This window comes from Arthrobacter sp. 01T419 (assembly GCF_056398865.1).
Genome location: NZ_JBFTQF010000014.1, coordinates 1 through 101,396, shown reverse-complemented (window position 1 = coordinate 101,396; position 101,396 = coordinate 1). Strand labels below are relative to the sequence as shown.

Genomic DNA, 101,396 nt, shown 5'->3' with positions numbered 1-101,396 from the left:
GCAACCGCTCCGCAAGCTCCTTCTGATCGATGATCTCTCCCGTCACAGGATCGATCATCACCCCTGTCATTGCGGTCGTGGACTCTGACACGGCCGTCTCCTTTCGGATCAGGCCGGACCTCACACACCGTTATTCAGACAGTCCCCCCACCGGAAACCCAACAAAGGTGAGCGAGGGTCGAGACGGGTTAGTTCTGGTTCAGCTCGGCGGAAATCGCGAGGGCGGCTTCGCGGAGGAGCGGCACGGCACGGTCGGCAAAGTGCTGGTCCACGCGGGACACCGGGCCGGAAACGGAAATAGCCGTGGGCGTCGGGGCGTTCGGGACGGCCATCGCGAAGCAACGGACGCCGATCTCCTGCTCTTCCTCATCGATCGAGTAGCCACGTTCGCGAATCCGGTTCAAATCGGCGAGGAGTGAATCGATGTCCCCGATGCTCTTGGCCGTGGGCGTGGGCATGCCCGTGCGGGCCACGATGCCGCGGACCACCTCATCATCCAGCTGGGCCAGGATTGCCTTGCCCACGCCGGTGTCGTGCGTGTGGGCGCGTCGGCCGACCTCGGTGAACATGCGCATGGAGTGCAGGGACGGAACCTGTGCAACGTAGATGACCATGTCGGAATCCAGCACCGCCATGTTGGAGGTTTCGCCGAGCCGGTCAACGAGGGATTTCAGCTGGGGACGGGCCAGGGCGCCGAGCTGCTTGTTGGCGCCTTCGCCAAGCCGGATGAGCCGGGGGCCCAGTGCGTAGCGACGATTGGGCAGTTGCCGGATGTAGCCGAGGGACACCAAGGTGCGCAGCAAGCGGTGGATGGTGGGGAGCGGCAAGTCTGTCGACGATGACAGTTCGCTCAACGTGACGTCTCCGCCGGCGTCGGTGATGAGTTCCAGCAGTTCGAAGACGCGCTCGACGGACTGCACGCCTCCCGAGGGCTTTTCAGCCATTCCGTTGTCTCCTATGGCTCGGAATCCGACAACTCTTATCCGCATCGTGAAAAGAATTGCTTAGAACACTCAAGATACAGCACGCGACGCCGGAATGCTTGCCCATCAATCAGGGCTTGTGTTTCCACTTTGTAGATAATAATATCCATAATACGAAAACATTCGGTTTGAGCGGAGGCCCACTAAGGGCCTGTACGAGGAGGAAATTCAATGGCGAACCCGAGCCCCGGAAATTCGATCACCCTGCGCGTCGCCGCGCCGTCGAGCTTCACTGCCACGAGCGAGCTGGCCGCGGCCGTCGCCGCCGCCGGTGCAGCCGTCACCGCACTGGATGTGACCGAGTCCCACCACGACACCCTGGTTGTGGACGTCACCTGCAACACCACGGACGAAGACCACGCCAACCGCGTCAAGGACGCCCTCAACGCGCTCGACGGCGTCACGGTCCAGCATGTCTCGGACCGCACCTTCCTCATGCACCTGGGCGGCAAGCTCGAGGTGGTCCCCAAGGTGGCCCTGCGCAACCGCGACGACCTTTCTCGTGCCTACACCCCCGGCGTCGCACGCGTCTGTCTCGCCATCGCGGAGGACCCGGCTGCCGCCCGCAACCTGACGGTCAAGCGCAACACCATCGCCGTCCTCACCGACGGTTCGGCGGTCCTGGGCCTGGGCAACATCGGCCCGGCCGCAGCCCTGCCTGTCATGGAAGGCAAGGCCGCGCTGTTCAAGCAGTTCGCCAACGTCGACGCCTGGCCGGTCTGCCTGGACACCCAGGACACCGAGGAAATCATCATGATCGCCAAAGCCATGGCCCCGGTCTACGGCGGCATCAACCTCGAAGACATCGCCGCCCCGCGCTGCTTCGAAATCGAGAAGCGGCTCCGCGACGAACTGGACATCCCGGTCTTCCACGACGATCAGCACGGCACGGCAATCGTCACCCTGGCGGCCCTCGTCAACGCATTGCGCGTAGTGGACAAGAAGCTCTCCGAGGTCAAGATCGTGGTCTCCGGCGTCGGCGCTGCGGGATCTGCCATTATCCAGCTCCTCAAGGCCCAGGGCGCGCAGCACATCGTCGCGGCCGGCCGTTCCGGTGCCATCCACTCGGGCGAAAAGTACGACGACGAGCACCGTTCCTGGATTGCCGCGAACACCAACGAGGCAGGCTTCTCCGGCACGCTGCACGAAGCCCTCAAGGGTGCCGACGTGTTCATCGGCGTCAGCGCTCCACACGTGATCGGCGAAGAGCAGGTGGCATCGATGGCCGACAACGCGATCGTCTTCGCCATGGCCAACCCGACCCCGGAAATCGACCCCGTTGTTGCATCCAGGCACGCCGCAGTGGTAGCCACTGGTCGGAGCGACTTCCCCAACCAGATCAACAATGTGCTGGCTTTCCCGGGCTTCTTCCGCGGACTGCTCGACGCCGGAGCATCGGACATCATCCCGGAGATGCTGGTGGCCGCCGCCGAGGCTATCGCCAACAGGGTCGCGGATGATGAACTGAATGCGAGTTACATTATCCCCAGCGTCTTCGATCCTCACGTTGCCGCCGACGTCGCCGCAGCCGTGGCAAACGCCGCACATTCCGCGGCAGCTGCCAAGGCCGCTAGCGCTCTCTAGGAAAGGACCACCCCATGGCTCTCACTGTCACAGACCCCCGGCCGATCGAACGTGCCGAGGAGATCCTGACTCCCAAGGCGTTGGCCTTCGTGGAGGAATTGCACCGCCGCTTCGCGGGCACCCGCACCGAACTCTTGGCGGCCCGCGTCGCCAAGCGTGAAGAAGTGGCCCGCACCGGCCGGCTCGATTTCCTCCCGGAAACGCAAGACATCCGCGACGGCGACTGGAAGGTTGCCGAAGCACCCGCAGCGTTGCAGGACCGCCGGGTCGAGATGACCGGCCCTGCCTCTCCCGCCAAGATGGCCATCAATGCGCTGAACTCCGGAGCCAAGGTGTGGCTCGCCGACCTCGAGGACGCCAGCACCCCCACGTGGGCGAACGTCATCGACGCGATCCTCAACCTTCGCGACGCCGCCCAGGGCACCCTGAGCTACACCTCGCCGGAGGGCAAGGAGTACCGGCTCCGCACGGACGCGCCGCTCGCCGTCGTCGTCGCACGCCCCCGCGGCTGGCACATGGACGAACGGCACTTGCTGCTCGACGGCGAACCCACCGTGGGCGCGCTGGTGGACTTCGGCCTGCACTTCTTCCACGTCGCAAAGCAGCTCCTGCTCAACGGTCAGGGCCCGTACTACTACCTGCCCAAGATGGAAAGCCACCTCGAGGCCCGCCTGTGGAACGACGTCTTCGTTTTCGCCCAGGACTTCCTCGGCATCCCACAGGGCAGCATCCGCGCCACCATGCTGATCGAGACCATCCCGGCCGCGTTCGAAATGGACGAGTTCCTCTACGAACTGCGCGACCACGCTTCCGGCCTGAACGCCGGCCGTTGGGACTACCTCTTCAGCATCGTGAAGTACTTCCGCGACGCCGGCGAGTCCTTCATCCTGCCGGACCGCGCGTCCGTGGTCATGACGGCCCCCTTCATGCGCGCCTACACGGAACTGCTGGTCAAGACCTGCCACAAGCGCGGCGCCTTCGCCATGGGCGGCATGGCAGCCGTCATCCCGAACCGCCGCGAGCCCGAAGTCACGGCCCAGGCCTTCGAGAAGGTCCGTGCTGACAAGACCCGCGAGGCCAACGACGGTTTCGACGGTTCCTGGGTGGCCCATCCGGACCTCGTTTCCACCTGCCGCGAAGTCTTCGACTCCGTACTGGGCGATCCGGCAAACGGCGGCAAGCCCAACCAGTTGGACAAGCAGCGCCCGGAGGTCTCCGTGACTGCCGAGCAGCTGCTGGATATTTCCTCCGCCGGTGGCCAGGTGACCGAAGCCGGGCTTCGCCTGAACCTCTACGTCGCCGTCGCGTACACCGCCGTATGGCTCTCCGGCAGCGGCGCCGTCGCGATCCACAACCTCATGGAAGACGCCGCCACCGCGGAAATCTCCCGTTCCCAGGTGTGGCAGCAGATCCGCAACAAGTCCGTCCTGGCCGACACCGGCAACACGGTTACCCGCGAACTGGTGACCAAGATCCTGGGCGAAGAGACCGATCGACTGCGCGGCGAAGTTGACGCCGAGTCCTTCGAGAAGTTTTACGAGCCGGCGAGCCGCCTGATCGCGGACATCTGTCTGTCCGAGGACTACACGGACTTCCTCACCACTCCCGCCTACGAGCTGGTGTAGGAATGACAGCTTCCTCATTCTCTGCGGCGGATCTCGCCGCGATCGATTCCCAGCTCGCCGCTACCGACCAGTTGCTTGAGCGCAACTACCCCGGCGACGACGGCACCCGCCAGCCCGTGCACACGGTGTACGTCCCTGCGGACCGTTTCACGCCGTCGCTCTCCGCTGAATGGGGCGCCCAGGCGATCACGACGGCGGAGGCCCACGGCGGTCTCGAAAGGCTCGGTACGCTGCTGGGGCAGGAGTCCGATCTGGCTGCCGCCGTCGCCACCCGCGTGGCCGACAAGCTGCGCGGCGAGCCGATCGAGGATTTGCGCCTCGACTTCGAGGACGGCTACGGCGACCGCGGTGACGAAGCAGAAGATGTCGCAGCGGTGGCTGCGGCCCAGGCTGTCAGCGAAGCGGTTGCCGCGGGTTCGGCTCCGCCGTTCATCGGCATCAGGTTCAAATGCTTCGAGGCCCCTACACGGGCACGGGGCCTGAAGACCCTGGACCTGTTCGTCTCCACTTTGGCCTCCGCCGGAGAACTGCCCGACGGCCTCATCCTGACCGTGCCGAAGGTCACCACGGTGGCCCAAGTAAAGGCAATGGACTTCGCGGTCTCCCGACTGGAAGAGATCCACTCCCTTCCGGCAGGCCGCCTCCGTTTTGAAGTGCAAGTGGAAACACCCCAGCTGATTCTCGGCCCGGAGGGAACTTCCCCCGTGGCCCAGCTTCCACACGCAGTTCCGGGCCGCATCAGCGCACTGCACTACGGCACCTACGACTACTCCGCTTCGCTGCAGATCTCCGCGGAGTACCAGTCCATGGAGCACCCGGTGGCGGATTTCGCCAAGGAAGTCATGCAGTTGGCCGTTGCGGGCACGGGGATCCGGCTCTCCGATGGCTCCACCAACATCATCCCGGTGGGCGACAACGTGGAAAATGCGTGGAAGCTGCACGGCCGGCTGGTCCGCCGCTCGCTCGAACGCGGCTACTACCAGGGGTGGGACCTGCACGCCGCCCAACTGCCCAGCCGTTTCGCGGCAACGTATGCCTTCTACCGCGAAGGCCTGCCCGCCGCCGCGGCCCGCCTCCGCAACTACGTGGAACGTACCGAAGGCGGCGTCATGGACGAACCCGCCACCGCCCGGGCCCTCGCCGCTTTCGTCCTCCGGGGCGTCCAATGCGGAGCGGTAGGTTCCGAAGAAGTGCTGGCGCTTGCCGGCGTCGAACTCCCCCGGCTGACTGCACTGGCGCATCCCCGGCTGGCACAATCCACCTCCAAGTAAGGATCCAATGATGGGAAAGTACTACTACCCCCAGGGCGGGCTGCCGCCCCAGACCCACCTCACCACGGAACGGGCCATCGTCACCGAGGCCTACACCGTGATCCCCAAGGGTGTCATGACCGACATCGTGACCAGCACCCTGCCGGGTTTCTCCAACACCCGTTCCTGGATCCTGGCCCGCCCGATCTCCGGGTTTGCCACCACGTTCTCCCAGCTCATCGTGGAGATCGGCCCGGGAGGCGGCGCTCCCAAGGCCGAGTTCGAGGAAGGCGTTGAAGGCGTTGTCTTCGTGACCAAGGGCAAGGTCAACCTGACCCTCGACGGCGAACTTCACCAGCTTGAGGAAGGCGGTTATGCCTACCTGGCCGCCGGCGCCTCCTGGGGCCTGGAAAACGTCTCTGATGACATCGTTTCCTTCCAATGGATCCGCAAGGCCTACGAACGGCTTGAGGGTTACGAGGCGAAGTCCTTCGTCACGAGTGATGCCGAGGTGGAACCCACTGCGATGCCGGACACCGACGGCGCCTGGAAAACCACCCGCTTCACGGATTCCAACGACCTGGCCCACGACATGCAGGTGAACATTGTCACGTTCCAGCCGGGCGGGGTCATCCCGTTCCCGGAGACCCACGTCATGGAGCACGGCCTCTACGTGCTTGAGGGCAAAGCCATGTACCTGCTCAACAACGACTGGGTGGAGGTTGAAGCCGGCGACTTCATGTGGCTCCGCGCCTTCTGCCCGCAGGCCTGCTATGCCGGCGGCCCGGGCCAGTTCCGTTACTTGCTTTACAAGGACATGAACCGGCAGATCAAGCTGACCTAGGGGTTCGCCTTCCGGCTACCCCAACTGACTCGCAGTTAACGTCGTCATGAGCGCTCATAACGACAACTACTGCGAGTCAGTTGGGTTTGGGCCGCACCCGCGTTTTCAGCGTTGACCCCCTCACCTCCGAAGAGGACGATCGAAACTACGGGGGCAAAGGCGCCCGGCCGTTGCCCTGCAGCGTAGCTTCAGGAGGCAGCCATGAAGGCTGCGCGGGCGTCCCGGACGTCCAGAACATCCCGCGTTTCCAGGGTTCCCCGGACACGGGCCACCTCCCCGATCGCAAGATTCCTAGTGGCCTCAGTCCTGGCATTGACCCTGGCCACAGGGGCCTGCACGTACCCTCCCACGTCCGAATCCGAAACCGTCGCAGCGCCCACAGGAACGGCGGCGATAGATGTGCCCGGGTTGGAGTTCTTCGCACAAGCCATGATCGGCCAAGGCGCCACGGCTGTAGTCGTCGAGGTCAAAATCCGGGGCGACAGGTGGGCCAAGAGCTACGGAGTACGGACCCTGGACGCGCACCATCCCGCCGAAGTCACGGATCGGATACCGGCCGGAGGAATCACCAAGTCCATGGTCTCGGTTTCCCTCCTCAAACTGGTGGAAGAAGGAACAATCGGCCTCGATGACCCCGTTTCGAAGCACCTCCCGGAATTCAACAGCTTTGTGCACACAAGCGACGCCGTCACGGTGCGGTCCCTGTTGAACCACACCTCGGGTTTGGCCGACCCGACGGGGCCCATGCTGGAGTCACAGCCGTTGAAGCAGGCCATTAACACCCGCTTCAGCCCGGAGGACATCCTGCGGCTGGCAGGCACGGTGCCGTGGGTGGGACGGCTCGCCCCGCAGTTCACCTATTCGGACGCAAACTACGCCGCACTTGCCTTGATCATCCAGAGGTACCGCAACCACTCGATCGGCGACGTCCTTGCCGCGGACATCTTCGACCCCTTGGGGCTGAGCCGCACAAGCCTGGCCGCCCCGGACCGTTCGGAGCCTGCCCTGATCCACAGCTATTCCACAGTGGACGGCGAGCGCTTGGACGTGACGGAACCGGAGCTACAGCTTGGCTCGGCCGGCGCCGGAGTCATCTCAAGCGTTGGGGACGTGAACTCGTTCTACGCAGCACTCATGCGGGGGCGCTTAATAGGGCCGTCCGCCTTGAAGGAGATGGAGACCATCAACGGGGCGAACTACGGCCTTGGCCTGCAGCGTTGGAATGACGAGTGCACCAACGGCTTCTACTACGGCCACGGCGGATCCACGCTGGGCTTCGGCGGCATCAGCGTCAGCAGCGCGGACGGCTCCCGCCAGTTGAGCGTGGGGGTCGCCCACCCACCTGACGCAGGGGCAGGGGACGACGCTGTGGTCGCCGGCCTCACCCAGCCGGTATCCGTGAAGCTCCGGAATCTTGCCATCACTACGCTGGACGGATTCTGCTGAACAGGGTCGCTCAACCCGGCCCAACCCAAACCCAGCCCAACCAAGCCCTTCCAACCTGGCCGGCCGCTCCGCCGGGCGCTCAGCCGGGCGCTCAGCCGGCCGCTCAGCCGGGCGCTCTGCCGGCCGCTCAGCCGGCCGCTCAGCCGGGCGTTCCGCCGCCGGCAATCCGGTACGACTCCTGCAGCAGCTCGTTCAGTTCCTCGACGTCGATCCTCTCCAGGCGGACCAGCACGAGATTCGGGGACCGTTCGTGGTGGGGCGTCCAGAAGTAGGTGCCGGGGTCAGTTCCTGCGAGCGCTTCGCGCTCCCCGGTTTTCACGGTGAGGACGCCGTCTTCCCATATCCGGGCCATGAGGGTTTTGCCGAACCACGCCGGTTGGCCCCAGCTGGGCCGCTCGCTAACCCCCGGGAGTCCGCGGCAGATCTGGCGGACATCTTCCTCTGTAGCCATGGCCTACTGTGGCACCTGCCCCCTGACCAGGCAATGCCCCTCCTGCTAGGGTCTGACCATGGATGAAAAATTGGGGAAATTCATCGAAGATTTCGGAACCCTGACGCGCTTGGCCCAGTCTGGTTTGGACCACGTCGACGGCGGCGAGCAGCTTCTGCAGGCGTTGACCGGGCACCTTGGCGTACCGGCCCATGAACTTTCGGTGGTAACGGAGGAGATTCCGCCGCATCGCTTGGTCGATGTGGACATCGTCATGGAGGGGTTGGCCAGCCGCGATCCGGACTATCGGTTGGTGGGCATCGGCGGCGGCGATCAGCGCCACCACATGTCCTTCAGCGACATGCTGCAGCAATCCCGTGGCTACCCGCGCTTTCCGCTCGCCCAACCGGACTATTCCAACTTGGCCACCGGCCCGGACCAACAGCGCCAGGCCGTGGCGCTTGGCCTCTGGCTCTTCAGCTATGCCGGTTCACCCGCGGCGGTACTCCAGCGCGGGGCCAAAATTGACCGCGGCCGGCAATTTGCCTCATTGGAAGTCCTGGCCACCCACCCCGCTGTCGCTTCCGGTCTTTTGGCCGAGGTACGGCGAGAAATGGAACACCAAAGCGTTTTCAAAGGCCAGATCATCGCCCTCGCCGTCAGCGACTATGGGCCCAGTATCAGTGGAGTGACCTTTGTCAGGCGTCCGGAACTCACCGGCAGCGATGTGGTCCTTCCTGACGGTCTCCTCGACAAGGTGGAGGGCCACACCCTTGGCATTGCCCGGCAAGCGGACATTCTTGTGGCCCACGGACAGCACCTCAAGCGCGGCCTCCTGCTCTACGGGCCCCCGGGTACTGGCAAAACACACACTGTCCGTTACCTGCTGAGTCAGAGCGAGGGTACGACGGCGGTGCTCCTGTCCGGCGGTTCACTCGCCAGGATTTCGGAGGCGGCCAAGATCGCCCGGGCGTTGGCGCCGTCCATCGTGGTGCTGGAGGACTGCGATCTGATCGCTGAGGACCGCAGCTTCGGACATGGGCCCAAACCACTGCTTTTCGAGGTGCTTGACGCCATGGATGGGCTGGACAACGACTCCGACGTCGCGTTCGTGCTGACCACCAATCGCGTGGATCTGTTGGAGCGTGCCCTCGCCCAACGGCCCGGACGGGTGGATCTGGCGGTGGAAATACCGCTTCCTTCCAAACATGAACGGATGGAACTGCTGCGGCTGTATTCGAACGGGCTCCCGTTCTCCCCCTCGTCGATCGAAACCGCAGCAGGCCGCACTGCCGGCACCACGGCGTCGTTCGCCAAGGAACTGATCCGACGCGCGGTGGTCGCGGCAGCGCTCGCGGACAAGACTCCCGGCGACGCGCACCTGGGCTTCGCAGTGGAACAGTTGATGGCCGATGGCGAAGCCCTGACGCGGAGCCTCCTCGGAAGCAACGGCGGCCACGGCGGCGACGGCCGAGGCCCCGGGCCGGGCAGCTTTCCCGGCCCACACGCCGGACCGTTCCCCGGTCCCGGAGCCTGAGGACGGCGCCGGGTTTCCACGGGAAAGCTCGCCACGGCAAAGGAACCTGCGCCGCTACCCAGCGGCCCAGGTTCACAGCGGCACAGGTTCACACCAACCGATTCCCCGAGCCGAACCGGCGACACGAACACTCAGGACGGGGGCTCCTCCCGCTGGGGCACCTCGTCCGTCGGTGTCCACGTGAGCTTGACCGTGGCTCCGTCGTTGTTCTCGTCGATCCTCATGCGCAGTTCCTCGCCATAGAGGAACTCATGTTCAAAATGCCGTCCATCAATGCGAGCCGCATCCAGGAGCTTTGTCATCGCCGTTGCCATCGCCCGGCCCCAGTCATGCGGATTCTTGCTGGACGCTTCTTCAAGGGCTGAATAGCTGACCATGAATCAATTGTTCTCCGGTGCAGCGAGTTCTGCCAGACCCCCGTCTGCTGCTTCGTGCCGTGGAGCCCGACGGCGGCGGCCGCCTGCCGCCGTCGTCGGGCCCTGCGACGGTCAGCCGCCTCGTGACGGTAGATTGCTCAAGTGGATTTGGACGAATTGAAAGCTGATTGCGGCAGCTGCTTCAGGCCGTGCTGCGTCGCCCTGCCGTTCCAGGCATCGACGGATTTTGCGAGCAGCAAGGACGGCGGAACACCGTGCAGCAATCTGCGGGACGACTTCCGCTGCGGCATCCACACGAATCTGCGCAACGACGGCTGGAAGGGATGCACGGTTTTCGAATGCTTCGGGGCCGGGCAGAAGGTCTCCCAGCACACGTTCGGAGGCCAGCTGGCGTGCGGAACCCGATACCGCTTCCAGCATGTTCAGTGCGTTCGCGGTCGTGCGGCCGTTGCAGGAACTGACGGGTGCGGATTTGATAGGCGCCAAGCTCAAGGGCGCCGACCTGCACGGGGCCAACCTGCGCGGCGCGTACCTGATCGCCGCGGATCTGCGGCAGGCGGATTTGCGTTTGGCGGACCTGATCGGAGCGGACTTGCGCGACGCCGATCTGCGCGGCGCGGATCTGTCAACGAGTCTCTTCCTCACCCAACCGCAAGTCAACGCAGCAAAGGGCGACGCCAGCACGCGTCTTCCGGGTTCCGTCAGCGTTCCGCGGCACTGGGCTTCGCCCGCAGCCTGAAACGGCTGGGCCTCCGGCCCGGCTCAGTCTTCCGTGGGCGTGGTCCGGTTCGAGTGGTAGTCCCGCCAACTATGCTCCGGGGTGAAACCCAGGAGGCGCCTGGCCTTGTCGATGGACAGCATGGTTTCGTGTTCTCCCAAGTCCTTGGCCACGTTGACCTGCGGGAAAACTTCGGCGGCCAGGCTGGCGCTTGAACGGCCCATGACCGTGTCCGACGCGGCAATGATGAACGCCTCGAAACCGGGCTTGCCGTTCTCCAAAGCGCGCGCCACTGCCTGTGCGCCGTCGCGCCCGTCGATGTATGCCCAGAGATTCCACTTTCGAAGCTTGGCGTCAGCGTCAAACGATGGGAAGGCTTCGTAGTCCTCGGGGTCCATCACGTTGGAGAACCTCAGGGCCACAATGCTCAGCTGGGGATCCCAGCGCGTGAGTTCGGTAGCCATTTGTTCTTCGAGGTGCTTCACCAGGGAATAGGTGCTTTCCGGCCGTGCCGGATATTTTTCATCTACGGGGATGTAGGGAGGATCGATGTCGAATGGCAGCCCCAGCACTGTCTCGCTGGACGCGTAAACGATCTTCTTGATCCCAGCCCTCCTCGCGGCCTGGAAGACGTTGTAGGTGGAGAGCATGTTGTTTTCGAAAGTTGCGGCGTCCGGAAGCAGTCCCGGTGCCGGGATTGCTCCGAGGTGGACGATCGCGTCGAATCCTTTGTGCCGGTCGTCCAGGCCAAGGATCACGTCCACAACCTGCCCGTAATTCCGGAGGTCCACTGTGACCGTGCCGCGGTCCCTCCCGCCGGCCCGGTCCAGGTTCATGACCTCGTGGCCGTCGGCCGTCAGCCTGCGGACCACGCTCTTGCCCAGTTTTCCGCTTCCTCCGGTTACCGCGATTCTCATGAAAGGACTCCTCTGGATGGATGAAACAGCCCTACAGCTTGCCTACGCCGGAGTCTATTGGATCGGGAAGGGAAAGGTCACGGCGAGGTGGGCTATCCTCGTTGGTCGGCCGGTGTGGAAGAATTTCATTTCGCCCCCCAATCCTTCTGGCGCGTTGAAAGGAACCCCGTGCACGAGCCGGGAACCCGGTCCCTCTCGGACGCCCAATTGCGGCGATCGTGGACTGGAAGACTGCGCTCCGCACAGCTCACCTTCGGTTTTGTCGTCGTTTTCTGGGGATTGGGCGCGCTGACGTCGAGCCTGGCCACGGGACCGAATGCGCAATTGCGGCTCCAGGTCGCGGCGACGCCGCACTCTTTTCCGGATCACTGGTGGGCCGTCTTGGCTTCGGCCTTCTGGGCCAGGGACCTGCCGGAATACGTGCTTGGAACGGTCCTGGTCCTGCTGCTCGGGGTGCCTTTGGAGCGGCGAATGGGATGGCGCGCGTACGCAATCGCTGCCGTCTCCAGCCAGATTCTGGGCGTTGGGGTTTCCCTCGGATTCCTGGCCATTGCACAGGGCTTGCTGGGAAGCTGGACGGAAGAGATGGGCAGCCACCTCTTCATGGGTCCTAGCGCTTTCATCATCGGCACGGCCATGGCAGGGACCGCATCCATGGCAACACTGTGGAGGCGCCGTATCCGGCTGGCCGCCTTCGCCCTGCTGCTCCTCCTGGCCCTGTACAGCGGAGGGTTCGCGGATCTCGTGAGGCTCGGCGCCGCAGGGGTAGGCACGGTTCTCGGCCCACTGTTGTTGGGACGTCGGCCGCGATTCGGGCGCCTGGTGAGTACCCGGCACGAGGGCCGGGTACTTCTTTCGCTGCTCATTGCCGCCTCGGCGATCGGACCGGTGGTCGCTGGCCTCATCCCGCATGCCGTGGGGCCGCTGTCCATCCTGCGCTTTCTGTTCACCAACATCCAGCCGGTAGACCCCCAAGCGCTCCAGGCCCTCTGCGCGGCTCCCGCGCAGGTGAAGGACTGCGCGGTCGCCCAGCTGCAGTTGCGCGCCGGCGCCGGCGGGATCTTCATGGCCATCCTCCCGTCCTTCCTCCTCCTGTTGCTCGCGGATGGACTTCGTCGCGGGCGGCGATTCGCATGGGTGGGGACCCTGCTGATCCAGGTAGGCCTGTCCGTCCTGGCCGGAATTGCCATCGCCGGAGTCCTGCAGCAAACTGCCTCTGACACCGGGGCAAGCGAGGGGATCGCCGCGATCGAAGGTTCAGGCTCCTCGCAGCCGCTCACATTGGCCCTGCCGCTCCTTCTGCCTCTTGCACTGACCATTGTCCTGCTCGCGACCCGGCGGCTGTTCCAGGTCACGGCGCCGGCTGGAACCTACAAGCGCCTTGCCGTCCAAGTCCTTGTCATGGCAGCTGTGCTCAGTGTGGTCTACGTCGGTGCAGGGCTCCTCCTCGCTCAGGAGTTCTCCCCTGTTCCAAGCTTGCCGGATCTACTGGCGGATGTCCCCGACCGCTTCCTTCCGCTGGGCTTCGTCCTGGACGTGCCTCCGGCCTTCTTCCCCGAGGGAACAGCCGCCGTCCTCGTCTACGAAGGCGTCGGAGTCCTCTTTTGGGCGGTTGCGGGTGTCCTGATATTCAAGACGTTCCTCCACCAGGCCCATACCCGGCACGACGCCAGCACCGAGCGTGCGCGGAAGATCATCAAGACGTCGGAAGGCAGCTCGCTGGCCTGGATGACCACCTGGCCGGGAAACATGTATTGGTTCTCCGCTTCAGGGGATTCCTTTGTCGCATACCGGGTCAGCGCGGGAGTTGCGCTCACGCTTGGTGGCCCGGTGGGACCTGCATCCGAGATGGGCGCCGCCTTCGCTGAATTCGCCCGCCACTGCAGGGGCAATGGGTGGACGCCGTGTTTCTACTCGGTGCCGCAGGAACTACGCGACCACGCGGATTCTTCCGGTTGGAGCTCTGCCCAGGTAGCCCAGGAAACAGTCCTGCCGTTGCATTCGATTTCCTTCAAGGGAAAGAAGTTCCAGGACATCCGCACAGCCCTGAACAGTGCCGCGAAGGAAGGCATCCGCTATGAGTGGACGAGCTTTGCCTCTGCTCCTTTCTCCGTCCAGTTCCAGATCGAGGAAATCTCCGAAGAATGGGTAGCGGACAGGAACATGCCCGAGATGGGGTTTACCCTGGGCAGCCTGGACGAGCTCGATGACCCGGACGTACGCTGCTTGCTCGCAATCGACCAGCGCCACACCGTTCACGCGGTCACGTCTTGGTTACCTGTGTACCGCAACGGACACATCGTGGGCTGGACCCTCGATTTCATGCGGCGCCGCAGCGACGGTTTCCGTGCCAGCGTCGAATTCCTCATCGCCTCTGCGGCACTCAGCCTCAAGGATGAAGGATGCGAATTCCTCAGTCTCTCTGGAGCACCCCTCGCGCGGATCGCCGAGGATCCTTCCGAAGTACCACGGCCAAAGCCACCATCCCGGCCTCCGGGTAGCCTTGACCGCTTGCTCGATTGGTTGGGAGCGACCTTGGAACCGGTGTACGGGTTCAGGTCCCTCTTGGCCTTCAAGGCAAAGTTTCAGCCCAGGTACGAACCCCTCTACATGCTCTACCCGGACGCCGCTTCCTTGCCTGCCGTTGGAACCGCCGTCGCACGGGCCTACCTGCCAACGATCAACCTCGGAGCTGGGCTGGCCCTGGCAGGCCGGATCTTTCGCTGGCCCCAACGCCCCCGAACGTCAGGTCGACGCCGCCCCTGAGGCCGCCGTCGACGTCTGTGGGGACGACGCTTCCGCGGACCCTGCCGAGGATCCCGACGGCGGTGCGCCCCCGATCGGGGCATTGCTGCGGTGCGCTTTGCCGTGGTGCAGTTGCAAGGCGCTGAGCACCAAGCCGAAATGGCTGAAGGCCTGGGGCATATTACCAAGTTGGCGGCCCGCATGTGCGTCCCATTCTTCGCTCAGCAGGCCCACATCATTGCGCAGGCCCAGGAGCCTCTCGAAGAGGGCAGTCGCCTCCGAGCGGCGTCCCGCCCCCAAGAGCGCGTCCACCATCCAGAAGGAACACGCAAGGAAGACGCCCTCCCCACCCGGCAGTCCGTCGTCGCTCTCTTGCGGACGGTAGCGCAGCACAAAACCGTCTTCCGTCAGCTCACGCTGGATGGCGTCAATAGTGCCGATCACGCGCGGATCGTCATGCGGCAAGAAGCCCACTTTGGGGATGAGGAGAAGGCTCGCGTCCAACTCCTTGCTCCCGTAGGACTGGACGAAGGTATTGCGATCCGTGTCGAATCCGTGGGTCATGACTTCGTCATGGATGGTGTCCCGCAAAGCCTCCCAGCGATCTAGCGGACCGGGCATCCCGGATTCACGGATTCCCCGGACCATCCGGTCAGCCGCAACCCAGGCCATCACTTTCGAGTGCACGAAGTGGCGCCGTGGGCCGCGTACTTCCCAAAGTCCGTTGTCGGGCTTGTCCCAGGTGCTCTCAAGGTGGCGCATCAAGGCGGTCTGGATAGCCCAGGACTCATCCCCGATGGTCATCAACGATGCCCGGGTCAAGGACAGGCAGTCCAGGACCTCTCCCCAGACGTCCAACTGGAGCTGCTCGGCTGCCGCATTCCCGATTCGCACCGGCCTCGAACCCTGGTATCCCGCAAGCCACGTCAGTTCGGTCTCGGGCAATCGCCGGCGCCCGTGCAAGCTGTACATGATCTGGAGATCGGCCGGGTCGCCGGCCACTGCGCGCAAGAGCCAGTCCCGCCACGCGCTGGCCTCCTCGGTATAGCCTGCGGCCAGGAAAGCTTGAAGGGTCAACGTGGCATCACGCAGCCAGCAATATCGGTAGTCCCAGTTCCGCGGTCCGCCGATCTGTTCGGGCAGCGAGGTGGTGGCAGCGGCAACAATGCCCCCGGTAGGCGCATAGGTGAGGGCCTTCAGCGTGATCAAGGAACGCTGAACGGCCTTCCGGTAAGGCCCCCGGACGGTGCAACGCTTGGACCAATCGGTCCAGAATGCTGCGGTGTCCTCAAGCGCGATGTCTGCCTCGACCGTGCGTGGCCGCCGTTCGTGACTGGGCGCCCAAGTCAGGACGAAGGGGATGTGGTCGCCGGCGTTCACCGTGAACTCGCTGACCGTGGTGAAGTCCTTGCCTATCAACGGCGCCGGGGTCTTGAGGTAGACGGAGTCCGGACCGGCGACCGCGCGGAGGCCGTGCCTGTCACGGCGCACCCAGGGCACTACGTGTCCATAGTCGAACCTCAGGATCAGCTCCCCGCGCATCTTGACCGTCCCGCGGATCCCTTCAACCACCCGCACGATGTCCGCGACGGCGTCGCGCGGCGGCATGAAGTCGACGACCCGCACGTGCCCTTCCTCGGTTTCCCACTCCGTTTCCAGGATCAGAGTCCCGTCCCGGTACTGGCGGCGCGTGCAGATGCCCTCGGATTCAGGCGCCAGAAGCCAGCGCCCTGCCCTGGGGGAATCCAAGAGGGCGGCGAAGCACGCGGGCGAATCGAAACGTGGAAGGCACAGCCAGTCGATCGAGCCTGCTGTGCTGACCAGGGCTGCCGTATGCAGGTCCCCGATCATCGCATAGTCTTCGATCCTTTGGCCGGTATTCGGTTGACCGTTCACAATCCCTTCCCTAGCACTGATTCAATGGCGGCAATGGCCTTGGCCGTGATCTCTTCCCGTTGGCCGGAACCATCCACGGCGAGCACAATGCCGCGCTCGGAGTACCGCGCAACCACGGCCTGCGTCTCATCCCGGTAGAGCTCCAGCCGACGGCGGATCACCGGCGCCGTGTCATCGCTGCGGCCCTGCTCTTGCGCCCTGCGAAGCATTCGCTCCACCAGTTCGTCGTCGTCGACTGTCAGCTCGACCACCGCGTCAAGCCGCTGCTGGTTGCCGGCCAGGATGCCATCGAGTGCCTCTATTTGCGCCGTGGTGCGAGGGTAACCGTCCAGGAGGAACCCTGACCGGACGTCGGTCCTGTCAAGCCGCTGCTGGACCATGGCATTGGTGACGTGATCCGGAACGAATTCGCCGCTGTCCATGTACTTGCGGGCTTCTGCGCCGAGCTCGGTCTGGCCTCCCACGTGGGCACGGAAAATATCTCCGGTGGAAATCGCAGGAATACCGAAATGCCTGGCGATGTATTCAGCCTGGGTACCCTTGCCCGAGCCAGGAGGGCCCATGATGATCAATCGCGTCATGTCACTGTCCGTTCGTGAAGCGGTTTTGCGTGCCCTGGCATTTGGCCTAGAGCTTAGCAACTCCGGAACGCTCGCGGCAGGGCCGCGGCAGGCTTCTTCAGACTGTGGAGGGGTCGGTGTTGGCACCGCAAAGGATCACAGCCACGCGTTCCCCTTCCGCAGGGACGTAAGCTCCCGAGTTCAGTGCCGCGAAAGCGGCGGCTGCCCCGTGTTCCACGACGATCCTGTACTGCTCCCAAAGCAACGAGCGCGCCGCGGCGATGTCGTCGTCGGACACCAGGACCGTACGGACGCCCGTCCGGACGGCCACCTCGAAACCGATCCGGCCGATCTGCCGGGCGCCCAGTGAATCCGCGGCGATCCCGGAGACTGCAACGTCAACGGGTGCTCCCACAGCCAGGGCCGAATAGAGGGTAGGAGCATTGTCCGGCTCGACGCCGACAACCCGGGCGTGTCCTTCGACGGCGGCTGCGATTCCCGCCATGAGCCCGCCGCCGCCAACGGCCACCACAATGGTGTCTACTTCACCTAGCTGTTCCAGAAGTTCCGAACCCACGGTGCCCGCCCCGGCGGCGATTTCGGCCTGGTCGTAGGCGTGGCAGTACACGGCGCCGGTCTCCGCGGCATAGGCCAATGCGGCTTCGAATGCTTCCGCATACTCGGTTCCACGCTGGACCACGGTAGCGCCGCTCGCCTTGAGTTTCTTGACCTTCACCGCCGGTGCGGTCTCGGGGACAAAAACTGTTGCAGGTACACCAAGCTGGGCTGCGGCATAGGCATTCGCCAGCCCGGCATTGCCTCCTGAAGCGACGACGATTCCCACCTCGTCCTTGAGCTCGCCGCGTTCCCGGCTGGCCAGGACGCGGTTGAAGGCACCCCTCGCCTTGAACGTGCCCGTGTGTTGCATGAACTCGCATTTGAACCACAAGTGCCCGGGCACGGTCCCCGCATCCGCCTCGAAAACCGGTGTACGCCTGATCCTCCCAGCGATCCGGGCAGCCGCTTCATCGACGTCAACGCGTGTGATCATGGGAAGTCCTCGTTCCGTGCGGTCCGATCGTTGGCAGGTGCTAGCCTCAGGCTATCGCCTACAGCGTGGGTCCACGCCGCCAGGGTTCCCTGGCCGTGGGGACTAGAGGGACTCGACGTCGGCCGTTCCGAGTTGCTGCTGGCGCGTCTGGCGGTTCCGCCACCAGCGGCGGGCAAGATCCACTGCGGCCCAGATGCCGGCGAGGGGAGAAAGCACCACCACTGCATAGATGAAGATCATCCACGTGAGGATGGCCAGGGGCGGCTGCCCTCCGTTCAACCAGGACAAACCGCCCAGAACGCCGATTGTCCAGAACAAAACCACGCCCACGAGCACCGCTCCCGCCGGAAAATACTCGCTCCTCACAACAGCCATCAAAGTCTCCACCGGCTGACCGCCTGCCTTCCCATCACGCACCCGAACATCATCAGTATGCATCCGGCAAAACACCGATTCCCGCCAGCACGCGGGGGAAGTGACCAACATAACCGTGTTGCCCGTGTCGCCACGGATCTTGAGGCCTAGTTGCCGCATGGAATAGCGGCGTAATCTTGAATCACGCACGGTTGATAGCTGGAAACATGGCGTTGAAGAACAACCCGAAAACTGGTGTGTCCGCGACCCTGTGGAGGGTCTTCGGATTCTTCGTGGTGAGTGCCATTTGCGGGGTACTTGCCGCTGGTCTGGTGGTCCCCGGGGTGGCTTCGGCCGGCATGGCAGTGAGCGGTTCGATCGAGTATTTCGACAACCTTCCGGGTGATCTGGTGGTCAATGCGCCGTCCCAGTCCACCAAGGTTCTCAGTTCCGACGGAAAGACCATCGCCACCTTCTATGCGGAAAACCGTGTGAGGGTGAGCCTCGCCCAGATGTCGCCTTACATCAAGGAAGCGATTGTTGCCGTCGAGGACAGCCGTTTTTACGAGCACGGCGGCATCGACCCCCAAGGGATTCTCCGGGCAATAGCGTCCAACCTCACCAAGGGCACCAATGAGGGCGCGTCCACCCTGACCCAGCAGTACGTCACCAATGTGCTCAACGAGTCCCGCTTGGCAGCAGGTCAGACCGGAGCGGTGGTGCTAAGCGGCCAAAAGACCATCGGCGACAAAGTGCGCGAAATGAAACTCGCCGTCGAACTCGAGAAGAAGTTCACGAAGGACCAGATCCTGGAGGGTTACCTCAATATCGTGTTCTTCAACCGGGACGCGTACGGCATCGAAGCCGCGGCACGGCACTTCTTCAGCGTCTCCGCCAAAGACCTCAGCCTTCCCCAGGCCGCCCTGCTCGCCGGCCTTGTCAACAGCCCCAGCTACTTCGACCCCTCCGTCCATCCGGACAACTCCATCCAGCGCCGCAACCTTGTGCTGTCCGACATGCTCGCTCAGGGCAAGATCCAGCAGGCTGCCTATGCGGCCGCCGTCGCTACTCCCCTCAAACTCGCCATTACACCTGGGAAGCAAGGCTGCGCCGCCGCCGACATGGCTGTGTACTTCTGCGACTACATCTCCCACCTCATCCTCAACGACCCGGCCTACGGTGCCACCCTCACGGACCGGGAAAAGCTTCTGTACAGCGGCGGCTTGACGATCACCACCACGCTGGACAGCCGGTTGCAGGCAGTGGCACAGCAGCAGGTCGATGCAACGGCCGGGGCGAACCCGGACAAATGGGGTGCCTCCTTGGTCACGGTGCAGCCCGGCTCGGGCAAAATCCTGGCCATGGCGCAGAACACGGTATTCCTTCCGGCGCCCGGAAAATTCGATACCCAACTCAACTTCAACGTCGATGCCAAAGACGCGAACGGTAACGACCTGAACGGAGCCGGAGGGTTCCAGCCTGGTTCCGCCATGAAGCCGTTCACTTTCACGGAGTGGCTCAACGAGGGCAAATCCATGACGACGGTGGTGGATGCCTCGCGCAGGGTTTATCCGCTCGGATTCCCTTGGAGGGACAGTTGCGGCAAGGTGTTGGGTGGCTACAGCACGGCCCAGAAGATCGCCGGCCTGGGCACAGCGGACGACCTCCGCAACAACGATGAGGGATATTACCGCCCGATGCCCGTCAACTACGGGCTCTACAACTCCATCAACACCGCCACCTTCGCTGAGGCAACGCAACTGGACTTTTGCGGTATCCAGAGAGTGGTGGATGCCGTAGGTCTCCACAGCGGCGTGGACAACGCGCCAGTGAACATGCACCAGCTGGGCAACCTCCTCGGCGGCACCGAAGTAGCTCCCCTTGTGCTGGCCAACGCTTTTGCCACGTTCGCCAATGACGGCAAGTACTGCGCGCCGATCGCCATTGTGAGCGTGACGGATCCGTCCGGCGGGAGGCTGCCTGCCCAGGCAAGTTCCTGCCACGCGGCGATCAAACCCGAGGTTGCCCGAGGCGTCAACGCGGTCCTCCAGGACGTCCTCAAACATGGCTCGGGCATCTACATTGAACCCAAAGTCCAGGCCTTGTTCCCGACGGCAGCAAAAACGGGAACGAACAATAGCAACGGCTCCACCTGGGTAGTCGGGTACACCACAGGGCTCTCCACAGCGTCATTCTTTGGTGACACCATGGCGGGACAGAGCCGAGCGGGCCAGAACGTGACCATCAACGGCAAGTTCTACACCGCCGTCGACGGCTACATGCTGGCCGGACCGCAATGGGCGAACTACATGACCCAGGTTGGCGGTTTATACCCGGCCGCAGCCTTCCCGGCCCCGCCCCCGTCCATGATAGGGACACCGCCGACGCCCTCCCCGTGAATTCCAGAACTCCTGATCGGGAGCGTGTCCCTGTCGACGCCTAAGAGCGCCGCCGCGACGCTCGCGATCAAGTCGAGCACATAGTCTTTGCTGGCGATGCCGGCAAGGACGTCCATGACCAGGCCGTCTTCCTGGGCCACGAGGGCACGCGCGATCTTCGCCGGAGAAAGTACTGGAAAGAACTCACCGGCCTGCACGCCCTCGGCAATGACCCTTTCGTAAATCTGCTGCTGGGCGCTCGTGAGTTCCTCCTGGATCCGCCAGTGCTCCGCGTCCCTGAGTGAGTGGGGCCAGTATTCGTAGAGTATCCGGGAAACATCGTCATCCAGCCCTGCGGTGGCGCCTGCGCGAATAACTGCGGCAAGCCGGACAGTGGGGCTCATATCGGCGCTGACAGCCTCCGCCAGTTTCGCAAGCAGGCGGTCGGAAGAGGCCTTGACGGCAGCCGCGGTGATCTCGGCGAGGCTTCCGTAGTAGTACAAGACGGCATTGGCGGCCATGCCCGCCTCCGCCGCTATTGCGCGGAGCGTTGCGCCTTCCGCGCCATCCCGGGCGGCGACAGCTTGCGCCGCTGCCACAATCTCCCGACGGCGCACTTCCCTTTTGCTGAGACCTGCCATTGCCATCCCCCCGCTTCGATGCCTATTGACAACCAGCCTAATCGAGTATTGAATGGCATTCAAATTTGAATGTGATTCAAATAATTTTGATTCGATGAGGAGTCGCCATGTCACATCACCTTCCCCCTCCCACCGCTCCACCCCTCGCAGCTCCACCCCTCACCTCTCCGTCAGTCGCCACAAAAGGACTGAAAGCCGGATCGATCGGTATCGGCCCGACCGTGGCCTTGGGGCTCGCCGCGGTTGCCCCGGCCTACAGCCTTGCCGTAACCCTCGGCTTCGTTGTCCTGGCTGTAGGGACGAGCACGCCCGCGGCGTTCCTCCTGGGGTTCCTGCCCATCTTGTTCACGGCCTTCGCGTTCCGGGACCTCAACCGGGAAATGCCCGATTGCGGTGGAGTCTTCGTGTGGATCTCACGCGTATTCGGGCCATGGGCCGGCTGGTTTTTCGGTGGCTGGGTACCGCAGGTCGCCACTTTCATCGCCAGCGCGGCCCTAGCCCAAGTTGCCACGACGTATCTCCTGACCTTTCTGGGCCTGGGCTGGGCGGCCTCCCAGCCGGCAATCGTCGTCGCCATCGCGTGCGGGCTGATTGCCCTGAGCGCCGTTGTGGCAGCCCGGGGAATTGAACTATCCGCATGGCTTCAGTACGCGCTGATCGCCTTGCAACTGATTGCCTTGGGCGGCTTCTGCGTCGGAGCCTTCACGGCCATGGCCGCTGGCACTTCGGCGGCTGGCGCCGTGCCGCCAGCGCTGGAATGGTTCAATCCTTTTGCCTCGGGTGACCTCTCGGGCCTGGTCCACGGCGTCATTCTGTGCCTCTTCATCTACTGGGGCTGGGACGCGCTCATTGCGGTCAACGAAGAAACCACGGACCGCAAAGGCACACCCGGCCGGGCAGTAGTCATCACCACCGTGATCCTGCTTCTCTTCTACGTCGTGACCGCGACGGCGGCCGTCGGATTTGCGGGGACCGCGGGCATCACGGATCCCGCAACCGTCTCCGACGTCCTCTCAGTCCTTGGCCCCCACGCGACCGGCGGCGTCTTCGGTCAGGTGATCGTCCTCGCCGTCGGCCTGTCAGCGTTGGCGGCGCTCATGACTGTCGCGATCAGCAATCCTCGGGGCTGGCTCAGCATGGGAAGCTACGGTGCGCTGCCTATTTCCACCACGAAGATGCACACGGCAAGGCGGACACCCACAACATCAATCATGTGGTGGGCCTTGCTGAGCATTGCCGTGACGGTAGTACTGGCATCGATCAGCTCCGACTTCATCGGCCTGGCCATTCTTTCGGTCGGCCTGATGATCGCCGCATACTACGCCGCAACCGCACTGGCCTGCGTGGTGTACTTTGCTCCCCAGATGCGCACTTCAGCGTCTTCCCTTTGGCTCAAGGGCATCCTCCCTGGCCTTGGCGCACTCTTGATGGCGGGAGCTTTTGTTTATAGCGCCATCGACATGTTGTCTCCCGACTACGCCGGGCTCTCCTGGCTTGGTATCGGAACGGTGTTCTGGATCGGAATCGGCGCCCTCGCCCTGGGTGTCCTGGTCATCGCGATGATCCGCCTCAAACTCCGCGCCTACTTTTCCGGACAAACGATCCCCAGGGGAACTTTCTCCACCCGAAGCGAATTGCAATCCATACTCAGCAGCGAAACCGAGGCATAAATGCGAGTCCTTTCCATTGCGGCAATACAGACGAAGCCCGTTCCCTACGACGTGGAGGCAACCTGGGAACGGTTTGCCGCGCAGGCCGAAACCGCCAAGCACCTCGGCCCTGAGGTCGATGTCATCGTCGCACCCGAACTGCTGCTCGCGGCGCCCGGGGAATTCCTGATCGCGGACCCGGACGGCGAGACGCGTTCCGCCGGGCCCATCCCAAGTCAACTCACCCATCGCATTTCCGCTTTGGCTCGCCGCCTGGGAGTCTGGCTGGTACCCGGGTCCCTCTTGGAGACAGACGGGGGAAACACCTACAACACGGCAATCGCAGTTTCCCCGGAAGGCGAGATCGTTGCCCGATACCGGAAACTCTTTCCCTGGCGCCCGTTCGAAACCACCACACCCGGCGACTCGTTCGTGACTTTCGACATCCCCGACCGGGGCCGGGTGGGCCTCGCCATCTGCTTCGACGGAAGCTTTCCGGAAGTTTCCCGGCAGCTGGCTTGGCTCGGAGCAGAAGTCATCATCCAGCCCACCCTCACCACAACCCGGGACAGGGAAATGGAAATCGTGATGTCGCGAGCCAACGCCTTCGCGAACCAGGTCTACGTGGTCAACGTCAACGGCGCTGATCCATCGGCTGTGGGAGAAAGCGTCATCGTGGATCCGGAAGGCACCATCATGCAGCAGGCTAAAGGAGGCGAAGAAATCCTCTTCGCCGTCCTGGACCTCGACAGGGTCACTCAGGTCCGGCGCTACGGGACACTCGGCATCAACAGGCCGTGGGCGCAGCTCAAGGAGCAAGAAGGAATCCTGTCCTACCCCATGTACGGCGGAGCGCATTTCCAGCCGCCTTCGTGGAGCAGTTCTGGCATGGACGATCCACGAAGGAACCAATTCAGCACCTCAGAGTCTTTCTAACGACCTTCGCCACACAAACCGCGTACCCCCGGCCACCCCGGGGGTACGCGGTTTTTCCTGTGAGTTCCGGAAGAGTTCGGCTTCTCCTGATTGAACCTGTCGTGAACGTTTTAGCGGTGAAGCCAAAACGGCGGGACGGGCACCCTTCCGCGCGGCAAGAATCGACCGGGGACTCACTTTCAGTCGATAGGCAACGCAAATAGCGAAGGGTCTTATTTGATGAAGACAGCAAAGAAAAACGGGCTTGCCGCAGCAGCGGTTTTAGGGGCCGTGCTGATGGCCGGATCCGTAGTGGCGCCAGCGGTGGCCAACGATGCTTCCCGAGGTGATCAGGGCGAAACCTCGAAGCATGTCCTGTTGCTTTCGGTGGACGGCCTCCACCAGAAGGACCTTGATTTGTACGTGAAGAACCACCCGACGTCGGCCCTTGCGTCGCTCGTCAATCACGGCACCAGCTACACCCACGCCCAGACTCCGGTGCCATCGGATTCTTTCCCGGGCATGGTTGGCCAGCTGACTGGTGGCAATCCCGGAACCACCGGCGTCTACTATGACGACACGTTCAACAGGGCCCTGCTGCCGGCGGGCACCACGGATTGCAAGAACACCGCGCCCGGCGCCGAGGTGGCGTTCACCGAGGCGGCGGACAAGAACCAGAACGCTCTCGACGCCGGCCAGGGCCTGCCCGGGCTTCCGGCCAGCATCCTGAACATGACAGGACAGCCTGGCGCGCTCCTTGACGCGGCCGCCCTCCCGGTGGACCCTGCGAGCTGCAAGCCGGTCTACCCGCACCAGTATTTGAAGGTCAACACGGTCTTCGAAGTGGCGAAGAGTGCCGGCTTGGCCACGGCGTGGTCGGATAAGCATCCGGCCTACGAAATCCTGAACGGCCCTTCAGACAAGGGCGTGGACGACCTGTTCACCCCGGAAATCAACAGTATGGCCCCGGCTCCTTTTAGCGGCGACTGGACTAAGGACAACGCCGCGACCCAGCAGTACGACGGCTACAAGGTCCAGGCCGTGCTCAACGAAATCGGCGGCAAGGACCATTCGGGCACCAAGGCGGCCGCCGTACCGGCCGTCTTCGGGATGAACTTCCAGTCCGTCTCGACGGCGCAGAAGCTCCCGACGTCGGACGGCCTCGCCGGCGGTTACCTTCAGGGCGGCACGGTTCCCGGACCGCTCTTGAGCAAGGCGCTGGACTTCGTCAACGACTCCGTGGGTAAGTTCGAGGCCGGGCTGGCCGCTTCCGGCCACGCAAAGGACACCACCGTGATCCTCTCGGCCAAGCACGGACAGTCCCCCATGGACTCCTCGACCCTGACTAGAGTGCCCGACAGCGCAATCATTGACGGCCTGAATGCTGCTTGGAAGACGGCCCGCCCCGGCGCCGCCGACCTCGTGGCGTTCTCCACCGACGACGACATCATGCAGCTGTGGCTCTCGGACCACTCGCAGTCGGCAGCCCAGTTCGCCAAGGACTACCTGGCAGCGCACCCGGCAGCCGGTAACGATATCAACGGTGCTGCCAAGACGGTAACCGCATCGGGGCTCGGCAAGGTTTACGCTGGCAGCGAGGTTGCCGGCTACTTCGGCACCCAAACCAGCGATGCCCGTTACCCGGACATCCTGGGGATCGCCCAGACCGGCGTGGTTTACACCGGTGGCAAGTCCAAGATCGCCGAACATGGCGGAGCCAGCGCGGACGACCGTGACGTGCCGTTGGTCATCTCCGGCGCCAATGACCAACATGCCCGGACAGTGACCAGCGCTGTGGAGACAACGCAGATTGCGCCAACCATCCTCAAGACGCTTGGCCTGGATCCGAACAAGCTGCAAGCTGTGCAAATCGAAGGAACCAAGGCCCTCCCCAGGCGCTGATCCAGCACAAAACAAGCACTGGAGGGGTCCGTCCGCTAGGCCCGCGTTGGGCGCCACGCGAGGTCTGCTTACAATCAAACGTCAGCAACTACTGAGGGAACCATGAAGAAAATCACCACAACCCTGCTCGCGGCCGGGCTCCTCCTCTCCGCTTCAGCCTGCTCCGCACCGCAGCAGCTGAGCACCGCGGACACGTGCAGCCGGGTCAAGACCGTCATCTCGAACCCCACGAACAGCACCGACAAGACCGGAATGATCCGGTTCGCCAACCAGATCCGCCCTATTGTGGCCGTTTCCTCTGATGAGCTGAAGCCCACGCTGAAGGCAATCGTGGACTATCTGGACGAGTCCGCGAAGGACAACCCTGATTCCGCGAAGCTCAACTCGCTGAAGGCCGACTACCAAAACGCGGGCACCAACTACAGCAAGTACTGCGGCAGCTAAGGGCAGTTTGCAGTCCGGACCCGAGGGCTGGCCATGGACGCCCAGCCCTCGGGAGGCTGCCGCCTGCCCCGTTGGGGTCTCCGGCCATCGTTCAGGATCGGCAGGCGGCTTCCGCTCGGGCTGAGATCCACAGGGCGTGCGGTTGCTCGCGTTCGCCGGGCAGATCCGGAGCACCTCGCAAACGTCAATCGAGAGCGGACTCGTGATCAGGGCTCTCCCTTGCCGCTGTGGTTGTTTCAGGCCTGCAGTTTGGCGATCTCCGCCCGAGCTGCGGCGACCAGTTCGCTGTTGAGGTGGGCATGGCCCCATAGGCCCCAGCCGCCCTCGGGCGCTTCGGTGAGGAGAACCCAGGTTCGCTCGCTCAAGGACTCGTCACCGGCCGCCGACGCGACAAGGTCGGTGAGTTGACGGACGACCGAGAGTTGCTTCTCGCGGTCCAAGGCGCCAGAGTTCGTGAGCACCTGAACGCGAACGTGGTTGTTCTCGCCGTCCACGTTCGCGATCGTCCCGGAGGGCAGCTCGTGGACAAAGGCCGCGGTGTTCTTCCGGAACATGGGGATGTCGGGGACCTTCTCGATTGCCATCACGGTTGCGGCGGCGTCCTGGGCGAGCTTAGCGATATCGGCAAAGGTGCCGACGGCGGCGTAGATGTCGATCATGGGCATGGCGGGTCTCCTGTTCGGGATAATGCTCATCGTCACGGCGAGGTGTGACTGAGTATAGGGCGATCCGCCGCAGCCCGGCGCCCGTCAAAGCGCGGTGTGTTTCCCGAAAGGGTGATGGCCGGTGGCCGGCTGTCCGTGACTGCCCAGCCATTCGGACAGGGCCTCCCGCAAGATCTCGCTGGGCGTGAGGCTGAGCGTTTGGGAAGCCGACTCCAGCGCACGGTCCAGTTCATCCGGTATCTGGAAATCCAAGGGCGAGGGACGGCTGCCTTCCCGCGCCTCGGAAGGCATGTCATCGCCGCGCAACAGCTTGCCGACGGCCGGCTTCATGTCGTTTTCGGTCCACGCCGAAAGGCGGTCGAAATGAGTCACATCTCGTGTCATGATTTTCCCTCCCAACAATCAAGCATCCTCTGTTGTTGGGCCGCAGTCACCATCTACGAGTAATTACTCTCTAACTATTGCCGCAATCGGACTACAGGCGCCGTCGTCGACGGCGGGGAGGCCACCCCGTGGCGCGTGTGGGAACTGGGCAAGCAGCCACTGCACTGTTTCTCGCATTGCTTGGGGCCCGACGACGGCGCCCGGCTCAGTAGTCCCGAAAGGAGCCTTTGTGTGTTCCACGTATGAGTCAGCCATGATCTCATCGCACGTCCAGCTGGGGCGGCCTCCTCGGGATAGCTGGACCAGCGGAGGTCCACCGGGTCCGCCCAGGACCCTAAGGAGTCGCGGAACGGACCCGGCGCTCACGCTTAAGGTGAGACCGTGACGGACATCGCTCAGCGCAGGGCTGGTGCCGTCAGAGTGATCTTAGGGCCTGAGCCGATTCCGGTCTAGGGTGTCGCCGATACCTGGCTCCCGGGCGCCTTCCTATGCTCAAGGTGTATCCCATAACGAACATGCCGGCGATGAAGGCATAGACAACCATGCGCTCGAATACGCCGAGCGAGGCTGTCGGGTCAGGATCGTTATGGTTCAGGACGAGCATTCCGATGCCGCCCCATGCTGCCACGATCGCGAACAGGAAAATCCAAACGGCCGCGGTCCACTGCTCTTTCCACCATAAAAAGCCTAAGAGAACAAGGGAGATCACGGCGAAGATGAGAAAGAGACCTGTGCTATTGCCGTGCATGGTCGGGTCGTCGTTTTCCGGCCAAGCGCCCACGCCGATAAGTCCGAGTCCAGCAGCACCCATTGTGAGGCGCACACCGTGGCTCGCAAGATGCTTTAACTTCTTTTGCCCGTCAGCAACCTGACGTTGGTTCCCGCCGCATTGGAGAACTTCGGACGTGATGAGCGCCGCGACGATGAGGACACCCACGCCCAGAAAGATGAARGACAGATCCACTACGGGGAACAGGGGCGAACAGATCCACCGGTGATATTTTGCTCCAAAGTCTTGCGTCTGGCATGCGTTCGCACCGAGATCACTGATGAAGTTGAAAGCGTAGTCGTATTTGGTGACAGTGGGCGGCGTTGTCGACACATCATTGGTTTGCCACGCAATAGCCGCGATGCGTTCGACGACGAAGTATTGGACGAGGCTTCTAGCCGCCCAGGACGCGATCACATGGCGTGCGTCGGCTGGAGTGCGCRTCTCTCTCCAGGGAAGCAGCAGTTCAACTGCTCGGTCAGCGAAGCTCATAGCAGGATTAACACCCTCGAATGGATAAACCGCAAGCGAGTGGGCTACTCGAATAATGAACTGTGTATGCCTGCATGCACGTACGTCGGAAAGAACCAGCCGGGTTGGCGGTTAACTAGTCCAGCAGCTTGACGCAAACGGACCGCACCACTCTTTTCCGGGAGGCGGCCGAGTGGGACGATGCCTATACCGGCGACGAGAAAGGCGTGAGCGACATGTCGACCCAGGAATTCGTGGAAACAGAGCGCAAATACGACGTTGACATTGAGACTCCCCTTCCCGCGTTCGAGGACATTGCCGGCGTCGAACAGGTCGCTGACCCTGCGGACCATCAACTTGAGGCCGTCTACTTCGACACGGAGGGCCTCAACCTCGCCAGGCACCGCATCACCTTGCGGCGCCGAACCGGCGGCGCGGATTCCGGCTGGCATGTGAAGCTACCGGCTGAACAGGACAGCCGCGTCGAGATCCATGCGCCGCTGGGGCAACCTGAGACCGTCCCGGAGGATCTGGCCGAGACGCTCCTGGTATTCACCCGCGGTGACGAGCTCAGGCCGGTGGCCCGGATCCACACCCGCCGAACCTTGCATCGACTGCACGGAAGCGAGAATGTAACCTTGGCCGACTTCGTGGATGACCATGTGACGGCCGAGACCTTGCACCCAGCGCAGCTTGAGAGGCAATGGCGGGAATGGGAAATTGAACTTGTCCATGGTGACGAAGCCCTCTGGGAGAGCGCGGAGAATATCCTGTCCCAGGCCGGAGCCACTCGTTCCGGGCATGCTTCCAAACTGGCCCGAGCGTTCGGCACGGCCTGGCCTCCCGCCGTCCCTGCACCACCCAAAGCCCGCCCGAAGGGTTCCGCAGGAGACGCGGTAGTTGCGTACGTGGCCGCACAAATCGCCGAAATCACGGCGCAGGATCCGGGAGTCCGGCAAGGCGCCGACGATGCTGTCCACCGCATGCGCTCGGCCACCCGCCGGCTTCGTTCCGCGCTGTCCGCCTACGGCAGGCTGTTCGACGCCGAGGCGGCGGCCCGCCTCAAAACGGAACTGAAATGGCTGGCCACGGTCCTTGGCAAGGCCCGGGATGCCGAGGTGCTGCGGGACCGGATCGGGGAATTGCTGAATGACCAACCCGATGCGCTCCTGTCCAGTCCGGCCGCCACCAAGATCACGGACGAGCTCGAGGCCGCCTACAACTCGGGATATCGCGAAGCGCTCCGGTCCCTGGGAACGGAGCGCTATTTCCGGCTCCTGGACGAGCTCGAGAAGTTCCGCGACGAACCGCCGACGAGACCGCGTGCTGACAAGAAGGCCCGTCGCGTCACGGCCAAGCTGGCCGGCAAAGCGATCAAGCGGTTGCGCCGGTCCCAGAAAGCAGCGGCCCGGCAGACCGGCGTCGAACATGACACCGCGTTGCATCAGGTCCGCAAAGACGCCAAACGGCTGCGCCACGCAGCCGAAGCGCTACGGGACGTCCACCGGAAACCCGCCGTGAAGCTGGCCCGTGACGCGCAGGAGCTCCAGAAAATCCTCGGGGAGCACCAGGACAGTGTTGTGGCCCGCTCGGTGCTGCTTCGCATTGCGGGCGACGCCGAAGGATCGCCGGAGAACAAAGCAGCCCTCGGCCGCCTGCTCGCTGCCGAAGAGCAGCGAGCAACAGACTCCGAGGCCCGCTATGAAAGGGTCGCCAAGAAGAATCGCTTGAATCCCCTGTGACGGACGGGACTGCGCCTCAGGGGCTCAGCCTTCGCACTCTACGCAGTAGGCGTGGCCATTCTTCTCAAGGGCAATCTGGGAGCGGTGACGGACAAGGAAACACGAGTAGCACGTGAACTCGTCTTCCTTCTGCGGGACCACCGCAATGATCAGTTCCTCGGCCACGAATTCGCCGCCGGGCACCTCGTTGCCTTCAAAAGCATCGGCCTCGTCCAGCTCCCGTACTACGCTGCGGGCGTCCGGAGCATTGGCAGACTGCAGGGCCTGAAGTGACGTGCTTTGGGATTCCGCGACGTCGGAGCGGAGTTCGTCGTAATCGGTTGCCACTTGGGGTTTTTCTCTTCTCTTGTGTATTGACTGGCGAATGTGCAACATACACCATGTCGCTGCTATTCCCCACAATGGGACAAAATCAGCGTGTGCGCATCACTGCCTCTGCGGAACGCACAGTCCTGACTAGTCGCTCCACAATGGCCGGATGCGTGACTGAGCGTATCCCATCCCCGCCCCCTGGTCCGGACGGAGCGGAATCGACTGTGGGTTTACGGCCGGAAAAGTGAATCGCCTGGATTCCTGTGGCCAAAAGTCCGGGCACCGACTCTTCCGTGACGCCGYCGCCAGCCATCACCGCAACCCCCTCGGGGAGCGCCGCGACCATGAGCTTGAGCATGTCGACTCCATCGCCTGCGGCCTGTGCGGCTCCCGAGGTGAGAATACGGCGCGCACCCAGCCGGGCGGCGTCGGCCACTGCTTGAAGCGGTTCCCTTGCCGCATCCACGGCGCGGTGGTAGGTCACGAAGTTCCCGTCCGCCGCGTCCACCAGCGCTTCGCTGCCCGCGACGTCGACGTCGCCTGAAGCAGTCAGCAGTCCGATGACCACCCCGTCGGCTCCAGCTGCAAGAAGATGCCGGATATCCCGCCGCATGACGTCGATTTCGCACGGTGAATAGACGAAGCCTCCTGTCCGGGGGCGGATGAGCACCTGGACGAAATCCCGGCGACCGGCGTCGCGCGCAAGCTCAACGGCCGCTTCGACCAGACCTGCGCTCGGGGTCAGGCCGCCAGTGTCGAGCGCCGAACAGAGCTCCACACGGTCCGCGCCGGCCTCGATGGCGCAGCGAACACCGTCCAGGTCCTGGACGCACACTTCAATCTCCATGGTTCCCCTCTTGCGTGGGCCGGATGTTCAGGACGCCAGTACCGTGCGCAAGCACAGCTGGCCGGCCCCGAGCAGGCCCGCCTGCGATCCGGCGAGCGATGCCTCGATCGCGATGTTTTTCGTGGCGAGCGGGTGGCAGCTTTCGTAGAGCTGCGACCGCACAGCGGCGACATAAGGCTCTAATTGCGAGAGTCCGCCGCCAAGCACCACCACGTCCGGATTGACGAAATTCACGACGATACTGAGGGTCTGCCCCAGGATCCGGCCAGCGGTGCGGACACGCGTTGTGGTGTGCGGATCGCCGTTGATGACTTGCTGGACGATGTCGTTGACGTCCACAGCATCGATTCCGACGGCGGCAAGGTCGCGAATGATGGCGGCCCCGCTGGCGACCGTCTCCAGGCAGCCGCGGTTGCCGCAGGAACACGGGGCATCACCCGCTGCCGGGATCTGCACGTGGGCGATGTCTCCGGCGGCACCGGTGGCGCCCCGGTAGACCTGTCCGTCAATGATGAGCCCACAGCCGATCGCCGCGCCCGCTTTGAGGAACAGCGTGTTCTGCCGCACTTTGGAATCCGGCGTTTCCCGTTGACGGAGCGTGTGCTCCCCTAGAGCCATCATGTTGGCGTCATTGTCGATGACGGCCAAAGTCCCGAATTCCTCGGCAAGCCACTCCCGCACTTTGAATTCGTGCCAGCCGCGCATCCTGGAGGGCGAATCCAGCGCACCCGAGGCAAAGTCGACCGGTCCGGGCAAGGACATCCCCACGCCGCGCAGCGGAGGATCGACGGCCGGATCGGTCAGGGCACGCATCATCGCCGCGGCCTGCGGCAGGACCACTTCGGGGCCGTCGTTGATGTCGATGGTCCTGAGTTCGGACGCCAGCAGATTGCCTGAAAGGTTGAGTCGGCCCACCCATGTGTGGTGCGCGCCCAGATCGGCGGCCAAGATGAATCCTGCGTCGGGCACCAGTTCCAGGAGGGTGGGTCTCCGCCCGCCTGTCGCCGAACCGGATCCGCTTTCGCTGATAAGCCCGGCTTCCATCAGCTCGTTCACCTTGATGGTGATGGTGGATGGGGCAAGGTTCAAGGTGCGGGCAAGATCTGCGCGCGACGTCGCCCGGCCACTGGCGATCATGGACAGGATGCTGGAAGAGTATTCCGTCAGCGCGATGTCGCGGGGACCGGTTCTTTTCACTGTCTTGGCGTAGGACGGCTTGTAACCCAAATCAATCCCTCCAGGGGCTCGGTGTCTGCCGCCCGCCGGTGGGCTGCTCTTTGCAGAGTAGCCGACGGGCCTGCACGGCACCCCCGATCAGTCCGGCGAGAGGGCCGAAGTGCGCAGACCGGAGCAGCGGACGTCGGTGGAAACTCAGGATGGACTCCAGCCGGGCAGCCACCGGCAAGAGGAGCGCGTCTCCAGCGTTGGACAGCCCGCCGCCGAAGATGACGGCCTGCGGTGCCAGCAGCGCAACGCTTTGCGCGATGGCCAACGCGAGCCCGTCAAAGGCCTGGTTTAGGACTCCGACGGCGGCCGGGTCACCTGCTTCTGCGGCCGCCATGACTTCCTTGGCGCCTTCAACCGGGACACCGGAGACTGACGCATAGTTGCGTGCGATGGCGGATGCCGAGGACATCGTCTGAAGACACCCGGACGCGCCGCACGTACACGGCATGGCCACAGTGCTCGCAAGGGGTTCCATGCGGGCGTGGCCGATTTCCCCCGCGTACCCGTCGCCGTCGTAGACTTCGCCGTCCAGGATGACCGCGCTGGCAATCCCTGTGCCGATGACCATCACCAGGGCGTTCCGCAGCCCTTTCGCGGCGCCCAGCCTGTGCTCCGCCAGCCCGGCCATCTGGACATCGTTGCCGAGCACCACGGGAAGTCCGGTCCTCGCCTTCAGTGCCGCCGAGACCGCGAAGTCGCTCCACCCTAGATTCACGGCCGAGACCACCATGCCGGCATGTGCATCCACAATGCCCGGCGCGTTCACCGCGATGGCTCGCGGCCGCTCTGCCACGGGCTTGGATTGATAGGTGGCGACGAGGCCGGAGAGTTGGTCCAGGAACTCCTCCTGCGAACCTCTGGCCGTCGGCGTGGTTCCGCGATGGGTGAACCGGCCGTTTTCATCCACGTCGCCGAACTTGAGGTCGGTTCCGCCGACGTCGAAAACCAGGACCGGCGCTCCACGTCCCAGAAGCAGCGACGCCAGTGGAGGACTGGTGGTTTGTACGCTCGACCGCATTTCAGCCTTTCACCGCACCAGCGACGAGGCCCTGGGCCATCTTCTTCTGGACGATGACAAAGAGAATGATCACCGGCAGCGCCATGAGGGTGGAGCCGGCCATGATTCCGCCCCAGTCCGTGGCTTGGTTCTGGCCGCTGAAGCCCTGGATCCACAGGGGAAGGGTCTTGCTGTTGTCGCTGCTCAGGAGCACAAGGGCCAACGTGTACTCGTTCCAGGCGGCCAGGAAGGCAAAGATCCCGGAAGCCACCAGTCCCGAGCCGAGCAGGGGGAAGGTCACGCGGAAGAAGGCGCCCATCCGGGAGCACCCGTCGATCATGGCTGACTCCTCGAGCTCTACCGGGACCCCGTCAACGAAGCCCTTGAGCATCCAGATGGTGAAGGGCACGGAGGCCCCGACATACAGCAGGCTGAGTCCAAGCATGGAGTTGAGCAGATGCCAGCTGTCGATCATCTTGTACTGGGAAATGAACATGGCTTCGGCGGGGATCATCTGGATGACGAGCACCGAGATGATGACGATCTTCCGGCCTTTGAAGCGGAAGCGGCTCAGCGCGATGCTCGCGAAGAAGGCGAAGAGCAAGGCGGCTACCACCACAATCATGGCAACACCGAAGCTCATCCGAAGGGCGGACCAGAAGCGGCTGTCGTGGAGCACGGTCTCGTAGTGTGCCCAGGTGAAGTCGAGCGGCAGGAACGACGGCGTCCGCGATTGCAGGGCATCGTCCGTGACGAGCGAATTGTTGACCAACCAGTAGACCGGGAAAATCCACAGGAAGCCGAAGACCAGGCCGGTGATGTTGGCCGCCGAGCGGCGGACGGGGCTGGGTTTGAGGGCCATTCAGACTTCTCCCTGCTTCAGGAATTGGGTGACATAGCGCCAGGTCAGGAGCAAGGTGATCAGCAGCATGATCAGGGCAGTTGCCGAAGCCACACCGTAATCTCCGCCGGACAAGCCCACTTGGTAGACGTAGGTGCCAAGGACGTTGGTCTGCTCGGTGATCCCACCGTTTTTCTGCAGGATGAAGATCTGGGTAAATACGCGCAGGTCCCAGATGATTTCGAGAATCGTGACCAGCAGGAGTACCGGGGCGATCGTTGGAACGGTGATTTCGCGGAATTGTTTCCAGCCGTTGGCGCCGTCGAGGGTGGAGGCCTCCAGCATGGACTCGTCGATCTGGGTAACCGATGCGTAGACCATGAAGACCACCAGCGGGACGCTCATCCAGATGACCAGAATGGCCGCTACGGCGAAGAAGGTCACGGGGTTGGAAAACCAGTTGTATCCAGCCATCCCCTGCAGCCCCAGTCCGGCCAGGCTCCAGTCGACCACACCGGACCTGGAATCGAAGATCCACTGGAACACCTGAAGCGATGACAGCACGGGCATGGCCCACGCGAGCAGCATGGCGGCCTGGACGAAGACGGACACCGCGCGGGAGAGCTTGGTGAGCAAAAGCGCGCCCCCGATTCCGATGGCCATTGTCAATGCGGCGCACACGAGGCAAAAGGCAAGGGACCTACCCAGCGTGAGCCAGAATGCCGAATCGCCGAGCACCCGGATGAAGTTATCCAGTCCGACGAATTCGGCTGGTTTGCCGAACTGCTGTTCAAGGGAAAAGTGCTGGAACGCCATGGTGATTTGGCGTAGCAACGGGTAGCCCATGTCCACCAGGACAATGAGCACCGCGGGAAGCAGAAGGAGATACGGCAGGGGGTTGCGCCGGCGCTTTTTGGGGGCCGCTGGTTCAGGCCGGCCAGGCAGAATCCCGCCCGGCTTTGCACGCGTACTGGTTACCGTCATGGTTTGGGTCCTTTCTGCTTCCCGCCGGGCTTACTTGCTGTTGAGGATCTCGGTCATTTTGGCGTCGGCGGTCTTGGCCAGGCCAAGCGGATCCTTCAGTGCGCCCATGGCCACGAAGAAGTCGTCAACCACCTTGGCGCTCTCCACCAATGCCCAGTTCTTAGCCGCCGGGGTTCCCACGGAATTCCTGACCGCCTCAATGGTGACCTTGGACAGCTCGTCCTGCCCGAGGGCTGCCGCATAGTTCAGGTTTCCGGGGACCCAGCCTCCCTCGGTGGCGAAGAATTCCTGGAACGGCTTGCTGAAGATGAGTTTCAGGGCTTCTTTGGCGAGCCCCCGTGCCTTGCTGTTGTTCGAGATGGCTACGTTGGAGCCGCCGGCAAAGGGGTTGCCTACGCCGTCCCTCTTGGGCGAAGGAAAGTTGAAGTACCCGACCTTCCCGGCGTCCAGGAGTTCCTTCTTGATCTTCTTCAGATGGAAGTTGAAGCCGAAGAACATTCCTGCTTCGCCCGTGTTGAAGGCGGTGTATGGCTGGGAACCGATGGTGGAGTCGGTGATCGTTCCAGTGGTGGAGCCCGTCTTCCACAGCTGCTGCAGCTGGGCGATGGCTTTCTGGCTTTCCGGCGAGGACAAGCTGCCTTCCCATTGCCCGTCCTTCTGCACGGCCAGCCGCCCGCCGTTGCTGAAGACCCACGCGAACGCGGATTGGGATGAGATCCCGGGCAGGAACATCCCGGAAAAGTGCGCGTTCTTCTCAGGATTTCCGGCCTGGACTTTCGTTGCGACGGCGGTCAACTCATCAATGGTCTTAGGTATCGCGAGCCCGAGCTGCTGGAACATGTCCTTGCGGTAGAACACAATCCGACTTCCCGCGTAGAACGGAGCGGCGTACATCTTGTTTTCGAAACTGCCGAGCTCCACGAGCGATTTGGTCAGGTTTGCGCCGCCCAGCTCTTCCTTCATGCCGCTCAGATCGGCGAGGGCTCCCACCGCACAGAACGTGGGGGCCTGGGTGTTGCCAAGTTCGATGATGTCCGGCGTCGATTCGGGGCTGGCAAGGGCGGTCTGGAGCTTCGGGACGATGCCGTCCCACTCCTGCTGCTCGATAGTGAGGGTGGATCCTTGGAACTTCTTTTCGAACTCCTGCTTCAGCCAGGCCTGGGCCTTGTCCGAGACGGAGTCCTTCATGAACCAGACCCGCAGCTTTGCCGGGATGGAAAGGCTGTCTGAAGAAGCGGAGCCCGAGGCCTCGCCACATGCTGACAGCAAAGCTGCGGCGCCCAGTGCTCCGCCCAGACCGAGCAATCCACGTCGACTAAGTTCTTTCATCGCTTCCTCCACTTTGAACTCACAGGGTCAAATGACCATGCAGGAAACGAAATCACGGAGGGTTGATGCTTCGGAAGGTGTTGGAACTTAGTTCGGAATCGAAGTTAGTTAGCGTTCAGTTTGGGTGCCTCGGGCGCCGCCCTCAGCTCATCCGTCAGTGCTCGACGCCGGCGGGCTCGTTGGACGCCGGCACTAACCGCGCGTTCAGATTCGGCGCCGGCTCGCCGTCGTCGAACGGGAACATGGGCCGCGCGATCCTTTGGTGACCCAAGCGGTGCAGATCCTGGTCCACGCCGCCCGGGGTGAGCGCCAGCATCCAGTCGGCGGCCATGTCGAAGAGCTCCGGCTCGAGGTAGCCGATCTTGACCACCACAACATCGGCTGAGCGGGCATCTACGCCGTTCCGGAGGAAGTCCGATTCCAGGTGGCAGGGCTTCCGGCGCCGGGTGACGATGACGCGCAGTCCGCCGACGCGTATCACTGCCTCGTCAAGGGCCACGGGGTCACCGTGGGCCAGGTGCTCCACGGTGCCGTCTAGCCTTGCCGGACCGGACTGGGTGGCGTCCACGCGTGCGCCGACGTCCACGGAGATGGAGCCTCCGACGCCGGCCGCAATGCAGGCGTCCAAGGCGGCGGCATCCGGGATGGAGGCATAGATCGCCTGCAGTGTTCCGTCAGCGATCGGAGGGTGTTCAAGGAGCCTCTGCAGGGTCCATGTGACGTCCCCGGCTCCCCCGGCAGTGGGGTTGTCTCCGGAATCGCTGATGAAATACGGGCGCTTCGTACTTGCCTCCGCTGCAGCAAGGCATTCAGCGAGCGACGCCGACGGCGCGACGAAACTGAACTCGTCCCGCCTGTCCCACATCTCGACGGCGAGCCCGCCCGCGTGGTGCGCGACGGCGTCGGCGTCGTCACCGGTGACCATCACCACAGCGCGGTTGCGCGGCTCGTCAGCCCAGGCATAACCGATCCACAATGCAGCGTCGAGCACGCCAGGCCGCTCGGCGATCACGGCCACTTTCTCGTACAGCGACTTGGCTGGTTCCAATCGGGTACTGGTCTTCTCGCCGGGCAGCAGGATGGGGACCGGAACCCAGGCCTTGATGGGGCGCCGTGTGGCCTCCGGCAGTGCCAGTCGCTCCAGCAAGTTCGCTGCCGCACGTTCCTTGGTTTCGAGCCAATCCTCGTGCGGGGCCATGCGGTAGCAACTGGGGATGTCGAGTTGGTGCGCCAAAGTCCAGGAAACGTTGCCGTGCAGGTCCATGCCGCTGGACACCAGCACATCCGGGCCAAGCAGACCGCGCAAAGCCAGGAGCAAATCACCTTCGGGATCGTCGACGCCATCGACGCTCATGGCACCGTGGATGTCGAAGTACAGCCCGTCCACCGGGCCCTCGTCCAAGGCATCCGCCACGGCTGAGAGGATTGTCAGTTTCATTTCGGCGTAATCCGCGGAAGGAACGGCCCCGCCCGGGATGGAGCGGAAATGGACGAGCGGTAGCCAATCCGCCGCTTCGCGCACCGGGTGGCCGGGGGCGAAAAACGGGTACTGGTCCAAGATCTCTTGACCGTCACGCCGGACGAAGTCCTCCATGCGGGTCCGGGCGGGCGAATAGGTACTAGCTTCGAGTGCGATTCCGGTGATGAGGATCCGGGGCTTCAATTCCGTCATGCAAGCCACCATATTGAGGTTGGGTGCGGAGCCGCGAGGGTCCAGGCGCCAGCTGCGAAAGTTCAATGCCGAATGAAGTTCAGGCCACTCTTTTCGCACGGAATCCTGCATAACGTGGGCTCGCAAGCGACGGCAAGCGGCACCCAGCGGGACGAACAGAAGAGGATCGAACAATGCAGATAGGGCTAAGCACGTACAGTCTGGCAGGAGCCTTGGCCAACGGACGGGTGAGCCTCTTGGACCTTCCGGCCTGGGCGGTGACGCACGGTGCCAGCCATCTCGAAGTGGCCGAAGCGGGACTGGGCGTGGACCTTTCCTCAGACCAGGCGGCGGCCGAAGGACTGCGGGAACGTGCAGGGGAATCGGGCATTGCCTTGGTCAACTATGTGGTTGGCGCGGACTTCCTCGGCAATGACGAGGCTGAAGAAATCGAACGGGTGAAGACCCATTTGGACACAGCCCACCGGCTGGGGATCAGCCGCTTCCGGCACGATGTTGTGCCGTGGGSCTGGCGCCCCGCTTCCTACACCGAATACCGCGATGCCTTGGAGAGAGTGGTTCCAGCGTCCCGGGAGCTGGCCGACTATGCGGCGGGCTTGGGCATCACCACGAGCGTTGAAAACCATGGCATGGCGTTCAACGTCAGCGAGCGGCTCCTGCAATTGGTGCACGCTGTGGACCGTGAAAACTTCAAGATCACCTTGGACATCGGCAACTTCCTGTGCGTCGATGAACTGCCGGAATCGGCCGTCGCCAAACTGCTCCCGTATGCGTCAGTGGTCCATCTCAAGGATTTCTACAGCCGGAAGCGAAGCCCCGGCGAAGGTTGGCTGCGAACGTTGGCAGGCGATTACATCCAAGGCTCAGTGCTCGGATTCGGCGATATGGACCTGCCGCGGATCCTGCGCCTCATCAAGGACTTTGGGTTCAGCGGACCATGCTCCGTGGAATACGAGGGCCGCGAGGACAGCCTCACAGCTGTCCCGGAATCGCTGCGCAACGCCGCCGCCCTATGGGAGGGCTGCTGAATGGGGGCGCTGAACGTAGGCGTCATCGGACTGGGAACGATCTCCGAGCTGCATCTGGACGCATACCGGGATTCGCCATCGGCGCACCTCCTGGCCGTCTGCGACATCGATGCCTCGCGCGCCGGGAGCCGCGCTGCCGAATACGGTGCAGTCAAGGTCTTCACCGACTACGCGGAGCTCTTGGCGGATCCGGAGATCGACGCCGTCAGCATCTGCACGCGCAACGACACCCACGCAGAGATCGTGATTGCCGCGCTCGAGGCCGGCAAGCATGTGCTGATTGAGAAACCCATGACGGCCTCGCTGGAACAGGCCCTGGCCGTAGTTGCCGCCGCCCAGCGGAGTACCGCCTCGCTGCAGGTGGCCTACGTGCGCCGCTTCTCGCCCAACGCCGAAGTGCTCAAGCGCTTCATCGACGCCGGAGACCTGGGCCAGATCTACTACGCCAAGGCCACGTGCCTGCGCAGGGTAGGCAATCCCGGTGGCTGGTTCGCCGACAAAGCACTGTCCGGCGGAGGGCCGCTGATCGATCTGGGTGTCCATTTCATCGACATTTGCTGGTGGCTCATGGGCTGCCCTTCCGTGGCCTCGGTTTCCGGGACCGTTTTCCACAAGATCGGCGCCCGGAACAATATCGCCAACTTCAGCCGGTATCTGTCCGCCGATTTCGATCCGGCACGGCAGCCGGTGGACCCCGTGGAGGACCTTGCCACAGCGCTGATCAAATTCAGCAACGGTGCCGTAATGCACTTCGACACGAGTTACTCGATGCACGGCACGGATGAAACCAGGGTCCAGGTCTTTGGAGACAAAGGCGGGGCCCAACTGGAGCCGGCCTTGGAAATCTTCACCGAGCAGCACGACACGCTGCTGGACATTACGCCTGTGCTCGATTCGCCCACCTTCAGCAACGTGGCCTACCGCAACGAGGTGGAACAGTTCCTGGCCACTGCCCGGGGCGAGGCGCCCGAGGCCGCGCCCGCAGCCCACGGCCTTGAACTCATCAAGATCATCTCAGCGATCTACGAGTCCGGCCGGACAGGACGCGAGGTGGTGCTGTAGCGGATCAGGCCGGACGCCCGGCGTCGTGCCCGGCGTTGCGAGGGACGTCCCGCTCGACGTCGCGGTGCAGGTCCCTGTCTAGCCCGTGGCCATTGGCGAGCTGCGCGAGCAGCTCGCCAAGTTGCGTGATCTGTTCGTCTGTCAGCGGGGCCAGGAGCTCCATTTCATGCTGTTCAGCGATCCCGCGTAGTTCACGCAATACACGCTTGCCGGCCTCCGTGAGGTGGAGTTCATAGTTCCGCCGGTCCGTGCTGCTCCGCATTCTCTCCACCAGCCCGCGTTCCTGCAGGGAATCAATGAGTGAAACCACGCGGCTAGGGACGGCACCCAGCCTGTCCGCAAGCGAGCGCTGGCTCAACCCCGGCGAGCGCCCGAGCAGACGGATGACACCGGCGTCGCTCGGGGTGAGGCCGATCTCCCGGGTGCGGTCGGCAAAGCGGGACGACGCCACGGCGCCAAGCTGCGACAAGAGAAAGGCGGTCCGTTTCGGCCGGCCCGGCGTGGCTGAATCCATGGATTCAGAATACATGCTTGACAGAACAATTCTAGAGGTGAACCATTTCAATAGTGACGCAATTACGAAGGTTCAGCCACTACGAGAAAGGTTCAGCCATGAGTAGTCGTTCGATTCCCGATGAAGGCCATCCCGCGCGGTCAGGCGGTCCACACCCGGGCGTTCTTGCCCTCGTCAGCCTGGGCATTTTCCTCGCCAGCCTCGTCACGTCCGCAATCCTCACAAGCGGCCAAACGTTCGTCTCGCCCTTCGCGCCCGAGGGGCAAGTGGCCGCGTTCTTCCAGCAGAACATCGCCGCAACGCGCCTCGGTGGCATGCTCCAATTCGGCTCAGCCGTGCCGTTGGGGATCTATGCCGCCACGGTCTACGCCCGGCAGCTCCGGCTCGGCGTGCGCGTCCCCGGACCGGCCATTGGCTTCTTTGGCGGCGTCAGCGCAGCCATCTTCCTCATGTTCTCGGGTTCTGTGACCTGGCTGCTGAGCCGGCCCGAAATCACCACGAATGTCACACTCACCCATGCACTCGCTTTTCTCGCGTTCATCACCGGAGGGGTGGGCTTCGTCGTCGGGATCGGTCTCCTGGTGGCGGGTATCGCGGTCCCTGCCCTGATCCTGCGCTTCATGCCCCGCTGGCTGGCCTGGACCGGCCTCGTCATCGCTGCCCTGTCCGAGTTGAGCTTCCTGTCGATGGCGATCGAGCCCCTGCAGTTCCTCCTGCCGATCGGGCGGTTCGGTGGCCTCCTCTGGCTCGTAACAGCCGGTTTCCTGCTGCCGCGAACCCGGGCGGCCGCGAACCAGGAGCCCCGCGCACACGCGCCTCACGCAAGCCGGGAACGGCCATGACGACGGCGGATCCCACCCGGCCGCTATCCGGCAAGGTCGCGCTCGTCACCGGAGCCAGCCGTGGTATCGGCGCGGAGATCGCAGCCGCCCTTGCCAGCGCCGGCGCAACCGTTGTTCTTGCCTCCCGTGACAGCTCGGGCTTATCCGAGAGGGTCGCCGCCATCGCGGCGGCTGGCGGGAGTGCCGTGGCAATACCCGTAGATGTGGGCAGCCGGGACTCCGTGAAAGCCTTGCTGACCCAGATCCGGGACCGCTTCGGCATGCTCGACGCTGCGGTCAACAACGCAGCGGGCGGCGGACGGACGCCGGCGCCTTTGGCCGAGTGGTCCAGCGAGGAGTTCGACAGCGCCATCGCGGTGAACCTGCGCGGAGTCTTCCTCTGCCTGAAATATGAAATAGAGCTCATGCTGGCAAGCGGAAGCGGCGGGGCGATCGTGAACATGTCCTCCACAGCCGGCGAACAAGGCGTCTCTGGCATGAGCGGCTACGTGGCGAGCAAATTCGGCGTCGGCGGCCTGACCCGGGTGGCTGCACTCGATTACGCCTCCGAGGGTATCCGGGTCAACGCGATCGCTCCCGGCCCCATCCTCACCGAGCGACTTGCAGGAGCGGGACAGGCCGCCCAGGACCGCGTCGCTGCCGCCGTTCCGCTGGGCCGGATCGGCACGGCCGCCGATATCGCTGCAGCGGCCCTCTGGCTTTGCTCGGAGCAGTCGTCGTTCGTCACCGGAACCGTTCTCGCCGTCGACGGCGGCCGGCTGGCGGGAACGCCCGCATTCAACACAAGCAGAGGTTCAACGCAAGCAGAAAGGGAAGCCCGACATGAGTGAACCGCACTCCGATATCGAAGAGCTCAGCCTTCGCTGGGCAAGCGCCGAACGGAACAATGACGCTACGGCGCTGGACACGCTGCTGGCAGAAGACTTCACGGCCGTCGGTCCCCTTGGATTCGTCCTCACACGAGTCCAGTGGCTCGATCGTTACCGCGACTCGGCCTTCGTGAACGGACAGCTCGAGTGGACCATCAACGGCGTTCGCAGCTACGGCGACTCGGCCGTCGTCATTGGGATCCAGAACCAAACGGCCGCCTACCGTGGACATCCTTCCAATGGCCGGTTCCGCGTTACGCAGATCATGATCCGGCGGGACGAGCGGTGGCAGCTCGCAGGACTGCACCTGTCACCCATTGCGCAGCCTGAGGCGCTTGCCCGGTAGGGCAATTGTTGGATCCGCGGGCCTGGCCTATCCGGACCCGCTCCAGACCCTCCGCCACCACGGCTGTTTGGCGGCACGCTCCTGGTGAGATGCTTCCTCGGCCGCCGCGGCGGCTGCCTCAGTAGCCGCCGCCCGACGCTCGCGCCAGCGTTCCAGCTCGACGCCGACGTCGCGGGTCTTCGTAATCACCGGCGGTCCGCCCTGGAGCTGGCGCCGTGCGTCAATGACGCGTGCGTTGAAATCCTCCACCAGCTCCCGGACCTGCTGCTCTGAGTACAGCGCATCGAGCTTGGCATCCAATTCGGCGTCCTCGGTGCGGAGCAGAATGGCCTTCGGCCCTAGGCCGCTGAGATGCTCACGTTGAATGAGGCCCTTGACCCACCAATCGGGATCGTAGCGCTCCCCCAGCCCCGGGATCGGCTTGCCTGAGTACTTCAGGTTGTCGAACTTCCCCTGAGCCATGGCTTCGCGGATCAAATACTCAACCCGCGCGGCGTCGTCTACCTTCTTGCGCTTCTGCCGCTCTTCTTCCTCGGCGGCCTCAAGTTCGGCTTCTTCCTGTGCCGTCATGCCAGTAGCGCGCACATTTCGCAGTTCCATGGCACGTTCCATCCGGCGCCTGAACGCACTGTTCTCGCCGTTCACGGTTCTTCACCGCCCTCGTTCGCGGAAATCCAGGATCTGAATCCAAGTATTCCGCAAACGCGATGCTGAGCGGACGGCCGAAACAAGACTGCTCTGGCCACTCCCAGTGCACCTCATTACGCTGACTGGTAACAGCTAGGTCAGGAAGAGGGTCACCATGGACGAACAGGGCATTCTCCACCGCATCCAATCGCTCGTCGAGGAAGAGCGCGAGCTCCGGGAAAAAGCAGAGGCGGCGCCGCCTGGCCCTGGGCACGCCCCTGACCGCGTAAGGCTGGAGCGCATTGAGCAGGACTTGGATCAGTGCTGGGATCTCTTACGGCAACGGCGCGCAAAGAGGCAGTACGGGGAGAACCCGAACGAGGCCAAACCACGGCCCCCAAAACAGGTGGAGGGCTACACCGGCTGAAGCCACAAGGAACGCAGGACGACGACGGCGGGAGGCTCCCGCCGTCGTCGTCCTGCGCTAGAAGGGCCCTCTACACTGCCGACCGTCCGCGTTCAGCGGATAACTGTTGGGCGCGGATACTCAGGTAGATGCCTGTGTGGTCCAGCTCGCCAAGCCCCTGCGAGACCATTTTCTGGAATGCACCACGGACGCTCTTGGAAACCGCGAGATCCAGTCCGGCTTCTGCCGCGATCTCCGCAATGAAGGTCAAGTCCTTTAATTGGTTCTTGGCAGATCCGCCGCCCTCGAAATCGGCGTCGATCCAGCGTTGGCCCTTCTGCCGCAGGACTTCGGAGTTGGCCAGGCCTCCCGCAAGGATTGACTGTACGTTTCCAAGATCCAGTGCAGAAGCCTCAGCCAGCGCCATGGCCTCCGAGAGTGCCGTTACTGTTGCGGCCACGACGATTTGGTTGCAGGCTTTGACGATGGAGCCGGTGCCCGTTTCCCCGAACCGCAAAACGGTGGAACTGTAGAGCCCGAAGAGCGGCCCGAGACCCTCAACGATGTCCAAAGGGCCGCCAACCATAATGCTCAGCCGCCCCTCTTCGGCGCCGATGGTACCGCCACTGAGCGGAGCGTCCATGACGGTTACCCCATGGACCTCCCGGCATGCAGCGGCGAACGCCGCGACGGCAACAGGGGACACCGTGCCGTGGACCACCAGAACCGGGTTGTCGATTCTGGCCGCCTTCCACCCTGCAAGGAGGCCCTCGGGTCCGTGAAGCAGTTCCTCTACCTGGGGAAGATCGGGCAGCACCGTCAGCACCACCTCGCTGGCGGCTTCCGCAGGGGAGGCTACGGCTTGCCCTCCGGGAATCGCCTTGGCCTTGTGGGCCGTACGGTTCCACAGTTTCAGTGGCACGCCGGCAGCGATGATGTTCCTTGCTATCGGGGCCCCCATCGGGCCAGTGCCCAGCAAAGCGACTGACGGGGGAACAACTGGCGATTCAACGCTAATTTTCTGTGCCATGGCTTAGAACGGGATCAGTCCGGCCACGGCGGGCAGGAACGTACTGAACCACGGCACCGCTGCGAGCACCAGAAGTCCGACGAGGAGTGCAAGCAGATATGGCCAGAAGTGCTTGAGGCTGTTTTCCACGGTCTCCCGCGCGGTAGCACAAGCGACGTAGAAGCCCACTCCGGCCGGAGGAGCGAACGAGCCGATGCCCATGGAAATGATGAGCACCATCGCGTACTGCACGGGATTGACGCCGAAGTCGGTGGCGATCGGAAGCAGCAACGGGGCGAAGATCAGCACGGCCGGCAGGCCCTCGAGCAACTGGCCCATGATGACGAGCAGGATGATGGTGAACAGCATGAAGAGGATCGGGGAATCTCCGAGTCCTGACATGAGGTCATGGATCTGCTGGGAGACGCCGGCAAGGGCAAGGGTCTGGGCGAGCGGAGAGGCGGCAGCGATGATGAAGAGCACCATGCCCGCCGTCGTCGTCGTTTCCCGCAGGGTGTCACCTAGCAGCCGCTTGCTGCCCCGGCGGTAGGCGGCCGCCAAGACGAAAGCGTAGGCGACCGCGACGGACGAGACTTCGGTCGGCGTCGCGAACCCGCTCAGGATCCCCACCACCATGCCGACGGGCAGGAGGAGAGTGGGGAGGGCGAAGAACGTAGCCGAGCCGCGCGCCCGCCAGCTTGCCTTCGGACTTGCGACGCCACCTTGTTTGCGTGCGCGCAGGAACACGAGCGCCATGACCACCAGCGCGAGGAATGCGGCAGGCACAAATCCGGCAAGGAACAGCGTGGTGGTCGAAATCGTAGTGATGGAGCCGAGGATGAGCAGCACGATGCTCGGCGGGATGGTTTCACCCATGATGGCCGACGCCGACAGCACGGCAACAACCTCACCGCGCGGATATTTGCGCTCTTCGAGCATGCCGCGCATGGTGGTGCCGACGGCCGCAACGTCGGCGACTTTGGACCCCGAGATGCCGGAGAAAATGTACATGGTCACGACCACCACCTGGAGCAGTCCCCCGCGCAGATGCCCGATGAGCGCATCGACGAGCTTAGCCAAGGGCAGGGTGAGCCCGGCCGAGTTCATGACCGTGCCGGCGAGGATGAAGAAGGGGATCGCCAACAACACGAATCCCTTTGCGCCCGAAGCCATGCCGATCGGGATGGCGCTGACTTCGGAAATTCCTCCGAGGTAGAGGTAGATCCCTGAGGCGAGGGCGAGGACGAAGGCGATAGGGAGTCCGAGGAAGAGCAGGATGAACAGAATGGCCAGCACCGCGCCAAGAAGGACGTTCGGCGAGGCATAGTAGAACAGCGGCGGCGCCAAGAGCACGACGACGACGAGCGCCGCCGCGATGCCGGCAGCTACCAGGACCGCTCGCCGTTGCTGCCGCCAGAGCTTGATGAGCGCGAACCACGCGATGAGAACCATGCCCACTGAGAACGGCATGGAAACCCAGAACACGGGGATCTGGAGGATCGGGGTCTTTTCCTCGATTTGCTGGACGAGCGTGGGGACGAAGAGCGCGAAGGCGCCCGCGCTCATCACGAAGACGAGCCAGTCCACCAGCGCAGCCAGATAGGGCTTCCACCCGGCGGGGAGCCGCATGATGAGGGCCTGCACGGACATATGGGCGCCTTTGGGATAGGCGATTGCCCCGCCCATGAAGGCAATGGTCAGAAGCGCGATTTCCGAAACTTCCTGGGTCCAAAGAACCGAATCGCCAGTAACAACGCGGACCGTGATGTTCAGAAGGATGACGACGAGCTCGGCGAGAATCGCGGCGCCCACAATCCACTCCAAGGCTCGGTCCAGCCAGATCGCGCCGCTCCAGCCCGAGGGGACGTGACCCGTGTGCAGGATCTCTTCGGCTTCCGGGGGGAGGACTTCTTCCAGGTCCCGAGAAGTGAGGGTGTGTTCCATTGTGTCCAGACTTTCGACATTGAGAGCGGAATGGTTGTGCGGGGTGTGGCGTGAGTCGGTGGGGGTGGGAGCCCGGGAAGGCTCCCACCCCTTGACGGATTACTTGGCCGGAGTGAACGCGATCGCTTGGTCGAAGAATTCTTTTCCAATGAGCTTCGAGAACTCCGGGTACAGGCTCTTCGAGACGGCTTTGAACTCCTCGATGCTGGCAGCGCTCAGCTCGTTGGCTTTCATGCCTTTGGCCGTCAGCTCGTCCAGTTGCTTCTTGGCCTGCTCCGAGTCGTAGGAGGTTTTGAACGTGGCAGTTTCAGCGGAGGCGTCGGTGAGTGCCTTTTGCTGGTCCGCGCTGAGCGTTCCCCATTTCTTCGACGACAACGCGAGCACCCAGGCATCATTGATGTGGTTGGTCAGCGACACATACTTCTGCACTTCGGAGAACTTGTTGGTCCAGGGCACCTCGATCGGATTCTCCTGGCCGTCGATGGTGCCGGTCTGCAACCCGGTAAAGACTTCTGAGAAGGCCATGGTGGTGGGGCTTGCACCCAGCTTGCCGAAGAAGTCCGTCCACAGTGTGTTGCCTGGGACGCGGATCTTCAGCCCCTTCAGGTCCGAAGGTTGCTGAATAGGACGCACGGAGTTGGTAATTTCACGGCCCGTCCTGGTGAGGAAGCTCAGCGCGACAGTGTCCTTCTTGGCAAGCTTGTCCTTCAGGTCCTGGCCGGGTTTGCCTGCCAGGAACGCGGCCTCTTCAGTGGTGTCCTTGAACAAGTAAGGGATGCTTATCGCGTTCATTTCCGGAACCACTGAGGCGTATACCGACGTTGAAAGGATCAGGGCATCCAGGGAACCGCCCTGCAACCGGGTGACGGCGGCGTTCTGGTCGCCGCTGAAGCTCGTGCCGTTGGGAACGACGGTGACCACCACCGATCCGTTGGACGTCTTCTTTACCTGGTCCGCGAAATGCTGAGCTGACACACCCACGGAGGAGGTGAGCGGATCGGGAATCGACAATTGGATCTTGGCGACCGGTGCGGCCTGGCCGCCATTGGATGCGCCTGAGGCGGCGCATCCAGCGAGGGCAGAGGCGGCGAGGCCGCAGGCTATTACTCCGGTGATGGCGCGTGTCTTGGTGTTCATGCGATGCCTTTCTTCGTTGGAAGGATGCGATCCGGATGACGGAAGCAAGGGGGTGAGTCAGGCGCCCACGGGGGCGGCCTGGGCGATGAATGCTTCGGTTTCGCGACGCAGTTCAAGCGCCTGGGACAGCGAGTCGTCAATGACGACGTCTTCCCAGCGGACAATCGCCCCCTTGGCGACGTCGTTGCGCAGTTCGACGTGGTGCGCCAAGGCCACGGGCAGGGCTCCGGTCGCCACTGAGTGCTTGGCCGAGACCAGCTTGCCCCACACCGTAAATCCGCCCTCGCCGTCGAGGAACTCGCCGGCCTGGAGGTCCTTCTTCGCGGTGGCGACCACATCTCCGAAGAAGCCGACCGGTGCGCCTGTAGCAATTCCCCGAAGCGCAGCATTGGCTATCGAGACATTCAGTTCGAGGCCGACGTAGTGGTATGGGCGGTACAAAGCGGCGTACTGGCCGGTGGGGTCCGGATGCCAGGGATATTCGTTGAAGCACCCGGAAACGTAGGCGTTTGTTGCTTTGACGACGACGAAGACGCCTTCTTGCGTGTTGTGGCTGATCCAACTGCCATCGCGGTTCACGCTCGACATGACGTCCACGCTGCCTTCGTGGGCGAGGGCGCCACCGACGTCGCTTGGCCGGCAGATCGTGGCGATCTCTTCGACGTTGCCCGGCGTGAAGCTGAGCCCCGCGTCTGACGGTTCCAGGCCCGCGCCGTTCGCGACCGCGGCCATCTCAATTGCCGCTTTCGTGCCGTCCCGGAACGAAGTGTGCATGTACGGGTTGAGCTGTCCGGAGTCCGTGAGTTCCTTCGAGAATTCCCAGTTCTCCCAGACGTTGTCCGGGTTCATCTCGTGGTAGTGCTCAAGGTATTTGGCGCCCTTACCTGCGCAAACGACGTCGAATCCGCTGGTACGCGCCCAGTCCACCAATTCCATGATGAGGGCTGGCTGGTCGCCGTAGGCCATGGAATACACGACGCCGGCCGCTTCTGCACGCTTGGCCAAGGCGGGCCCCGCCAACGCGTCAGCCTCGACGGTCACCATGATGATGTGCTTCTTGGTTTCGATGGCTCGCAGGGCATGCTTGATTCCCACGATCGGGTTGCCTGTGGCTTCCACGATCACGTCGATGTCCACGTCGAAGAGTTCGTCCGCGTTGGCCACAATAGCCGTTGTGCGGTTCTTGAGCGCCGTGGCAATGTCCGGAGCGATCTGCTCCGACGGCCATTCGACAAGGGCGAAGGCACCTTCGGCACGCTTCACGTTGATATCGGCAATGGCGACGACGTGGATCCCCGGAATGTTGTTGGCCTGGGCGAGGTACATGGTGCCGTAACGTCCAGCGCCAATGAGGCCGACCCTGATGGGACGGCCTTCCTGCTCGCGGTCGCCAAGGAGTTTGTGAAGGTTCACTGGAGTCTCTCTTCATTGGTGTGCGATGCGAAGGAATCCTGGCCGCTTGCGCGGATGGCACAACTTCTTTGTCGCGGTTTGGCTGAAAACTATCCGGAGTGGAACCGGTTCCACTTTTGTACCACCCGGTGCTAAGCTGTGTCAACGACTCCGAGCCAAGTGCATTCAAGATGATGACGGCCCGCCGCGAGGAGCAAAGCATAGGACTTACGCCCAATGAATTCCCCCAAGGAGGAGTGGTGAAGAAGGCTCCGACCATCCGCGACGTCGCGGCGACTGCGGGAGTTTCGGTCTCCGTGGTGTCCCGGGTGCTGAACCCGGACTCAGGCCCCGTGGCTCCGGCCAAAAGGCAGGAAGTCCTCAGGGTCATTGATGAACTGGGTTACCGTCCGCGGGCCGCAGCCCGCGAGCTGAGCGCGGGCCACGCGCTCACCATTGGACTGGTGGTCACCGATCTGTCCAACCCCTTCTTTGCGCGGCTTGCCGACCGCATTGTCTGGGAAGCCCGCAGCCATGGGGTCCAAGTGGTGTTGATGACAACGCAAGAGGACCCGCATCTGGAAGCGGATTCGCTGGACACCCTCCTGGATCGCTCCGTCAGCGGGGTCATAGCAACCCCAACCGGGGGAAACATCGAAAAATGGGCTCGCCTTCAGGATCTGGGCGTGAACGTGGTGTTCGTTGACCGCACCATCGAGGAACTCGCCGATGTGGACGTCGTCAGCATCGAGAACTTTGACTCCGCCCGACGTTCCACGGAGTACCTCATCGGCCTCGGCCATCGAAGGATAGCCCTGGTGACTGGCCCCAGGCAGACCTCGACAGGACGGGCGAGGATCAACGGATACCGGGCCGCCCATGAGGACGCATCCCTCGACGTCGATCCCCTTCTCATCCGCGATGTGCCGTTCCGTGGAGACTCAGGCGGTGACGCCGTCGGCTCCCTTCTTGCCATGCCGCAACCCCCAACAGGTCTCATCGTGGCCAATACCGCCCAGGTTCAAAGCTCGGTTCGGCGGCTGGTCCAGAGCGGCATGAGGATCCCGGACGAGCTCTCCGTGATCGTCTTCGATGACAACCCCTGGACCGAGCTCATGTCGCCCCCGCTCAGCGTCATCCGGCAGCCGCTCGACATGCTCGCAGTTCATTCCCTCGAACTCGTCCTAGGTCGAATGCAGGGCAAATTGCCCGACGGCCCCCGCTTCATCGAGGTCAAGGCGGATTTCCTGCCCCGCAGCAGCTGTGCACCGCTCCCCCAAACCGCTATTCACTAAGGAGAATCCATGCCCGTCGTCGTCACCGCAACATTCACTCCAAAGGAAGGCTCGTTCGACCAGGTCGTCGCGGCCTTGTCCCCGGCAATCGCGGAAGTCCATCAGGAGCCCGGCTGCCTGCTATACGCCATCCACGACTCACCCAACGGCCAGATCCTCATGATCGAGAAATGGGAGTCCGCCGAATTGCTTGACGCCCACGGCGACGGGGAGCCGGTCAAGAGACTCAATGCAGCTCTTGACGGCCTCCTTCAGCGCCCGGTCGACGTAATGCGCCACGAGCCCATCCCTGCGGGAAATTCAGTCCAGGGAGCCCTCTAAAGCTAAAAAGCAGGACGACGACGGCGGGAAGTTCCCGCCGTCGTCGTCCTGCTTTAAACAGCGCGCTACGGCGCCGACCGATAACCTTGGGCAAATGACAGTTCGAAGCGCAGGAATTCTGTTGTACCGTCGGACCTCCACAGCGGAATTGGAGGTGTGGATAGCCCACATGGGCGGACCGTTCTGGTCCCACAAGGATGAACGCGCATGGTCCATTCCCAAAGGCGAATACCTCGAAAGCGAGGACCCGCTGGTAGCTGCCAAGCGCGAGTTCGCAGAAGAAATGGGCACTCCCCCGCCCGACGTCGATTACCTCGAACTGGGCACCTTCCGGCAACCGTCGGGCAAGCTCATCACCGCCTTCGCGGCTGAGTCCGACTTCGCGCCCGAAAGAATTGAAAGCAACACCTTTGAGCTGGAGTGGCCGCGAGGATCCGGCATTGTCCGGAGCTACCCCGAGATCGACGACGCCGTGTGGGCCACGGAGACCATAGCCCGCGCCAAACTGGTGGGCGGGCAGGTGCCCATCCTCGACGCACTCATCCAGCACCTCGGGAGCGCTTAGGCCTGCACGATCGACTCGATGGGCCGCGGGGAAAGTATCGGATCTGCGTGACGGTGGAGAACCTTCCACTCCCCGTCTTCCCATCGGAAAATCGTGGTCACCCGAAGGGGTATCGGGGACACTTCATCAGACCCGCCTACCTTGGCCCGGGCCCGTTCAATTTCAACAATGTACGCAAGCTCGGTCCCGGTATACCCGGAGATCCGCTCGAAACTGATCGGCTCGCCCTCCCTCAACTGGGACGCTGCCCGGTCCATGGTCTCCTCGACCGCGTTCCGGCCCCGTGCTGGCGGGCCGAGCGGATTGGCGAGCGTGACGTCGTCCCGCTTCGAAAACAGCTTCTTCTGCAGCTCCGGGTCTCCCGTGACGAACGCGTCGAGCGCCCGATGATATTTCTCCACCATCAGATCGAGATTGGACCCGTGCATTGGTTCCTCCAGCCTCGCTTTTTTCCTGGCGCGGCGTGCCAGGTGCGGCGTGCCGTATTCGGTCATAGTGGCACCGTTGACGAACGGTGTCTACGTCCGATTTCCTTTGCGCCCAGACCGGTCAGGAATGGAGAAGCGCCGCTCACGGGCCGCGCCTAGAATGGCGGTCATGGACAACATCGTCCACGCCAGCTTCGTCCCGCAATGACTTCAGGAGTGATCATGAGCGACTCTTCCAACGAGGGAATCAAGACCGTGCTGCATCCCGTTTCCGATCTCGCGGCGGCGAAAGCCGTTTATTCCGCACTGCTTGGCGTACAACCGCAAGCCGACGGACCCTATTACGTCGGCTTCGACGTCGCGGGCCAGCACATCGGTCTGGTGCCGGGCGGCGGTCCCCAACACATGACCTCGCCCGTGGCCTACTGGCACGTTTCGGACATCGAAGCGAAGCTGGCTGAAGTAACCGCCGCGGGTGCCACAGTGAACGAAGCAGCCCACGACGTCGGAGGCGGCCGTTTGGTAGCCACCGTCACTGACCCGGACGGCAACGTCCTCGGACTGCTTCAGGATCCTCAATAGCCAACCAGACGCCGACGAAGACCGCGAAGACGACCCGCCTTAGAGATGGAGACATGATGAGCACGGCCACGAGCACGGACACGCAGTCGCCTGAGCTGCACATCGCTGACACCCACGATCTGATCCGGGTGCAGGGCGCGCGGGAGAACAACCTCAAGGACATCAGCATCGAGCTGCCAAAGCGCCGGCTGACCGTGTTCACTGGCGTCTCCGGTTCGGGCAAGAGCTCGCTCGTGTTCGCCACGATCGCCGCGGAGTCGCAGCGGATGATCAACGAAACGTACAGCACTTTTGTGCAGGGGTTCATGGCAACGATGGCCCGGCCGGACGTCGACCTGCTCGAAGGACTCACGACGGCGATCATCGTCGACCAAGAGCGAATGGGCGCAAACCCCCGTTCCACGGTGGGTACCGCCACCGATGCGAACGCCATGCTGCGCATGCTCTTCAGCCGACTTGGCCAGCCGCACATCGGATCCCCGCAAGCGTTCTCGTTCAATGTCGCCTCGATCTCCGGCGCCGGCGCGGTCACCTTAGAGCGCGGCGGTACAACGACGAAGGAGCGCCGCAGTTTCAGCATCACGGGTGGCATGTGCCCACGCTGCGAAGGGCGCGGCTCCGTCACTGACTTCGACTTGACCGCCCTGTACGACGGCGGCAAGTCGCTCGCAGAGGGCGCGCTCACCATCCCCGGCTACAGCATGGACGGCTGGTACGGCCGCATCTTCAGCGGCTYCGGCTTTTTCGACATGGACAAGCCGATCAGCAAGTACACCAAAAGGGAACTCCACGACCTGCTCCACAAGGAGCCGACCAAGATCAAGGTCGAAGGCATCAACCTGACATACGAAGGCCTGATCCCGAAGATCCAGAAGTCCATGCTCTCCAAGGACCCTGAGGGAATGCAGCCGCACATCCGTGCCTTCGTGGAGCGGGCGATCACCTTCACCACCTGTCCAGAATGCGATGGCACCCGGCTCACCGAGGCGGCCCGCTCGTCGAAGATCAAGGGAATCAGCATCGCCGACGCGTGTTCCATGCAGATCAGCGACCTCGCCGAATGGGTGCGGGGCCTCGACGAGCCGTCGGTTGCCCCGCTGCTCAAAGGGCTGCGGCACCTCCTCGACTCGTTCGCGGAGATCGGGCTTGGTTATCTCTCACTCGATCGGCCGGCAGGTACTCTTTCCGGCGGTGAGGCGCAGCGCACCAAAATGATCCGGCATCTGGGCTCCTCACTCACCGACGTCACCTACGTCTTTGACGAGCCCACCATCGGCTTGCACCCGCATGACATCGAGCGCATGAACAAGCTCCTGCTGCAGCTTCGGGACAAAGGCAACACCGTGCTCGTCGTGGAGCACAAGCCGGAAGCGATCGCGATCGCCGATCACGTCGTCGACCTCGGCCCTGGCGCGGGCACCGCCGGTGGCGAGGTGGTGTTTGAGGGCACGCTCGACGGGTTGCGGTCCAGCGGCACCCTGACCGGCCGCCACCTTGGCGATCGCGCCGCCCTCAAGGAGACCACGCGGAACCCGGCGGGGGCGCTGGAGATCCGCGGCGCGGCTGCGAACAACCTGCGCGACGTCGACATCGACATTCCGCTCGGGGTCCTTGTCGTCGTCACCGGCGTCGCGGGTTCCGGCAAGAGCTCCCTGATTCACGGCTCGCTGTCCGGGAGGGACGGCGTCGTGTCGATCGATCAGGCGGGGATCAAGGGCTCGCGGCGGAGCAACCCCGCGACGTACACAGGACTGCTTGAGCCGATTCGTAAGGCGTTCGCGAAGGCCAACGGCGTGAAGCCGGCGCTGTTCAGCGCGAACTCGGAGGGCGCGTGCCCCACCTGCAACGGCGCGGGCGTCATCTACACGGACCTCGGGTTCATGGACACCGTGTCCACCCCCTGCGAGGAGTGCGAAGGCAAACGGTTCCAGGCATCGGTGCTCGAATACCGCCTCGGCGGCCGCAACATCGCGGAGGTGCTGGCGATGCCCGTGAAAGAAGCCGAAGAATTCTTCTCCGACGGCGAGGCCCGCATTCCGGCCGCCCACGCAATCCTAAAGAGGCTGGCCGACGTCGGACTCGGCTACCTCAGTCTCGGCCAGCCGCTCACGACGCTTTCCGGCGGCGAGCGGCAGCGGATCAAGCTCGCCACCCACATGGGTGAAAAGGGCGGTGTACTCGTCCTCGACGAGCCCACCTCGGGCTTGCATCTCGCCGACGTAGAACAGTTGCTCGGCTTGCTCGACCGGCTCGTGGACTCCGGCAAGTCGGTCATTGTCATCGAGCACCACCAGGCGGTCATGGCGCACGCCGACTGGATCATCGATCTCGGCCCAGGCGCCGGTCACGACGGCGGGAAGGTCGTGTTTGAGGGCACGCCCGCCAATCTCGTCGCCGCGCGTTCAACCCTCACCGGCGAGCACCTGGCGGCGTACGTCGGGGAGTGACTTAGGAAGCTCTTAAAGGCGTCACGGGTTTGTGCTTCGGCCGGGGTGGTACTCAGCTTTCCCCCCGGCTGGACACCCATTTTGTGGGCATCTCACCGGCAGTTCCTGGTGCCTCGACGCGTATCGGAACTGATCTACGACGAGCTCGAACGTACGGTCCCACAACTTCAGAAACGCGACAGACACTAGATCCGAAGGACCCTCTGTGCGGGCCTCCGGCCCGGCCCATTCATATTGCTTCCGGGATGCCGAATCGCCTCGCCACGAGTACGCGAATGGCCCAGAGTAAAGGCTGATCTTCCAGCTCAACTCCCTTGTCCCCGTAAATTACGCCCTTTTCGCTGCCCACTGCATCGATGTCAAAAAGCCTCAGGATCTCGCTCACGTGAAACTGATACTCGGTGGAGGTCATTTGGCGAGACGCACGAACTGGAATTGTGCTGAGTGTGCGCGCGACCTCAGCCTGGATGGATTCCGGCAAGTCGGCCCTCACCGTCGAGCACCTGGCGGCGTACGTCGGGGGGTCAGCTAGCGGGACGGCTGGTTCTCCTTGGTAGCGCCCGGCACGTGGATGAAGAGGCTGGCGAGGGCGGTGACCAGGAGAAGGGACGCCGCGATGATGAAGCTGGTCTGCATTCCGTGGACGAAGCCGGCGGGGTCGGCGATGAGGGCGCCGAAGACGGCGATGGCGACTGCGCCGCCCACCTGTCGGAACGTGTTGAAGACCGCGCTTGCGGTACCTGCCTTTTCGCCCGGTACGCTCGCGAGCACGACGGCGGTCACCTGCGGCATCGCGATCGATCCACCGGAACCCGTGAAAACCAGGAAGGTACCAACAAGTAGCGGCGATCCCAGCGGCGCCGTGAAAAGCATCGCGGTGAGTCCCACCACCATGGACGTCAATCCGACGACGACCGGTACCCGTGTCCCGAACCGGTTCGACAAGCTTCCGCTGACGATGTTACCGGCGATACTGAACGCCGCAGAAGGAAGGAAAGTGAACCCGGCCTGAAGCGGTGTGAGCCCGAGGTGCTGTTGGAGGAAGAGACTGACGACAAAGACGGTACCGAAGTGGCCCACCATGAACGCGAATCCCACCGAGAGCGAGATTCTCATGCCGGTGGATCGAAACAGCCCAAGCGGCATCATCGGGTGCCGGCCACGCGCCTGGATCAGGAGGAAGGCTGCGAGGCTAATGGCAGCGAGGACCAAGCTACCGATGACGGGCACCGTGCCGAAGCCCTCGGTTCCTCCCGTGATGAGGCCGTACATCAAGCCGGTCAGGGCAACGATCGCCGCGGCCTGACCGGCCCAGTCGAACGGAGTTGGCCGTCGGGGCGATGTGGCAACGGAAGCCAGGAGCACCAGCATCGCGATGCACACGGGAAGGTTGATGCCGAACACGAGCCGCCAGCTCAGCGTGGTGAGGAGGCCGCCGACAAGTGGTCCCACGGCTCCGGCCACGGCCCCGCCGACCGCCCAGATCCCGAGGGCATGTGCACGACGGCGGGGATCGGGAAAGGCCTGCCGAATCAGTGCCATCGAGGCCGGCAGCATGATCGACGCCGCACCTCCTTGGAGGAAGCGGGCGGCAATGAGAACCCCCGAGGTCGGCGCGAGGGCGCATGCAACTGACGCGACCAGAAACAGTGCGATACCCCACCCCAGTGACTTTTTCGCGCCGATCCGATCCGACAGGTTCCCCGCGAACAGCAGTAGCGAAGCAAACATCAGCGTGTAGCCGTCGATCACCCACTGCAGGCCGGCTGTTCCGCCCCCAAGCTCCTTGCCGATGCTGGTGAGCGCGACATTGACGATCAAGATGTCGAGGGTGATCAGGAAGAATCCCAGCGACGCAATCATGAGCGTGAGCCGTGCCCGGGGCGCATCGGCCACGGGCGATGAAGGAACCGGAGCCGGCAACGTGGTTTCAGGGTGCGTCATGGTCTAAGGAAACAGCCCACGGAAAAGATGAGGGAGTCTCTATCGTGAGGGGTACTGGCAGTGACCCCCAACCGTGGCGCGATTACCGGGAAAGCTAAGCGCCGCCGTCGGGCACCCGCCGCCGGGCTCTATGCAACCAACACAGCGGCAGCGCTGTCCATGTGCTCGAGGATGGTCTTGCGTGCCAGGGACGCATCCCCAGTCTCAATGGCGGCCACGATGTCATGGTGCCGCTCGACGCTCATGTTCCTGACGCCCTTTTCCAGCCCCGCGAACATGATGGACATCCGGATGGATCCCTCCAACGATTCCCACGAATGAAGCAGTGTCTCGTTCCCGGTCAAACGGCACATGGTCCGGTGGAATTCCAGGTCGGATTCGATCCGCTCCTCGAGGCTCCCCTTGGTTGCGGCAGCCATAGCGTCGATGGCGGCGCGGAGCGAGGTGATCACTTGTTGGCGGTCGGGCAACTCGCAAAGCGTGCGCGCGGCGAGGGACTCCAGAGCGGCGCGCACGGAGTAGATATCGCGGATTTCCTTCGCGTCAAGATGGCGGACGGAAAGCCGTCCACGCGGTCCTGCAGACAGCAAGCCTTCCTGCTCAAGTTGGCGCAGGGCCTCGCGGAGTGTCCCGCGGCTGATCTGGAGCATGTCCGACAATTCGGTTTCCACCAAGTGCCGGCCGGGCGCCAGCTCGCCGCTCGTGATGGCGGTGCGCAGCGCGGACAGCGCCTGCTCGCGGAGGCTCTTCTTTTCCAGTCCCAGAAGGGGTGCTGTTGCGCCGGCCATCGTGTCCGTCCTTCAATGTCAGTGGTCGACTGTTTACAGTCGGTGTGTTAACTGTTGATGTTACGGCAGAAGCGCGGAACCGGCCCATGCCCGCTCCGCGCTCCTCCAGCTCGAACACCGGCTCAGCCCAGTTCCGCCAGGACTTTCGCCACGATCCGCTGTACCGACAATCCGTAGCGCTCGTGCAGGGTGGGCAGCGCGCCGGCGTCGAGGAACTCATCGGGTAACGCTACCGGAACCACCCGCTTGGCCAGGCCAGCCGTGACCACGGCCGAGGCCACCGTCTCAAACAAGCCGCCCACCACGCTGTGATTTTCCAGCGTCACGGCCAGGCGGTCGGTGTTCAGTTCCGCCAGGACGGTAGCGGCGTCGAACGGTTTGATGGTGGGCGCATGCACGACGGCGACATCCACCTTGTGCGCGGCCAGCGCCTCCGCTGCCTGCAGCGCGCGCATGGTCATCAACCCGCTGGAGACAAACACGACGTCGTTGCCGCCACGCAGCACTTTCGCCTTACCGAGTTCGAACGTGTAGTCGTACTCGTCGAGCACGGTGGGGACGTTGCCTCGAAGAAGGCGCAGGTACGTTGGGCCGTCGCTGGCTGCCAGTTGCGGCACTGCTTGTTCGATGTCCACCGAGTCGCACGGATCAACGATGGTCAGATTGGGCATGCCGCGGAAAATCGCCATGTCCTCCGTAGCCTGGTGGCTGGGGCCGTAGCCCGTGGTCAGCCCCGGGAGGCCGCCCACAATGTTCACGTTCAGGTTCGGCTCGGCGATGTCGAGGCACAGGAAGTCGTAGGCGCGGCGCGCTGCAAACACGGAATAGGTCGAGGCGAACGGCACCAGGCCGGTCTCAGCCAACCCCGCCGCCGCACCGAAGAGCAACTGCTCGGCCATGCCCATCTGGAAAAACCGCTCCGGGAAGGCCTGCGCAAAGATATGCATGTCCGTGTATTTGCCCAGGTCGGCGGTGAGTCCGACGATTCGCGGATCAGCCTCGGCGGCCTTCACCAGCGCGTGCCCGAAAGGCGCGGAGGACGTCTTTTGCCCTGGATCCGCGAACGACGCGATCATCGCCGAGGTTTTCAGCTTCGGTGAGCTGCTTTTCAAAGCGCTGACGGTGCTCATCGGCCGGCCTTCCCATTGGATCCTGCGGTCAGTTGCTTGCGGCAAAGCTGCCATTCGTGTTCTTCGATGCGCATGAAATGCGCCTTTTCGCGTTCCTCGAGCAGCGGCACGCCGCGCCCCACTTTCGTATCGCACAGGATCACGGAAGGACGCCCGACGGCGGCGGCCTGGGCGGCAGCGTTGTCGAACGCCGTCAGCAACCCACCGACGTCGTTCCCGTCCACCCGCTGCGCGTACCAGCCGAAGGCTTCCCACTTTGCCGTGACGGGCTCCGTGCGGAGCACGGTGTCCGTCTTCCCATCCGCCTGCAGGGCGTTGATGTCCACCATGGCAGTGAGGTTGCCCAACTGGTGGTGGTGTGCGCCCATGGCGGCCTCCCAGGTGGATCCTTCGTCCAGTTCACCGTCGGAGAGGAAGTTGTACACCCTCGCGCTGGAGCGCTGGTGCCGGAGGCCAAGGGCCATTCCCACCGCGATGGAGAGCCCGTGGCCAAGGGATCCACCGGAGATTTCCATGCCGGGCGTGTAGGTTGACATCCCGGACATGGGGAGGCGGGAATCGTCCGAGCCGTAGCTTTCGAGTTCCTCCACGGGAATGATCCCGGCCTCGGCCAGTGCTGCGTAGTGGCCTATTGCGTAGTGGCCCGTGGAGAGCAGGAAGCGGTCCCGGCCCTCCCATTCGGGATCATCGGCGCGGTAGCGGAGCTGGTCCGCGTAAACGGCTGCGAGCATGTCCGCAGCTCCGAGTGCCTGGCCAACGTAACCTTGGCCCTGGACTTCGCCCATGTTGAGGGCGTGGTGCCGGATCCGGTTGGCGGCTGCCCTGACCCGTTCGACGCGTTCCATTGCGGTTTCTCCGATTCGTCCTGCCGAGCGTTGGTCCTGTGCCACAGTCATCAGGCATTCACCGACTGGGGAGTGCTTTTGGTGGCCTCATCGGCCAACTGGCGTTCCCGCTTGCCCCAGGTTTCGCGGGTGGCGAGGGCTGCCCATAGACCAATGGCGGCGTACAGGCCGAAGAGCAATGCCGGGCCCATCCAGCCCATGGTGACGAAGAGCAGCGTGGTGATGAAGGGCGTGAAGCCGGACACCATGGCGGAGATCTGGTAAGCCAACGATGCGCCGGATGCCCGGGTCTTCGCCTGGAAAAGCTCGGGGAACCAAGGACCCTGGGCACCGGCGAGCGAGTTCTGGCAGATACCGTACGAGACCGCGATCGTGGCGATGATGAAGATGAACATTCCTGTGTTGACCAGCAGGAACATCGGGATGGCGAAGAGCACGGCAAAGGCGCAGGACCAGATGTAGACGGGACGCCGGCCAATCTTGTCCGTCAGCCGCGCCCAGGCCTGGGTGGCGAAGATGCCGATGGCCGAGGCGATGCAGAGTGCAACCAGCGTCTGGGTCTTGTCCGCCAGGTGCTGGCTGTTCAGGTAGGAAATCATGTACGTGATGGAGACGGCGTAGCCAGCGGTCTCCGCAATTCGGAGACCGATGCCCTTGACGATGTTGCGCCAGTCAGTCTTCAGGACCTCCACAATAGGCGACTTCACGATTGCGCCGCTGTCCTTGACCTCGTCGAAGACCGGGGATTCCGGGACCTTGGAGCGGATGATCAGGCCGACAACAACCAAGACGATGCTGGCGAGGAAGGGAATGCGCCAGGCGAGTTCACCGCCGAGCTGCACGCTGACGAGGAAGACCAGGTTGGCCAGCAGGAGTCCCACCGGGAAGCCGGCCTGGACGATGCCCGTGTATTTCCCCTTGGATTTCCAAGGTGCGTGCTCGTAGCTCATCAGGATGGCCCCGCCCCACTCGGCTCCGAACGCCAGGCCCTGGACGATGCGGACGAACACCAGCAGGGCCGGCGCCAGGAGACCCACCTGGGTGTACGTGGGGAGAAGGCCGATCAGGAACGTGGCCACACCCATCAGAATCAAGGAGGCTACGAGGACCGGCTTACGTCCCAGCTTGTCGCCCAGGTGGCCGCCGATGATGCCGCCGATGGGACGGGCAGCGAAGCCGACGCCGAGGGTGGCGAAAGCGGCGAGGGTCCCGGTGACGGGATCGCCCGTGGGGAAGAACGCCGTTCCGAAGTACAGGGCAGCCGCGGTGCCGAAGCCGATGAAGTCATAGGTTTCGATGACTGCGCCCACGCCGGAGCCGATAGCGACCCTTCTGGCGTCTTTGGTGCCGTGGACCGGCCCGCGCATGGTCAGAGCTTCTTTGCTCATTGGTGAATCCCTTTCGAAGAGCGACTGAGGCTAGGCGCTTCAGCACTGTCGACTGTTAACACATGATACGCCAGTGTGACCTGCATCATCGAGCTATGTCAACAGTCAACTTCAAGGGTTGACTGTCAACAGTTAACCTCGCTACTGTGGTTCCCATCACTACTGCCCTCGGGCACGACTGGAGGAAACGAAGATGTTCAACTCCCGACTCGGTTGCTCGTCCATCAGCTTCCGGCACCAGGATCTACCCACGGCATTGCGCACCATCAGCGGCCTGGGATTTGAGGAAATCGACCTCGGCGCACTGCCGGGCGTCTGCGATCACGTTCCCTATGATCTTGATTCCGACGCCGTCACTGCCGTGACCGCGGAGGTCGCCGCGTCGGGATTGCGGGTCCGCTCCGTCAACGGAGACATAGGAGACCTCAATGCAGTCCTCGACGCCGGCCAGCGCGCCGCCCGCCAAAGGCACCTTGAGTCGCTCCTCACCCTCACCGCCAACACCGGCGCGAATGCCTTGGTTCTCCCCTGCGGCGCTTTGCGACACGATCCGGTCCGAAACGTCAACGAGGACCTGGACACCATCGCGGCCCAGCTCACAGATGCCGGACAGCGGGCGGCGGAGTTCGGCGTCGAGCTCTGGACCGAATCCCTGCATTTCCTCCGGTTCTGCTGGAACCTGGAGAGCGCCGAACAGTTGGCCGCGCGGCTGGCAGGCTCCGGCGTCGGGATTGTCATGGACTTCAGCCACATCGTTGCCGCGGGCGAAGACCCGCTGGAGTACATCGAACGCCACCAGGGCCGGATCGCCCACGTCCATCTGCGGGACGCGGTTCCGGGCAATATCAACCTCAGCATCGGAAACGGCCAGGCGGACTTCGCCGCCGGACTCAGCTCGCTGGCAGCCACCGGCTACAGCGGCCATTTCTCGCTGGAACTGGAAACCCGCGACGTCACCCACGACGAACGCCCGGCGGCGGCCGCCAAAGCCGCCAGCTTCATCACAGACCTCATCTAGTTATCACCAACGAACCACTCATCAAGCAACAAGGAGCATCATGACCACCACCATCCAGCGCACCGCAGTCCTCACCGGAGCAACCTCGGACCGGGGCATCGGAATCACCACCGCTCGCCGCTACGCCAACGACGGCTGGGCGGTGGTGATCCTGGACCTCGACGGCGAGAAGTCCGCCAAGGTCGCAGCGGAAATCGGCAACCAGTTCAACGTCCCGGCGTTCGGCTACGAGATCGACGTCGCCAACGAAGCTTCCGTCAACGCCGCGTACGCAGCAGTAGCCGCCGAAATCAGCGCAGGCAACCTCCCCGCCGTCGGCGCCCTCGCCAACATCGCGGGCATCACTTCGCCCGTGCCGTTCCTCGAAACCACGCTGGAACTCTGGCACAAGGTCATGGACGTGAACGCCACCGGCACCTACCTGGTCACCAAGGCATTCCTTCCGGACATGATCGCCAACGGTTGGGGCCGGATCGTCAATATGTCTTCCGTCTCCGCCCAGCGCGGCGGCGGCGTCTTCGGCAAGGTCCCCTACTCCGCGGCGAAGGCAGCCATCCTCGGCTTCACCAAGGCGTTGGCCCGCGAGATCGGCGCAACCGGCGTCACCGTGAACGCGATTACCCCGGGCGCCGTGGACACCAACATCCGCGTCGGCAGCACCGACGAGCAGGAAGCCGCCATCAACGCCGGCATCCCCCTGGGCCGCAACGCCACCACAGAGGAAGTCGCCGCGGTCATCACGTTCCTCTCCTCCGAGGAATCCGCCTACCTCACGGGCACCACCATCGACATCAACGGTGGAAGCCACATCCACTAGCAGCCCCGCATCCGTAGCCGAAAGAGCCCACGATGACCAAAATCTTCAACGATCCCGCCGATTTCGCCGAGGAAGCCCTCGCCGGGTTCTGCGACCTATATTCCGGCCTGGTGCGCCAGGTTCCCGGCGGCGCAGTCCGCCGCCACCGTCCCCAGCAGCCCAAGGTGGCCGTCCTGGCCGGCGGCGGATCCGGGCACTACCCGGCGTTCGCCGGACTCATCGGCGCGGGACTGGCCGACGGCGCCGTGGTGGGCAACATCTTCACCTCGCCTTCCGCGCAACAGGCCTACTCCGTCGCCAAGGCCGCGGATTCCGGCGCCGGAGTGGTGTTCACCTACGGCAACTACGCCGGGGACGTCCTGAATTTCGGGATGGCCAGCGAGCGCTTAGCCGCAGAGGGCATCGCCGTGGAAAACGTGCTGGTCACGGACGACATCGCCAGTGCCCCGCCGTCGGAATCCGCCAAGCGCCGCGGCATCGCGGGTGACTTCACGGTCTTCAAGGTCATGGGCGCCGCCGCCGAAGCGGGAGCCGGGCTGGCCGACGTCGTGCGCTTGGGCCGGAAGGCCAACAGCCTGACCCGCACCATCGGCAGCGCCTTCCACGGCTGCACATTCCCCGGCGCTGAGGCGCCGCTGTTCACGCTCAAGGACAAGCAGATGGGACTCGGCCTGGGCATTCACGGCGAGCCGGGATTGTTCGACACCGAGCTTCCGCCGGCCAAGGAACTCGGCGAGGAGCTCGTTGCGCGATTGCTGGTGGAAACGCCGCCCGGAGCGGGGAACCGCCTCGCCGTGATCCTCAACGGGCTCGGTTCCACCAAGCATGAAGAGCTCTTCGTCCTGTGGCTGACCGTGGCTCCGTTACTGCGCGCGGCGGGGTACACCGTGGTCATGCCCGAGGTGGGCGAACTGGTCACAAGCCTGGACATGTCCGGCGTCTCCCTCACCATCACGTGGCTCGACGAGGAACTCGAACCGCTCTGGACGGCCCCAGCCGAAACGCCGGCCTACCGGCGCGGCAATGCGGCCCTGCTGACCGGTGGTCAGCTGATCGAGGAAGCGTTCGACGGCGGCCCTGTCGCCATAGAATTTGCGGCCACCCAGGACTCACGCGACTACGCCGCGAGCTGCGCGGACGCGCTCGAGGCCGCCCGGAAAGCACTGCACGACGCCGAATCGCGCCTTGGCGACATGGACGCCGTAGCGGGCGACGGCGACCACGGCCGAGGGATGGTCCGCGGAATCGACGCCGCCACCGCGGCAGCTGCGAAGGCCCTGGCCGGGGGTGCCGGAGCCGGCGATCTATTGGGGGCCGCCGGAGACGCCTGGGCGGACAAAGCCGGCGGAACGTCGGGGGTTCTGTGGGGTGCAGGCCTCCGGGCTTTCGGCGAATCCCTTGGCAACGAGCAAGGGCCAGGACCTTTGGAGCTTGCCGCGGGCGTGACTGCGTTCGCTGTGCGGATCACCGAACTCGGCAAGGCCGAGATGGGCGACAAGACCATGGTGGACGCCCTTCTCCCCTTCGCCGAAACCCTCAACAAGCTCGTGTCCGAGGGCGTCCTTCCGGAGGTTGCCTGGGCTGAAGCGGCTTCCGCAGCTACCTCGGCTGCCGAAGCCACGGCCTCGCTCCGTCCGCTCAAAGGAAGGGCCCGGCCGCTCGCCGAAAAGAGCCTGGGTACAGCCGACCCCGGAGCTACTTCGCTGTCAATGATCTTCACGGTGATGGGCCCGTACCTCACGCGTGCCTCGAGCGGCGCGGGGGCTGTTGATGCGGCCGCAACCACTGGAGCGAGGGCATGACAACGAAAGGACAGATCAAGGGTTTCCGACTCATCCTGGGCGCCGATGAAGCAGGCGTGGACTACAAAGACCGGATCATGGCCGACCTGAGGGACGATCCCAGGGTCAGCGAAATCATCGACATCGGCGTCAACCGCAGCGACGCCTCCGAGGACTTCACCAGGCCCTACCCGTACGTCGGGATCAAGGCGGGTGAGCTCATCCGGGACGGCCATGCAGACCGGGCCATCCTGTTCTGTGGCACGGGAATCGGCGTGGCTATCGCAGCAAACAAGGTGGACGGTATCCGCGCCACCACGGCCCACGATTCCTTCTCCGTGGAGCGATCCATCCTGTCCAACGACTGCCAGGTCCTCACCATGGGCCAGCGTGTAGTCGGAGTGGAACTGGCCAGCAGGCTGGCACGCGAGTGGCTCGGATATGCCTTCGACCCAGCATCGGCGTCAGCGGACAAAGTCAAGGTGCTCACGGATTTCGAGGGCTGCTGAGCCCTGGCGCGATGCGTGCGGTTCGGCGAAGGGTGTTCTGCCAATACCCCTGTCAACAGTGACTCCCTTCCTCGCCTGACGTGGTGTTGAGTGGTTGAAAGACACCGATGATGATCGAGAGGACTGCCATGGCTATCACTGAGGAAGCACGCAAGAACCACGACCAGCTTTTCCCGGGCCACGTCTCCACCCTGGAAGTGACCGATCCCGAGCTCATCGAGAACTTCGACAATTTCGCCTTCGACGAAGTGCTGCGCCACGGAAACCTGGAAGCAAGGACCCGTCTCATGGTCCAGCTTGCCTCCATGATCGCCTCGCAGGCCCTCGGCGAGTACCGAGTCATGCTCGGCGCAGCACTCACTGTGGGGGTGACTCCGATCGAAATCAAGGAGATCGTCTACCAGGCCGTTCCGTACGTCGGCATGGCCAAAGTCTTCGACTTCATCCACACGACAAACGAGGTCCTCACCGAGCATGGCGTCGAACTCCCCCTGCCGGGCCAATCGACCACGACGCCCGGGGACAGGGCGGAGAAGGGCCTTGCGGTGCAAAAAGCAATTGCCGGGGCAGAGAAGGTCGACGACATGTACGCCTCCGCGCCCGACGACGAGATGCACTTCCAGCGCTACCTGTCGGCGAATTGCTTCGGAGACCACCTCACGCGCACTGGCATTGATGTGCCGACGAGGGAGCTGCTCACTTTCTCGATGCTCGTCTCGCTCGGCGGGTGCGAGCCCCAGGTCAAGGGACACGTGGCCGCAAACCTGAACGTGGGCAACGGCCGTGGTGCGCTGATCGACGTCATCACCCAGCTTCTGCCGTACATCGGATATCCCCGCACGCTCAACGCGCTCCGCGTGGTGAACGAGGTGGCTCCTGCCTGAGTGCTGACTGGGGGATCTGCACTAGGCGCGGACCGCGGAATTAGGGCGCCGTGTCGGCCAGTCTGCTGTTGAGCCTGTCGACCTCGTCGAGGACTTCGGTTGCCGCCCAGGCCCGGCTGCGCTTTGACTGGGTGATCGATGTAATTACTCCGGCATTGGAAAGCCGCTCCAGAGCGGCGTAGACGGAAGTTTCGGCGACGCCAGCTATGTGGGCGGCGCTGTGCGCCTCGAAGACCGGCCGCTCAAGCAGCCACGGGATGATTTTCTCGTCCGCGGACCCTTTACGGGGTCTTGCCATCTCCCGCCACATGGCCGGCAAGGCTTCGAGGGCTAGCACTGATTCGCGGGCCGCGTATGAGGCGCGGACCGCGGAACGTGCCAAATAGAGCACGAAGGGGTCGGCGTCGCCGGATCGATAGTTGTTGACGAGCCCGAAGTACGTGTCAACATCGGCGACCATCGCGGACGCTATCGGAGTGACCGTATTCTTCGTAAGCCCGCGATGCCGGGAGATCGCGCCAATCAAGGCGCGCCCGATACGGCCGTTGCCGTCAGTGAAGGGGTGGATGGACTCGAATTGAGCGTGGGCTATCGCCGCCTGCGCCATGATCGGCACGTCCCGGCGGTTGCAGAAGAGCATGAGGTCCTCCATCAAGTCCGGCACCAGGTTTGGCGGTGGCGGAACATGCACGGCGCCGCGCGGGGAATAGTCGCTGCCGCCGATCCAATTCTGGATGGCCCTGAACTTGCCAGCATGTGGACCATCCAGCGGATCGTCTTTCACGAGTGTGAGATGGGCATTCAACATCGCCCCAAGTCGGATCTCACCAGCGCGCCCCGCATCGTCGATCATCGTTTTGACGGCGCCCGCAGCTGCCACCATGGAGCGGGCATCGCCACTGGCCTTGATGCCGACCATCGCGCGGGCGTAGTCGTCGCGATTGGCGTTGACGTGCTCGATTTTGGAGGAGGAGACGGCCTCACTGCGGAGGAGAAACCCGCTGATGGCCGCCATTCTCATGCCGGCGGTGACGTCCAAGGACGCCACCGCGACTGCGGCTTCCTCCAGGGCCACAATCGTTTCGCGGCTCGCATCAAACCAGCACTCGGCGATCCGGGGTGGCAGCGAGACAACCACCTCGGTGAATTCCCTGTCTTCCCGCGGCGGGCGGCCGGAGGACTTCCACGGCATGGTCTTGCTGCTGTGCGCGGGCCAGGCAGTCATGGGACCTCCGGAAGTCTAAATAGTGACCAAGTTATTTAGATTTTATAGCCTAAATCTAAATAATCGGAGAGTTACTGCTTGAAAGCATCCCTACACGGGTGGGGCAACGCACCATCGAATCACTGTGATGAGACTCACTCGCAAAAAACGCAATCTGGCTTGAGCCGCCTCCGCCTCACTGTGCACTATGGAAAGGCAGGCTAGGACACAATGCCCCGGCCAAGTTTTACCCATCCTGGTGGACGCAATGAGGCCAAACCGGTGAGCTCGTCGAGCCGCCTTGAGTCTCAGGCGTTCATGGATTGCTCGTACCGCGGCTTCGCACTGGCGCGATAGCCGAATATCCGGATTCATGAATGGAAGCGCTGAACAATGACGTTTGAAACTGCCGACTCTGTAACCCTGAAGATTTGGGACCGTTCAACCACCCATCACACGCTGGACGCACTGGTGCATGACTTCTCGGTGCGCCACAACACCTCCAAAGCCAGCATTGCGGTTACCTGCAGCGGGCCGAACACCTTCACTGTCAGCCTGAATGGCAGCGCAGCCAAGGCCACCGCCTTCGACGCACACTCCCTGTAACAGCGCTCTTTCAGACGCAACGCGACGACGACGGCGGGAGGCACCTCCCGCCGTCGTTCGCTGTTCCGGCCCGGTCCGGAGGGGCGGGTCAGGCTCGGGAGAGCTCGGAAAGGAGCGCGTCGATCTGGCCGGCTGCCTCCTGCATTCCTTCTTCCATTCCCATGTCGATCATCTTCTTCATCTGTTCTTCTGATTCGAAGGTGGACAGGATGGTCATGCGGGTGCGGTCGCCGATCTCCTCGAGGGTCACGGTCGCGTGGCCGGCACCGATGTCCTCGACGGGAGCGCCATTTTCGTCGGCAAAACCGTCGTCGAACTCCAGACGGGTCGGAGCTTGGATAGACGTGATGCGCCACCAGCCGCCAGCTTTCTCGCCGTCGGGACCGGTCATGTAATAGCTGGCCTTTCCGCCCGGCTCGAACTCGAACTRCTCGAACGTGGCTGGCCAGGCGGGCGGACCCCACCAGCGCTCAAGCTGACGTGGATCTTCCCAGATTTGCCAGACCCGTTCAGCGCTGGCGTCGAACTCGGCGACGAGGGTTAAGCTCAACGCTTCGGGATTCTTGGTGGAACTGATAACCGTCATGACGGAACCCTTCCTAATTTTCGGCGAGGATGTCTGCGATCCGCTCGACGCGCTGCCGCCAGATCGCCTCATATTCATCGAGCAGCCGGCGGGCTTCCTGCAAGCCATCACGGTTGCCCCGCACGATCTGCTCCCTTCCGCGCTTCTCCTTCGTCACGAGGGACGCGCGTTCCAACACCGCCACATGCTTCTGAACGGCGGCGAAACTCATGGAGTAGAGAGCGGCCAGGCCGGACACCGAATACTCGCCCACAGTCACCCGGCGGACGATATCCCGGCGCGTGGCATCGGCAAGTGCCTGGAACAGGCGGTCAAGTTCGGTTTCACTGAGCTGATCTACAACCATTTGGTTGTAGGATATGCCGATGGGTGAGAGGAGTCAACGGGCATGAACACTTCGCACTAGTCGAACTTCAGCGGAGTCCAACCGAACGGAATCGGGCCTCGCACATTGGCCCGGTTCCGGTCGGCTTCGTCCGACCAACCCTGTGCTGACTTTGTAGTTGGTGCACCACCGGCACCGCGTGCCACCCGGAAACCCACGTCTTCCAGGACGGCATCGGGAGCACTGCCTCGCCGTACCGACGCACGCACGTTCCAGGCTTCGTCGGCCCAGCCACCGCCACGGAATGTCCTGTAGTCGGCGTATCTCGCCGTATCCGCATAGTCCCAGCACCACTCCCAGACATTGCCGAGCATGTCGTAGGCACCGAACCCGTTGGGAGCCTTTAGCGCGACGTCGCTCGGCGCGGACAACTCGTCCGCCGCGGTCCATGCAATCTCGCTGAGCGGACCATAGTGGGGACCACCTGATCCGGCACGGCAGGCATACTCCCATTCCGCCTCGGTGGGCAGCCGGTAGCCGTTGGCTGCGACGTTCCATTCGACCCTGCGGCCCGATCGCGTATATGCCGGGTTGAGGTCCTCCGCTTCAGATGCCGCGTTGCACCAATCGATCGCCTCAAGCCAGGTGACGCCGTGTGCTGGCGTTCGCGGATCTGCCAGCCCGCGTCCGGCGGTTGCGGCGAATTCTGCCCGCGTAACCGCTGTCCGAGCGATTTCAAAGCCCACCAGATCCACTGAGTTTGAGCGGCCACTGCGGGCATCACGGAGTTCAATCTGGCCAGCAGGCAGGCTGAGGAGCTCTGGCGGATTGATGTCCATGGAAACCAACCCTAAATGTCGCGCGCCCTCTTCGTCTCTCCCTGTACAGCGAGTGTCACGCGAGGCAGGTTTTTGGCCGCGGCTGGCATCTAAACTCCTGAATTTCCAGGCTTTTCCCTGACCCAAGGCCCCAAAAAGTTGCCCGGCGTGACACAGCTACGCTGCCGGACGGGCAATTTTCCCGCGCCCAAGCACCGAAAGAACCTCCGCAACCATGGTTTCTGCTTCATAGACCACGTCCGAGTAGTAGTAACGGAGCACCGTATAGCCCTGAACCACGGATGAATTGTTGCGGCGATGGTCCTTCTTTACCTGCCGCCAATCCGCATGGTGGCGGCCGTCGAGTTCCACCAACAGCCAACCGTCCAGCAACAGGTCCATGTAGCCCACGCCGTCGAGATAGAACTGTGGCTGGACGTGTATTCCGGCCCTCCGGAAGTAGGTCCGGGCCAGCGTCTCCAACATCGATTCAGCTCCGCGATCCACCCAACGTAGAACCTCGAGCGCCTTGCCGTTGCGCTTTCCCGGCAACCGCTCCCGCAGGAATCCCACAGTCATATCACCCCGGGCCACAGCACACTCCACCATGACCAAGGATTCCCGCCAAGGCAGGCAGCGCAATGCGTGGATCAGGACATCTGCCAGGGAGGCCACTGGTCTGTGCGGATGCGCGGGGAGCAGCAAACCACCGTGATGTAGGACGTCGCAGGCCCCTTGGTTGCGCCTGTGGTGGACGTGCAGCGGGCCGGACTGGTCAATAACCCACAACCCGTAGAACGAGGCCGCACTGACGCAGGTCCGTATTTGGCGGTTCCGGACCAGGGCCAGATCGGCGACGGATGCCGAAGCCAGCGCGTAGACGCCGCGCGCCGGTTGTTCCACACCGCGGCGGACCGCCCTCCTCAGCTGGCCGTCCGTGATACCAAGACGCGCCAGCACGGGCCTTCGCGCCACGCCCCCACAGAGGTTGAGCGCCTTTTCGACGTCCATGCAGCCATCGTGCCGGGCCGCGGCGCGTCTGCGTCACCCCCGGCACGCCCTATGTGGACAAGCAAACGTCACGCCTGGCAAATTTTTAGCGGCCAGCTAGCACCAAAAACCCGGATTTCCGGGCTTCCCCCAGACCCAAGGCGCCAAAAAGTTGCCCAGCGTGACGGGCCCCTCAGACCTCCGCCACCGGCGCCGCGAACTGCGCCTCGTAAAGCCGCGAGTAGGCGCCACCAGCGGCCAGCAGCTCCGCATGCGTTCCTTGCTCCACGATCTGTCCGGCCTCCATTACCAGGATGAGGTCGGCGTCGCGGATCGTGGAAAGGCGGTGCGCGATCACAAAGCTCGTGCGGTCCGAACGCAGGGCGCTCATGGCCTTCTGCACCAGAACCTCGGTCCGGGTATCCACGGAGCTGGTGGCCTCATCCAGAATCAAGACTGACGGACGGGCCAAGAACGCCCGGGCGATGGTGAGCAGCTGCATCTCACCTGCAGAAACGTTGCTACCTTCGTCGTCGAGCACGGTGTCGTACCCTTCCGGGAGCGAGTGCACAAAGCGGTCAACATATGTCGCCTGGGCGGCCTCCAGGATCTCGGCTTCGGTGGCGTCGGGCCGGCCGTAGGCGATGTTGTCCCGGATGGTGCCGCCGAACAGCCACGTATCCTGAAGCACCATGCCCATCCGCGAGCGCAGCTCATACCGCGACATCGAGGCGACGTCGACGCCGTCGAGCGTTATCCGCCCCGCGTCGAGCTCGTAGAAGCGCATCATCAGGTTCACGAGGGTGGTCTTGCCTGCCCCCGTGGGTCCGACGATCGCGACGGATTGTCCGGGCTCGGCCACCAGGCTCAAGTCCTGGATCAGCGGCTTGTCGGCCGAGTAAGAGAACGAGATGTTCTCGAACACCAAGCGCCCGCGCGTCACTTCGGGAACAGCCGAGGGCTCAGGATCAGCGCTCTGCTCCTCTGTATCGAGCAGCGCGAAGACGCGCTCGGCGGATGCAACCCCGGACTGGAGCAGGTTGGCCATGGAACCAAGCTGCGCGAGCGGCTGGGTGAATTGCCGCGAGTACTGGATGAATGCTTGGACATCGCCCAACTGCATGGCGCCGGAGGCTACCTGTAGCCCTCCCACCACGGCGATCCCCACGTAGACCAGGTTGCCGATGAATGTCAGTGCCGGCATGATCAGGCCGCTGATGAACTGGGCACCGAAACTGGCCGAGAACAACTCCGCGTTCTTCTCGCGGAAGCGCTGCTCCACCTCCCGCTGCCGGCCGAACACCTTCACGAGAGCATGTCCGGTGTAGGTCTCTTCGATCTGGCCGTTCAGCTCTCCGGTGTTCTTCCACTGGGCCACGAACAGCTTCTGCGAGCGCTTGGCGATCAGCATGGTGGTCACGAGCGTCAAGGGCACAGTGACCAAGGTGATGAACGCCAGAATCGGCGAAAGCAGGAACATCATGAAGATGACGCCCACCACGGTGAGCAGCGAGGTGACCGCCTGGCTGATGGACTGCTGAAGGCTTTGCGAGATGTTGTCGACGTCGTTGGTCACGCGGCTGAGCAGCTCGCCGCGCTGCACTGAGTCGAAGTAGCGCAAAGGAAGGCGGTTGATTTTCGCTTCGATCTGCTCGCGCAGCCGGTATACAGTGCGCTGCACGACGCCGTTGAGCACGTACGCCTGAATCCACCCAAACGCTGAGGCCAAGACATAGAGGACCAGCACCCACAGCAGGATCGAGGACAACGCCCCGAAGTCGATCCCGACCCCCGGGGTCAGTTCCATGCCCCTGAGCATGTCCGCCCTGGAGTTCTGGCCGGATGCGCGCAACCCGTCGATGAGTTGTTGCTTGCTCACCCCGGCGGGAAGTTGCTTGGATACGACGCCGGCAAAGATCAGGTTGGTACCTTCGCCTAGCAGCCGCGGGCCGATCACGGACAGGGTCACGCTCGCGACAGCCAGGAAAAGGACCAGGGTCAGCCACATGCGCTCTGGCCGAAGGGTGCCCAAGAGCCGCCTGGCCGAAGGCAGGAAGTTCATGGCCTTTTCGGCTGGGACGTTCATGCCGGCGAAAGGTCCGCCGCGGCCTGGCCCCATCGGCGGACGGGGAGGGCGGTTGGTGGTACTGGGTGCGCTGCTCATGCCGCCTCCTCCGCTGCCAGTTGCGAGGAAACTATCTCGCGGTAGGTTTCGGAGGTCTCCAGCAACTCGTCGTGGGTTCCGCGCCCCACCAGATGCCCGTCGTCGAGCACTAGGATCTGCTCAGCGTCGGCGATGCTGGACACCCGCTGCGCGATGATCACCATAGTGGCGCCGGACGTGTGGCGCTTGAGCGCTTGACGCAGCCTGGCGTCGGTGGCGGTATCCAGGGAGGAGAAGGAATCGTCGAAGATGTAGAGCTCGGGCTGCTTCACGAGCGCCCGGGCGATGGCGAGGCGCTGGCGCTGGCCGCCGGAAACGTTGGTGCCGCCCTGCGAGATCGGTGCATCCAGCCCGCCTTCCATTTCCTCGACGAAGTCCTGGGCCTGGGCGATGGTGAGGGCCCGCCAGAGTTCTTCCTCCGTGGCGTCGGGCTTGCCGTAGAGCAGGTTGCTGCGGACGGTGCCGGAGAACAGGTAGGGCTTTTGCGGGACCAGCCCGATGTGCCCCCACAGGAGGTCCGGGTGCAGATCGCGGACGTCGACGCCGTCGATCCTCACCGAGCCGCTGCTTGCGTCGAAGAGCCGTGGCAGCAAGTTGACCAAGGTGGTCTTGCCGGCGCCCGTGCTGCCGATGATCGCCGTCGTCTGGCCCGCGCGGGCCTGGAAGCTGATCCCGTTGAGGACCGGCTGCTCGGCGCCCGGATAGGCGAACCCGACGTCGAGCAATTCCAGCTCGCCGCGCCCGGCGGTCTCCGTGACCGGATGTTCGGGAGGCCGGACGCTCGATTGGGTCTCCAGAACCTGTCCGATGCGGTCCGCCGAAACAGCCGCACGCGGGATCATCACGGCCATGAATGTGGCCATCATGACGGACATCAGGATCTGCATGAGGTAGCTCAGGAAGGCGATCAACGTGCCCACTTGCATGGAGCCGTCGTCGATCCGGAACGAGCCGAACCAGATCACGGCAACGCTGGAGACGTTGAGCACCAGCATCACTACCGGGAACATGAGGGCCATGAGCCGCCCGGCACGCAATGCCATCTCCGTGACGTCCTGGTTGGCTGAGGCGAAGCGTTCTGTCTCCATGTCCTCGCGCACGAACGCACGCACCACGCGAATGCCCGCAAGTTGTTCGCGAAGCACCCTGTTCACGGTGTCGATCCGGACCTGCATCTTGCGGAACAACGGCACCATGCGGCTCACAATGAGGCCCACCGCAACGAGGAGCACGGGAACGCTCACTGCGATCAACCAAGACAACTGGGCATCCTGCCGGACGGCCATGATCACGCCGCCGATGCTGAGTATGGGCGCCGCCACCATGAGTGTGCAGGTCATCAGGACCAGCTGCTGGACCTGTTGGACGTCGTTGGTGGAACGCGTGATCAGGGACGGCGCGCCGAAGCGGGTGACCTCCTGCTCGGAGAACTCCCCTACCCTGGTGAAAATTGCGCCGCGCAGGTCCCGCCCCAACCCCATGGCCGCTTTCGCGCCGAAATACACGGCAGTCACCGAACAGGCGATCTGCAGGAGGGTGATGAGCAGCATCAGGCTGCCCATTCCAAGGATGTACCCGGTGTCCCCCTTTGCCACGCCTTCGTCAATGATGTCGGCGTTCAGAGTGGGCAAGTACAGCGACGCGATGGATTGCGCGAGCTGGAAAACGACGACGGCGATCAGCAGCCGCCGATGTGGCCGCAGGTACTGAACGAGAAGTTTCCAGAGCATCGGTCTCCAACTCACGTAGTGATTCGAAGGCCAGTCTACGACTGGTTGCTGGGGGCAACTAGAGCTTTCCCTCAGGGCGAAGCCTCCGGCGATCCTCGCTCAGATATGACGCCCCTCTTGGCGACCCTCCTGCAGATATACGGGCCGTTCGCCCAAACCCTCCTGCAGATCTTGTGAGTGAGCGTCTGCCGAAACGCCCTCAAAAGTGAGCGAGCGTCCCAGGCCGCCAGCGACTGCGCAGACGAGGACGCGTGCCGCCGTCGTACCCAGACAGTAGGCTGGGAACGTTCGACAGAACCGCTACGAAGGGACCGAAGTTTTGACTTACATCACCGTCGGAAACGAAAACAGCACCGAGATCGAGCTCTACTACGAGGACCACGGAACCGGCCAGGCAGTGGTCCTGATCCACGGCTACCCCTTGGACGGTTCGTCCTGGGAGAAGCAGACCGCGGCATTGCTCGACGCCGGCTACCGCGTCATCACTTACGACCGCCGCGGCTTCGGCAAGTCCAGCAAGCCAACCGTTGGCTACGACTACGACACCTTCGCAGCAGACCTGAACACGCTGCTGGAAGCACTGAACCTGAATGACGCCGTGCTGGTGGGATTCTCAATGGGTACCGGCGAGGTGGCCCGCTACATCAGCACCTATGGCTCGGCACGGGTGGCGAAGGCCGTGTTCCTCGGATCCTTGGAACCGTTCCTGCTTCAGACCGAAGACAACCCCGGTGGAGTCCCGCAGTCCGTGTTCGACGGCCTCACCGAAGCCGTCACCGCCGATCGATACGCCTTCTTCACCGAGTTCTTCCAAAACTTCTACAACAGCGGCACCTTCCTCGGAACGCCGCGGCTAAGCCAGGAGTCGGTCAATGCCAGCTGGAACCTCGCAGCCCAATCAGGTGCCCACGCCTCAGTTGCCGCACAGCCCACGTGGCTCACGGATTTCCGCGCGGACATCCCGAAGATCGACGTTCCCGCCTTGATTGTCCACGGCACCGAGGATCACATCCTCCCCATCGACGTCACGGGCCGCAGGTTCGCCGAAGCGCTCCCCAGCGCGGAGTACATGGAGATCGACGGGGCCCCGCACGGCATGCTGTGGACGCATGCCGCCGAGATCAACAGGGCCTTGCTGGGCTTCCTGACAAGAAATTAGGACGAAACTAACCAAATCTCGCGGGAACCTTAATCCCCAGGGTCCACTCTTAATTCAAGCAGAGGCGGAATCCACCCGCCCCGCGAAAGCACCAAAGCTGCAAGGGGAAGCAGGACCGGCCATGAAGACAGCAACAGCGCTGGACGAGGTTACCGCCATCAACGGCGTCATCACCGATCAGCAACCCGTTGACTTCCACGCTTTGGGGCTCGCGGGCTGTATCGACCGCCTGGCCGCACCGCTCCGCCGCCAGGGCACCGAGGTCCATTGGGAGACGCCGCACCATGGGATCGAAATCTCGTCCAGTTCCGCTTCCCTCCTCTACCACGCAGCCAAGGAAGCCCTCAGCAACGCGTTCAAGTACGCGCACGCCCACGACATTACCGTCCGGCTTGCCGCCGTCTACCACGGGATCCGGCTGACCGTCACGGACAACGGTGCCGGCTTCGACGGCCAGGCCTTGCCGGCAGGCGGGCACCACGGATTCGGACTCCGCCTGATGTCCATCGCAGTCAACGAGGTGGGCGGCGATGTCTCGGTCGTCTCCACGCCAGGCAGCGGCACTTGCGTCACCGTCACGCTGCCGCTCGACTGACGTCAGGTCCAGTGCCCGACGGCGGCGGGCACCCGCCGTCGTCATCGGTTTCGACGCTGCTGGTTCGCTATTCAAGTGAATCTGGTATGAAAGGCCAATGACCCCGTACAAGTCCGAGCCGCCCTTGGGCGGTTCCCGCGCTCACATCAAGTCGATTTTCCCGTCGCTGGCCCGCAGCGAACAGCGTGTGGCCCAGTTGTGCCTCGATTCCCCGGAAACCGTGGCCAGGATGTCGGTGGCGGACCTCGTGACCCAGACCGGGACGTCGCCAGCCACGATCGTGCGGGCCTGCAAGAGCATGGGCTTCGACGGATTCCAACACTTGCGCCAAGTCCTGCTGCGGGATCTGGGCGCGGCCGCACGGGACAGCATCCAACAGGAGGATTCCGGGGCGACGGGAGAACCTGGCTCCTCGGAGCATCTGGTCTCAGGGATATTTTCCCGGGCATCCCACGATATCCGCGGTGCGCTGGGTTCTTTGGACTTCAAGGCCTTCGACGCCGCGGTGAAGGCGATCCGCGAAGGCGGACGACTGCTCGTGGTGGCCAATGGAGGGTCCCTCGCTCCCGCCCAATCCCTGGCCCTGCGGTTCCTGGCCGCCGGGGTGCAATGCGAGGCGCCATCCGACATTGTTTCGCAACACATCTCCGCCAAACTCCTCTCCGCCAGGGATGTCTGCATCGCCGTGAGCGACAGCGGAATGAACTCCTTCACGATTGGTTCGGCTCGAATCGCGGCTGAACGCAAGGCAACGGTGATCGGGGTGACCAGCTACGCGAAATCCGAGCTCGCCGATCTTTCGACGCACACCCTCGTGGCCGGAGCGGAATTCCACTCATGGAATGACCAGTTGCCCATCGGCAATATCGTCCAGATGCTGGTGCTGTCCGCACTGCATGCTGCGGTGACCGCGGACTCTCCCGAGGTCGAGCGCGCCCAGTCCGCCGTGTTCGAAGAAGTCCTGCACATGGTGGAGAACCCCGAATAGGGTTCGGCGCGAAACGCGGGCCGTTTCAACTGTTTCCTGTCCGCGCACGGGGAGTTCATCAACTCCGCACCGACTGTTAATAATCGAGCCCCACCCTTCAAGGGTAAGACGTTTCCTAAATAATTCGATTTAGGAAACATCGTTTCCCCGGAGGTGCTCGTGGGCCGACTTGTGCTCAACCAGTTGTCGCGTTCATTCAAGAACGTGTCGGCGGTAAAGAACGTATCGCTCACCGTTGAAGACGGTGATTTCCTGGTCCTGCTCGGCCCCAGCGGCTGCGGCAAGACTACCCTGCTCCGCATGATCGCGGGCCTGCTGGAACCGACGTCGGGGTCGCTCGAACTGGACGGCAGGGACATCACAGCTGCTCCGTCCAAGAAGCGCGACTTGGCCATGGTGTTCCAGAGCTACGCCCTGTACCCGCACCTGAGCGTGGCGAAAAACCTGGCCTTCCCGCTCCACGTGCGGCGCACCGACAAGCAGGAAGTCAGGAAGCGCGTGGAAGCCGTGGCGGAGATGGTGGAAATCGGCCATCTTCTGGACCGCAAGCCCAAGGAACTGTCCGGCGGCCAGCGCCAACGCGTTGCAGTAGCACGAGCCTTGGTGCGCGAGCCCAAGGCGTTCCTCATGGACGAACCCCTGTCCAACCTGGATGCCAAGCTCCGCACGGCAACCCGGCAGGAGCTGGCCGGACTGCACAAGCGCCTCGGTGCCACGTTCATCTACGTCACGCACGACCAAGTGGAAGCCATGACCATGGCTACCAAGATCGCGCTCCTCAACGGTGGCCAACTCGAGCAGCTCGGCACACCGGAAGAGCTCTACGACAAACCCGCATCCGTGTTCGCCGCGGGCTTCCTGGGCTCCCCTGCCACCAACCTGATCGAAGCCGAGCTTTCCACAAGCAACGGCTCCATCACCGTCATGGCACCTTCGGTGGAAGCCGTGCTGTGGGACGGGGAGACACCCCCGCGTGACGTAGTGCTGGGCATCCGCCCGGAGCACTTGAGCATCCACGCGCCCGGTTCCTCCGCAGCCGCGCCGAGTTCCGGAGCAGCCCTCCGGGGCATCGTTGACCTGGCCGAAAACCTTGGCAGCGAGCAAGTCATCTACTGCCGGGTCGGCGAGAACCGCGTGGCCGTTCGCGCACCGCGGGGCCTGCACTGGGAGCCGGGCAACGCCGTCGTCCTCAGCGCCGACGCCAAGCACCTCCACCTCTTTGACCGCGCAAGCGGCCGCCGCCTCGAATGGCAGGCAGACGCGAAGCACGCGTCCACTGCCAGCACGGCGCAGCCAGCGGCCTCGGTCTAGCACCCCACACTCCGGCCCCAACCCGGAACCTGCAGTACCCACCCAACCCAGCAATCAAGGAAGTATTGTGCGTCCTCTCCGTTCAATTGCACTGACCATCGCTGCCGGCACAGCCGCACTGGCACTCGCCGGTTGCTCCGGCACCTCCCAAGCCAGCACCGTGACCAACCAGATCCCAGAGCTGAAGTCCGATCAGCAAGTAAACATCACCTTCGAAAGCTACAACCTGGCACAGGCAGGCGTCTGGACCGATACCGTCAAAGGCCTCGTAGCCGACTTCGAGAAGGCCCACCCGAACATCCACGTCACCGCACAGGCACCGCAGGGCGGAGGCGCCGTCGGCTCCAACACTGTCAGCAGCGTCCAGACCCAGCTCCTTGCCGGCCACGCACCCGACGTTGCACAGTTGACGTTCGATTCGCTGGACTTCGCCGCCACCCAGCTCGGCGCCCAGCCGATCAGCGACCTCGTCGGCAAGGAAGCCGTTGACCAGGCGCTCGGAGGCGCCCACCCCTTCCACCCGAACGCGAAACACCTCGCCGACTGGAACGGCAAGACCTACGGCATTCCCTACGTTTTCTCCACCCCTGTGCTCTTCTACAACGCCACCAAGCTCGCCGACGCCGGCATCGCCAACCCGGACCTCTCCACCTGGGACAAGGTCGAAGCCGCGGCCAAGGCCGTCACCGCGAAAACGGGAAAGCCCTCCCTCGACATTTCCTGCACGAGCATCGGCGGCAACTGGTGCATGCAGGGCGTCTTCAAGTCGAACGGGGCCCAGGTCCTCTCCGATGACCGCAAGACCATCGGTTTCGGCTCGGACGCGGCAATCGACACCGTCACCAAGATGGCTCAGCTGTCGAAGGACGGTGTGCTGCGCAATGCAGACAGCAATGCGCAGTTCGAAGGCCTCCCCAAGGGTGACACCGCCTTCATCCTCACCACCTCGGCCCTGCAGGGATCGTTCATGTCGGCTGCCACCAAGGGCGGCTGGCAGCTCAAAGCAGCCGGAATGCCGTCCTTCGGAAGCAAGCCGTCCGTGCCCACCAACTCCGGCTCGGCCTTGTTCGTCCTCTCCCAGGATCCCGCAAAGCAGCGCGCCGGCTGGGAACTGATCAAGTTCATGACCAGTGACCACGCCTACGAACAGATCTCCACCAAGATCGGTTACCTGCCGCTGCGCACCTCGCTGACGGCTGCTGGTGGTTCCCTTTACGACTGGGCCCAGAAGAACCCGCTCCTGGCCCCTAACCTCGCCCAGCTTGACCGCCTCCAGCCGTGGGTGTCCTACCCGGGCAACAGCTATGTGCAGATCGACGACATCCTCGGCAAAGCCGTAGAGAACGTCGTCTACTACGGCAAGGACGCAAAAACCACCATGGCCGACGCCCAGAAGCGCGCCCAGGACCTGATCCCCTAACCTCTCTCATCCATCCCAAAGGACACCAGCTGTGACAACCACTGCCGAGGACGCAGTCTTCGGAACCCGCAACCACCCCTACCCCGTGGAGGGCACCTATAACTTCCGGAGCACGGCGGGCTACGCCGCCGACGTGCGGACCGACGCTGCCGCGCAGGCCGATGCGCCCGCCGCGTGGACCATCCGCGAAGGAAAGCTGTACCGCTCGGACGCACTGCACGGGCTGACCGACGCCGGACGCCGGCAATTCTCCGAGCTCGGCATCCGTATGGTCATCGATTTGCGCGACCGCACCGAGTTGGCGAAATCACCCAGCAAACTCGACGGACTCGCCGTCGACATAAGGCACAACCCGATTTTCGAAGAGGGCCACGTCCCGGGTACCGCGGAGATCACCACCCTCGTGGACATCTACCGCCTCATGATCCGCAGCCACGCCCGGCGCCTTGCCGACGCGGTTCGCCTCATTGCGGACTCCGGAACGGACCCCGTGCTGGTGCACTGCACGGCAGGCAAGGACCGCACCGGCGTCGTGATTGCCCTGGCCCTCCTGGCGGCGGGAGTGGATCGCGAGCAAGTGATCCTCGACTACACGGCCAGCGAGGAGAACCTACGCGGCGAATGGAGCGAGGCCATGATGGCCGCCGCCTCCGGCCACCCGGGCCTGGCCGGCGTCGGCGAGGAACTCCGGGAAATCATCTCCGCGAGCCCCGCCACCGTCCTGGCGACCACCTTGGACCTCGTTGACGAAATGTACGGCAGCACCACCGGCCTGCTCCAGGCGCACGATTTCAGCGACGCCGACATCGAACGGCTCAGGGACGTCCTGACCGTCAGCTCCACCCGCTAAGAACCACCGTCACCGCAGCTACATACGAAGACCCTTACAAGGAGACAAGACCATGAGCACCGAACGTCAGCACCCCGCTCCCGAGCACTTCATCCTGCACATCAGCGACACCCACTTTGTGGCCGACAACGACCTCCTGCACGGCAGCGTGGACAGCGACGAGAACCTCCGCCAACTGTTCCGCGACTTCGTCAAAGCCCAGGTCAAGCCCGAGGCTCTGGTGTTCACCGGCGACCTCGCCGACACCGGACGCCCCGACGCCTACGTCCGCCTGCGCAACATCGTGGAGCCCGTGGCCGAGGAACTCGGCGCCAAGATCATCTGGGTCATGGGCAACCACGACGCGCGCACGGCCTTCCGTTCGGGCCTCCTGGACTCCGACGCCGGTGAAGAATCCGTGGACATGGTCCACGACGTCAACGGCCTGCGCATCATCGCCCTGGACTCCACGGTTCCGGGCAAGCACCACGGAGAAATCTCCGACGAGCAGCTGGCCTGGCTGTCCGATGTCCTCGCCACCCCGGCCCCGCACGGCACCCTCATCGCCCTGCACCACCCGCCGGTCCCCAGCCCCCTGGAGATGATGGCAATGTTCGAACTTCGTGAGCAGAGCCGCTTCGAAAAGGTCATCGAAGGCACCGACGTCCGAGGCATCCTGGCCGGCCACCTGCACTACTCCACCTTCAGCACCTTCGCCGGGGCTACCGTGACGGTTGCTTCGGCCACGTGCTACACACAGGACCTGAACGTTGCACCGAAGTCGATGCGCGGCCAGAACGGCGCCCAGGCGTTCAACCTGATCCACCTCTACCAGGACAAGATGCTCAGCTCCGTCGTCCCGATCGGCGAGTTCTCCACCGTGTACTCGGTCACGGCCGAGCAGATGGCAGCATTCCAGAAGATGACCCTCGAAGAAGCAACCGCCGCGATGACCTCCCCCGGTGAGGAGTCCGACGTCGAGCGCTCCACCGACGCCGAGACGGCCGACGGCGAGCTCGCCGAAAGCGTTCGCTGACCAGCCACAGCACCGAAAGGAAGCCGACAGAATGTTCATCGAGACCGCCGGGCCGGCAGCGGGCATTGCCCCTGCCGSCCCGGCCGGGCGCACGGCTACCCGGCGCTCCAAGCGCCGCACCCTGAGCCCTTACCTCTACATCCTTCCCGCCGTCGTCCTGCTCCTCGTCTGGACGTACTGGCCGCTGGGACAGACCGTCAACCTGTCCTTCAACGACTGGAACCTGATCCCCACCAAGCCCAAGCAATACGTTGACGTGCAGAAGTACGCGAAGGTCCTGAGCCTGCCCGAACTGCACCAGGCCCTGATCAACACCGGCTTGTACATCCTGGCGTTCCTGGGTATTTCCGTTGCCCTGCCGCTCGTGTTCGCGCTACTTTCGCGCAAGGTCCAGGGCAAGGCCCGCACTGCCTACCAGGCCCTGATCTTCGTGCCGTTCCTCATCACCCCCGTGGCCAGCAGCGCGATCTGGCGGTGGCTGTTCGCTCCTGAGGGCGGAACGATTCCGGCGATTGCCGCAGCCCTTGGCGCCCCGATGGGCAATGTGTTCCGCGATCCTGACAGTTCGATGACTGCGGTGATCGTGATCGTCGGCTGGCAGATGCTCGGCTTCGGCGTGCTGGTGGTTTCAGCCGGGCTGGCAGGAATCAGCCCGGACTATGCCGCCGCTGCATCGATCGACGGCGCCAGCGGAAGGCAGATCACGTGGCGGATCATCATCCCCCTACTTTCGCCTAGCCTGGTCTTCCTCGCGCTCATGACCATCCTGCTGTCCGCGCAGTGGACATATCCCATCATCGACCTGGTGACGCAGGGCGGGCCGGGCAATTCGTCTACCAACATCTACTACCTGCTGTACCAGTTCGGTTTCAGGAACTTCGACGCCGGCCTCTCCTCCGCCGCGGGCACGCTCTTCTTCCTCGGATTCGGGCTGATCGCCCTGGTCTTCGTGGAGCTCTCGGAACGACTCAGCTTCTACGACAACTAGAAAGAACCACCATGGCCTTCATCACCATCGCCCCGCCGGCCCAGCCTGGTTCCGCTGATGCTTCGACAGTCCCGGAGCGTTCGGAGGCTTCAGAGCCTTCGAAAGCTTCAGGGCCGACGACGGCGCCTGCCGCCGGGCGCGGACGCACGCGGTTTGCGTCGTTGCGGCTTGGGTCGTTGCGGACTGTGTTTTTGAGGACACTGCCCAGCCACGTTCTGCTGATCGCCTTGGCGATCGTTTCGATCTTCCCCATCTACTGGATGTTCGTCACGGCCTTCCGGCCGTCGTCGGACGCCCTGTCCACCAACCCGTTGCCGGGACCGCTGAGCCTGGAGAACTTCCAGTACGTCCTGAAGACCATCCCCATCGCGGGCATGCTGGCAAATACCTTCGGCATGGCACTGACACTGGCTGCGTCCCAGCTGCTCGTGGCCATCCTGGCTTCCTACGGCTTCGCGCGTTGGGACTTTGTTGGGAAGAAGGCCCTGTACCTGCTGTTCGTGGGGTCCTGGCTGGTGCCCTTCCAAGTCACCATGATTCCCAACTACCTGCTGGTGTCCCAGATGGGTCTCCTCAACACCATCACCGGCGTCGTCATCCCGCAGCTTTGTTCGGCCTTCGCCGTGATGATGCTGCGGCAACACCTCGAGGCCTTCCCCAAGGATCTCCTGGATGCGAGCCAGATGGACGGCCGGTCTTCGTGGCGGACACTGTGGGAAGTGGTGGTTCCGAACCTCCGGCCAGCGCTGGCGGCCTTGGGCATCATGCTGTTCATCAGCGCCTGGAACGAATACTTGTGGCCTTCCCTGATCATGCAGAAGTCCGATGCCCTGATCCAGGTAGGCATCCGCGGCTTCCTGGGCGCCGAAGGCAACAACTGGGGCGCCATCATGGCTGCATCTTCCCTCGCGTGCCTGCCGATCTTCCTGATCTACATCGTCCTGCAGCGATACGTCGTGGACGCCTTCGTCCGTTCGGGGTTGAAGTAGCGCTCGCCCGGAACGCTCGCTCACATATGCCGCCGTTTCGGCCGACCCTCGCTCACATATGCCGCCGTTTCGGCCGACCCTCGCTCACTAGAAATGAGCGAGGGTGCCGAAAAACAGCCACAAAGGTGAGCGAGCGTCCTGGGTGGGAGTAAATGCATGATGCCCTACTACTCATCGTAAACAGGGCATCATGCCCCGTGATGGACACCACATTCAGGCATATCTTGAAGACCTCCCCAACCCACAATCCTTGGAGGTCCCGATGGCAACAGCAGTCGGTCACGATGACTATGCACTTGAACGGGTTCCCGCATCCGCACGCTTCCACTGGTTTTCGGTGGCCACCCAGCGCTTTGGCCAGCTCAGTTCCCTGGCCAGCTTCTTGCTCGGGGCCACGCTCGGCTTCGGCATGGATTTCTGGAGTGCCGTCCTCGCGATAACGCTCGGCTCGGTCATCCTTGAAATCGTCACCATCTTCACTGGTATCGCGGGACAGCGCGAAGGCCTGTCGACGTCGGTACTCGCCCGTTGGACGGGCTTTGGCGGAGCCGGATCCTCACTGATCGGCATCGCCATCAGCCTGAGTGCCATCGGCTGGTTCGGCATCCAGAACGCGGTCTCGGCGCAAGGCCTGGCCAACTTGGTCGGCGTTCTTCCCGCGTGGGCATGGGCCCTCATATTCGGCGTGCTGGTCACCCTGATCGTCATGTTCGGCATGGCTTCCATGGCTTGGACCGCGTACGTCGCCGTACCCGCGTTCCTCCTGCTCGCGGGCTGGTCCATCATTGCCGAATTGTCCAAGCACAGCCTGGGAGACCTCCTCACGGCACCGCCCGGAGGCCCCGCGCTCACGCTGATCCAAGGCACCACGATTGTTGCCGGCGGCTTTATCGTTGGCGCGGTCATTACACCGGACATGTCCCGCTTCAACCGCTCGGCCAAGGACGTCGTCAAGCAAACCGTCCTCGGTATCACCCTGGGGGAATACGTCATCGGACTCATCGGCGTCCTGCTGGCGTTGGCCCTCAAGACCAACGACGTCGTCGCGATCGTCACCTCGACGTCCGGCTTCATCGGCACGTTGATCGTCATCACCGCAACGCTCAAGATCAACGACTGGAACCTCTACGCGGCTTCCTTGGGCATCGTCAACTTCGCCGATCGCACCATGAAGCGCAAACTGCACCGCGGTGCTGTTACCCTCACCGTCGGCCTCATCGGCACTGTCTTGGGCGCAGCGGGAATCCTGGGACACTTCACGGACTTCCTCATCCTGCTCGGCGTCGTCTTCCCGCCCATCGCAGGCATCATGGTGGCCGAGTATTTCGTGGTCCGCAAATGGCGAAGTGAACTGGACTCCAGCCGCAAGCTCGGCCGCCTGCCCGAACACGCCCCCTCGTGGGTACCCGCCACGATCGTCATCTGGGTGCTCGCCTCTGTCATCGGATACTTCGTGGCATGGGGCCTGCCGTCCATCAATTCCCTCTTCATTGCTTTCATCCTCTACGCCGTCGCGGGACGAATGGGCTTGATCCGGGGCATCGGCAGCACCAAGACCTACCCGGACCACGAGCCAATTTCCGTCCCGGAACCTGCCGCCTCCTAACGCCGAACGTCGCCGTCCCCCGTACCTGAAATCAAAGGAGAATCAACCATGATCCGCATCGGCATAGACGTCGGCGGCACCAATACCGACGCCGTCCTCATGAATGGCAGCAGCGTCCTGGCTGCCACCAAGACCCACACCACCGAGGACGTCACCAGCGGAATCGTCAGCGCCCTAAGGCAGCTCCGCGAAGCTGCCAGCTTCGAACCCGGCGACGTAGCCGCCGTCATGATCGGCACGACGCACTTCATCAATGCGCTCGTGGAGGGCAAGAGCCTGACCCCAACGGCAGCCATCCGCTTCGGACTTCCGGCCACCCGGGCACTGCCGCCAATGGTGGACTGGCCAAGCCGCCTGGTGGACGTCCTCGGCGGACACAGCTACCTCTGCCACGGCGGACACGAGTATGACGGCCGCCAGATCAGCCCCTTCGACGAGCGCGAGTTCAGGGAAGTCCTGGACAAGGTTGCGGACGCCGGTGCCCGCTCCATTGCGCTGTCCTCGGTGTTCTCCCCCATCAATGCCGAGTTCGAGCTGCGGGCAGCACAGATCGTGGAGAGCGAGTATCCGGAATTGTCCGTCAGCCTCTCCCACGAGATCGGAAGGATGGGCCTGCTCGGCCGCGAAAACGCCACCATCATCAATGCTGCGCTGCGCGACCTCGCCGACCACGTGACGTCAGGCCTCAGCCGCACCGTAGCCGACGCAGGTATTAGCGCGCCGGTGTACCTCAGCCAGAACGATGGCACCCTGATGGACATCGACTACGCCCGGAGGTACCCAGTGGCCACGTTCGCGTCGGGCCCCACCAACTCGATGCGCGGGGCGGCGTTCCTTTCCGGGGAGCAAGATTGCGCGGTGGTCGACGTCGGCGGCACCACTACCGACGTCGGAATCCTCCAGTCCGGCTTCCCGCGCGAGGCGTCTACCGACGTCGCTGTCGCAGGGGTCCAGACGAACTTCCGCATGCCCGATGTGCTGTCCATTGGAATCGGCGGCGGCAGTTTGGTCCGCTCGCTCGACGGGAGGGTCGAGGTGGGTCCGGGCAGTGTCGGCTACGCGTTGACCGAACGTGCCCTGCTCTTCGGCGGAGACACCCTGACGGCTACCGATATTGCCGCGGCGGCTGGCCTGATTCAGCTCGGCGAGCAGGACCGGGTGGCTGGACTGGACCCCGCAATGGTGCGGGCCGCCCTGGAAAGCATCGCTACGCGGACGGCCGAAACCGTGGACCGAATGAGGACCTCGGCCGAACCTGTGCCCGTGGTGGTCGTCGGCGGCGGCGGATTCTTGGTCCCGGACAACCTCGCCGGCGCCTCGGCAGTGCTACGGCCCGAGCACGGTTCGGTCGCCAATGCCATTGGTGCGGCGATCGCGCAGGTGGGTGGCGAAGTAGACCGGGTCTTCTCCGTGGATCCCGGAAGTCGCGATTCAGTGCTCGACGCCGCGCGGCAGGAAGCCACCGACCGTGCCATCGCGGCCGGAGCACGCCCCGATTCGGTCTCGATCGTGGACATCGAAGAAGTTCCCTTGGCGTATTTGCCCGGCAACGCCACACGTATCCGGGTCAAAGCAGTCGGCAACCTGGCTCTTGGAGGCAACAATGCGTGAAATTGACGAAACCCAGATGTCGGACATCGCCCGCGGTGCCGCGGTGCTGGGCACGGGAGGCGGCGGCGATCCCTACGTCGGCCGCCTCCTGGCCGAGCAGGCACTGCGCCGGCACGGTCCAGTGACCCTGCTCGACGTCGACGAGTTGCCAGACGACGCCGTCGTCGTCCCGGTTGCGCTCATGGGCGCCCCCACGGTAATGCTCGAGAAGATGCCGGCGGGCGACGAAGCCACCAACGCCCTCCGCGCCGTCGAGCAATTGATCGGCAAGCGCGTCACGCACACGGTCTCGATCGAGGCCGGCGGCCTGAACTCGGTGACTCCCTTCATTGCCGCGGCAGAACTGGGATTACCCTTGGTTGACGCCGACGCTATGGGCCGTGCCTTCCCCGAGCTTCAAATGGTCCTGCCCACGCTGAGCGGAGTTCACGCGAGTCCCATGACCATGGCGGACGAGCGCGGTAATGCCATCACACTACAGACCGTGGACAATGCCTGGGCCGAACGCTTGGCCCGCGCTGTCACCGTGGAGATGGGTTGCACGGCCGCGGTCAGCCTGTACGTCTTGACCGGCAAGCAAATCAAGGAGCTCATGGTTCCTGGAACCATCACCTTGTGCGAACGGCTGGGAACCGGCATCCGCGAAGCCCGCGAACAACACCGGGATCCGGTAGCCGTAGCGACGGAACTGCTGCGCGGCCGGAAGCTGTTCACTGGCAAGATCGTGGACATCCAGCGCAAGACGGAGGCCGGCTTCGCACGCGGCGAGGCACACTTGGATGGCGTTGGCGAGGACCTTGGCTCACACTTCGAACTCGCCTTCCAGAACGAACACCTCGTGGCGCGGCGCGACGGCGAAGTGGTAGCGAGCGTCCCGGATCTCATCTGCGTCCTGGACACGGATTCCGGCGAGCCAGTCACCACGGAGATGCTCCGCTATGGCGTCCGGGTCACAGTCCTCGCTGCCCCTTGCGATCCGCGCTGGCGCACCGATGCAGCGCTCGAACTGGTAGGACCGGGTTACTTCGGCTACGACCATCAGTACGTGCCAATCGGCTGAATCGCCATGCCACAATGATCAACATGAGGACCCATCCCGTGCCACCACAGCTGTGACACCAGGATCGCCGATGGAGCGTTATCTGGGCGTGGACGATGTGTCCGCTTTGGCCTCAGGCGCTGGGCTGCTGGGTTCCGGGGGCGGCGGGGACGTCGCCGTCGGGGCCCGGCTTTTGCGTCATGCGCTCCAGGACGGAGGGCGTGCCCGTTTGGTAGCAGCGGAAGGCTTGCCGCCGGAAACCGTCGTGGTCCACGTCGGGCTTGCCGGAGCACCGGATGTCGTCGCCGAGCGGCCGCCCGGTGGAGAAGACTTCGCCAATGCCGTCACGGCACTAGCAGGTGCGCTGCGCCAACGCGTTGGAGCCATCGGCGTGATCGAAATCGGCGGTTTGAACGCACTCATCCCCTTGGTTGCCGCGCAAGTGCTTGGCCTTCCTGTGGTGGACGGCGATCTCATGGGCAGGGCCTTCCCTCGCATCAGCCAGACAACGCTCGCCGCCGCAGGCCATCCGGCGACGCCCATGGCGGTGGTCGGGCCTGCGGCAGATTCCGTCATTATCGAATCCGCATCCGTCGATGCCGCCGATCGGATCATGCGCGCGAACGTCGCCGCCCTCGGAGGCGCCGCAGCGGTGGCCCTCTACCCGTGCCGCGCGGACACCTTGGCGGCACTTGGCCTGCCGGGTTCGGTCAGCGGCTGCCTTGCGCTCGGACAGGCCTTGGCCGACTCCGCGGGGCGCAGCGTTTCGGACCTCGCTGCCAGGCTGGGCGGCGAGCTGTTATGCGAAGGCAGGGTGGATGAGATCCGGCCCCGGCGCGGCGATATCCCTGGGAGCCTCACGGTCATGGACCGTTCAGCGGGGCATATCCTCAGGCTGGACATGCTCGACGAATACTTGAACGTAGCCGTCGACGGCGTCTCCCGTGCGTCCGCGCCGGATGTCTTGGCGGTGTTGGACCCGTTGACCTTTGTGCCCGTCCCGCCGGACAGGCTCCGCTCGGGACAATCCATCGCGTTGCTTCGTCTCCCGCTCATGCCGGGCTGGCCGGACGGGGCTGAAGAGCTGATCGGACTCGCCGCTTTCGGGATCGACGCGGGCCGGCCGGAGGCCACCCGGTGACCGCTAATTTCACCCCAGTCAGTGTCCGGGAACTCCTCACCGAAACAGTGCTCGCCGGGGCCGGCGTCGTCGCCGGACGGGAGGGTCTCGGCCGCGAGGTCCGGGACTTGAGCTGGTACACAGGGGAGCTCCCGACGACGGCGAACGGTCACCTTGTGGTGTGCGCCGCAGAAGCGGTGACACCGTCCTATCGTCTGGAAGCCCTCGTCCGGCGGGCGGAATCGGCCGGTGTTGCAGCGCTGCTGATCACCGCCGAAGAGCAGCCACCCTTGCTCTCCACCCTGCGGTTGGCCGACCGTCTCGCCATTCCCGTGCTGTCCATTGTGGGGGCCGACCTCGTGGACCTGCTCCATCGTCTCACCATCCGGGTCCGTGCACCCGAAGTGCAGCGGGCAAGGCTCATCGAGGACGTGGTCCGTCGGCTTAGCACCAAGACCACGGCGGAAGACATTCTGGCCGCACTGAGCTTGGCATTATCCCAAGCGGTCTGGCTGCTGTCCTCGGACGGGAGCGCGATCCACGGTGAGCCTCTCAGCTTGCCTTCGACACTCAGGCTGGACCTCACCGTTCCACAGCACAGCGACCCCTCACCTTCCGGACAAATCCTGGTCCATCCGGTGACAGAGCCAGGGTCAACGCAGGCCGCCGCGTGGCTCGCTTCCCAGACGGCCGGCAGCGGCGAGCACCAGCGCATCGCAACGGCTTCTGCCTTGGCAGTTGCCGAACCCTACGTCCGGGCGTGGCTCACCAGTCAGCGCGCGGCAGCCGAGAGGGATTCGGTCTTCCATGGACGCCTTCTCGCGGACCTCATCGCGGGGCAGGGTGTGGCGAGCCAAGATGTCGTGGAACGTGCGTTGTCCGCGGGCTGGCGCCTCCAGGACTGGCACGTCGGAATCCACCTGCTCCGGACTGCCCGGCTTGGGGATCCCTTGCAGGATGATCCCGTGACCTCCATGCGGAAACTGCGGAGCGCCCTGGAGGCCCAAAAGCTTGTTGGACCAGTAGTGGACCGTGGTGATGGCTGGACCGTTTGGATCAGCAGCGCTACCGAACCGCCGTCGTCGGATGGCCGCCGGGTTCTGCGCTCGGTGCGCCTTGTGCTGGCCCAACTGCCCGCCCACTGGGAGGTGGTGGCCGGAGTGGGACGTGTCCACCATGGCCCCGGTGGGTTGGCCAGCACCCTCTTGGAAGCGCGCGATGCGGCAACGCTGGCAAGGACGCACGACTACCGTCCTGCGGCCGAACACATTGATGAGCTGGGCGTCGCGAGACTCTTGGCTGCGTGGCAGGATTCCGAGATCCTGCGGGCGTTCGCCGAGACTGCGCTGGCACCCCTCAAAGGCGTCGACGGCGGGCAGCTTCTCCGCACGCTGCAGGTCTACCTTGAGGCTGGAGGCTCGGTCTCCACTACTGGCATCGTCCTAGGCTTGCACCGCAATACCGTCACGGCACGCCTGCACCGACTCCGCGAGCGCTTGGGCGTGGACCTCGATGATCCCAACCAGCGGCTGGCGCTTCAATTGGCCTGCCGCACCATCGAGACTGAGCACGGCTAAGCCCTGCCCGGGAAGATCCAAGTCCGTCCGGGCACTCGGCACAATGATCCTGGGTTCGCAGTGCGCTCTGCCCGTTCTGGGCTTTGGATGATGCACCTAGTGTTGCCAGCACATGTACCCCTTACGGAAGGATCTGTCATGCATCTTCGAGTCATAGTCCCCGTGATCAGCGAGAGCTTTGCCGAGCCGGTCGCCGCTGAGATCGCCGCCTGGGTCGCCCCGGGAACCACCTTCGACGTGGTCGCCGTGGCGCGCGGAACGGCAAGCATCGAGTCCGAGTACGACGAAGCCCTCGCGGCACCGGGCATCCTTGACCGGATCGATGAGGCGAGCAGCGACGGCGTTGATGCCGTGTTCGTCACGTGCTTCGGCGATCCGGGCGTGCACGCGGCGCGGGAGATCGCGGACTACCCGGTGGTTGGCGGCTTCGAACCGGCGGTCTTGCACGCCTTGAGCCTGGGCGAAAAGATTGGCATCGTCACGGTGCTGCCCAACGTTCTGCCGATGCTCCGCAGCCTCACCCGGCGGTATGGCTTGAGCGAGCGGATCGGCTGCATCCGCGTGGTGGACTTGCCTGTGCTCGGCTTGGAGGACCACGAACTGCTTCTGGACCGCCTCTACGTCCAGGCGTCGGAGGCTGTCGCCAAGGGCGAGGCCGATGTCATCGTGCTCGGGTGCACCGGAATGCTCGGGGTGGCTGCAGCACTACAGCGGCGGCTCGAAGAGAGCGGCACGTACGTACCGGTGGTGGATCCCACCGGTGCCGCTGTCACTTGGCTCGAAAGCAGCGCAAGGCTGGGCGTACGGCCAAGCCGCACCACGTACATGCGTCCGCCGGTGAAGACCCGCAGCGTCTGACTCGGTGGCCGAGTCCCGTGGTGAACAGTCCTGTGGTGAACCTAGTCCTGTGGTGAACCTAGTCCCGTGCGGCCGAAAGTGCCGCGCGGGTGGCCGCGAGTTTGGCTTCGGCGCCGGCCCGCAGGAAGGCGAGGTCGGAGTCGACAGCCAACAAATCGGCGTCGTGCAACGCACGGCTCAACTCCGGGGAGCCGCTGAACGCACCCGTCAGCTTCCCATGATTCCGGGCCACGGCCAGAACGCGGCCGATCGCGTCGATGGTCTTCGGATCCGTGACGCCATGGGCGCCCAGGGACAGGGCCAAATCGTAGGGGCCGAGGAAGATCCCGTCGATCCCATCGGTCTGCGCGATTGCTTCGGCATTGGTCAGCCCGGCGGCGCTCTCGATCATGGCCAGGCATAACACCCTCCCTTCAGGCTGGAGCAGGGAAGGCGCCGCGATGGCAGATCGTGAAGCCCCGGAACTGCGGACACCCTCCGGCGGAAAGGTGCAGGCGGCGGCGATCGCCGCGGCCTGTGCCGCAGACTCGACCATGGGGACTACGACGCCGGCCGCTCCGGCGTCGAGCGCATGGCCGATCTCCGCCGCGCTGTGCCCAGACGTTCGCACCAAAGCAGGCGTTCGGTTGAGTTCGCAAGCGCGAAGCAACCCGGGGAGTCCCTCCAAGGCGGCGGTGCCGTGTTGCAAGTCGATGCCGATCCAGTCGAATCCGCTGCCGGACAAGGCTTCTATGCCGTGCGCGTCCAGAAAAGTGACCCAAGCGCCAAGGCGGTTCGTCAGTTGACTGAGCATATGGGTCGACGTCATGGTTTCTCCTGGTGAGGTTCCGGGGCAGGGCAGTTGAAGGGTCGGGTCAACCGAGGCAAATCTACGGCGGGAGCGCACCAGGCACGTTGGGCAGACTGCCCTTTCTGAGCCCGGAAACTAGGCGTTCCGCCCTTCGACGCCCGAACGACAAACCCATAGCCTAGCCCGATGACGCTCGACATTCATCTCCTTCGGAAGCAGTACCCCGCCCCCCCCGACGGAACCGCCTACTTGGACGGCGCTGGAGGCACACAGCTTCCGGATTCCGTGATCGACGCAGTGTCGGACGCCTACCGCAGCGGACTCGGCAACGCCCATGGAGAATTTCCCGCCAGCCGGCGTGCGGACAAGCTGGCGGCCGAGGCGCGGCTCGCCGTGGCGAACCTGGTGGGCGGCCAGCCCGACGGCGTCATCCTGGCTCCCAATATGACCACCTTGACGTACCGGCTTGCCGGCGCAATCGCAAAACAGTGGAGCCCCGGAGACGAGATCGTATTGTCCCAGCTGGATCACGATGCCAATGTCCGCCCCTGGGTGCAGTTCGCCGAAAGGCATGGCGTTCGCGTCAGGTGGGCAATCGTGGATACGTCCACGGGCGAACTCCCGGTGGACCAGTTCGTAGGGCTGGTCAACGAGCGCACCCGATTGCTCGCGGTCACCGCAGCGTCGAACGTTCTGGGAACCCGGCCGGGTGTCCGCGCCATCACCGATATCGCCCATCGTCACGGCGCCTTGACCTACGTAGACGGAGTCGCCGCCGCGCCGCACGTACCCATCGATATGGCCGCATTGGGCGCAGATTTCTTCGCTACCTCGGCGTATAAGTGGTCCGGCCCGCACATCGGCACGGTGGTAGCCGATCCGGCCCTGCTCGAGTCGCTTCAGCCCGACAAGCTCGCCGCATCATCCAACTCAGTGCCCGAGAGATTCGAAACCGGAACGCTGGCTTTTGCGGACCTCGCAGGCGTCACCGCCGCCGTCGAGCACGTTGCGGGACTCAGCGGCAACCCGGGCCAATCCCGCAGGGAGCGGGTGCTGAACTCAATGGCGGCCGTCCAGGCACATGAGGAAGCTGAGTTCGCCGTGCTCCTTGACGCGCTGGCGGCCATGCCGCACGTGCGTTTGTTCGGCAGACCGGCGTCGCGCACGCCGGTGGCGTACTTTCGAGTTGCCGGCCGCACTCCGCAACAGGTGGCGGCGCGTCTTGCGGCCCGTGGGGTGAACGTGTGGCATGGACACGCCTACGCATGGGAGCTCACCCAGGCTTTGGGCGTCAGGCACGACGGCGGTGCTGTGCGGGCAAGCCTGGCGCCGTATAACGACGCGGACGACGTCGCCCGGCTGCTCCGCGGGGTTGAGGAACTGGCACCCTAGGTCGTGCAGGCTTGGACCTAAGCGTGCCGTTCTTGCCTCCGTGACGCCCTTAGGAAAACTCTTTGAGTGCCTCCATCAGGAGCCTCCCCGGGGCGCCAAGGCGTACATGGACTCCGTTCGAAGCCACAAGTTCACCGGCAATGACGACGGCGGTAACGTCACTCGCCGTCGCGCTGAACGCGAACTGCTGTGGCATGGAACCGGCGGTCCGCACCGAGTCCGGAGCCACAGCCATGAGGTCGCAGACTGCGCCTGCCTCGAGTGCCGACGCTATGGGAGTGCCCATCGAAGCTGCCGCCCCGACCGTGGCGGCGCGAAGCAGTTCCTGCGGTGAAAACCTGCCCCGCTGACCGGAACCGAGGCGCTCTCCGTGCTCCAGAGTGCGCATTTCAACCCAAGGATCGATCACGGCGTGCTGGTCCGTGCCGAGCGCGATGATCGCCCCGGCGTCGGACAATGCGCGGGCCGGCCCGATCCCGTCGGCGAGATCGGCCTCGGTGCTCGGACACATCACCACAGTGGCTCCAGCGTCCCCGAGCAACTGGACGTCCTCCGGTGCCAGGTGGGTCGCATGGACGGCGGAGAGCTGCGCGGACAACAAGCCATGCCGGGCAAGAAGTCCTGCCGGGGTGACGCCGTAGGCCTGCAGGCAGGCCTCGTTCTCAGCCGGTTGTTCGCTCAGGTGGATGTGGAGCGGGATGTCGTCGGGCAGGTGCGCCGCCACGGTTTTAAGGGCTTCTTCGGGCACCCCACGGACGGAATGCAGGGCGGCTCCCACGCTGACCATGTCCAGCGGGAAGGTCCGCGCTACCTCGACTCGCAGGGAGGCAAGCCGGTCCAACCATGCCTGGGCGTCGGCGTCGCCGAACCGTGTCTGTTCGGGGCTGAGCGGTGTTCCGATGCCTCCCGCGAGATAAAGGGTGTCCAGCAAAGTGAGGCGGATCCCGGCTGCGACGGCTGCCCTTGCCAACGCCAATTCCATCGCGTGCGGCTCGGCGTATGGTGTTCCTTCAGGCTGGTGGTGGACGTAGTGGAACTCCGCCACGCTGCTGAAGCCCGAGACCACCATTTCGGTGAAGACTGCCGTTGCGAGCTTTTCGTATTTCTCGGGTGTCAGTTCCGCGGCGCTCCGGTACATCTGCTCCCGCCATACCCAGAAGTCACCGCGGCCATCGTGCGTCCGTCCGCGCAGGATCCGGTGGAATGCGTGCGAGTGGGCGTTGGCCGCCGCCGGGAAAACGACGCCATTCAGTACCTGGTCACCGGGCTCGGGCTGGACCCCGGTGGCGATCCTGAAAATGCGGCCGTTTTCCACCTCCAGCCGGACGCCGGCGGCCGCCGTCGAACCGCCGGCGTCAGCACCGCCCGCGCCAGAACCGCCGTCGACGCTTACCAAGGCCGTCTCGCACCAGAATGCACTCACAGGAGTCCCTCCAAAACGTCGGCAAGGGCAACGGCGCCGGCGGAAGCGTCCTCGTCGGCCACGTATTCTTCAGGAGAGTGCGAGATTCCGCTGGGGTTGCGGACGAAGACCATCGCCGAGGGGACATGTCCAGCCAGCACACCGGCGTCGTGCCCTGCACCGGTAGCCAGAACTGGGGCCCCGGGCAGGAGGTCGCTGATGCGTCGGCTCAAGCCGGGATCGAAGTGCACCGTGTCGCTGTAGGACTCCTCGGTGAGGGTGACGGTGCATCCTTCGCTCGCCGCGATTTCCCGGGCTGCGGAGTAGATCGATTCGATCAGTTGTGCCGTGACGGCGTCGTCGGGATGGCGGGCGTCAAGCCACAGATCGACGCGCGACGCAATCACGTTGGTGCCGCCGGGAACCGGCGTCAGGCGGCCCACGGTGGCCCGGGCGTCCGGCTGCTTGGCCGCGGTGTCGCGGACGGCAACGACGATCTGCGCGGCCGCGACCATCGGATCGGCACGGTCGGCCATGAGCGTCGTGCCGGCGTGGTTGCCCTGGCCGCTGACGCTCAGCTTCCAGCGGCCGTGGCCCAGAATGGAGCTTCCGACGGCGATGGCCGGCCCGCTCTGGCCCAGCCCCTTGCCCTGTTCCACATGGAGTTCAACGAAGTCGCCGATTCGCGCAAGCGCCTCCTGATCGGATCCGACGTGCCGTGGATCCAGGCCGTGGCCCCGGGCGACGTCGGCAAAAGTGTTGCCGTCGACGTCGCGCAGGTTCAGCGCCTTGTCGACGTCGATGGCGCCGGTCAGGAGCCGCGACCCCAAGCAGGCCACGCCAAAGCGGGATCCTTCCTCTTCCGGGAAGACTGTGACGGCCAGCGAACGCTTGGGGGCCGTGCCGCGGGACTTGAGGAGGTCGACGGCGGCCAGCGCGGAAGCGACGCCGAGCGGCCCGTCAAACGCCCCTCCGCCAGGGACGGAGTCGAGGTGGCTGCCGGTGACAAGCGCACCGTCCTGGGGCTTTCCCCACCAAGCCCAGATGATGCCATTGCGGTCGGTCTCGACGTCGAGGCCGCGCTGCTGGGCTTGTTCGATGAACCACTGCCTGAGGTCGAGCTCGGGCGTCGAGTAGACGGCCCTGGAGTATCCTCCGCGCACCGCATCGCGGCCCACGTCCTTGATTGAGTCAAGGAGCTGATTGACGGTTTCCACGTGTTCCTCCGATTAATGAAGACTGCCACCAAGTAAAAACCAGATTCCACTCCTTGACAAGACCCTGAGCGTAGAGCCATCACAATTAACAGGCTGGAAACACCGCCGATACGCCTTGACGTCACAGGGTGTCTCAAATCCCGGAATCTCAGGTAATTTCCCGAAATCTCTTGCCATTCGATGAAAGTTGATTTTTACTTAGTGGCAAGACATGGTGATCCAGACCACTTGAAAGCAGGCCAAGCAGTGGCAGCAGATTCCTCTACACGGACGGTCGAAAGGGCCTTGGCCCTCCTGAGCGCGGTCTGCACGGATGGCTCCATCAGCCTGAGCGACGCAGCACGCGTTGTTGACTTGTCGGCCAGCACCGCACTCCGCCTCCTCCGCACCTTGGAAGGCAGCGGATTCGTGAAGCGGGATCCGGGCGGAAACTTCCGTCCTGGTGCCAGCGTGATCCAGTTGGGAGCCCTCGCGTTGGGACAGGAGCCTCTCGTATCGCTCTGCACGCCACACATGAAGCGGCTTGTGGCTGAAACGGGCGAGTCCTGCTATTTGAGTATTCCCGGTCCTGGGGAAACCGGAATCTACATTGCCATCGTCGAAGGTACCCGCTCCGTCCGGCACACCAGCTGGGTCGGCAGGAGCATTCCGCTGGAAGGGTCCGCCGCTGGCAAGGTCCTCACCGGCGGGCAGAACGGCCGCGGCTACGCCATCGTGCGGAGCGGCGTGGAAGACGACATCACGGCCGTCGCCGCACCCATTGTGATCGGCGGACGCACCGTGGCAGCCCTCAGCATCGTCGCGCCCAGCTACCGCTTGGACGAGGCGAAGGCCCAGACATTTGGCGAGGAACTGGCGAGGGTGGCGGACAACATCCTCGTGGAACCCTCCGGAGACCATGAAGTGCCCCAGGAAAGCATGGAAAAGAAATGATCAAGTTTGAAAATGTCACCAAGGCGTACCCGGATGGGACGGTCGCCGTCGACGGCCTGAACCTCGAGGCACCCACCGGCAAGCTGACCATCTTGGTTGGCCCATCCGGCTGTGGCAAGACTACTTCGCTGAGGATGATCAACCGCCTCATCGAACCCACCAGCGGTACCATCTACCTCGATGACGAGCCGACGTCCGGCATGGACGCAGCGCTGCTGCGCCGCCGCATCGGCTACGTCATCCAGCATGCAGGCCTGTTTCCGCACCGCACCATCGTGGACAATGTGGCCACCATGCCCGTGCTGCTTGGCGAGAGCCGGCAAAAGGCGCGCATGAAGGCCCTCGAACTCATGGAGCGCGTCGGCCTCCCGGCGAGTTTCGCGAAGCGCTACCCGTGGCAGTTGTCCGGCGGACAGCAGCAGCGCGTTGGCGTGGCCCGCGCGCTGGCTTCGGATCCAGCTTTCATGCTCATGGACGAACCCTTCAGCGCCGTCGACCCCRTGGTCCGGGCGCAACTCCAGGAGGAGTTCCTCCGGCTGCAGCGCGAGATCGGCAAGACCATCATCATGGTCACCCACGACATCGACGAAGCCCTCAAGCTCGGCGACCAGGTTGCCGTCATGCGCGTCGGTGGCAAGCTCGCCCAAATGGCAACGCCGTCGGAGCTGCTGACGTCCCCTGCTGACGAATTCGTGGCCGACTTCGTGGGGCGTGACCGCGGTTACCGTTCGCTCGGTTTCACCAATGCGGCCGGCACGGTAGCAGTTGCCGAAGAAGCCGTGGTCACCCTTGGTGCCTCCGCCGCCGAGGCGCAAAGCAAGGCCACAGGAGCCTGGGTGCTGGTGGTCGACCCTCTGCGGAGGCCGCTCGGCTGGGCGCAAGCCGATCTCATCAAGGGCGAACTCAAGAGGGAGCACCTGAACCTCAGCGGCACCTCCGCATCGTCCTCCGGGACCATGCGCCAATTGCTCGACGCCGCACTCTCCTCACCCAGCCGGCGCGGCGTCGTCGTCAACGAACACGGCGAGCTCATCGGCACGGTGACTGCCACCGACGTCGTCAAGGCGATCGAGGCGGAACCACACTTGGAGACGGCGCGATGAACTTTGAATGGCTGGGCCGCCAATCCGACAACATCGTCTTCCTCCTCGGCTGGCACGTACTGCTCGCCGTCACTCCCCTCATCCTGGGCCTGTTGATCGCGCTGCCCCTTGGCTGGTGGGCACACCGCAGCCGCCGGATCTACCCCCTTTTGGTGGGCATCGCGGGCCTCCTTTACACGGTCCCTTCCCTCGCGTTGTTCGTCCTGTTGCCGCTGGTCCTTGGCACCAAGATCCTGGACCCGCTCAACATCGTTGCCGCCCTGACCATTTACAGCGTGGCCCTGCTGGTACGCGTGGTGGCTGACGCCTTGGATTCCGTACCGGAAGACACAGTCCAAGCCGCGAAGGCCATGGGCTACCGCGGATACCAAAGCCTGGTGAAAGTGGAGCTTCCCGTCGGCGTCCCCGTCATCAGCGCAGGCCTGCGCGTCGCGGCGGTCTCCAACGTGAGCCTCGTTTCCGTGGCAGCGTTGCTGGGTATCCCGCAGCTCGGCTCGCTCTTCACCCAGGGCTTCCAGTTGCGGTTCTTCACCCCGATCATCGCCGGCATCATCCTCTGCGTGGTTCTGGCCATGATCCTTGACGGACTGATCATCCTCCTCAACCGGTGGCTGACACCGTGGACCCCCAAGGTGGTGGCATCATGATCAACTACTTGTTCAATCCCGCGCACTGGAGCGGCGCCGACGGTATCCCCACCCTGATCGGGGAGCACCTGCTCTACTCCCTCATCGCACTGGCCGTCGCGGCCATCATCGCAGTTCCGCTCGGCATCTACATCGGCGTCACCGGCAAGGGCGTCTTCATGATCGCCGGCCTGGCCAACGCCCTCCGCGCCCTCCCCAGTGTTGGCCTGCTGATCCTGTTGGTCCTCCTGATCTCGCCAGCCTTCCCGTCCAAGATGGGCTACATCCTGCCGAGCCTCATCGTCCTGGTGCTGCTCGCGGTCCCGCCCATCCTGACCAACACCTACGCCGGTGTCCGCGCTGTGGATGCCGCCGCCGTCGATGCCGCCAAGGGCATGGGCTTCCGCACCATGAAGATCCTCACGGACATCCAACTCCCTTGCTCGCTTCCGCTCATGCTGTCCGGTGTCCGGAGCGCACTGCTGCAGATCATCTCGACGGCGACCATCGCAGCGTACATTTCGCTCGGCGGCCTCGGACGGCTGCTGATCGACGGCAAAGCCCAGAACGACTACAGCCAGATGGTTGCCGGCGCCGTGTTGGTTGCGCTGCTGGCCCTGTTCTTCGACCAATTGCTCGCCTTCATCACCCGCAGGGTCGTCTCACCCGGACTGACCCGGCGCACGGTCAAGGCGGCCGCTGTGGCCGCCCCGGACGAGACCGTGAAAACGCCCGTCACGGTGTAGGCAACTCCCCGTTCCATCGGTCGCCAGGCCCCCGCCCGGCGGCTGCAACACCATTCGACCCACCCCAACTTGGCCACCGCATGCCCTGCGACGGCCCTCCCCAGAGAGAATTGACATGAAAAAGTACCTGACCGGATTCGCCCTGGCGGCAGCCACCGCGATCGCCCTGAGCGCTTGTGGCGGCGGGGATCCCATGAGTTCCTCCAACAACTCCCAGGCCGCCGGCTCCACCGACAGCATCATTGTGGGTTCCGCGGATTTCCCGGAAAGCCAACTCATCGCGAAGATCTACGCCGAGGCCCTCAAAGCCAAGGGCGTCAAGGTCACGGAGAAGCCCAGCATCGGTAGCCGCGAAGTCACCATTCCGGCGTTGAAGGACGGTTCCATCGACCTCATGCCGGAATACGGTGGAGCCCTCCTGCAGTACCTCGACTCAGCCACCAAGGCAGTCACCCAGGATGAAGTCACCAAGGAGCTGAGCACCAAGATCCCGTCCGGACTGACCCAACTGACGGCGTCCAAGGCACAAGACAAGGACGTCCTGGCCGTCAAGAAGGAAACTGCCGACAAGTACAACCTCAAGTCCATCAGCGACCTCCAGCCCGTGGCCAAGGACCTCGTCCTCGGAGGCCCGCCGGAGTGGAAGACCCGTATCAACGGTGTCGCTGGCCTGAAGTCCGTCTACAACCTCGACTTCAAGGACTTCTCAGCGCTCGACGCCGGAGGTCCGCTCACGCTCAACGCCCTCCTTTCCGGTCAGGTACAGGTTGCCGATCTCTTCAGCACCGATCCGGCAATCGCCGCCAACAACCTGGTTGCCCTGGAAGACAACAAGAACCTGTTCCTGTCCGAAAACATCGTCCCGCTCATCAACCAGAAGAAGTCCACGGACACCGTCAAGGGCGTGCTGGACAAGGTCTCCGCCGCACTGACCACCGAAGACTTGATCCAGATGAACGGCAGGACCGCCAAGTTCGAGGACATGGGACAAATCGCCCAGGACTGGCTCAAGTCGAAGAATCTGGCCTAGTTCGAGTACGAAGCAACTAGTCCAGCAAAGACCTAAGGAGTACTAAATAATGAGTGCCGATTTCACTACCGGAGCGCGTCCGGTCAAAGCTGCCCGGGGTACGGAGCTGACCGCGAAGAGCTGGCAGACCGAGGCGCCGTTGCGCATGTTGATGAACAACCTGGACCCGGAGGTCGCGGAGCGTCCGGATGACCTGGTCGTGTA

The 101,396-nt window shown here is 63.8% G+C and carries 97 protein-coding genes; 53 read left to right on the top strand and 44 right to left on the bottom strand.

What is annotated here, in order from left to right; translation table 11 throughout:
• Positions 1–188: 188 nt before the first annotated feature.
• Positions 189–944: an IclR family transcriptional regulator gene (locus AC1DLO_RS17980; protein ID WP_059389461.1), complete on the bottom strand. Its 756-nt coding sequence runs from the start codon at positions 942–944 to the stop codon at positions 189–191.
• Positions 945–1,154: 210 nt separating this feature from the next.
• Between AC1DLO_RS17980 and AC1DLO_RS17975 the strand changes: the two genes are divergently transcribed.
• From AC1DLO_RS17975 to AC1DLO_RS17955, 5 genes are all read left to right on the top strand, one after another.
• Positions 1,155–2,567 (top strand): NAD-dependent malic enzyme, encoded by a 1,413-nt coding sequence (locus AC1DLO_RS17975; RefSeq protein ID WP_476891034.1) that lies wholly within the window; start codon positions 1,155–1,157, stop codon positions 2,565–2,567.
• A gap of 14 nt (positions 2,568–2,581) precedes the next feature.
• On the top strand, positions 2,582–4,192 hold the full coding sequence (gene aceB / locus AC1DLO_RS17970; protein WP_476891033.1) for a malate synthase A: 1,611 nt from the start codon (positions 2,582–2,584) through the stop codon (positions 4,190–4,192).
• Positions 4,193–4,194: 2 nt separating this feature from the next.
• Positions 4,195–5,463: a DUF6986 family protein gene (locus AC1DLO_RS17965; RefSeq protein WP_476891032.1), complete on the top strand. Its 1,269-nt coding sequence runs from the start codon at positions 4,195–4,197 to the stop codon at positions 5,461–5,463.
• A gap of 10 nt (positions 5,464–5,473) precedes the next feature.
• Positions 5,474–6,286, top strand: a complete 813-nt coding sequence (locus AC1DLO_RS17960) for a bifunctional allantoicase/(S)-ureidoglycine aminohydrolase (RefSeq protein ID WP_476891031.1) — start codon at positions 5,474–5,476, stop codon at positions 6,284–6,286.
• Positions 6,287–6,487: 201 nt separating this feature from the next.
• Positions 6,488–7,732 (top strand): serine hydrolase domain-containing protein, encoded by a 1,245-nt coding sequence (locus AC1DLO_RS17955; RefSeq protein ID WP_476914550.1) that lies wholly within the window; start codon positions 6,488–6,490, stop codon positions 7,730–7,732.
• 139 nt (positions 7,733–7,871) lie between these two features.
• Here the strand turns inward: AC1DLO_RS17955 and AC1DLO_RS17950 are convergent, their stop codons facing one another.
• Positions 7,872–8,183: an MmcQ/YjbR family DNA-binding protein gene (locus AC1DLO_RS17950; RefSeq protein ID WP_476891029.1), complete on the bottom strand. Its 312-nt coding sequence runs from the start codon at positions 8,181–8,183 to the stop codon at positions 7,872–7,874.
• 58 nt (positions 8,184–8,241) lie between these two features.
• Here AC1DLO_RS17950 and AC1DLO_RS17945 point away from each other — a divergent pair, with 58 nt between their 5' ends.
• Positions 8,242–9,699 (top strand): AAA family ATPase, encoded by a 1,458-nt coding sequence (locus AC1DLO_RS17945; RefSeq protein ID WP_476891028.1) that lies wholly within the window; start codon positions 8,242–8,244, stop codon positions 9,697–9,699.
• Positions 9,700–9,830: 131 nt separating this feature from the next.
• Here the strand turns inward: AC1DLO_RS17945 and AC1DLO_RS17940 are convergent, their stop codons facing one another.
• Both AC1DLO_RS17940 and AC1DLO_RS17935 read right to left on the bottom strand, forming a co-directional pair.
• Positions 9,831–10,076: a hypothetical protein gene (locus tag AC1DLO_RS17940; RefSeq protein ID WP_184741607.1), complete on the bottom strand. Its 246-nt coding sequence runs from the start codon at positions 10,074–10,076 to the stop codon at positions 9,831–9,833.
• Between the two features lie 111 nt (positions 10,077–10,187).
• Entirely contained in the window at positions 10,188–10,496 is a 309-nt protein-coding gene (locus tag AC1DLO_RS17935) for a hypothetical protein (RefSeq protein ID WP_476891027.1), read from the bottom strand.
• On the opposite strand from AC1DLO_RS17935, the gene AC1DLO_RS17930 reads away from it, so the two are divergent.
• Positions 10,495–10,815: a pentapeptide repeat-containing protein gene (locus AC1DLO_RS17930; protein WP_476891026.1), complete on the top strand. Its 321-nt coding sequence runs from the start codon at positions 10,495–10,497 to the stop codon at positions 10,813–10,815. The two genes, AC1DLO_RS17935 and AC1DLO_RS17930, sit on opposite strands and share 2 nt — an antisense overlap.
• 23 nt (positions 10,816–10,838) lie before the next feature.
• Here AC1DLO_RS17930 and AC1DLO_RS17925 read toward each other — a convergent pair whose 3' ends face one another.
• Positions 10,839–11,711: an NAD-dependent epimerase/dehydratase family protein gene (locus tag AC1DLO_RS17925; RefSeq protein ID WP_476891025.1), complete on the bottom strand. Its 873-nt coding sequence runs from the start codon at positions 11,709–11,711 to the stop codon at positions 10,839–10,841.
• Positions 11,712–11,879: 168 nt separating this feature from the next.
• Here AC1DLO_RS17925 and AC1DLO_RS17920 point away from each other — a divergent pair, with 168 nt between their 5' ends.
• Positions 11,880–14,477: a bifunctional lysylphosphatidylglycerol flippase/synthetase MprF gene (locus tag AC1DLO_RS17920; protein WP_476891024.1), complete on the top strand. Its 2,598-nt coding sequence runs from the start codon at positions 11,880–11,882 to the stop codon at positions 14,475–14,477.
• Here the strand turns inward: AC1DLO_RS17920 and AC1DLO_RS17915 are convergent.
• From AC1DLO_RS17915 to AC1DLO_RS17900, 4 genes are all read right to left on the bottom strand, one after another.
• Positions 14,457–16,307, bottom strand: coding sequence for a glycoside hydrolase family 15 protein (locus AC1DLO_RS17915; protein WP_476891038.1), 1,851 nt, complete (start codon positions 16,305–16,307; stop codon positions 14,457–14,459). The two genes, AC1DLO_RS17920 and AC1DLO_RS17915, sit on opposite strands and share 21 nt — an antisense overlap.
• Before the next feature lie 41 nt (positions 16,308–16,348).
• Complete coding sequence (locus tag AC1DLO_RS17910; protein ID WP_476891023.1) at positions 16,349–16,933, bottom strand: adenylate kinase; 585 nt, start codon at positions 16,931–16,933, stop codon at positions 16,349–16,351.
• Between the two features lie 97 nt (positions 16,934–17,030).
• A complete protein-coding gene (locus tag AC1DLO_RS17905; protein WP_476891022.1) occupies positions 17,031–17,963 on the bottom strand; it encodes a threonine/serine dehydratase in 933 nt (310 codons plus the stop codon).
• 102 nt (positions 17,964–18,065) lie between these two features.
• The gene (locus tag AC1DLO_RS17900) at positions 18,066–18,338 is read right to left on the bottom strand and encodes a hypothetical protein (RefSeq protein WP_260405093.1); all 273 of its coding nucleotides are present in this window, start codon (positions 18,336–18,338) and stop codon (positions 18,066–18,068) included.
• A gap of 206 nt (positions 18,339–18,544) precedes the next feature.
• Here AC1DLO_RS17900 and AC1DLO_RS17895 point away from each other — a divergent pair, with 206 nt between their 5' ends.
• Positions 18,545–20,716, top strand: a complete 2,172-nt coding sequence (locus AC1DLO_RS17895) for a transglycosylase domain-containing protein (RefSeq protein WP_476891021.1) — start codon at positions 18,545–18,547, stop codon at positions 20,714–20,716.
• Here AC1DLO_RS17895 and AC1DLO_RS17890 read toward each other — a convergent pair.
• Positions 20,623–21,336, bottom strand: coding sequence for a TetR family transcriptional regulator C-terminal domain-containing protein (locus AC1DLO_RS17890; protein ID WP_476891020.1), 714 nt, complete (start codon positions 21,334–21,336; stop codon positions 20,623–20,625). The genes AC1DLO_RS17895 and AC1DLO_RS17890 overlap by 94 nt on opposite strands.
• Before the next feature lie 107 nt (positions 21,337–21,443).
• On the opposite strand from AC1DLO_RS17890, the gene AC1DLO_RS17885 reads away from it, so the two are divergent.
• The 4 genes from AC1DLO_RS17885 to AC1DLO_RS17870 all read left to right on the top strand — a co-directional run bounded on the left by AC1DLO_RS17885 (position 21,444) and on the right by AC1DLO_RS17870 (position 26,246).
• Positions 21,444–23,006, top strand: coding sequence for an APC family permease (locus AC1DLO_RS17885; RefSeq protein ID WP_476891019.1), 1,563 nt, complete (start codon positions 21,444–21,446; stop codon positions 23,004–23,006).
• Complete coding sequence (locus AC1DLO_RS17880; protein WP_476891018.1) at positions 23,007–23,921, top strand: carbon-nitrogen hydrolase family protein; 915 nt, start codon at positions 23,007–23,009, stop codon at positions 23,919–23,921. It begins immediately after the preceding gene.
• A gap of 219 nt (positions 23,922–24,140) precedes the next feature.
• The gene (locus AC1DLO_RS17875) at positions 24,141–25,802 is read left to right on the top strand and encodes an alkaline phosphatase family protein (protein ID WP_476914549.1); all 1,662 of its coding nucleotides are present in this window, start codon (positions 24,141–24,143) and stop codon (positions 25,800–25,802) included.
• Positions 25,803–25,904: 102 nt separating this feature from the next.
• A complete protein-coding gene (locus tag AC1DLO_RS17870; protein WP_184741598.1) occupies positions 25,905–26,246 on the top strand; it encodes a hypothetical protein in 342 nt (113 codons plus the stop codon).
• Positions 26,247–26,482: 236 nt separating this feature from the next.
• Here the strand turns inward: AC1DLO_RS17870 and AC1DLO_RS17865 are convergent, their stop codons facing one another.
• The 3 genes from AC1DLO_RS17865 to AC1DLO_RS17855 all read right to left on the bottom strand — a co-directional run bounded on the left by AC1DLO_RS17865 (position 26,483) and on the right by AC1DLO_RS17855 (position 28,556).
• Positions 26,483–26,911 (bottom strand): tautomerase family protein, encoded by a 429-nt coding sequence (locus AC1DLO_RS17865; protein WP_476891016.1) that lies wholly within the window; start codon positions 26,909–26,911, stop codon positions 26,483–26,485.
• Between the two features lie 84 nt (positions 26,912–26,995).
• The gene (locus AC1DLO_RS17860; protein ID WP_184741588.1) at positions 26,996–27,295 is read right to left on the bottom strand and encodes a ribbon-helix-helix domain-containing protein; all 300 of its coding nucleotides are present in this window, start codon (positions 27,293–27,295) and stop codon (positions 26,996–26,998) included.
• Positions 27,296–27,710: 415 nt separating this feature from the next.
• On the bottom strand, positions 27,711–28,556 hold the full coding sequence (locus AC1DLO_RS17855; protein WP_476914548.1) for a DUF998 domain-containing protein: 846 nt from the start codon (positions 28,554–28,556) through the stop codon (positions 27,711–27,713).
• Between the two features lie 128 nt (positions 28,557–28,684).
• On the opposite strand from AC1DLO_RS17855, the gene AC1DLO_RS17850 reads away from it, so the two are divergent.
• Entirely contained in the window at positions 28,685–30,277 is a 1,593-nt protein-coding gene (locus tag AC1DLO_RS17850; RefSeq protein ID WP_476891014.1) for a CYTH and CHAD domain-containing protein, read from the top strand.
• Positions 30,278–30,301: 24 nt separating this feature from the next.
• Here AC1DLO_RS17850 and AC1DLO_RS17845 read toward each other — a convergent pair whose 3' ends face one another.
• From AC1DLO_RS17845 to AC1DLO_RS17810, 8 genes are all read right to left on the bottom strand, one after another.
• Positions 30,302–30,604: a DUF4193 domain-containing protein gene (locus AC1DLO_RS17845; protein WP_184741585.1), complete on the bottom strand. Its 303-nt coding sequence runs from the start codon at positions 30,602–30,604 to the stop codon at positions 30,302–30,304.
• 85 nt (positions 30,605–30,689) lie between these two features.
• A complete protein-coding gene (locus AC1DLO_RS17840; RefSeq protein WP_476914547.1) occupies positions 30,690–31,436 on the bottom strand; it encodes a copper homeostasis protein CutC in 747 nt (248 codons plus the stop codon).
• A 27-nt stretch (positions 31,437–31,463) separates the two neighbouring features.
• Complete coding sequence (locus AC1DLO_RS17835) at positions 31,464–32,633, bottom strand: ROK family protein (RefSeq protein ID WP_476914546.1); 1,170 nt, start codon at positions 32,631–32,633, stop codon at positions 31,464–31,466.
• A gap of 31 nt (positions 32,634–32,664) precedes the next feature.
• Positions 32,665–33,681, bottom strand: a complete 1,017-nt coding sequence (locus AC1DLO_RS17830; RefSeq protein ID WP_476891011.1) for an ROK family protein — start codon at positions 33,679–33,681, stop codon at positions 32,665–32,667.
• 1 nt (position 33,682) lies between these two features.
• Entirely contained in the window at positions 33,683–34,522 is an 840-nt protein-coding gene (locus AC1DLO_RS17825) for a carbohydrate ABC transporter permease (protein WP_476891010.1), read from the bottom strand.
• Positions 34,523–35,485 carry a carbohydrate ABC transporter permease gene (locus AC1DLO_RS17820; protein WP_476891009.1) on the bottom strand — a complete coding sequence of 321 codons (963 nt, stop codon included), beginning with the start codon at positions 35,483–35,485 and terminating at the stop codon, positions 34,523–34,525. It lies immediately after the preceding gene.
• 30 nt (positions 35,486–35,515) lie between these two features.
• Positions 35,516–36,814, bottom strand: a complete 1,299-nt coding sequence (locus AC1DLO_RS17815) for an extracellular solute-binding protein (RefSeq protein ID WP_476891008.1) — start codon at positions 36,812–36,814, stop codon at positions 35,516–35,518.
• Positions 36,815–36,968: 154 nt separating this feature from the next.
• Positions 36,969–38,486: a M81 family metallopeptidase gene (locus AC1DLO_RS17810; RefSeq protein ID WP_476891007.1), complete on the bottom strand. Its 1,518-nt coding sequence runs from the start codon at positions 38,484–38,486 to the stop codon at positions 36,969–36,971.
• 173 nt (positions 38,487–38,659) lie between these two features.
• Between AC1DLO_RS17810 and AC1DLO_RS17805 the strand changes: the two genes are divergently transcribed.
• Both AC1DLO_RS17805 and AC1DLO_RS17800 read left to right on the top strand, forming a co-directional pair.
• On the top strand, positions 38,660–39,514 hold the full coding sequence (locus AC1DLO_RS17805; RefSeq protein ID WP_476914545.1) for a sugar phosphate isomerase/epimerase family protein: 855 nt from the start codon (positions 38,660–38,662) through the stop codon (positions 39,512–39,514).
• A complete protein-coding gene (locus AC1DLO_RS17800) occupies positions 39,515–40,576 on the top strand; it encodes a Gfo/Idh/MocA family protein (protein ID WP_476891005.1) in 1,062 nt (353 codons plus the stop codon).
• Positions 40,577–40,580: 4 nt separating this feature from the next.
• Here the strand turns inward: AC1DLO_RS17800 and AC1DLO_RS17795 are convergent, their stop codons facing one another.
• A complete protein-coding gene (locus tag AC1DLO_RS17795; protein ID WP_476891004.1) occupies positions 40,581–41,105 on the bottom strand; it encodes a MarR family winged helix-turn-helix transcriptional regulator in 525 nt (174 codons plus the stop codon).
• Between the two features lie 83 nt (positions 41,106–41,188).
• On the opposite strand from AC1DLO_RS17795, the gene AC1DLO_RS17790 reads away from it, so the two are divergent.
• The 3 genes from AC1DLO_RS17790 to AC1DLO_RS17780 are packed head-to-tail and all read left to right on the top strand — an operon-like array spanning position 41,189 to position 43,147.
• Positions 41,189–41,932 (top strand): hypothetical protein, encoded by a 744-nt coding sequence (locus AC1DLO_RS17790; RefSeq protein ID WP_476891003.1) that lies wholly within the window; start codon positions 41,189–41,191, stop codon positions 41,930–41,932.
• Positions 41,929–42,762 carry an SDR family NAD(P)-dependent oxidoreductase gene (locus AC1DLO_RS17785; RefSeq protein WP_476891002.1) on the top strand — a complete coding sequence of 278 codons (834 nt, stop codon included), beginning with the start codon at positions 41,929–41,931 and terminating at the stop codon, positions 42,760–42,762. The genes AC1DLO_RS17790 and AC1DLO_RS17785 overlap by 4 nt, the downstream gene beginning before the upstream one ends.
• Entirely contained in the window at positions 42,755–43,147 is a 393-nt protein-coding gene (locus AC1DLO_RS17780) for a nuclear transport factor 2 family protein (protein ID WP_476891001.1), read from the top strand. The genes AC1DLO_RS17785 and AC1DLO_RS17780 overlap by 8 nt, the downstream gene beginning before the upstream one ends.
• Before the next feature lie 27 nt (positions 43,148–43,174).
• Here the strand turns inward: AC1DLO_RS17780 and AC1DLO_RS17775 are convergent, their stop codons facing one another.
• Entirely contained in the window at positions 43,175–43,747 is a 573-nt protein-coding gene (locus AC1DLO_RS17775) for a DnaJ family domain-containing protein (RefSeq protein ID WP_476891000.1), read from the bottom strand.
• Between the two features lie 202 nt (positions 43,748–43,949).
• On the opposite strand from AC1DLO_RS17775, the gene AC1DLO_RS17770 reads away from it, so the two are divergent.
• Positions 43,950–44,201, top strand: coding sequence for a DUF2630 family protein (locus AC1DLO_RS17770; RefSeq protein ID WP_476890999.1), 252 nt, complete (start codon positions 43,950–43,952; stop codon positions 44,199–44,201).
• Positions 44,202–44,271: 70 nt separating this feature from the next.
• Here AC1DLO_RS17770 and AC1DLO_RS17765 read toward each other — a convergent pair whose 3' ends face one another.
• The 4 genes from AC1DLO_RS17765 to AC1DLO_RS17750 all read right to left on the bottom strand — a co-directional run bounded on the left by AC1DLO_RS17765 (position 44,272) and on the right by AC1DLO_RS17750 (position 49,683).
• Positions 44,272–45,210 (bottom strand): NAD(P)-dependent oxidoreductase, encoded by a 939-nt coding sequence (locus tag AC1DLO_RS17765; protein ID WP_476890998.1) that lies wholly within the window; start codon positions 45,208–45,210, stop codon positions 44,272–44,274.
• 3 nt (positions 45,211–45,213) lie between these two features.
• Entirely contained in the window at positions 45,214–47,133 is a 1,920-nt protein-coding gene (locus AC1DLO_RS17760) for a TRAP transporter large permease (protein WP_476890997.1), read from the bottom strand.
• A 99-nt stretch (positions 47,134–47,232) separates the two neighbouring features.
• Positions 47,233–48,270 carry a DctP family TRAP transporter solute-binding subunit gene (locus AC1DLO_RS17755; protein ID WP_476890996.1) on the bottom strand — a complete coding sequence of 346 codons (1,038 nt, stop codon included), beginning with the start codon at positions 48,268–48,270 and terminating at the stop codon, positions 47,233–47,235.
• A gap of 57 nt (positions 48,271–48,327) precedes the next feature.
• On the bottom strand, positions 48,328–49,683 hold the full coding sequence (locus AC1DLO_RS17750) for an NAD(P)H-dependent oxidoreductase (protein ID WP_476890995.1): 1,356 nt from the start codon (positions 49,681–49,683) through the stop codon (positions 48,328–48,330).
• A gap of 239 nt (positions 49,684–49,922) precedes the next feature.
• On the opposite strand from AC1DLO_RS17750, the gene AC1DLO_RS17745 reads away from it, so the two are divergent.
• The 3 genes from AC1DLO_RS17745 to AC1DLO_RS17735 all read left to right on the top strand — a co-directional run bounded on the left by AC1DLO_RS17745 (position 49,923) and on the right by AC1DLO_RS17735 (position 51,843).
• On the top strand, positions 49,923–50,957 hold the full coding sequence (locus AC1DLO_RS17745) for a LacI family DNA-binding transcriptional regulator (RefSeq protein WP_476890994.1): 1,035 nt from the start codon (positions 49,923–49,925) through the stop codon (positions 50,955–50,957).
• 9 nt (positions 50,958–50,966) lie between these two features.
• Positions 50,967–51,278, top strand: coding sequence for a putative quinol monooxygenase (locus AC1DLO_RS17740; RefSeq protein WP_476890993.1), 312 nt, complete (start codon positions 50,967–50,969; stop codon positions 51,276–51,278).
• A 94-nt stretch (positions 51,279–51,372) separates the two neighbouring features.
• Positions 51,373–51,843, top strand: a complete 471-nt coding sequence (locus AC1DLO_RS17735; protein ID WP_476890992.1) for an NUDIX hydrolase — start codon at positions 51,373–51,375, stop codon at positions 51,841–51,843.
• Here AC1DLO_RS17735 and AC1DLO_RS17730 read toward each other — a convergent pair.
• A complete protein-coding gene (locus AC1DLO_RS17730) occupies positions 51,840–52,337 on the bottom strand; it encodes a YybH family protein (RefSeq protein ID WP_476890991.1) in 498 nt (165 codons plus the stop codon). The genes AC1DLO_RS17735 and AC1DLO_RS17730 overlap by 4 nt on opposite strands.
• A gap of 156 nt (positions 52,338–52,493) precedes the next feature.
• On the opposite strand from AC1DLO_RS17730, the gene AC1DLO_RS17725 reads away from it, so the two are divergent.
• Together AC1DLO_RS17725 and AC1DLO_RS17720 are read left to right on the top strand one after the other, a co-directional pair.
• The gene (locus AC1DLO_RS17725) at positions 52,494–52,853 is read left to right on the top strand and encodes a VOC family protein (RefSeq protein WP_476890990.1); all 360 of its coding nucleotides are present in this window, start codon (positions 52,494–52,496) and stop codon (positions 52,851–52,853) included.
• Between the two features lie 56 nt (positions 52,854–52,909).
• Complete coding sequence (locus AC1DLO_RS17720; protein ID WP_476914552.1) at positions 52,910–55,300, top strand: ATP-binding cassette domain-containing protein; 2,391 nt, start codon at positions 52,910–52,912, stop codon at positions 55,298–55,300.
• Between the two features lie 229 nt (positions 55,301–55,529).
• Here AC1DLO_RS17720 and AC1DLO_RS17715 read toward each other — a convergent pair whose 3' ends face one another.
• The 6 genes from AC1DLO_RS17715 to AC1DLO_RS17690 all read right to left on the bottom strand — a co-directional run bounded on the left by AC1DLO_RS17715 (position 55,530) and on the right by AC1DLO_RS17690 (position 61,395).
• A complete protein-coding gene (locus tag AC1DLO_RS17715; RefSeq protein WP_476914544.1) occupies positions 55,530–55,712 on the bottom strand; it encodes a hypothetical protein in 183 nt (60 codons plus the stop codon).
• A 116-nt stretch (positions 55,713–55,828) separates the two neighbouring features.
• A complete protein-coding gene (locus tag AC1DLO_RS17710) occupies positions 55,829–57,244 on the bottom strand; it encodes an MFS transporter (protein ID WP_476890987.1) in 1,416 nt (471 codons plus the stop codon).
• 128 nt (positions 57,245–57,372) lie between these two features.
• Positions 57,373–58,032 (bottom strand): GntR family transcriptional regulator, encoded by a 660-nt coding sequence (locus AC1DLO_RS17705; protein ID WP_476890986.1) that lies wholly within the window; start codon positions 58,030–58,032, stop codon positions 57,373–57,375.
• Positions 58,033–58,154: 122 nt separating this feature from the next.
• The gene (locus AC1DLO_RS17700; protein WP_476890985.1) at positions 58,155–59,162 is read right to left on the bottom strand and encodes a transketolase family protein; all 1,008 of its coding nucleotides are present in this window, start codon (positions 59,160–59,162) and stop codon (positions 58,155–58,157) included.
• Positions 59,159–60,058, bottom strand: a complete 900-nt coding sequence (locus tag AC1DLO_RS17695) for a transketolase (protein WP_476914543.1) — start codon at positions 60,056–60,058, stop codon at positions 59,159–59,161. The genes AC1DLO_RS17700 and AC1DLO_RS17695 overlap by 4 nt, the downstream gene beginning before the upstream one ends.
• Positions 60,058–61,395 (bottom strand): MFS transporter, encoded by a 1,338-nt coding sequence (locus AC1DLO_RS17690; RefSeq protein WP_476890983.1) that lies wholly within the window; start codon positions 61,393–61,395, stop codon positions 60,058–60,060. The genes AC1DLO_RS17695 and AC1DLO_RS17690 overlap by 1 nt, the downstream gene beginning before the upstream one ends.
• Before the next feature lie 193 nt (positions 61,396–61,588).
• Here AC1DLO_RS17690 and AC1DLO_RS17685 point away from each other — a divergent pair, with 193 nt between their 5' ends.
• The 5 genes from AC1DLO_RS17685 to AC1DLO_RS17665 all read left to right on the top strand — a co-directional run bounded on the left by AC1DLO_RS17685 (position 61,589) and on the right by AC1DLO_RS17665 (position 66,404).
• Complete coding sequence (locus AC1DLO_RS17685) at positions 61,589–62,413, top strand: sugar phosphate isomerase/epimerase family protein (RefSeq protein ID WP_476890982.1); 825 nt, start codon at positions 61,589–61,591, stop codon at positions 62,411–62,413.
• 40 nt (positions 62,414–62,453) lie between these two features.
• Entirely contained in the window at positions 62,454–63,230 is a 777-nt protein-coding gene (locus tag AC1DLO_RS17680) for an SDR family NAD(P)-dependent oxidoreductase (RefSeq protein ID WP_476890981.1), read from the top strand.
• 32 nt (positions 63,231–63,262) lie between these two features.
• On the top strand, positions 63,263–65,032 hold the full coding sequence (locus AC1DLO_RS17675; RefSeq protein ID WP_476890980.1) for a dihydroxyacetone kinase family protein: 1,770 nt from the start codon (positions 63,263–63,265) through the stop codon (positions 65,030–65,032).
• Positions 65,029–65,520, top strand: a complete 492-nt coding sequence (locus tag AC1DLO_RS17670) for an RpiB/LacA/LacB family sugar-phosphate isomerase (RefSeq protein WP_476890979.1) — start codon at positions 65,029–65,031, stop codon at positions 65,518–65,520. Before AC1DLO_RS17675 ends, AC1DLO_RS17670 begins: the two co-directional genes overlap by 4 nt.
• A gap of 128 nt (positions 65,521–65,648) precedes the next feature.
• A complete protein-coding gene (locus tag AC1DLO_RS17665; RefSeq protein ID WP_476890978.1) occupies positions 65,649–66,404 on the top strand; it encodes a carboxymuconolactone decarboxylase family protein in 756 nt (251 codons plus the stop codon).
• A 40-nt stretch (positions 66,405–66,444) separates the two neighbouring features.
• On the opposite strand, the gene AC1DLO_RS17660 is transcribed toward AC1DLO_RS17665, so the two are convergent.
• A complete protein-coding gene (locus tag AC1DLO_RS17660; RefSeq protein ID WP_476890977.1) occupies positions 66,445–67,629 on the bottom strand; it encodes a Fic family protein in 1,185 nt (394 codons plus the stop codon).
• A gap of 372 nt (positions 67,630–68,001) precedes the next feature.
• On the opposite strand from AC1DLO_RS17660, the gene AC1DLO_RS17655 reads away from it, so the two are divergent.
• Positions 68,002–68,214 (top strand): hypothetical protein, encoded by a 213-nt coding sequence (locus AC1DLO_RS17655; protein WP_184741564.1) that lies wholly within the window; start codon positions 68,002–68,004, stop codon positions 68,212–68,214.
• 88 nt (positions 68,215–68,302) lie between these two features.
• On the opposite strand, the gene AC1DLO_RS17650 is transcribed toward AC1DLO_RS17655, so the two are convergent.
• The 6 genes from AC1DLO_RS17650 to AC1DLO_RS17625 form a co-directional block, all read right to left on the bottom strand.
• Positions 68,303–68,800 carry an SRPBCC family protein gene (locus tag AC1DLO_RS17650; protein ID WP_476914542.1) on the bottom strand — a complete coding sequence of 166 codons (498 nt, stop codon included), beginning with the start codon at positions 68,798–68,800 and terminating at the stop codon, positions 68,303–68,305.
• Positions 68,801–68,813: 13 nt separating this feature from the next.
• Positions 68,814–69,146, bottom strand: coding sequence for an ArsR/SmtB family transcription factor (locus AC1DLO_RS17645; protein ID WP_476890975.1), 333 nt, complete (start codon positions 69,144–69,146; stop codon positions 68,814–68,816).
• Positions 69,147–69,202: 56 nt separating this feature from the next.
• Positions 69,203–69,964, bottom strand: coding sequence for a formylglycine-generating enzyme family protein (locus tag AC1DLO_RS17640; protein WP_476890974.1), 762 nt, complete (start codon positions 69,962–69,964; stop codon positions 69,203–69,205).
• Positions 69,965–70,120: 156 nt separating this feature from the next.
• Positions 70,121–70,954 (bottom strand): DUF559 domain-containing protein, encoded by an 834-nt coding sequence (locus AC1DLO_RS17635; RefSeq protein ID WP_476890973.1) that lies wholly within the window; start codon positions 70,952–70,954, stop codon positions 70,121–70,123.
• A 172-nt stretch (positions 70,955–71,126) separates the two neighbouring features.
• Positions 71,127–73,097, bottom strand: a complete 1,971-nt coding sequence (locus tag AC1DLO_RS17630; protein ID WP_476890972.1) for an ABC transporter ATP-binding protein — start codon at positions 73,095–73,097, stop codon at positions 71,127–71,129.
• Positions 73,094–74,827, bottom strand: coding sequence for an ABC transporter ATP-binding protein (locus AC1DLO_RS17625; RefSeq protein WP_476891037.1), 1,734 nt, complete (start codon positions 74,825–74,827; stop codon positions 73,094–73,096). Before AC1DLO_RS17625 ends, AC1DLO_RS17630 begins: the two co-directional genes overlap by 4 nt.
• Positions 74,828–75,146: 319 nt before the next feature.
• Here AC1DLO_RS17625 and AC1DLO_RS17620 point away from each other — a divergent pair, with 319 nt between their 5' ends.
• The 15 genes from AC1DLO_RS17620 (at position 75,147) to AC1DLO_RS17550 (ending at position 91,953) form a co-directional block, all read left to right on the top strand.
• Positions 75,147–75,986, top strand: a complete 840-nt coding sequence (locus AC1DLO_RS17620) for an alpha/beta fold hydrolase (protein ID WP_476890971.1) — start codon at positions 75,147–75,149, stop codon at positions 75,984–75,986.
• A gap of 121 nt (positions 75,987–76,107) precedes the next feature.
• On the top strand, positions 76,108–76,581 hold the full coding sequence (locus AC1DLO_RS17615) for a sensor histidine kinase (RefSeq protein ID WP_184741560.1): 474 nt from the start codon (positions 76,108–76,110) through the stop codon (positions 76,579–76,581).
• Positions 76,582–76,678: 97 nt separating this feature from the next.
• Positions 76,679–77,569, top strand: coding sequence for a MurR/RpiR family transcriptional regulator (locus AC1DLO_RS17610; RefSeq protein WP_476890970.1), 891 nt, complete (start codon positions 76,679–76,681; stop codon positions 77,567–77,569).
• Positions 77,570–77,728: 159 nt separating this feature from the next.
• Positions 77,729–78,880, top strand: a complete 1,152-nt coding sequence (locus tag AC1DLO_RS17605) for an ABC transporter ATP-binding protein (protein ID WP_476890969.1) — start codon at positions 77,729–77,731, stop codon at positions 78,878–78,880.
• A 67-nt stretch (positions 78,881–78,947) separates the two neighbouring features.
• The gene (locus AC1DLO_RS17600; RefSeq protein WP_476890968.1) at positions 78,948–80,300 is read left to right on the top strand and encodes an extracellular solute-binding protein; all 1,353 of its coding nucleotides are present in this window, start codon (positions 78,948–78,950) and stop codon (positions 80,298–80,300) included.
• A gap of 31 nt (positions 80,301–80,331) precedes the next feature.
• A complete protein-coding gene (locus AC1DLO_RS17595; RefSeq protein WP_476890967.1) occupies positions 80,332–81,150 on the top strand; it encodes a tyrosine-protein phosphatase in 819 nt (272 codons plus the stop codon).
• Between the two features lie 52 nt (positions 81,151–81,202).
• Positions 81,203–82,165 (top strand): phosphodiesterase, encoded by a 963-nt coding sequence (locus AC1DLO_RS17590; RefSeq protein ID WP_476890966.1) that lies wholly within the window; start codon positions 81,203–81,205, stop codon positions 82,163–82,165.
• Between the two features lie 31 nt (positions 82,166–82,196).
• Positions 82,197–83,153 carry a carbohydrate ABC transporter permease gene (locus AC1DLO_RS17585; protein ID WP_476914541.1) on the top strand — a complete coding sequence of 319 codons (957 nt, stop codon included), beginning with the start codon at positions 82,197–82,199 and terminating at the stop codon, positions 83,151–83,153.
• Between the two features lie 11 nt (positions 83,154–83,164).
• Positions 83,165–84,142 (top strand): carbohydrate ABC transporter permease, encoded by a 978-nt coding sequence (locus AC1DLO_RS17580; protein WP_476890964.1) that lies wholly within the window; start codon positions 83,165–83,167, stop codon positions 84,140–84,142.
• A gap of 262 nt (positions 84,143–84,404) precedes the next feature.
• On the top strand, positions 84,405–85,748 hold the full coding sequence (locus tag AC1DLO_RS17575; RefSeq protein WP_184741552.1) for a purine-cytosine permease family protein: 1,344 nt from the start codon (positions 84,405–84,407) through the stop codon (positions 85,746–85,748).
• Positions 85,749–85,799: 51 nt separating this feature from the next.
• Positions 85,800–87,359 (top strand): hydantoinase/oxoprolinase N-terminal domain-containing protein, encoded by a 1,560-nt coding sequence (locus tag AC1DLO_RS17570; protein ID WP_476891036.1) that lies wholly within the window; start codon positions 85,800–85,802, stop codon positions 87,357–87,359.
• Positions 87,352–88,419 carry a DUF917 domain-containing protein gene (locus AC1DLO_RS17565; protein ID WP_476890963.1) on the top strand — a complete coding sequence of 356 codons (1,068 nt, stop codon included), beginning with the start codon at positions 87,352–87,354 and terminating at the stop codon, positions 88,417–88,419. The genes AC1DLO_RS17570 and AC1DLO_RS17565 overlap by 8 nt, the downstream gene beginning before the upstream one ends.
• Before the next feature lie 70 nt (positions 88,420–88,489).
• Complete coding sequence (locus tag AC1DLO_RS17560) at positions 88,490–89,539, top strand: DUF917 domain-containing protein (protein WP_476890962.1); 1,050 nt, start codon at positions 88,490–88,492, stop codon at positions 89,537–89,539.
• Positions 89,536–91,095 carry a helix-turn-helix domain-containing protein gene (locus AC1DLO_RS17555; RefSeq protein ID WP_476890961.1) on the top strand — a complete coding sequence of 520 codons (1,560 nt, stop codon included), beginning with the start codon at positions 89,536–89,538 and terminating at the stop codon, positions 91,093–91,095. The genes AC1DLO_RS17560 and AC1DLO_RS17555 overlap by 4 nt, the downstream gene beginning before the upstream one ends.
• Before the next feature lie 138 nt (positions 91,096–91,233).
• Complete coding sequence (locus AC1DLO_RS17550; protein ID WP_476890960.1) at positions 91,234–91,953, top strand: aspartate/glutamate racemase family protein; 720 nt, start codon at positions 91,234–91,236, stop codon at positions 91,951–91,953.
• A gap of 58 nt (positions 91,954–92,011) precedes the next feature.
• Here the strand turns inward: AC1DLO_RS17550 and AC1DLO_RS17545 are convergent, their stop codons facing one another.
• Positions 92,012–92,761 (bottom strand): HpcH/HpaI aldolase family protein, encoded by a 750-nt coding sequence (locus AC1DLO_RS17545; protein WP_476890959.1) that lies wholly within the window; start codon positions 92,759–92,761, stop codon positions 92,012–92,014.
• Positions 92,762–92,929: 168 nt separating this feature from the next.
• Between AC1DLO_RS17545 and AC1DLO_RS17540 the strand changes: the two genes are divergently transcribed.
• The gene (locus AC1DLO_RS17540; RefSeq protein WP_476890958.1) at positions 92,930–94,135 is read left to right on the top strand and encodes a cysteine desulfurase-like protein; all 1,206 of its coding nucleotides are present in this window, start codon (positions 92,930–92,932) and stop codon (positions 94,133–94,135) included.
• Positions 94,136–94,184: 49 nt separating this feature from the next.
• On the opposite strand, the gene AC1DLO_RS17535 is transcribed toward AC1DLO_RS17540, so the two are convergent.
• Positions 94,185–95,558, bottom strand: coding sequence for a formimidoylglutamate deiminase (locus AC1DLO_RS17535; RefSeq protein ID WP_476890957.1), 1,374 nt, complete (start codon positions 95,556–95,558; stop codon positions 94,185–94,187).
• Positions 95,555–96,754: an allantoate amidohydrolase gene (locus tag AC1DLO_RS17530; RefSeq protein WP_476890956.1), complete on the bottom strand. Its 1,200-nt coding sequence runs from the start codon at positions 96,752–96,754 to the stop codon at positions 95,555–95,557. Before AC1DLO_RS17530 ends, AC1DLO_RS17535 begins: the two co-directional genes overlap by 4 nt.
• A 201-nt stretch (positions 96,755–96,955) precedes the next feature.
• Here AC1DLO_RS17530 and AC1DLO_RS17525 point away from each other — a divergent pair, with 201 nt between their 5' ends.
• The 6 genes from AC1DLO_RS17525 to AC1DLO_RS17500 form a co-directional block, all read left to right on the top strand.
• The gene (locus AC1DLO_RS17525; RefSeq protein ID WP_476890955.1) at positions 96,956–97,687 is read left to right on the top strand and encodes an IclR family transcriptional regulator; all 732 of its coding nucleotides are present in this window, start codon (positions 96,956–96,958) and stop codon (positions 97,685–97,687) included.
• Positions 97,684–98,790: an ABC transporter ATP-binding protein gene (locus AC1DLO_RS17520; protein ID WP_476914540.1), complete on the top strand. Its 1,107-nt coding sequence runs from the start codon at positions 97,684–97,686 to the stop codon at positions 98,788–98,790. The genes AC1DLO_RS17525 and AC1DLO_RS17520 overlap by 4 nt, the downstream gene beginning before the upstream one ends.
• A complete protein-coding gene (locus AC1DLO_RS17515; protein WP_476890953.1) occupies positions 98,787–99,437 on the top strand; it encodes an ABC transporter permease in 651 nt (216 codons plus the stop codon). Before AC1DLO_RS17520 ends, AC1DLO_RS17515 begins: the two co-directional genes overlap by 4 nt.
• Positions 99,434–100,162, top strand: coding sequence for an ABC transporter permease subunit (locus AC1DLO_RS17510; RefSeq protein ID WP_184741541.1), 729 nt, complete (start codon positions 99,434–99,436; stop codon positions 100,160–100,162). Before AC1DLO_RS17515 ends, AC1DLO_RS17510 begins: the two co-directional genes overlap by 4 nt.
• A gap of 115 nt (positions 100,163–100,277) precedes the next feature.
• Positions 100,278–101,192: an ABC transporter substrate-binding protein gene (locus tag AC1DLO_RS17505; protein ID WP_476914539.1), complete on the top strand. Its 915-nt coding sequence runs from the start codon at positions 100,278–100,280 to the stop codon at positions 101,190–101,192.
• Positions 101,193–101,238: 46 nt separating this feature from the next.
• The coding region (locus AC1DLO_RS17500) for a hypothetical protein (protein ID WP_476914551.1) at positions 101,239–101,396 on the top strand (158 nt) is incomplete at its 3' end.

What these genes read in the sequence shown, in the direction of transcription:
- AC1DLO_RS17980 (WP_059389461.1), bottom strand. Translation starts at nt 944, where the DNA reads ATGGCTGAAAAGCCCTCGGGAGGCGTGCAGTCCGTCGAGCGCGTCTTC.
- AC1DLO_RS17975 (WP_476891034.1), top strand. Translation starts at nt 1,155, where the DNA reads ATGGCGAACCCGAGCCCCGGAAATTCGATCACCCTGCGCGTCGCCGCG.
- aceB (WP_476891033.1), top strand. Translation starts at nt 2,582, where the DNA reads ATGGCTCTCACTGTCACAGACCCCCGGCCGATCGAACGTGCCGAGGAG.
- AC1DLO_RS17965 (WP_476891032.1), top strand. Translation starts at nt 4,195, where the DNA reads ATGACAGCTTCCTCATTCTCTGCGGCGGATCTCGCCGCGATCGATTCC.
- AC1DLO_RS17960 (WP_476891031.1), top strand. Translation starts at nt 5,474, where the DNA reads ATGGGAAAGTACTACTACCCCCAGGGCGGGCTGCCGCCCCAGACCCAC.
- AC1DLO_RS17955 (WP_476914550.1), top strand. Translation starts at nt 6,488, where the DNA reads ATGAAGGCTGCGCGGGCGTCCCGGACGTCCAGAACATCCCGCGTTTCC.
- AC1DLO_RS17950 (WP_476891029.1), bottom strand. Translation starts at nt 8,183, where the DNA reads ATGGCTACAGAGGAAGATGTCCGCCAGATCTGCCGCGGACTCCCGGGG.
- AC1DLO_RS17945 (WP_476891028.1), top strand. Translation starts at nt 8,242, where the DNA reads ATGGATGAAAAATTGGGGAAATTCATCGAAGATTTCGGAACCCTGACG.
- AC1DLO_RS17940 (WP_184741607.1), bottom strand. Translation starts at nt 10,076, where the DNA reads ATGGTCAGCTATTCAGCCCTTGAAGAAGCGTCCAGCAAGAATCCGCAT.
- AC1DLO_RS17930 (WP_476891026.1), top strand. Translation starts at nt 10,495, where the DNA reads ATGTTCAGTGCGTTCGCGGTCGTGCGGCCGTTGCAGGAACTGACGGGT.
- AC1DLO_RS17935 (WP_476891027.1), bottom strand. Translation starts at nt 10,496, where the DNA reads ATGCTGGAAGCGGTATCGGGTTCCGCACGCCAGCTGGCCTCCGAACGT.
- AC1DLO_RS17925 (WP_476891025.1), bottom strand. Translation starts at nt 11,711, where the DNA reads ATGAGAATCGCGGTAACCGGAGGAAGCGGAAAACTGGGCAAGAGCGTG.
- AC1DLO_RS17915 (WP_476891038.1), bottom strand. Translation starts at nt 16,307, where the DNA reads ATGATCGGGGACCTGCATACGGCAGCCCTGGTCAGCACAGCAGGCTCG.
- AC1DLO_RS17910 (WP_476891023.1), bottom strand. Translation starts at nt 16,933, where the DNA reads ATGACGCGATTGATCATCATGGGCCCTCCTGGCTCGGGCAAGGGTACC.
- AC1DLO_RS17905 (WP_476891022.1), bottom strand. Translation starts at nt 17,963, where the DNA reads ATGATCACACGCGTTGACGTCGATGAAGCGGCTGCCCGGATCGCTGGG.
- AC1DLO_RS17900 (WP_260405093.1), bottom strand. Translation starts at nt 18,338, where the DNA reads ATGGCTGTTGTGAGGAGCGAGTATTTTCCGGCGGGAGCGGTGCTCGTG.
- AC1DLO_RS17895 (WP_476891021.1), top strand. Translation starts at nt 18,545, where the DNA reads ATGGCGTTGAAGAACAACCCGAAAACTGGTGTGTCCGCGACCCTGTGG.
- AC1DLO_RS17890 (WP_476891020.1), bottom strand. Translation starts at nt 21,336, where the DNA reads ATGGCAGGTCTCAGCAAAAGGGAAGTGCGCCGTCGGGAGATTGTGGCA.
- AC1DLO_RS17885 (WP_476891019.1), top strand. Translation starts at nt 21,444, where the DNA reads ATGTCACATCACCTTCCCCCTCCCACCGCTCCACCCCTCGCAGCTCCA.
- AC1DLO_RS17880 (WP_476891018.1), top strand. Translation starts at nt 23,007, where the DNA reads ATGCGAGTCCTTTCCATTGCGGCAATACAGACGAAGCCCGTTCCCTAC.
- AC1DLO_RS17875 (WP_476914549.1), top strand. Translation starts at nt 24,141, where the DNA reads ATGAAGACAGCAAAGAAAAACGGGCTTGCCGCAGCAGCGGTTTTAGGG.
- AC1DLO_RS17870 (WP_184741598.1), top strand. Translation starts at nt 25,905, where the DNA reads ATGAAGAAAATCACCACAACCCTGCTCGCGGCCGGGCTCCTCCTCTCC.
- AC1DLO_RS17865 (WP_476891016.1), bottom strand. Translation starts at nt 26,911, where the DNA reads ATGCCCATGATCGACATCTACGCCGCCGTCGGCACCTTTGCCGATATC.
- AC1DLO_RS17860 (WP_184741588.1), bottom strand. Translation starts at nt 27,295, where the DNA reads ATGACACGAGATGTGACTCATTTCGACCGCCTTTCGGCGTGGACCGAA.
- AC1DLO_RS17830 (WP_476891011.1), bottom strand. Translation starts at nt 33,681, where the DNA reads ATGCGGTCGAGCGTACAAACCACCAGTCCTCCACTGGCGTCGCTGCTT.
- AC1DLO_RS17825 (WP_476891010.1), bottom strand. Translation starts at nt 34,522, where the DNA reads ATGGCCCTCAAACCCAGCCCCGTCCGCCGCTCGGCGGCCAACATCACC.
- AC1DLO_RS17820 (WP_476891009.1), bottom strand. Translation starts at nt 35,485, where the DNA reads ATGACGGTAACCAGTACGCGTGCAAAGCCGGGCGGGATTCTGCCTGGC.
- AC1DLO_RS17815 (WP_476891008.1), bottom strand. Translation starts at nt 36,814, where the DNA reads ATGAAAGAACTTAGTCGACGTGGATTGCTCGGTCTGGGCGGAGCACTG.
- AC1DLO_RS17810 (WP_476891007.1), bottom strand. Translation starts at nt 38,486, where the DNA reads ATGACGGAATTGAAGCCCCGGATCCTCATCACCGGAATCGCACTCGAA.
- AC1DLO_RS17800 (WP_476891005.1), top strand. Translation starts at nt 39,515, where the DNA reads ATGGGGGCGCTGAACGTAGGCGTCATCGGACTGGGAACGATCTCCGAG.
- AC1DLO_RS17795 (WP_476891004.1), bottom strand. Translation starts at nt 41,105, where the DNA reads ATGTATTCTGAATCCATGGATTCAGCCACGCCGGGCCGGCCGAAACGG.
- AC1DLO_RS17790 (WP_476891003.1), top strand. Translation starts at nt 41,189, where the DNA reads ATGAGTAGTCGTTCGATTCCCGATGAAGGCCATCCCGCGCGGTCAGGC.
- AC1DLO_RS17785 (WP_476891002.1), top strand. Translation starts at nt 41,929, where the DNA reads ATGACGACGGCGGATCCCACCCGGCCGCTATCCGGCAAGGTCGCGCTC.
- AC1DLO_RS17780 (WP_476891001.1), top strand. Translation starts at nt 42,755, where the DNA reads ATGAGTGAACCGCACTCCGATATCGAAGAGCTCAGCCTTCGCTGGGCA.
- AC1DLO_RS17775 (WP_476891000.1), bottom strand. Translation starts at nt 43,747, where the DNA reads ATGGAACTGCGAAATGTGCGCGCTACTGGCATGACGGCACAGGAAGAA.
- AC1DLO_RS17770 (WP_476890999.1), top strand. Translation starts at nt 43,950, where the DNA reads ATGGACGAACAGGGCATTCTCCACCGCATCCAATCGCTCGTCGAGGAA.
- AC1DLO_RS17765 (WP_476890998.1), bottom strand. Translation starts at nt 45,210, where the DNA reads ATGGCACAGAAAATTAGCGTTGAATCGCCAGTTGTTCCCCCGTCAGTC.
- AC1DLO_RS17760 (WP_476890997.1), bottom strand. Translation starts at nt 47,133, where the DNA reads ATGGAACACACCCTCACTTCTCGGGACCTGGAAGAAGTCCTCCCCCCG.
- AC1DLO_RS17755 (WP_476890996.1), bottom strand. Translation starts at nt 48,270, where the DNA reads ATGAACACCAAGACACGCGCCATCACCGGAGTAATAGCCTGCGGCCTC.
- AC1DLO_RS17740 (WP_476890993.1), top strand. Translation starts at nt 50,967, where the DNA reads ATGCCCGTCGTCGTCACCGCAACATTCACTCCAAAGGAAGGCTCGTTC.
- AC1DLO_RS17735 (WP_476890992.1), top strand. Translation starts at nt 51,373, where the DNA reads ATGACAGTTCGAAGCGCAGGAATTCTGTTGTACCGTCGGACCTCCACA.
- AC1DLO_RS17730 (WP_476890991.1), bottom strand. Translation starts at nt 52,337, where the DNA reads ATGACCGAATACGGCACGCCGCACCTGGCACGCCGCGCCAGGAAAAAA.
- AC1DLO_RS17725 (WP_476890990.1), top strand. Translation starts at nt 52,494, where the DNA reads ATGAGCGACTCTTCCAACGAGGGAATCAAGACCGTGCTGCATCCCGTT.
- AC1DLO_RS17715 (WP_476914544.1), bottom strand. Translation starts at nt 55,712, where the DNA reads ATGACCTCCACCGAGTATCAGTTTCACGTGAGCGAGATCCTGAGGCTT.
- AC1DLO_RS17710 (WP_476890987.1), bottom strand. Translation starts at nt 57,244, where the DNA reads ATGACGCACCCTGAAACCACGTTGCCGGCTCCGGTTCCTTCATCGCCC.
- AC1DLO_RS17705 (WP_476890986.1), bottom strand. Translation starts at nt 58,032, where the DNA reads ATGGCCGGCGCAACAGCACCCCTTCTGGGACTGGAAAAGAAGAGCCTC.
- AC1DLO_RS17700 (WP_476890985.1), bottom strand. Translation starts at nt 59,162, where the DNA reads ATGAGCACCGTCAGCGCTTTGAAAAGCAGCTCACCGAAGCTGAAAACC.
- AC1DLO_RS17695 (WP_476914543.1), bottom strand. Translation starts at nt 60,058, where the DNA reads ATGACTGTGGCACAGGACCAACGCTCGGCAGGACGAATCGGAGAAACC.
- AC1DLO_RS17690 (WP_476890983.1), bottom strand. Translation starts at nt 61,395, where the DNA reads ATGAGCAAAGAAGCTCTGACCATGCGCGGGCCGGTCCACGGCACCAAA.
- AC1DLO_RS17685 (WP_476890982.1), top strand. Translation starts at nt 61,589, where the DNA reads ATGTTCAACTCCCGACTCGGTTGCTCGTCCATCAGCTTCCGGCACCAG.
- AC1DLO_RS17680 (WP_476890981.1), top strand. Translation starts at nt 62,454, where the DNA reads ATGACCACCACCATCCAGCGCACCGCAGTCCTCACCGGAGCAACCTCG.
- AC1DLO_RS17675 (WP_476890980.1), top strand. Translation starts at nt 63,263, where the DNA reads ATGACCAAAATCTTCAACGATCCCGCCGATTTCGCCGAGGAAGCCCTC.
- AC1DLO_RS17670 (WP_476890979.1), top strand. Translation starts at nt 65,029, where the DNA reads ATGACAACGAAAGGACAGATCAAGGGTTTCCGACTCATCCTGGGCGCC.
- AC1DLO_RS17665 (WP_476890978.1), top strand. Translation starts at nt 65,649, where the DNA reads ATGGCTATCACTGAGGAAGCACGCAAGAACCACGACCAGCTTTTCCCG.
- AC1DLO_RS17660 (WP_476890977.1), bottom strand. Translation starts at nt 67,629, where the DNA reads ATGACTGCCTGGCCCGCGCACAGCAGCAAGACCATGCCGTGGAAGTCC.
- AC1DLO_RS17655 (WP_184741564.1), top strand. Translation starts at nt 68,002, where the DNA reads ATGACGTTTGAAACTGCCGACTCTGTAACCCTGAAGATTTGGGACCGT.
- AC1DLO_RS17645 (WP_476890975.1), bottom strand. Translation starts at nt 69,146, where the DNA reads ATGGTTGTAGATCAGCTCAGTGAAACCGAACTTGACCGCCTGTTCCAG.
- AC1DLO_RS17640 (WP_476890974.1), bottom strand. Translation starts at nt 69,964, where the DNA reads ATGGACATCAATCCGCCAGAGCTCCTCAGCCTGCCTGCTGGCCAGATT.
- AC1DLO_RS17635 (WP_476890973.1), bottom strand. Translation starts at nt 70,954, where the DNA reads ATGGACGTCGAAAAGGCGCTCAACCTCTGTGGGGGCGTGGCGCGAAGG.
- AC1DLO_RS17630 (WP_476890972.1), bottom strand. Translation starts at nt 73,097, where the DNA reads ATGAGCAGCGCACCCAGTACCACCAACCGCCCTCCCCGTCCGCCGATG.
- AC1DLO_RS17625 (WP_476891037.1), bottom strand. Translation starts at nt 74,827, where the DNA reads ATGCTCTGGAAACTTCTCGTTCAGTACCTGCGGCCACATCGGCGGCTG.
- AC1DLO_RS17615 (WP_184741560.1), top strand. Translation starts at nt 76,108, where the DNA reads ATGAAGACAGCAACAGCGCTGGACGAGGTTACCGCCATCAACGGCGTC.
- AC1DLO_RS17610 (WP_476890970.1), top strand. Translation starts at nt 76,679, where the DNA reads ATGACCCCGTACAAGTCCGAGCCGCCCTTGGGCGGTTCCCGCGCTCAC.
- AC1DLO_RS17590 (WP_476890966.1), top strand. Translation starts at nt 81,203, where the DNA reads ATGAGCACCGAACGTCAGCACCCCGCTCCCGAGCACTTCATCCTGCAC.
- AC1DLO_RS17580 (WP_476890964.1), top strand. Translation starts at nt 83,165, where the DNA reads ATGGCCTTCATCACCATCGCCCCGCCGGCCCAGCCTGGTTCCGCTGAT.
- AC1DLO_RS17575 (WP_184741552.1), top strand. Translation starts at nt 84,405, where the DNA reads ATGGCAACAGCAGTCGGTCACGATGACTATGCACTTGAACGGGTTCCC.
- AC1DLO_RS17565 (WP_476890963.1), top strand. Translation starts at nt 87,352, where the DNA reads ATGCGTGAAATTGACGAAACCCAGATGTCGGACATCGCCCGCGGTGCC.
- AC1DLO_RS17560 (WP_476890962.1), top strand. Translation starts at nt 88,490, where the DNA reads ATGGAGCGTTATCTGGGCGTGGACGATGTGTCCGCTTTGGCCTCAGGC.
- AC1DLO_RS17550 (WP_476890960.1), top strand. Translation starts at nt 91,234, where the DNA reads ATGCATCTTCGAGTCATAGTCCCCGTGATCAGCGAGAGCTTTGCCGAG.
- AC1DLO_RS17545 (WP_476890959.1), bottom strand. Translation starts at nt 92,761, where the DNA reads ATGACGTCGACCCATATGCTCAGTCAACTGACGAACCGCCTTGGCGCT.
- AC1DLO_RS17540 (WP_476890958.1), top strand. Translation starts at nt 92,930, where the DNA reads ATGACGCTCGACATTCATCTCCTTCGGAAGCAGTACCCCGCCCCCCCC.
- AC1DLO_RS17515 (WP_476890953.1), top strand. Translation starts at nt 98,787, where the DNA reads ATGAACTTTGAATGGCTGGGCCGCCAATCCGACAACATCGTCTTCCTC.
- AC1DLO_RS17510 (WP_184741541.1), top strand. Translation starts at nt 99,434, where the DNA reads ATGATCAACTACTTGTTCAATCCCGCGCACTGGAGCGGCGCCGACGGT.
- AC1DLO_RS17505 (WP_476914539.1), top strand. Translation starts at nt 100,278, where the DNA reads ATGAAAAAGTACCTGACCGGATTCGCCCTGGCGGCAGCCACCGCGATC.